General features: G+C 65.0%; 97 protein-coding genes, 4 pseudogenes and 1 riboswitch (2 of these 102 running past the window's edge). Of the genes and pseudogenes, 34 read left to right on the forward strand and 67 right to left on the reverse strand.

The genetic code is table 11. The annotated features are described in order from the left end of the window. The 7 genes and pseudogenes from ACOYJQ_RS14000 to ACOYJQ_RS14030 form a co-directional block, all read left to right on the forward strand. Positions 1-48, forward strand: partial view of an amino acid ABC transporter permease gene (locus tag ACOYJQ_RS14000; protein WP_433459218.1) — the end only. It extends 618 nt beyond the left edge of the window; only the last 48 of its 666 coding nucleotides appear in the window; its start codon lies beyond the left edge, outside the window; its stop codon occupies positions 46-48. A gap of 32 nt (positions 49-80) precedes the next feature. Next, on the forward strand, positions 81-962 hold the full coding sequence (locus ACOYJQ_RS14005) for a dihydrodipicolinate synthase family protein (RefSeq protein WP_433459219.1): 882 nt from the start codon (positions 81-83) through the stop codon (positions 960-962). Between the two features lie 56 nt (positions 963-1,018). Continuing rightward, on the forward strand, positions 1,019-2,254 hold the full coding sequence (locus ACOYJQ_RS14010) for an NAD(P)/FAD-dependent oxidoreductase (RefSeq protein ID WP_433459220.1): 1,236 nt from the start codon (positions 1,019-1,021) through the stop codon (positions 2,252-2,254). A 111-nt stretch (positions 2,255-2,365) separates the two neighbouring features. Continuing rightward, positions 2,366-3,838 carry an aldehyde dehydrogenase family protein gene (locus tag ACOYJQ_RS14015; protein ID WP_433459221.1) on the forward strand — a complete coding sequence of 491 codons (1,473 nt, stop codon included), beginning with the start codon at positions 2,366-2,368 and terminating at the stop codon, positions 3,836-3,838. Further along, positions 3,835-4,866: a proline racemase family protein gene (locus ACOYJQ_RS14020; protein ID WP_433459223.1), complete on the forward strand. Its 1,032-nt coding sequence runs from the start codon at positions 3,835-3,837 to the stop codon at positions 4,864-4,866. The genes ACOYJQ_RS14015 and ACOYJQ_RS14020 overlap by 4 nt, the downstream gene beginning before the upstream one ends. Beyond that, positions 4,863-4,979: pseudogene (locus ACOYJQ_RS14025) on the forward strand (SDR family NAD(P)-dependent oxidoreductase); the annotation flags it as partial. The gene ACOYJQ_RS14020 and the pseudogene ACOYJQ_RS14025, both read left to right, overlap by 4 nt. Then, positions 4,978-5,613, forward strand: coding sequence for an SDR family NAD(P)-dependent oxidoreductase (locus tag ACOYJQ_RS14030; RefSeq protein WP_433459224.1), 636 nt, complete (start codon positions 4,978-4,980; stop codon positions 5,611-5,613). The pseudogene ACOYJQ_RS14025 and the gene ACOYJQ_RS14030, both read left to right, overlap by 2 nt. 324 nt (positions 5,614-5,937) lie before the next feature. Here ACOYJQ_RS14030 and ACOYJQ_RS14035 read toward each other — a convergent pair whose 3' ends face one another. Next, the gene (locus ACOYJQ_RS14035) at positions 5,938-6,816 is read right to left on the reverse strand and encodes a LysR family transcriptional regulator (RefSeq protein WP_433459226.1); all 879 of its coding nucleotides are present in this window, start codon (positions 6,814-6,816) and stop codon (positions 5,938-5,940) included. Positions 6,817-6,923: 107 nt separating this feature from the next. Here ACOYJQ_RS14035 and ACOYJQ_RS14040 point away from each other — a divergent pair, with 107 nt between their 5' ends. Beyond that, positions 6,924-7,964 (forward strand): Atu2307/SP_0267 family LLM class monooxygenase, encoded by a 1,041-nt coding sequence (locus ACOYJQ_RS14040; protein WP_433459227.1) that lies wholly within the window; start codon positions 6,924-6,926, stop codon positions 7,962-7,964. A 203-nt stretch (positions 7,965-8,167) separates the two neighbouring features. Here ACOYJQ_RS14040 and ACOYJQ_RS14045 read toward each other — a convergent pair whose 3' ends face one another. The 21 genes from ACOYJQ_RS14045 to ACOYJQ_RS14145 all read right to left on the reverse strand — a co-directional run bounded on the left by ACOYJQ_RS14045 (position 8,168) and on the right by ACOYJQ_RS14145 (position 34,454). Next, positions 8,168-9,112: a pirin family protein gene (locus tag ACOYJQ_RS14045; RefSeq protein ID WP_433459229.1), complete on the reverse strand. Its 945-nt coding sequence runs from the start codon at positions 9,110-9,112 to the stop codon at positions 8,168-8,170. A 59-nt stretch (positions 9,113-9,171) separates the two neighbouring features. Beyond that, positions 9,172-9,480, reverse strand: a complete 309-nt coding sequence (locus tag ACOYJQ_RS14050; protein ID WP_433459230.1) for a GNAT family N-acetyltransferase — start codon at positions 9,478-9,480, stop codon at positions 9,172-9,174. Positions 9,481-9,705: 225 nt separating this feature from the next. Beyond that, positions 9,706-10,359 (reverse strand): hydrolase, encoded by a 654-nt coding sequence (locus ACOYJQ_RS14055; protein WP_433459232.1) that lies wholly within the window; start codon positions 10,357-10,359, stop codon positions 9,706-9,708. A 229-nt stretch (positions 10,360-10,588) separates the two neighbouring features. Continuing rightward, entirely contained in the window at positions 10,589-11,554 is a 966-nt protein-coding gene (locus ACOYJQ_RS14060; RefSeq protein WP_433459233.1) for a Bug family tripartite tricarboxylate transporter substrate binding protein, read from the reverse strand. Positions 11,555-11,624: 70 nt separating this feature from the next. Further along, positions 11,625-13,136: a tripartite tricarboxylate transporter permease gene (locus ACOYJQ_RS14065; protein ID WP_433459234.1), complete on the reverse strand. Its 1,512-nt coding sequence runs from the start codon at positions 13,134-13,136 to the stop codon at positions 11,625-11,627. Positions 13,137-13,153: 17 nt separating this feature from the next. Next, positions 13,154-13,615 (reverse strand): tripartite tricarboxylate transporter TctB family protein, encoded by a 462-nt coding sequence (locus tag ACOYJQ_RS14070; protein ID WP_433459374.1) that lies wholly within the window; start codon positions 13,613-13,615, stop codon positions 13,154-13,156. Positions 13,616-13,676: 61 nt separating this feature from the next. Further along, positions 13,677-14,651: a tripartite tricarboxylate transporter substrate-binding protein gene (locus ACOYJQ_RS14075; RefSeq protein WP_433459235.1), complete on the reverse strand. Its 975-nt coding sequence runs from the start codon at positions 14,649-14,651 to the stop codon at positions 13,677-13,679. A 208-nt stretch (positions 14,652-14,859) separates the two neighbouring features. Further along, positions 14,860-16,209 (reverse strand): sigma-54-dependent transcriptional regulator, encoded by a 1,350-nt coding sequence (locus ACOYJQ_RS14080; RefSeq protein WP_433459237.1) that lies wholly within the window; start codon positions 16,207-16,209, stop codon positions 14,860-14,862. Beyond that, the gene (locus ACOYJQ_RS14085) at positions 16,206-18,008 is read right to left on the reverse strand and encodes a sensor histidine kinase (protein ID WP_433459238.1); all 1,803 of its coding nucleotides are present in this window, start codon (positions 18,006-18,008) and stop codon (positions 16,206-16,208) included. Before ACOYJQ_RS14085 ends, ACOYJQ_RS14080 begins: the two co-directional genes overlap by 4 nt. 180 nt (positions 18,009-18,188) lie before the next feature. Beyond that, positions 18,189-19,991: an allophanate hydrolase gene (gene atzF, locus ACOYJQ_RS14090; protein ID WP_433459240.1), complete on the reverse strand. Its 1,803-nt coding sequence runs from the start codon at positions 19,989-19,991 to the stop codon at positions 18,189-18,191. Then, a complete protein-coding gene (gene uca, locus ACOYJQ_RS14095) occupies positions 19,991-23,527 on the reverse strand; it encodes an urea carboxylase (protein ID WP_433459242.1) in 3,537 nt (1,178 codons plus the stop codon). Before uca ends, atzF begins: the two co-directional genes overlap by 1 nt. A gap of 3 nt (positions 23,528-23,530) precedes the next feature. Continuing rightward, a complete protein-coding gene (locus tag ACOYJQ_RS14100; protein ID WP_433459244.1) occupies positions 23,531-24,166 on the reverse strand; it encodes an urea amidolyase associated protein UAAP2 in 636 nt (211 codons plus the stop codon). Positions 24,167-24,182: 16 nt separating this feature from the next. After that, the gene (locus ACOYJQ_RS14105; RefSeq protein ID WP_433459245.1) at positions 24,183-25,016 is read right to left on the reverse strand and encodes an urea amidolyase associated protein UAAP1; all 834 of its coding nucleotides are present in this window, start codon (positions 25,014-25,016) and stop codon (positions 24,183-24,185) included. Between the two features lie 107 nt (positions 25,017-25,123). Continuing rightward, entirely contained in the window at positions 25,124-25,870 is a 747-nt protein-coding gene (locus ACOYJQ_RS14110; RefSeq protein WP_433459247.1) for an ABC transporter ATP-binding protein, read from the reverse strand. Then, entirely contained in the window at positions 25,867-26,685 is an 819-nt protein-coding gene (locus ACOYJQ_RS14115; RefSeq protein ID WP_433459248.1) for an ABC transporter permease, read from the reverse strand. Before ACOYJQ_RS14115 ends, ACOYJQ_RS14110 begins: the two co-directional genes overlap by 4 nt. Before the next feature lie 115 nt (positions 26,686-26,800). Further along, positions 26,801-27,874: a putative urea ABC transporter substrate-binding protein gene (locus ACOYJQ_RS14120; protein ID WP_433459250.1), complete on the reverse strand. Its 1,074-nt coding sequence runs from the start codon at positions 27,872-27,874 to the stop codon at positions 26,801-26,803. Positions 27,875-27,947: 73 nt separating this feature from the next. After that, positions 27,948-28,060, reverse strand: a riboswitch (guanidine-I (ykkC/yxkD leader). 196 nt (positions 28,061-28,256) lie between these two features. Next, on the reverse strand, positions 28,257-29,534 hold the full coding sequence (locus ACOYJQ_RS14125) for a Zn-dependent hydrolase (RefSeq protein WP_433459251.1): 1,278 nt from the start codon (positions 29,532-29,534) through the stop codon (positions 28,257-28,259). Between the two features lie 26 nt (positions 29,535-29,560). After that, positions 29,561-31,060 carry an amino acid ABC transporter permease/ATP-binding protein gene (locus ACOYJQ_RS14130; RefSeq protein ID WP_433459252.1) on the reverse strand — a complete coding sequence of 500 codons (1,500 nt, stop codon included), beginning with the start codon at positions 31,058-31,060 and terminating at the stop codon, positions 29,561-29,563. 56 nt (positions 31,061-31,116) lie between these two features. Next, entirely contained in the window at positions 31,117-31,971 is an 855-nt protein-coding gene (locus ACOYJQ_RS14135; RefSeq protein ID WP_433459253.1) for an ABC transporter substrate-binding protein, read from the reverse strand. A gap of 64 nt (positions 31,972-32,035) precedes the next feature. After that, positions 32,036-33,211, reverse strand: coding sequence for a M24 family metallopeptidase (locus tag ACOYJQ_RS14140; protein ID WP_433459255.1), 1,176 nt, complete (start codon positions 33,209-33,211; stop codon positions 32,036-32,038). Positions 33,212-33,242: 31 nt separating this feature from the next. Further along, entirely contained in the window at positions 33,243-34,454 is a 1,212-nt protein-coding gene (locus ACOYJQ_RS14145; RefSeq protein WP_433459256.1) for a diaminopropionate ammonia-lyase, read from the reverse strand. A 121-nt stretch (positions 34,455-34,575) separates the two neighbouring features. On the opposite strand from ACOYJQ_RS14145, the gene ACOYJQ_RS14150 reads away from it, so the two are divergent. Then, a complete protein-coding gene (locus ACOYJQ_RS14150; protein ID WP_433459258.1) occupies positions 34,576-35,052 on the forward strand; it encodes an Lrp/AsnC family transcriptional regulator in 477 nt (158 codons plus the stop codon). A gap of 178 nt (positions 35,053-35,230) precedes the next feature. Here ACOYJQ_RS14150 and ACOYJQ_RS14155 read toward each other — a convergent pair whose 3' ends face one another. The 19 genes and pseudogenes from ACOYJQ_RS14155 to ACOYJQ_RS14245 all read right to left on the reverse strand — a co-directional run bounded on the left by ACOYJQ_RS14155 (position 35,231) and on the right by ACOYJQ_RS14245 (position 55,108). Beyond that, on the reverse strand, positions 35,231-36,067 hold the full coding sequence (locus ACOYJQ_RS14155; protein ID WP_433459259.1) for an IclR family transcriptional regulator: 837 nt from the start codon (positions 36,065-36,067) through the stop codon (positions 35,231-35,233). A gap of 2 nt (positions 36,068-36,069) precedes the next feature. Beyond that, the gene (locus ACOYJQ_RS14160; RefSeq protein ID WP_433459261.1) at positions 36,070-36,789 is read right to left on the reverse strand and encodes an ABC transporter ATP-binding protein; all 720 of its coding nucleotides are present in this window, start codon (positions 36,787-36,789) and stop codon (positions 36,070-36,072) included. 117 nt (positions 36,790-36,906) lie between these two features. Next, positions 36,907-37,833: an ABC transporter permease gene (locus ACOYJQ_RS14165; RefSeq protein ID WP_433459262.1), complete on the reverse strand. Its 927-nt coding sequence runs from the start codon at positions 37,831-37,833 to the stop codon at positions 36,907-36,909. Next, on the reverse strand, positions 37,833-38,948 hold the full coding sequence (locus ACOYJQ_RS14170; RefSeq protein ID WP_433459263.1) for an ABC transporter substrate-binding protein: 1,116 nt from the start codon (positions 38,946-38,948) through the stop codon (positions 37,833-37,835). The genes ACOYJQ_RS14165 and ACOYJQ_RS14170 overlap by 1 nt, the downstream gene beginning before the upstream one ends. A 23-nt stretch (positions 38,949-38,971) precedes the next feature. Next, positions 38,972-42,850 carry an ABC transporter ATP-binding protein gene (locus ACOYJQ_RS14175; protein ID WP_433459264.1) on the reverse strand — a complete coding sequence of 1,293 codons (3,879 nt, stop codon included), beginning with the start codon at positions 42,848-42,850 and terminating at the stop codon, positions 38,972-38,974. Positions 42,851-42,854: 4 nt separating this feature from the next. Next, entirely contained in the window at positions 42,855-43,766 is a 912-nt protein-coding gene (locus ACOYJQ_RS14180; protein WP_433459265.1) for an ABC transporter substrate-binding protein, read from the reverse strand. Positions 43,767-44,405: 639 nt separating this feature from the next. Beyond that, entirely contained in the window at positions 44,406-45,515 is a 1,110-nt protein-coding gene (locus tag ACOYJQ_RS14185) for an NADH:flavin oxidoreductase/NADH oxidase (protein ID WP_433459267.1), read from the reverse strand. Between the two features lie 70 nt (positions 45,516-45,585). Next, a pseudogene (locus tag ACOYJQ_RS14190) lies at positions 45,586-45,717 on the reverse strand (IS3 family transposase); the annotation flags it as partial. Positions 45,718-45,764: 47 nt separating this feature from the next. Further along, positions 45,765-46,388 carry a flavin reductase family protein gene (locus ACOYJQ_RS14195; RefSeq protein WP_433459268.1) on the reverse strand — a complete coding sequence of 208 codons (624 nt, stop codon included), beginning with the start codon at positions 46,386-46,388 and terminating at the stop codon, positions 45,765-45,767. Positions 46,389-46,419: 31 nt separating this feature from the next. Next, entirely contained in the window at positions 46,420-47,073 is a 654-nt protein-coding gene (locus ACOYJQ_RS14200) for a TetR/AcrR family transcriptional regulator (RefSeq protein WP_433459270.1), read from the reverse strand. Between the two features lie 90 nt (positions 47,074-47,163). After that, positions 47,164-47,793: an isochorismatase family protein gene (locus ACOYJQ_RS14205; protein ID WP_433459271.1), complete on the reverse strand. Its 630-nt coding sequence runs from the start codon at positions 47,791-47,793 to the stop codon at positions 47,164-47,166. Further along, on the reverse strand, positions 47,790-48,833 hold the full coding sequence (locus ACOYJQ_RS14210; protein ID WP_433459272.1) for a 2,5-dihydroxypyridine 5,6-dioxygenase: 1,044 nt from the start codon (positions 48,831-48,833) through the stop codon (positions 47,790-47,792). The genes ACOYJQ_RS14205 and ACOYJQ_RS14210 overlap by 4 nt, the downstream gene beginning before the upstream one ends. Before the next feature lie 44 nt (positions 48,834-48,877). Continuing rightward, positions 48,878-49,681, reverse strand: coding sequence for an alpha/beta fold hydrolase (locus tag ACOYJQ_RS14215; protein WP_433459273.1), 804 nt, complete (start codon positions 49,679-49,681; stop codon positions 48,878-48,880). A 12-nt stretch (positions 49,682-49,693) separates the two neighbouring features. Continuing rightward, positions 49,694-50,446, reverse strand: coding sequence for a maleate cis-trans isomerase family protein (locus ACOYJQ_RS14220; protein ID WP_433459274.1), 753 nt, complete (start codon positions 50,444-50,446; stop codon positions 49,694-49,696). Between the two features lie 16 nt (positions 50,447-50,462). Then, a complete protein-coding gene (locus ACOYJQ_RS14225; RefSeq protein WP_433459275.1) occupies positions 50,463-51,662 on the reverse strand; it encodes an FAD-dependent monooxygenase in 1,200 nt (399 codons plus the stop codon). Positions 51,663-51,738: 76 nt separating this feature from the next. Beyond that, a complete protein-coding gene (locus ACOYJQ_RS14230; protein WP_433459276.1) occupies positions 51,739-52,557 on the reverse strand; it encodes an ABC transporter permease in 819 nt (272 codons plus the stop codon). Between the two features lies 1 nt (position 52,558). After that, positions 52,559-53,374 (reverse strand): ABC transporter ATP-binding protein, encoded by an 816-nt coding sequence (locus ACOYJQ_RS14235; protein WP_433459278.1) that lies wholly within the window; start codon positions 53,372-53,374, stop codon positions 52,559-52,561. Between the two features lie 14 nt (positions 53,375-53,388). Further along, entirely contained in the window at positions 53,389-54,141 is a 753-nt protein-coding gene (locus tag ACOYJQ_RS14240; protein WP_433459279.1) for an ABC transporter permease, read from the reverse strand. A 91-nt stretch (positions 54,142-54,232) separates the two neighbouring features. Next, a complete protein-coding gene (locus ACOYJQ_RS14245) occupies positions 54,233-55,108 on the reverse strand; it encodes an ABC transporter substrate-binding protein (RefSeq protein WP_433459280.1) in 876 nt (291 codons plus the stop codon). A 58-nt stretch (positions 55,109-55,166) separates the two neighbouring features. On the opposite strand from ACOYJQ_RS14245, the gene ACOYJQ_RS14250 reads away from it, so the two are divergent. Next, positions 55,167-55,316, forward strand: a complete 150-nt coding sequence (locus ACOYJQ_RS14250) for a hypothetical protein (protein ID WP_433459281.1) — start codon at positions 55,167-55,169, stop codon at positions 55,314-55,316. 47 nt (positions 55,317-55,363) lie between these two features. On the opposite strand, the gene ACOYJQ_RS14255 is transcribed toward ACOYJQ_RS14250, so the two are convergent. After that, a complete protein-coding gene (locus tag ACOYJQ_RS14255; RefSeq protein WP_433459282.1) occupies positions 55,364-56,269 on the reverse strand; it encodes a LysR family transcriptional regulator in 906 nt (301 codons plus the stop codon). Positions 56,270-56,527: 258 nt separating this feature from the next. Here ACOYJQ_RS14255 and ACOYJQ_RS14260 point away from each other — a divergent pair, with 258 nt between their 5' ends. Beyond that, entirely contained in the window at positions 56,528-58,123 is a 1,596-nt protein-coding gene (locus tag ACOYJQ_RS14260) for a GMC family oxidoreductase (RefSeq protein ID WP_433459283.1), read from the forward strand. Positions 58,124-58,252: 129 nt separating this feature from the next. Here the strand turns inward: ACOYJQ_RS14260 and aldA are convergent, their stop codons facing one another. The 8 genes from aldA to ACOYJQ_RS14300 form a co-directional block, all read right to left on the reverse strand. Then, positions 58,253-59,737: an aldehyde dehydrogenase gene (gene aldA, locus ACOYJQ_RS14265; RefSeq protein WP_433459285.1), complete on the reverse strand. Its 1,485-nt coding sequence runs from the start codon at positions 59,735-59,737 to the stop codon at positions 58,253-58,255. Positions 59,738-59,846: 109 nt separating this feature from the next. Then, on the reverse strand, positions 59,847-60,275 hold the full coding sequence (locus ACOYJQ_RS14270; RefSeq protein WP_433459286.1) for a Rid family hydrolase: 429 nt from the start codon (positions 60,273-60,275) through the stop codon (positions 59,847-59,849). A gap of 80 nt (positions 60,276-60,355) precedes the next feature. Next, positions 60,356-61,060, reverse strand: a complete 705-nt coding sequence (locus tag ACOYJQ_RS14275; RefSeq protein ID WP_433459287.1) for an SDR family NAD(P)-dependent oxidoreductase — start codon at positions 61,058-61,060, stop codon at positions 60,356-60,358. 32 nt (positions 61,061-61,092) lie between these two features. Beyond that, positions 61,093-62,406, reverse strand: coding sequence for an NAD(P)/FAD-dependent oxidoreductase (locus ACOYJQ_RS14280; protein WP_433459288.1), 1,314 nt, complete (start codon positions 62,404-62,406; stop codon positions 61,093-61,095). A gap of 2 nt (positions 62,407-62,408) precedes the next feature. Beyond that, positions 62,409-64,292, reverse strand: a complete 1,884-nt coding sequence (locus ACOYJQ_RS14285) for an ABC transporter ATP-binding protein (protein ID WP_433459289.1) — start codon at positions 64,290-64,292, stop codon at positions 62,409-62,411. Positions 64,293-64,305: 13 nt separating this feature from the next. Further along, entirely contained in the window at positions 64,306-65,121 is an 816-nt protein-coding gene (locus ACOYJQ_RS14290) for an ABC transporter permease (RefSeq protein ID WP_433459290.1), read from the reverse strand. After that, positions 65,118-66,065, reverse strand: coding sequence for an ABC transporter permease (locus ACOYJQ_RS14295; protein WP_433459292.1), 948 nt, complete (start codon positions 66,063-66,065; stop codon positions 65,118-65,120). Before ACOYJQ_RS14295 ends, ACOYJQ_RS14290 begins: the two co-directional genes overlap by 4 nt. A gap of 311 nt (positions 66,066-66,376) precedes the next feature. Beyond that, complete coding sequence (locus ACOYJQ_RS14300) at positions 66,377-67,918, reverse strand: ABC transporter substrate-binding protein (RefSeq protein WP_433459293.1); 1,542 nt, start codon at positions 67,916-67,918, stop codon at positions 66,377-66,379. 410 nt (positions 67,919-68,328) lie between these two features. On the opposite strand from ACOYJQ_RS14300, the gene ACOYJQ_RS14305 reads away from it, so the two are divergent. The 3 genes from ACOYJQ_RS14305 to ACOYJQ_RS14315 all read left to right on the forward strand — a co-directional run bounded on the left by ACOYJQ_RS14305 (position 68,329) and on the right by ACOYJQ_RS14315 (position 73,008). After that, positions 68,329-70,380, forward strand: coding sequence for a hydantoinase/oxoprolinase family protein (locus ACOYJQ_RS14305; protein WP_433459295.1), 2,052 nt, complete (start codon positions 68,329-68,331; stop codon positions 70,378-70,380). Continuing rightward, on the forward strand, positions 70,380-72,008 hold the full coding sequence (locus ACOYJQ_RS14310) for a hydantoinase B/oxoprolinase family protein (RefSeq protein ID WP_433459296.1): 1,629 nt from the start codon (positions 70,380-70,382) through the stop codon (positions 72,006-72,008). Before ACOYJQ_RS14305 ends, ACOYJQ_RS14310 begins: the two co-directional genes overlap by 1 nt. Before the next feature lie 232 nt (positions 72,009-72,240). Then, entirely contained in the window at positions 72,241-73,008 is a 768-nt protein-coding gene (locus ACOYJQ_RS14315; protein ID WP_433459297.1) for an IclR family transcriptional regulator, read from the forward strand. Between the two features lie 340 nt (positions 73,009-73,348). On the opposite strand, the gene ACOYJQ_RS14320 is transcribed toward ACOYJQ_RS14315, so the two are convergent. The 3 genes from ACOYJQ_RS14320 to ACOYJQ_RS14330 form a co-directional block, all read right to left on the reverse strand. Continuing rightward, positions 73,349-75,643, reverse strand: coding sequence for an FAD-dependent oxidoreductase (locus tag ACOYJQ_RS14320; RefSeq protein WP_433459299.1), 2,295 nt, complete (start codon positions 75,641-75,643; stop codon positions 73,349-73,351). A gap of 327 nt (positions 75,644-75,970) precedes the next feature. Further along, positions 75,971-79,138 carry an efflux RND transporter permease subunit gene (locus ACOYJQ_RS14325; protein ID WP_433459300.1) on the reverse strand — a complete coding sequence of 1,056 codons (3,168 nt, stop codon included), beginning with the start codon at positions 79,136-79,138 and terminating at the stop codon, positions 75,971-75,973. A 5-nt stretch (positions 79,139-79,143) separates the two neighbouring features. Next, complete coding sequence (locus ACOYJQ_RS14330; protein ID WP_433459302.1) at positions 79,144-80,289, reverse strand: efflux RND transporter periplasmic adaptor subunit; 1,146 nt, start codon at positions 80,287-80,289, stop codon at positions 79,144-79,146. A 167-nt stretch (positions 80,290-80,456) separates the two neighbouring features. On the opposite strand from ACOYJQ_RS14330, the gene ACOYJQ_RS14335 reads away from it, so the two are divergent. The 4 genes from ACOYJQ_RS14335 to ACOYJQ_RS14350 all read left to right on the forward strand — a co-directional run bounded on the left by ACOYJQ_RS14335 (position 80,457) and on the right by ACOYJQ_RS14350 (position 84,979). Further along, on the forward strand, positions 80,457-81,200 hold the full coding sequence (locus ACOYJQ_RS14335) for an outer membrane protein (RefSeq protein WP_433459304.1): 744 nt from the start codon (positions 80,457-80,459) through the stop codon (positions 81,198-81,200). 437 nt (positions 81,201-81,637) lie between these two features. Continuing rightward, positions 81,638-82,246 carry a TetR/AcrR family transcriptional regulator gene (locus ACOYJQ_RS14340; protein WP_433459305.1) on the forward strand — a complete coding sequence of 203 codons (609 nt, stop codon included), beginning with the start codon at positions 81,638-81,640 and terminating at the stop codon, positions 82,244-82,246. Positions 82,247-82,586: 340 nt separating this feature from the next. Further along, positions 82,587-83,981 carry a TolC family outer membrane protein gene (locus ACOYJQ_RS14345; RefSeq protein ID WP_433459306.1) on the forward strand — a complete coding sequence of 465 codons (1,395 nt, stop codon included), beginning with the start codon at positions 82,587-82,589 and terminating at the stop codon, positions 83,979-83,981. A 206-nt stretch (positions 83,982-84,187) separates the two neighbouring features. Continuing rightward, positions 84,188-84,979 carry an SDR family NAD(P)-dependent oxidoreductase gene (locus tag ACOYJQ_RS14350; protein WP_433459308.1) on the forward strand — a complete coding sequence of 264 codons (792 nt, stop codon included), beginning with the start codon at positions 84,188-84,190 and terminating at the stop codon, positions 84,977-84,979. Between the two features lie 422 nt (positions 84,980-85,401). Here ACOYJQ_RS14350 and ACOYJQ_RS14355 read toward each other — a convergent pair whose 3' ends face one another. The 3 genes from ACOYJQ_RS14355 to ACOYJQ_RS14365 form a co-directional block, all read right to left on the reverse strand. Beyond that, positions 85,402-86,082: a redoxin domain-containing protein gene (locus tag ACOYJQ_RS14355; protein WP_433459309.1), complete on the reverse strand. Its 681-nt coding sequence runs from the start codon at positions 86,080-86,082 to the stop codon at positions 85,402-85,404. A 28-nt stretch (positions 86,083-86,110) separates the two neighbouring features. Next, the gene (locus ACOYJQ_RS14360; RefSeq protein WP_433459310.1) at positions 86,111-87,562 is read right to left on the reverse strand and encodes a thioredoxin family protein; all 1,452 of its coding nucleotides are present in this window, start codon (positions 87,560-87,562) and stop codon (positions 86,111-86,113) included. Positions 87,563-87,987: 425 nt separating this feature from the next. Then, positions 87,988-89,031, reverse strand: coding sequence for a formylglycine-generating enzyme family protein (locus tag ACOYJQ_RS14365; RefSeq protein ID WP_433459311.1), 1,044 nt, complete (start codon positions 89,029-89,031; stop codon positions 87,988-87,990). Positions 89,032-89,190: 159 nt separating this feature from the next. Between ACOYJQ_RS14365 and ACOYJQ_RS14370 the strand changes: the two genes are divergently transcribed. Next, positions 89,191-89,571, forward strand: a complete 381-nt coding sequence (locus tag ACOYJQ_RS14370; RefSeq protein WP_433459376.1) for a LysR family transcriptional regulator — start codon at positions 89,191-89,193, stop codon at positions 89,569-89,571. 234 nt (positions 89,572-89,805) lie between these two features. Beyond that, positions 89,806-90,627: an alpha/beta fold hydrolase gene (locus ACOYJQ_RS14375; RefSeq protein WP_433459312.1), complete on the forward strand. Its 822-nt coding sequence runs from the start codon at positions 89,806-89,808 to the stop codon at positions 90,625-90,627. Positions 90,628-90,739: 112 nt separating this feature from the next. Here the strand turns inward: ACOYJQ_RS14375 and ACOYJQ_RS14380 are convergent, their stop codons facing one another. Continuing rightward, positions 90,740-91,756: a zinc-binding alcohol dehydrogenase family protein gene (locus tag ACOYJQ_RS14380; RefSeq protein ID WP_433459313.1), complete on the reverse strand. Its 1,017-nt coding sequence runs from the start codon at positions 91,754-91,756 to the stop codon at positions 90,740-90,742. A gap of 112 nt (positions 91,757-91,868) precedes the next feature. On the opposite strand from ACOYJQ_RS14380, the gene ACOYJQ_RS14385 reads away from it, so the two are divergent. Further along, positions 91,869-92,324 carry a winged helix-turn-helix transcriptional regulator gene (locus ACOYJQ_RS14385; protein WP_433459314.1) on the forward strand — a complete coding sequence of 152 codons (456 nt, stop codon included), beginning with the start codon at positions 91,869-91,871 and terminating at the stop codon, positions 92,322-92,324. Here the strand turns inward: ACOYJQ_RS14385 and ACOYJQ_RS14390 are convergent. Next, positions 92,314-92,757 carry an SRPBCC family protein gene (locus ACOYJQ_RS14390; RefSeq protein WP_433459315.1) on the reverse strand — a complete coding sequence of 148 codons (444 nt, stop codon included), beginning with the start codon at positions 92,755-92,757 and terminating at the stop codon, positions 92,314-92,316. The two genes, ACOYJQ_RS14385 and ACOYJQ_RS14390, sit on opposite strands and share 11 nt — an antisense overlap. Positions 92,758-93,305: 548 nt before the next feature. Here ACOYJQ_RS14390 and kdpF point away from each other — a divergent pair. The 6 genes from kdpF to ACOYJQ_RS14420 all read left to right on the forward strand — a co-directional run bounded on the left by kdpF (position 93,306) and on the right by ACOYJQ_RS14420 (position 101,286). Beyond that, positions 93,306-93,395, forward strand: coding sequence for a K(+)-transporting ATPase subunit F (kdpF, locus tag ACOYJQ_RS14395; protein ID WP_433459316.1), 90 nt, complete (start codon positions 93,306-93,308; stop codon positions 93,393-93,395). Positions 93,396-93,424: 29 nt separating this feature from the next. Further along, on the forward strand, positions 93,425-95,122 hold the full coding sequence (gene kdpA / locus ACOYJQ_RS14400; RefSeq protein ID WP_433459317.1) for a potassium-transporting ATPase subunit KdpA: 1,698 nt from the start codon (positions 93,425-93,427) through the stop codon (positions 95,120-95,122). Positions 95,123-95,165: 43 nt separating this feature from the next. Next, the gene (gene kdpB / locus ACOYJQ_RS14405; RefSeq protein WP_433459318.1) at positions 95,166-97,238 is read left to right on the forward strand and encodes a potassium-transporting ATPase subunit KdpB; all 2,073 of its coding nucleotides are present in this window, start codon (positions 95,166-95,168) and stop codon (positions 97,236-97,238) included. A gap of 12 nt (positions 97,239-97,250) precedes the next feature. Next, entirely contained in the window at positions 97,251-97,829 is a 579-nt protein-coding gene (gene kdpC / locus ACOYJQ_RS14410; protein ID WP_433459319.1) for a potassium-transporting ATPase subunit KdpC, read from the forward strand. A 65-nt stretch (positions 97,830-97,894) separates the two neighbouring features. Further along, positions 97,895-100,591 carry a DUF4118 domain-containing protein gene (locus ACOYJQ_RS14415; RefSeq protein ID WP_433459320.1) on the forward strand — a complete coding sequence of 899 codons (2,697 nt, stop codon included), beginning with the start codon at positions 97,895-97,897 and terminating at the stop codon, positions 100,589-100,591. A 2-nt stretch (positions 100,592-100,593) separates the two neighbouring features. After that, positions 100,594-101,286 (forward strand): response regulator transcription factor, encoded by a 693-nt coding sequence (locus ACOYJQ_RS14420; RefSeq protein ID WP_433459321.1) that lies wholly within the window; start codon positions 100,594-100,596, stop codon positions 101,284-101,286. Between the two features lie 298 nt (positions 101,287-101,584). On the opposite strand, the gene ACOYJQ_RS14425 is transcribed toward ACOYJQ_RS14420, so the two are convergent. Further along, entirely contained in the window at positions 101,585-102,043 is a 459-nt protein-coding gene (locus tag ACOYJQ_RS14425; protein WP_433459322.1) for a MarR family winged helix-turn-helix transcriptional regulator, read from the reverse strand. A 123-nt stretch (positions 102,044-102,166) separates the two neighbouring features. Here ACOYJQ_RS14425 and ACOYJQ_RS14430 point away from each other — a divergent pair, with 123 nt between their 5' ends. Both ACOYJQ_RS14430 and ACOYJQ_RS14435 read left to right on the forward strand, forming a co-directional pair. Continuing rightward, positions 102,167-102,988 (forward strand): alpha/beta fold hydrolase, encoded by an 822-nt coding sequence (locus tag ACOYJQ_RS14430; protein ID WP_433459324.1) that lies wholly within the window; start codon positions 102,167-102,169, stop codon positions 102,986-102,988. Between the two features lie 52 nt (positions 102,989-103,040). Then, a complete protein-coding gene (locus ACOYJQ_RS14435) occupies positions 103,041-103,808 on the forward strand; it encodes an alpha/beta fold hydrolase (RefSeq protein ID WP_433459325.1) in 768 nt (255 codons plus the stop codon). A 54-nt stretch (positions 103,809-103,862) separates the two neighbouring features. On the opposite strand, the gene ampC is transcribed toward ACOYJQ_RS14435, so the two are convergent. The 3 genes from ampC to ACOYJQ_RS14450 all read right to left on the reverse strand — a co-directional run bounded on the left by ampC (position 103,863) and on the right by ACOYJQ_RS14450 (position 106,921). Next, complete coding sequence (gene ampC, locus ACOYJQ_RS14440) at positions 103,863-104,999, reverse strand: class C beta-lactamase (RefSeq protein WP_433459327.1); 1,137 nt, start codon at positions 104,997-104,999, stop codon at positions 103,863-103,865. A 295-nt stretch (positions 105,000-105,294) separates the two neighbouring features. After that, positions 105,295-106,293: a homoserine dehydrogenase gene (locus tag ACOYJQ_RS14445; RefSeq protein WP_433459329.1), complete on the reverse strand. Its 999-nt coding sequence runs from the start codon at positions 106,291-106,293 to the stop codon at positions 105,295-105,297. 19 nt (positions 106,294-106,312) lie between these two features. Beyond that, positions 106,313-106,921, reverse strand: a complete 609-nt coding sequence (locus ACOYJQ_RS14450; protein WP_433459331.1) for a TetR/AcrR family transcriptional regulator — start codon at positions 106,919-106,921, stop codon at positions 106,313-106,315. Positions 106,922-107,079: 158 nt separating this feature from the next. Between ACOYJQ_RS14450 and ACOYJQ_RS14455 the strand changes: the two genes are divergently transcribed. Continuing rightward, a complete protein-coding gene (locus ACOYJQ_RS14455) occupies positions 107,080-107,841 on the forward strand; it encodes an SDR family NAD(P)-dependent oxidoreductase (RefSeq protein WP_433459332.1) in 762 nt (253 codons plus the stop codon). A 163-nt stretch (positions 107,842-108,004) separates the two neighbouring features. Here ACOYJQ_RS14455 and ACOYJQ_RS14460 read toward each other — a convergent pair. Then, positions 108,005-108,526, reverse strand: a pseudogene (locus tag ACOYJQ_RS14460) (LysR substrate-binding domain-containing protein); the annotation flags it as partial. Between ACOYJQ_RS14460 and ACOYJQ_RS14465 the strand changes: the two are divergent. Next, positions 108,512-108,835: pseudogene (locus ACOYJQ_RS14465) on the forward strand (type 1 glutamine amidotransferase domain-containing protein); the annotation flags it as partial. The pseudogenes ACOYJQ_RS14460 and ACOYJQ_RS14465 overlap by 15 nt on opposite strands. Before the next feature lie 158 nt (positions 108,836-108,993). On the opposite strand, the gene ACOYJQ_RS14470 reads toward ACOYJQ_RS14465, so the two are convergent. The 4 genes from ACOYJQ_RS14470 to ACOYJQ_RS14485 all read right to left on the reverse strand — a co-directional run bounded on the left by ACOYJQ_RS14470 (position 108,994) and on the right by ACOYJQ_RS14485 (position 111,299). Next, positions 108,994-109,878, reverse strand: a complete 885-nt coding sequence (locus ACOYJQ_RS14470) for an alpha/beta fold hydrolase (RefSeq protein WP_433459334.1) — start codon at positions 109,876-109,878, stop codon at positions 108,994-108,996. 48 nt (positions 109,879-109,926) lie between these two features. Then, positions 109,927-110,325 (reverse strand): RidA family protein, encoded by a 399-nt coding sequence (locus ACOYJQ_RS14475; protein ID WP_433459335.1) that lies wholly within the window; start codon positions 110,323-110,325, stop codon positions 109,927-109,929. Positions 110,326-110,391: 66 nt separating this feature from the next. Beyond that, positions 110,392-110,793, reverse strand: coding sequence for a RidA family protein (locus ACOYJQ_RS14480; RefSeq protein WP_433459337.1), 402 nt, complete (start codon positions 110,791-110,793; stop codon positions 110,392-110,394). A gap of 23 nt (positions 110,794-110,816) precedes the next feature. Next, complete coding sequence (locus ACOYJQ_RS14485) at positions 110,817-111,299, reverse strand: hypothetical protein (protein WP_433459339.1); 483 nt, start codon at positions 111,297-111,299, stop codon at positions 110,817-110,819. A gap of 250 nt (positions 111,300-111,549) precedes the next feature. Here ACOYJQ_RS14485 and ACOYJQ_RS14490 point away from each other — a divergent pair, with 250 nt between their 5' ends. The 3 genes in view from ACOYJQ_RS14490 to ACOYJQ_RS14500 are tightly spaced (each overlapping or abutting the next) and all read left to right on the forward strand, a layout consistent with a single transcriptional unit that may run on beyond the window. Further along, positions 111,550-112,173, forward strand: a complete 624-nt coding sequence (locus ACOYJQ_RS14490; RefSeq protein ID WP_433459340.1) for a TetR/AcrR family transcriptional regulator — start codon at positions 111,550-111,552, stop codon at positions 112,171-112,173. Next, a complete protein-coding gene (locus ACOYJQ_RS14495) occupies positions 112,160-113,233 on the forward strand; it encodes an efflux RND transporter periplasmic adaptor subunit (RefSeq protein WP_433459342.1) in 1,074 nt (357 codons plus the stop codon). Before ACOYJQ_RS14490 ends, ACOYJQ_RS14495 begins: the two co-directional genes overlap by 14 nt. Then, on the forward strand, positions 113,233-113,985 hold the 5' end (the start) of the coding sequence (locus tag ACOYJQ_RS14500) for an efflux RND transporter permease subunit (protein WP_433459343.1). 2,349 nt of this gene lie beyond the right edge of the window; only the first 753 of its 3,102 coding nucleotides appear in the window; it begins with the start codon at positions 113,233-113,235; its stop codon lies beyond the right edge, outside the window. Before ACOYJQ_RS14495 ends, ACOYJQ_RS14500 begins: the two co-directional genes overlap by 1 nt.

Raw genomic sequence — 113,985 nt, forward strand, 5'->3', positions numbered from 1 at the left:
GCTGTCTCGCTCGTCGAGCGCCGCATCCTCGCGAAGCTTGCGATGTGATGGTTTCCAACATTTCTGCAAAGGAGAACTCCATGATACTCAAAGGCGTCCTTCCCGCTCTCGTCACCCCGTTCGATGAAAACGGCAGGATTGATTTCAGTGCCTTCGAGAAGCTGCTCACGAAGCTGCGCGACGACGGCGTCAAGGGCTGGGTGCCCAACGGCTCAACCGGCGAATACAACGCCCTGACGGCCGACGAACGGGCATCCGTGCTGAAATTCGTCGCCGAATTCGCCGGCGGGGACGAACTGCTCATCGCCGGCACCAATGCCGGCTCCACGTGGGAAGTGATCGAGCACACGAAGCGCGCCCGCGACCTCGGTTACGACACGGTGCTGCTGTCCGCGCCTTTTTATGCGACACCCGCGACGGACGAAATCATCGCGCATTACCAGTCCGTGCTTGATGCGGTCGATGTGAAGGTCGTGCTGTACAACTACCCGCCGAAGGTCGGCGTGGAGGTGGGCCTCGACGTGCTCGACGCCTTCGTCGACAACCCGCGCGTCATCGGCATCAAGGAATCGAGCGGCAGCCTGCTGCGCGCCATCGACATCCGCGTGCGATACGGCGATCGCTACCAGGTCACCAACGGTTCCGACGACCAGACGCTGGACTTCTACCTTTGGGGCGCGACGTCCTGGATCTGCGGGCCGGCGAACTTCATGGCGAAGGCCGCCGTCGATCTCGTCAACACCATCGAGGCCGGCGACTGGCTCGGCGCGCGCGGCAAGGCGCAGACCATCTACCGCGCCATGTCGAGCCTCGAAAGCGGCAAGTTCGTGCAGAAGGTCAAATACGGCTGCGAGCTTGCCGGCACCCCCGTCGGCGTGGGCCGCCAGCCGCTGCTGCCGCTTTCCGACGCCGAGAAGGCGGAATTCCGCGCGGCGGTGGAACCCGTTCTGAACTTGAAGTGAGAACGTCCGGCGGGCGGCTTGGCGCCGCCCGTTCGATACCGGCAGGAGGGGACAAGGTGACTGCAACTGTCATCATCGGCGCGGGTATCATCGGGACCGCGCTTGCCTACGATCTGCAACGCCGCGGCCGTCAGGTCGTCCTGGTCGATCGCGATGCGCCGGGGCGGGGCGCTTCCTATGGGAACATGGCGTCGATCGCAGTGACCGAGTTCATGCCGGCCTCGCGCCCGGCGGTCTGGAAACAGATTCCGGGCTGGATGCTCGACCCTGAAGGTCCTGTCCGGGTGCGCCCCGCCTATATGCCGAAGCTGGTTCCGTGGTTCCTGCGCTTCATCGCCGCCTCGCGCCCTTCGAAGCTGCGGACGCTGGAGGAGCAGGGGGCCGTCCTGTGCAAGCGCGTCCATGAGGATCTCGGAGCATTGCTGCGTGAAACGGGGCTGGAGGCGGAGCTGACACAGGAGGGGTGCCTGTCGCTCTATGCCGACGAGGCGGAGTTCCGGGCGGACCGCGATCACATCGAGATATTGGAGCGTTTCGGCTTCGAGCATCACGTCCTGACCGGCGCACAGGCGCGCGAACTTGAGCCGGAGCTGTCGAAGGACATCGGCATGGCGGTGCTCTTTCCCCGGAACCGCAGCCTTCGCGATCCCTACCGGCTGGTGCTGAGGCTTGCGGAGAAATTCGTGACGCTCGGCGGGCGCATCGAGAGGGGCGAGGTCGGCGGGTTCGACCGGTCCGGGCGGATTCGCGCGGTGATCCTGAAGGACGGCCGGCACCTTCCGGCCGATGAAATCGTGATCGCCGCCGGCGCTTTCTCTGGCCGCTTGTCCGGGATGCTCGACGAGCCGATGCCGCTCGAAACCGAACGCGGCTATCATACCCAGATCATGTCGCCGGGCATTGCGATGAAGCATTCGATCATCTGGCCCGCCCGCGCCTTCATGGTGACGCCGACGGCCGGCGGCATCCGCGTCGGCGGCACGGTCGAGATGGCGGGGCTCGACGCGGCGCCCGATTATCGCCGCTCGAAGATCACGGTGAAGCGCGCGCAGACGGCGCTTCCGAACCTGAAATGCGCGGACTTCACCGAATGGATGGGCCATCGTCCCGCCTTCCCGGACACGGTGCCCGTCATGTCGGCTTCGGCGAAGACACCGGGCGTTTTCTATGCCACCGGCCACGGCCACCTGGGCGTGACCTATGCCGCGACCACGGCGCGGCTGATGGGCGACCTGATCACCGGCGTAAAGCCGCCGCTAGACATGGCGCCGTATCGCATCGACCGTTTCTGAGAGGAAAGCCCGTTATGAGGACCGTTTTTTCGCCGACAGAGGCTTCGTGTTCCGTTACCGGCCGGGGCCTGCGGGTCGATGGCGGTCCGACACGCGCATTGTGAGGGAAACATGCAGACGAAACTTTACATCAATGGCGCATGGGTGTCTCCCGCCGAGGGCGGCACGCTGCCGGTGATCGATCCCGCCACCGAGGAAGTGTTTCATCACATTCCCGCCGCCACCGCGCCCGACGCCGATGCGGCCGTGCGCGCCGCACGGGCCGCCTTCGACGACGGGCCCTGGCCGCGCCTGAGCGGCGCCGAGCGCGCGACGTTCCTGCGCGCCATCGCCAGGGGAATCCGCGACCGGCTGCCGGAACTCGCGCGGATCGAAACGCGCGACAACGGCAAACCGTTGCCGGAAGCGACGTGGGACCTCGAAGACGCGGCAGGCTGCTTCGATTTCTATGCCGGGCTCGCCGAGGAACTTGACGGCGAAGCGGAGACGGTGAAGCTCGCGGACGCGCGCTTCGTTTCGAAAGCCGTTCGCGAGCCGATCGGCGTCGCCGTGGCCATCGTGCCGTGGAACTATCCGCTGCTGATGGCGGCATGGAAAGTCGCCCCCGCCCTGGCGGCGGGATGCACCATGATCCTGAAACCGGCCGAGACAACCTCGCTGACCGCGCTGGAACTGGGCGCGATCGCCGAGGCCGCCGGATTGCCTCCGGGTGTGCTCAACATCCTGTCGGGCAAGGGCTCGGTGGTGGGGCAGGCGCTGACCGAGCACGCGCAGGTCGACAAGCTGGCCTTCACCGGCTCCGGCCCGGTCGGTTCGCGCATCATGGCCGCCGCGGCGAAGGACATCAAGCGGGTGAGCCTCGAACTCGGCGGCAAGTCGCCCTTCGTGGTTTTCGCCGACAGCGACATCGAGAAGGCCGTCGAATGGATCATGTTCGGCATCTTCTGGAACCAGGGTCAGGTCTGCTCGGCCACCTCGCGGGTTCTGGTCGAGGCGCCGCTCTATCCGCGCCTGCTGGAGCGGCTGGTTGAAGAAGCGAAGAAGATCCGCATCGGCAACGGGCTCGACGAGGGCACGCTGCTCGGGCCGCTGGTCAACGAGGCGCAGTATGAGGACGTGCTGCGCCACATCGACAGGGCCGTCGCGCAGGGAGCGACGGTTGCGGCCGGCGGCCGGCGGCCCGAGGGCTTCGACAGGGGTTACTATCTGGAGCCGACGATCCTCACCGATGTGCCGCTCGACGCCGACGCCTGGGTCGAGGAAATCTTCGGACCCGTCGTCTGCATCCGCTCCTTCGACACCGAGGAAGAAGCCATCCGCCTTGCCAATGATTCCCGCTTCGGTCTTGCGGCGGCCGTGATGTCGGAAGACGAAGAGCGCGCGGAGCGAGTCGCCCGCGCCTTCCGCGCCGGCATCGTCTGGATCAATTGCTCGCAGCCGACCTTCACCGAGGCGCCGTGGGGCGGCTACAAGCAGTCCGGCATCGGGCGCGAACTCGGTCGCTGGGGGCTCGATAACTATCTGGAGACCAAGCAGATCACCCGCTTCGTCGGCAACGAACCGTGGGGCTGGTATCTGAAATGACCTTCGAGAACAGCCTTGAAATCCTGCTGGTGCATTGTCAGGGCGAGAGCGGCAATGTGCTGGTCGGCGGCGCGCCCGAATTGCCGGGCGCGACCATCCTTGAGAAGATGAATTTTCTCAATGACGTCGATAACAGCCTGCGCCTGTTCCTGACGCGCGAGCCGCGGGCGCAGGTGGTTCACACCACCAACCTGCTGCTGCCGCCCTGCCGGCCGGATGCGGACGCGGCGTTCATCGTGCTCCAGCCGGACACGGCGCACCCGATGTCCGGCTCGAACTGCATCTGCGTCGTCACGGCGCTGCTCGAGACGGGCCGCGTGAAGATGATCGAGCCGGAGACCGTGGTGCGTCTCGACACCGCCGCCGGCCTGATCGTCGCCCGCGCGCGCTGCGAGGGCGGCCGTTGCATATCGGTCAGCCTCGACAATGTTCCGGCCTTCGTCGTTGAACTCGATGCGGCGATCGAGACCCCGCAATGGGGCCTCATCCGCGGCGATATTGCTTTCGGCGGCGTCTTCTATGCGCAGGTCGACGCGGATCAGGTTGGCCTGCGCATCGTTCCCGAAGCCGCGCGCGGGCTGGCGGAGGCGGGGATGGCGATCAAGGCGCTCCTGAAAGACCAGATCCGTGTCGCGCACCCGGAGATCCCGAGCCTGAACGAGATCGCCTATGTCATGTTCCGCGAGCGCCACGACGATGGCTCGGTCACGACCTGCACCACGCTCAAACCCGGCCGCGTCGACCGCTCGCCCTGCGGCACGGGGAGTTCCGCCAATCTCGCGATCCTGCACGCGCGGGGCGAGCTGAAGACCGGCGACAGGCGGATTTCGCGCAGCATCATCGGCGGCACGTTCACCGCGGAAATGCTGGGTGAAACCACCGTGGGCGGCCGTCCCGCCGTTCTGCCGCGGATAACGGGGCAAGGTTACATCTTCGGACGGCAGGAATTGCGCCTCGATCCGAACGATCCTTTCAGCACGGGCTTCGCACTGTCGGACACCTGGGGTCCGCAGGTAGGTGAACTATGAGCCTCTCCGGCCAGACCATCCTCGTCACCGGCGCGGCCGGTGGCATTGGTGCGGCCATCTGTGCCCGCTTTGCCGCGGAGGGCGCGCTGGTCGTCGTCACCGACGTGAACGGTGAAGGCGCCGAGGCCACGGCGGCACGGATCGTCGCGGAAGGAGGCCGGGGCCGCGCTTTCGCCAGCGATCGCGACGGCGGAAGGCTGCCGGGCAATCGTCGACGACGTCATCGGAAGCGAGGGCCGCATCGACGTCCTGTGCAACAACGCGGGCATCAACCGGCGCGGCAACCTGTTGTCGCTGACGGCGGACGACTGGCGGCTGAGCTTCGCGATCAATGTCGACGCCATGTTTCATCTGTGTCAGGCGGCGCTGCCGCCGATGATCGCGGCCGGTGGCGGCGCCATCGTCAACACGGCCTCGCAATGGGGCCTTCACCCGGCGCCGAACCATATCGCCTACAACGTGACGAAGGCGGCGGTGGCGAGCTTCACGCAGAATCTCGCCCGCGACTACGCGTCTCACAAAGTCAGGGTGAATGCCGTTTGCCCCGGCGAAATCCATACGCCGATGCTGGAAGCGGGGGTGAAGCGGTCGGGCCGCACCATCGCCGATCTCGACAGGCTGGTGCCTTTCGGCCGCATCGGCAAGCCGGAGGAGGTCGCGGCCCTGGTCGCCTTCCTCGCTTCCGACGAAGCCGCCTTCATCTGCGGCTCTCTCGTCGAGATCACCGGCGCGCAGGCCGTGGCGTGAGGGCAGACGTTTCGACGGACTCGGATCGTGCGGGATCATCCGGGTGAATATGGCCCGGACCGGAAAGAAAACTTCCCGGTTCTCGCCGTCCGGAACGGTTTGCATCCAAGCCGGTCCATCGAATTGAACGCAAGTTGCGGTAAAACATGAAATCGAGAGCGGGATGGCGATTCAACCTGATCGCATTCCGCTCCATCCCCGCGAATTGTTCGACTATGCGGGCAAGGACCGGTTTCTGGCGACAAGCGGTCTGTCTTGACCTCGACGGAAGAATCCGACGTCCGGGCTGGCCCGGGCGTGCTCCCGCGCTCGCGCCCGATACTGTCAAGATCGCGAATCTTCTTTGAAACACCCGATCAGCATTTCGGTGAGAACCCGTACTTTCCGCGCGGTATGCTGGCCGGGCGGGCGGACGACATATACGCCTGCCGGCGGCGGCGGATGGCGCGTCATGACCGGAACGAGCGCCCCGGAGGCCACATGTATGTCGGTGATGCCATCGGGAAGCCACGCGATGCCGAGCCCTTCCAATGCGGCGGCGGCGAGGGCCGTGGCGTTGTCGGCCTTGAAGCGCCCCTGCGGATTAACCGTGATGATCTCGTCGCCATCCATGAATTGCCAGGATTCCGTTCCCTGCATGAGGGCTTGATGGGCGACGAGTTCCTCGGGTTTCTCGGGGGAACCATGTGCCTTCACATAGTCCGGGCTCGCGACCAGCTTTCCGTAGATCGGCCCGACACGTCTTGCGATCAGATTGGAGTCCTGTAGATAGCCAACCCGGATCGCACAATCAAAACCCTCCGCGATGAGATCGACGAAGCGGTCGCTGTAGGAGGCATGGATGTGGAGTTGCGGGTGGGCCCGCGCCATCTGCGCGAGCACGGGAGCGAAGTGATTGGGGCCGAACGAAAGCGACACGGCGACGCGCAGGCGGCCGCGCAGGTCGCCGGCGGGCAGGATCGTCTCCCTCGCCACCTCGATCTCGGCGCAGGCCCTGGCGGCATGGTCCCGAAACGTGCCACCGGCCTCCGTGAGAGCGGCGCCGCGCGTGGTTCGCGCGAGAAGCTGGACGCCAAGCTCCGCTTCAAGCCGGACGAGCCGCCGGCTGACGATTGACTTGGAGACGCCGAGCCGGCGCGCGGCCGGCGAAATTCCCCCGGCGTCGGCAACTTCCACGAAGGTGAGCAGGTCCTCGATGTCCAATTCGGCGTTCCCCGTCTCGCGACACAGCTATCCACAGAATAGTGCTATCGTATTGCAAACAGGAATGACACTGTGCGTTCCGACCAACGAACGCGCAAGGATCTCTCATGGAAATCGGTATCGACAGCTTTGCCGCCATCCTTCCCGATCCTGCCACGGGCAGGCTCCCTTCGGCGACCGATCGCATGGCCGAGCTTATCGAGGAGGTTGAAATCGCCGACCGGGTCGGGCTGGATGTATTCGGCATTGGCGAGCACCACCGCGCTGAATTTCTCGACTCCGCGCCCGCGATCATTCTGGCCGCGGCGGCGGCGCGCACAAGTCGGATCCGGTTGACGAGCGCGGTGACGGTCCTGAGCGCAGCCGACCCCGTTCGGGTCTTTCAGGAATTCGCGACCCTCGACCTGATCGCCAGGGGCCGCGCCGAAATCGTCGTCGGCCGGGGGTCGTTCGGCGAGGCGTTTCCGCTCTTCGGTCTGGACACGCGGGCCTATGACGATCTTTTCGCCGAGAAGCTCGACCTCCTCCTGAAGCTGGGCGAGACGACCAATCTCACGTGGGAAGGCCGCTTCCGTCCGCCGCTCGGCGGACAGGGCGTCTTTCCCCGTCCGCATCAGCCGCGGCTGCCGTTGTGGATCGGCGTCGGCGGCACGCCGCAATCCTTCGCTCGCGCCGGCGTGCTCGGCCTGCCGCTGATGGTCGCGATCATCGGCGGCGGTTTCGAGCGCTTCCGTCCGCTGGTCGATCTCTATCGCGAGGCCGGCAGGCGTGCCGGGCATGGTCCCGACAAGCTCGTGGTGGGCGTTCATGCGATGGGTTTCGTCGGCGAGACCAACGCGGCGGCAAAGGATGCCTTCTTTCCCGGTTGGGCGCATCTGACGGCGAAGGTCGGTCGTGAGCGCGGCTGGTCGCCGCCCTCGCGCCAGCAGTTCGAAGCCATGGCCGGCCCGGAGGGCGCGTTCCTGATCGGCGATCCGGCGACGGTCGCGGCCAAGATGCGGCACGCCGACGAGGCGCTCGGCGGCGTCTCGCGCATCACCTTCCAGATGAGCACGGCGTCACTCGAAACGGCGGCGATGAAGCGTTCCATCGAACTTCTGGGCGCTGAGGTTGCACCGATCATCCGGGCAGGGCAGGTCAAGCCGTAGCGACATCGGGCGGGTCCCGGCCGCCTGTCGGACGGAAGCCCGCGCCCGGTGATCGGGCGAACCGCGCAATGGACCGGGATCGACGCAACGGCCCGCGCGCTTCTGAAGCGGGAATTCGCGGGGAAGGCCGTCCTGACGGTCGATTGACGATCGAGCGCTTTTGCGCGCTCGCAGGCGGGGTCCGTATTCGTGCTGCGCGCCGGTTACTTCAACTGCTCGGGCAGCGGAATGAACTCGGCCTCGTCGCCGGGCGGCAGGTGGAAGCGGCCATGCTCCCAGTCGCCCTTGCGCCACGCCTCTTTCGCCGCGTCGATCCTCTCCTGTGAAGAGGCGACGAAGTTCCAGGAGATGTAGCGCGGTCCGTTCATCGTCTCGCCGCCCAGCACCATCAGCCGCGCGCCGGCCTCTCCCGCGGTCAGGCTGATGCGGTCGCCGGGGCGGAACACCATCATCCGTCCCGCGGCGAAGCTTGTTCCGGCCACAAGGATATCGCCCTCGACGACATAGACGCCCCGATCCTCGTGATTGTCGGGCAGCGGCAGCTTCGCGCCCCCAGCCAGAACGACATCGGCATAGAAGGTCTCGGTGAAGGTCTTCACCGGCGCGCGCTCGCCCCATGCGGAGCCGAGGATCAGGCGGACCTGCTTGCCCTCGCCCTCAAGGAATGGCAGGGCCTCGCGACCGTGATGCTCGAACGTCGCGGCAACGTCTTCCGCGTGCTCCGGCAGCGCGACCCATGTCTGGATTCCGAAAGCGGTGCCGGGCCGGCGGCGCATCTCCTCGCTGGTGCGTTCGGAATGGGTGACGCCATTGCCGGCGATCATCCAGTTCACCTCGCCGGGATAGACCATCTGGTCGGCGCCGGTGCTGTCGCGGTGATGAAACGCGCCCTCATAGAGATAGGTTACGGTCGCCAGTCCGATATGCGGATGCGGGCGCACGTCGATGCCGCCGCCGGTCAGGAATTCGGCGGGCCCGATCTGGTCGAAGAAGATGAAGGGGCCGACCATCTGGCGTTTCGGGGCGGGCAGGGCGCGGCGCACCTCGAACCCGCCCAGATCGCGGGTGCGTGGGACAATGAGGGTTTCGATGGCGTCGAGCCCGCCCGTTTCGGGGCAATCGGGGTTCTGCGTCGGGTTCCAGCTCATGTCGCTCTCCTTCGCTCAAACAGTTTCATGGCGGTTACGGCAGTCGGCGGTCGGCCGCCTTACTGCTGAATGACGTCGGACCACTCGGGATGCCGTCGCAGCGACTGCGCCCGCACGAAGGGGCAGAGCGGCACGATGCGATAAGCTTTGGCGCGGGCATCCGCGATCAGGGCTTCGACCAGCGCCGAAGCGGCGCCCGTGCCGCGCATGGTGTCGGGAACGAAGGTGTGATCGGCGATGACGAGCACCTCCGAGACTTTCGAGATGGTCAGTTCGCCTTCGCCCTCCGCCCCGTCGACGCGGGCGGCAAAGCGTCCCTTGTGGCCTTGATCCTCGTAGGAAATCCGAACGGCAGGTTTTTCGGTCATCTCAGTCTCCGTCAACATGAAAGGTTGGGGCGGCGGGCGAGGCCGCCGCGGGGCCGATGGTCTCGCCGTGAACCGCGCGCCCGGATGCGTTGCGAAGCACGGTCGGGCACGCGATGACGGAAGGTGCCGGGCAGACGGGCCTTCCGGTGAGATGGGGTGAGGATCCTCGACAAGCAATCGGCTTGTTCCGACGCGTCGGTCGGGATTCTCGTCATCCCGCCCGGATCAGCCTGCTTTGGCCGGCACCGGCGTGTTGAGCAACTGTTGCTCCCACAGGAACGCGATGCCGCTTCCGGCAGCGTGCTGAATGATCACGTCGTTCAGCGCGATGGCGGTTTCCGCCCGCGCCCAGTCGCGCTGCCACTCGGCTGCCAGCGCCAGCCATGTCATCATGTTAACGCCCGCCGCGATCATGCGCTGGATCGCGACCTCATGGGCCTCGACCGAAACCGCGCCCGACGCGTCGGTGATGACCGTCACATCCCAGCCTTCGCCGGCGGCCTGGATCGCCGGCATCGCGACGCAGATTTCGGTCCACAGACCGGCGATGATCAGTTGCTTCCGGCCCGTCGCCTTCACCGCGTCGACAACTTTCCGGTCTTCCCAGGTGTTGATGAACGTGCGGTCAATCACTTCCTGGCCGGGGAACACGTCGGTGATCTGCGGAAAGATGAGGCCGCCGCGATCGGCGATCACGCTCGTCAGGATCGTGGGGACGCCGAAGACCCTGGCGGCCTTTGCCAGCGCCGTCGAATTGTTGACCACGATATGAGGATCGTGGCTGTTCAGGTTCGCAAGCTGGTATGGCTGGTGGTCGATCAGAACGAGTACCGAGTCTTCGGGACGAAGAAGCGAAGCAAGGCCGTTACGAAAGGTCATGAATACATCCTCTGTAGCCGTCGTGAATGGGATTGGGTCGCTTGAAGGCCCGCATCGCTTTCGACGCCGCCTGGAGGGAACATTGTCATTTCCATTGATGGCGTGGTAGCGCCCCTTCGCGCCAAGCTGTGTCGCGCGAGGTGGAACGCTGAATGACCCATCGGGCAATTGCGGAGCTTGCCGAAGCGGCGCTCCGCAATGCATTTCCGCCCGATCCGGGGGCGCGGAATCAATCCAGCGTCACGTTCGCCCCTGCCACCACGGGTTCCCATTTGACCATTTCGGCTTTCACGTGCTCGCCGAGCGCCTCGGGCGTCGAGGCCACGATCTCGGCCGAGAAGTCGGCCATCCGCTTGACGACGGCGGGGTCTTTCATGGCCTCCCGCGCGGCTTCGTTCAGCTTCGCGACGACGTCGGGCGGAGTGCCCGCCGGGGCGAACAGCGCGTTCCAGGTATAGGTTTCGTATCCCGGCAGGGTCTCGGCGATGGCCGGGATGTCGGGGAAGGACGCGGCGCGTTTGGCCGTCGTCACGCCGAGGGCCCGCAGCTTGCCGCTGCTGATGTGGCCGGAGGCCGAGGGCAGGTTGTCGAAGATCACCGGAACCTGATTGCCCAGCACGTCGGTCAGCGCCGGACCCGAGCCCTTGTAGGGAATGTGGGTGAGATCGGTGCCCGCCATCGCGTTGAACAGCGCGCCCGAGAGGTGCAGCGGTGTGCCGTTGCCGGACGAGGCATAGGCCAGCGGTTGCGTCTTCGATAAATCGATCAGTTCCTGCACGGTGTCGACCGACAGTTCCGGGTTTACCGCCAGCACGTTCGGCACGAGCACCAGAAGCGAGACGGGGGCGAAGTCGTCGACGGGGTCATACGGCTTCTGCTTCAGGATGAGCGGGTTCAGCGCGTGGGTGGCGACCGTGCCCATCAGGATCGTGTAGCCGTCGGCATCGGCCTTGGCCACCTGCTGCGCGCCGAGGCTGCCGCCCGCGCCGCCGACGTTCTGCACGATGACCTGCCGGCCCAGCGCCGCGCTCATCTTGTCGGCGACGATCCGGCCCACGACGTCGGTGGAGCCGCCGGCCGCGAACGGGATCACCAGCGTGATCTGGCGTTCGGGGAATTCCGCCATTGCCGTCCCGGTCATGCCGAGCGCAAGCGCAAGGCCCATGGCGACACGGCGTGCGATCGAAAAACGCATTGTCTGTCCCTCCCTGTCTTTATTTGTGGATGACGGCGGCGCCTGCCGCCGCCCGGGTTCGGGGCCCTGCTCAGCCCTCGCTTTCGGCGAAGACCTCGTCGCGGTTCTTGCGGACCGAGGGCAGGAACACCAGCACCAGCACGGCAAACGCGATCACGAGCAAAGTGAGGCTGATCGGCCGCGTGATGAAAGTCATGGGATCGCCCCGCGACAGGATCATCGCGCGGCGCAGGTTCTCTTCCAGCAGCGGGCCGAGGACGAAACCCAGCAGCAACGGCGCGGGCTCGAACCGCAACTTGGACATGACGTAGCCGAGAAGGCCGAAGAAGGCGACGGCATAGAGATCGAACGTGTTCGACGACACCGAGTAAACGCCGATCGAGCACATCGCCATGATGATCGGAAACAGGATGTAATAAGGCACCGACAGCAGGCGCACCCACAATCCGATCATCGGCAGATTCAGGATGACCAGCATGAGGTTGCCGATCCACATCGAGGCGATGATGCCCCAGAAGAGCGCGGGCTGCTCGGAGACGACATTCGGACCGGGCACGATGCCCTGGATGATCATCGCGCCGATCATCAGCGCCATGACCGGATTGGCCGGGATGCCCAGCGTCAGCAGCGGGATGAAACTCGTCTGCGCGCCCGCATTGTTGGCGCTTTCCGGGCCCGCGACGCCGGCGATGGCCCCTTTGCCGAATTCCTGCGGGGTCTTCGAGATTTTCTTCTCGACGGTATAGGACGCGAAGGATGCGAGGATCGCGCCGCCGCCCGGCAGGATGCCGAGGACCGAGCCGAGACCCGTGCCGCGCAGGACAGGACCGGCCATGGCGCGGAAATCGTCCCGCGTCGGCCACAGGTTGCGGATGTTCGCCGTCATCACTTGACGCTCGCCGTGCTCGTCCTCGAGATTGCGCAGGATCTCGGCGATGCCGAAGACGCCGACGGCCAGCGCCACGAAGTTCAGGCCGTCCGCGTATTCGGTGATGCCGAGCGTGAAGCGCGGCGTGCCGGTATAGATGTCCGTGCCGACGATCCCCAGAAGCAGGCCCAGGATGACCATGGCGAGAGCCTTGAGGATCGATCCGTGGGCCAGCACCACGGACATGACGAGGCCCAGCACCATCAGGCTGAAATATTCGGCCGCGCCGAATTTCAGCGCTATCGTCGTCAGCGGCGGCGCGAAGAGCGCGACGAGGAAGGTCGAGACGGTGCCGGCGAAGAACGAGCCCAGAGCCGCGATCGCCAGCGCGGCGCCCGCGCGTCCCTTGCGCGCCATCTGGTAGCCGTCGATGGCCGTGACCGCCGATGAGCTCTCGCCCGGCATGTTGATCAGAATGGCCGTGGTGGAACCGCCATACTGCGCGCCGTAATAGATTCCCGCCAGCATGATCAGCGAAGAGACGGGCTCCAGCTGGAACGTGATCGGCAGCAGCATGGCGATGGTTGCGGTTGCGCCGATTCCCGGCAGCACGCCGATCAGCGTGCCCAGGATGACTCCGATCAGGCAGAAGAGAAGGTTCGACAACGACGAGGCGACCGAAAAGCCCATCGCGAGGTTGGAAAGCAGGTCCATTTATTCCTCCGGCTCGCTCAGAACGGCCACCAGGGTCCGAACCGGCGGAACGGCAGGCCAAGGGCGTAGCTGAAGATCAGCGTCGAGAAGATCGTGACCAGCCCGGCGAGGATCAGCGCGGGAAGCGGCTTCATGCGGACCGAGGCTTGCGAGGCGATCAGCGCCGTGAAGAACAGCGACGGCACGAAGCCGAGGCCGCGCACCGTCAGGCCGAAAAACACCGGTGCGGGCAGGATCAGCAGAATGCCGCGCCATGCGATCTTGCCGAACGGCTCGCCCTCCTTGCGGAACGCCCCGATCAGGATGATCACGCCGATGATGAACAGCAGCCCCGACAGGATCATGGGGAAGTAGCCCGGCCCCATACGAAGTGAGGTTCCGATCGCAAGACCGGTTGTTTGCCAGCCGAAAAACAATGCCGTCAGGATGAGCAGGATACCCGCGGCCAGGTTGGTATTGTCGGTTGCGCGCGTCGACATGAAGCCCCCGGACAAAGTTTGAAAGTGCCCGAGGCCCTCGGCGTCGGGCAAGGTTTCAACGTCAGTCGGCGTAGATGCCGGCGGCTTCTATCACGGGCTTCCAGCGCTCGATCTCGGATTGCAGCTTTGCCTGCAAGGCGGCCGGAGTCGCATCCCCGGCGGGGGAGGGCTCGGTGCCCAGATCGGCCATGGACTTGATCACGTCCTTGTCGGCGAGGGCGAATTTCAACGCCTGCGACAGACGCTCGTTGATTTCGGCCGGCGTGCCCTTGGGCGAATAGATGCCGTGCCAGATCGAGACTTCGAAGCCCGGCAGGCCCGCCTCGCCCGCCGTCGGCAGGTCCGGGAAGACATCCAGCCGTTCGGGCGTGGTCGTCACATAGGCCTTGATCGTGCCGCCCTTGATCTGCTGCGCGGTGTTGGTCGTCTGGTCGCACATGATATCGACCTGGCCGCCCAGAAGGTCGGTCATCGCGGGGCCCGTGCCCTTGTACGGGACCGTCACCAGCGGCGTTTCGATCGCCGACATGAACAGCATGCCGCATAGATGCGACGCGGCGCCGATACCGGCATTGGCCATGGTGATCCGATCGGCGTTCCCTTTGACATAGTTTATGAAGCCGGCGAAATCGGTCGGCTCGAAATCCTTGCGCGCCACCATGACCATCGGCACTTCCGTCACCAGCCCGACGTATTCGAAAGCGTTCAGCGTGTCATAGGCCAGATTGCGATACAGCGTCGCCGAAGTCGCCATGCCGATATGATGCAGCAGCACCGTATAGCCATCGGCCTCGGCCTTGGCGACGCGGGCGGCGCCCAGCGTGCCGCCGGCGCCGCCGATGTTCTCCACGATGATCTGCCGGCCCAGTTCCGTCGACATCTTGTCGGCCACCATGCGCGCCACGGTGTCGGTGGGGCCGCCGGCGGAGAACGGGACGACCATGGTGATCTGGCGTGCGGGATAATCCTGCGCGAAGGCAGGCGCGGAAAGAACGAGCGCGGCGAAAGCTGCGCCGATGCATTTCGACAAGGACATGTGCTCCTCCCAGACTATTTTTCCAGGCCATTTTGCCTGTGCCGCGTCATTCGTTCGCGCGGCCTGAGCCATCATTGTCTTCATCGCCCCGCCGGCAAATGGCCCTCGCCATGAAAATGCGCGGAATCGGACCGTTGTCGGCGCGGGATGGGGGGAAACCGAAACATATCTTCAAAGTGATGGGTGGACCTCCACCCATCAAGGCGTCTCACGCATCGATTTCGTCGGTGCGGTCCACGATCAGGCGACGGTCGATGCCGTGCTTCTGCATCTTTTCGTACAAAGTCTTGCGGGAAATACCCAGCATTTCATAGACGGGCTTCAGCCTTCCGCCATGTGCGGCGATCGCGCCGGAAATCAGGCTGCGCTCGAATTCCGCCACCCGGTCCGCCAGTCGCGTGCCGGCCGGATCGCCCAGGTCGGTTCCTTCGAGGCCCAGAACGAAGCGTTCCGACAGGTTCCGCAGTTCGCGCACGTTGCCCGGCCAGTCGCGCCCGGCCAGAGCGGTCAGATAGGCCGGCGGGACCTCCCGTTCCGGCAGCTTGTGACGCGTGGCGGATTCACGGACAAGATGCAGGAACAGCAACGGAATATCCTCGCGCCGGGCCGACAGCGGCGGCACCTGAAGCATGGCGACGTTCAGCCGCCAGTAGAGGTCCTCCCGGAAGGTGCCGTTTTCCACCGCGTCTTTCAGGTCGGTCTTGGACGTGGCGATGAAGCGCACGTCCAGCGGCACCGGATCGTTCGAGCCCAGGCGCGTGATGACCCGCTCGTGCAGGACGCGCAGCAATTTCGCCTGTAATTCCAGCGGCATGGAACCGATCTCGTCCAGCAGGACGGTGCCCCCGCGCGCATGTTCGAACTTGCCGTAGCGCGGCCGCAGCGCCGCGGGGAAAGCGCCGGCCTCGTGTCCGAACAGCTCGCTTTCGATCAGCGCCTCGGGCAGGGCGGCGCAGTTGATGGCGACGAACGGCTTGCCCGCGCGCGCCGACATGTCGTGCAGGGCGCGGGCCGCCACTTCCTTGCCGGCGCCGGTGGGGCCGACGATCAGCGTATCGGCGTCCGAAGCCCCGATCGCGCGAAGACGATAGCGCAGATCGACCATCACCAGCGTGCGCCCCGGCAGCCGCGCCTCCATGTCGTCGCGCTTGCCCGCGACGGCGCGCAGGCGGCGGTTCTCCAGCACCAGGCCGCGATGCTCGATCGCGCGGCGCAGCACCTTGGCCAGGTCGTGGACGACGAAAGGTTTTTCAATGAAATCGTAGGCGCCGCTGCGCATCGCCTGCACGGCCAACTGCACTTCCGCATGGCCTGTGACGAGGATCACCGGGATTTCCGCGTCGACCTCGTGCAGCCGGCCCAGCAGGGTCATTCCGTCCATGCCGGGCATGCGGATGTCGCTGAGCACGGCCCCGGCGAACGAGGGCGCCGCCAGCGCCAGCGCTTCCTCGCCCGCGGCCAGCGCCTCGACCTCGAACCCCGACAGTTCGAGTGCCTGCGCCGTCGATGAGCGCATCTGATCGTCGTCGTCGATCAGCAGAACCCGTGCCTTCGTCATGGCGAAGCCGGAACGGCGAGCGGCAGGCGGACGAGAAATTCCGCGCCGGGCGCCATGTTGCGGCACGAAATCTCACCCCGGAAATCGCGAATGATGTTCGAGGTGATCGAAAGCCCCAGACCCAGCCCGGCGCCCAGGCCCTTGGTGGTGAAGAAGGGATCGAAGATCCTGTCCGCGATTGCATCCGGCACGCCGGGGCCGCGGTCGCGCACCCGGATCGCCACGTCGCCGCCTTCGTTCTGCGCCGTCAGGGTGATGCGCCGGTCGCCCACACCCTCGACTGCGTCGGCCGCGTTCGAGATCAGATTGATCAGCACTTGCTGTAGCCGCGTCGGCTCTCCGCGCAGCGGCGGCAGGTCGGCGGGCACGTCCACTTCCAGCGTCGCGCCGCTGCGCATCAGGCGCGGGCCGACGATCATCGGCGTCTCGTGCAGAAGCGCATTCAGGTCGACCGCGCCCACCTGATCGCCGGGGTCCCGCGCGGCCTGCCGCAGATGCTTGCCGATCGCCGCCATGCGATCCACCAAGGTCAAAATCTGCGCGATGTTGCCGCGCGCACGCGCGTATTCGCCCCGTTCGATCAGGATCGCGGCGCTGTCGGCATAATTCCGCGCCGCCGCCAGCGGCTGGTTGATTTCATGGGAGAGGGCCGCGGACATCTGTCCGAGCGCGGCCAGCTTGCCGGCCTGCACAAGACTCGCCTGCGCGGCACGCAACTGCGCCTCGGTGATGCGACGTTCGACCACTTCCTCTTCCAGAAGCGCGTTCACGCGGGCCAGATCGACGGTGCGCTCGGCCACCCTGCGCTCGAGTTCGTCGGTGTGGAATTGCTGCATGGCAAGCCTTTCCGCTATCCGTGCGCGCCGTTGCAGCACGAAGAGCGCGCCGATCAGCGTCACGATCAACAGCAACATCACGCTGGCCACCGCCAACCGCGCCCCGGCTTTCAGACCCGCGCTGTCCAGCAGCACATGCACCGTCCATCCCGCATCGCCCATTTCATGCTCGGCGGCGATGTAATCGCGCATATCGTTTTCGCCCCCCGGCCCGGGCATGCGCAAGACGGATACGCCGTGCTGGTCGAGACGTCGGAGCTGCAATTCGTCCAACGACGTTCCGGCATAACGGCGCGATTCCGCGGTATGGCGCATCCGGTCGGGTGTGAGCGGGTTCAGACTGTGGTAAAGCCAGTCCCGCTCCGTCGACAGGAAGATGACGCCCTCCGAATCCGAGACCAGAACCTTGTGCTCATCGCCCTGCCAGGCGGCCTCGATCCGGTCCACGTCGGCCTTCACCGCCACGACGCCGCCGATCCGGCCCGCGCGGTCGCGCACCGGGGCCGAGAAGTAATAGCCCCTGACGCCCGAGGTTGTGCCCACACCGTAAAACCGCGCCGGAACGCCGTTCATCGCATCGATCCAGTACGGACGATAGCTGAAGTTCTCGCCGATGAAGCTCCGCTCCTTGCGATAATTCGAGGCCGCGATCGTCTCGCCGTCCGACAGGATCAGATAGATGTCCGACGATTGCACGACCTCGTTCTGCCGCTCCAGCCAGCGGTTGGTTTGGTCGCGCAGCGACATGTCGCCGGGATTTTCGATCAGTTGTCGGATCAGGTCCAGATCGGCGATCAGATCCGGCACGACCTCATAACGCGCCAGATCGGCATCCAGCGCGTTTACCGTCAGACGCAGCACCGTTTCCGCGTGCGTATAGCCGACGGACATATAGTGCCGAAACGCAAACCTGCCGCAGATCCAGACCGTCAGCGCAAGTGATGCCAGCACGAAAGCCGACATCAGCTTCCGGCCAAGTCGCCCGGAGTGTCGCGACGTGGCGAGTTCCATTTCTTCCCGCAGCGCTATCCGCTTCGCTTGAAAACGCTTTAACCCTCAAGTCGTGGACTATGGCAGCTTGCGCCGTATGGCGCAACGCCGACGCGCCGGTCCGGCCCGCGCAGGCCAACCCGCCCCGACAGCTCACGCCGAACTTGCCGCATAAGCCCGCCAGCCGCCGAGACCGGTGATCTCCCGCGCGCCCCGAAGCGCATAGGGCTCGCACAGGAAGCCCGAAACCTGGCTGCCGTCGTCCAGCGTCACCTTGCCGATGCCAAGCGGCGCGGGGATGTTCTGCACGAAACGCCCGAAGGCCGCCGGAGGCACCCTCCACACCTCGACCTCCAGTCCGCCGCCGGCGAATCCCGGTTCGCGTATCAGGCCCGGTTTCGGCGGCGCGGTGTCCGGCAGCACGAAGAGACGGTAATCCCCGGCCGTGCGGCAGCGCCTTGCCAGCCGGCCGCTGGCGCCGGTCAGTTCACGGTTGAGCGGCATGCCGGTGAGGTGCGCTCCCACCACGACGATCGGCACCAGTCCGTCATCGGCTTCGGCGACGTGTGAGGCCTCCGGCAGCGCCGCCGCGCGATCCCTGCCCATGCCCCCGCCGAGCGCCCGGTGCATGGCGTCGGCGAAAGGCGCCAGCGCGTCGTCCGAGAAGGGCGGGCCGAACAGCGTAACGCCCGAAGGCAGGTGCCCTCGCGGATCGAAACCCGCCGGAACGGCGATCGCCGCATAACCGAACAGATTGGCGAAATTGGTGTAGCGTCCGAGGCGGCTGTTCCTCGCAACGGGATCCGCGAGCATCTCCTCGACCGTGTAGATGGTCGGCGCGGTCGGCAGCATCAGGAGGTCGAGCTTTTCCCACTCGGTGAGCGTCCTCTGGCGAAGCGCCTCCAGTTCGTAGAGACCCTCGAAGGCGTCCACGGCGTCATAAGCACTTGCTCCCGCGATGATGGCGCGCACGGTCGGATCGACATCACCGGCGTTGGAGGCGAAGAAATCCTTCACGGCGGCCAGACGTTCCGCCACCCACGGCCCGTTGTAGAGCAGTCCGGCGGCCTCGCGGAACGGGGCGTAGTCGAAGGGCACGATCTCCGCCCCGAGCGATTTCGCCCGCTCGATAGCGGCGGCATAAAGCGCCTCGCAGGCGGCATCGCCATGAAATTCGCGTTCCGCGCCGTCGAGCACGCCGATCCTGAGCCCGGAGCCGGGCAGGGAAACGGGCTTTGCCTTTTTCGAGAACGGATCGGCGGCGTCGTATCCTTCCATCACCTTGCGGATCGCCACGCCGTCGCCGACCGTGCCGGCGAAGACCGTGACCACATCCACGGAGCGGCAGGCCGGCACGACGCCCGTGTTGGGCACCAGCCCCGGCGTCGGCTTGATGCCGACGAGGTTGTTGAAGGCGGCGGGCACGCGGCCCGATCCCGCCGTGTCGGTGCCGAGCGCGAAGCTCGCCAGCCCCGACGCCACCGCGACGGCCGAGCCCGAGGACGAGCCGCCCGAGATATAGGCCCTGTCGAACACGGAGCGCGGTGCGCCGTAGGGCGAGCGCGTGCCGTTGAGGCCGGTGGCGAACTGATCGAGGTTGGTCTTGCCGATGACGAGCGCGCCGGCGGCCTTCAGCCGTGCGACGACGGCCGCATCCCTTTCCGGGCGGTAGGCGAAGGCCGGGCAGGCGGCGGTGGTCGGCAGGCCGGCGACGTCGATGTTGTCCTTGACGGCGAAGGGAACGCCCCAGAGCGGCAGGCTGTCCGGTTGCGGGGCGCGGGCGAGAAGCGCGCGGGCGGCGGCGCGCAGATCGTCGGCCGGCGTCCTGGTGATGAAGACGGCCGGGTCGTCGCAGGCATCCATGCGGGCAAGAACCTCGTCAACGAGGTCGAGCGGCGTCATGCCGCCGGCATAGGCGGACTTCAGCGAGGCGAGATCGAGAAACGCGGGCAGCATTACAGATCCTCCAGAACGAACAGCACGTCGCCGGCCTTGACGTTGCGGCCCGGCCCGGCGCGCAGGTCGCGGACGCGGCCGGAGGCGTGGGCGGCGACGGTGATTTCCATCTTCATGGATTCGATGATGGCGAGCGCCGTGCCGGCTTCGACCTTCTGGCCTTCCTCGACCAGTATTTTCCAGACATTGCCGGGAACGGCGCTCTCGATGCCGAAGCAGCCCGCGGGAATGTCGCCGCCGAGACCGGGGCCGCCGTCCTCGTCGGTGACGAAGCTGTCGAGCCCCTGCTCCTTCCAGCGCCGGCGCTCGTCCTCGAAGGCCGCCTGCTGGCGGGCCTTGAACACGCCGATCGTTTCGGCATTGCGCGCCATCTCGGCCTCGTAGGCGGCGTAGGAGAACGCGCCTTCCTCGATCCGCAGCGGATAGGCCCCGTGCGGGAAAGCCGCGCGCGCCTCGGCCAGCTCCGCGTGCGAGACGGGGAAGAAGCGGACCTGATCGAAGAAATCGAGCAGCCACGGCTTGTTCGCACCGAAGACCGGCGTCCGCCGCCAGGTGTTCCACATCTGGATGGTGCGGCCGAAGAGCTGGTAGCCGCCCGGCCCCTCCATGCCGTAGATGCACATGTAGGCGCCGCCGATGCCGACCGCGTTTTCCGGCGTCCAGGTGCGCGCCGGATTGTACTTGGTGGTGACGAGCCGGTGACGCGGGTCGAGCGGCGTGGCGACGGGGGCGCCGAGATAGACGTCGCCGAGGCCCATGACGAGGTAGGACGCGTCGAAGATCGTGTCCTTGACCGCCTGTTCGTCGGCAAGGCCGTTGATGCGGCGGATGAACTCGATGTTGGAGGGGCACCAGGGCGCATTGGGGCGCACCAGTTCCTGATATTTCCGCATGGCGAGCGCGGCGTCCGGGTCGTTCCAGGACAGCGGCAGCCAGACGGTGCGGCTGGGCACCTTCACCGCCTGCACCGGGGGCAGGCCGTCCTCGATGTCCGAGAGCAGGCCGAGCAGGCGGCCGCGGGCGAGGCTCGATCCGTCGTAATGGATCTGAAGCGAGCGGATGCCGGGGGTGAGATCGATAAGGCCGGGGATTCCGGCCTGCCGCACCGCCTGCATCAGCAGGTGGATGCGCAGCCGCAGGCCGACGTCGAGCTGCATCGGGCCGTATTCGACGAGCAGGTTGTCGTCGCCCTGGCGGCGATACGCGACCTCGACCTCCTTGCCCTCGCGCCTTGCGAGGATCGGCGAGCCGGCATCCGCGCCGGCGCGCCCCACCGCCGGGCCGGCCACGGGATCCTGCGCGCGGGCCACCGCGTGGAAGCGGATCCTGTCTCCGGGCTTGAACTGGCCCATCTTCCATTGTTCCGCCGCCGCGATGACCGCCGGGCAGACGAAGCCGCCGAGCGAGGGGCCGTCCGGGCCGAGGATGATCGGCATGTCGCCGGTGAAATCGATCGCGCCGACGGCATAGGCGTTGTCGTGGAGGTTGGAGGGATGAAGCCCCGCCTCGCCGCCGTCCTGCCGCGCCCATGTCGGCGCGGGGCCGATGAGGCGCACACCCGTGCGGGCCGAGTTGAAATGCACCTCGTAGTCGGTGGCGAACAGCGTCTCGATATCGTCCTCCAGGAAGAAATCCGGCGCTCCGTGCGGACCGTAGACCACGCCGACCGACCATGCGCGGGTCAACGCGGCCGGCTCGCTCGCGGGCTTCACGTCGTGCTGCGCGGCGCGGGCCAGCCGCAAGACGTGGCCGGCGCGCAAGGCGCCGGTGGCGTTGCCGCCGAATTGGCCGAGCCCGAAGGTGGCGCGCGAGCCGAGCACGACCGGCGCGTCGAAACCGCCGGCAACCGCCAGATAGGCGCGCTGGCCGGGGCCTTCGATCGGGCCGATGGAGAGCGTCTGCCCCGCCTTCACCGCAATCGCCGCATCGTGCCGAACGGCTTCCCCGTCGAGCGTCATCGGCATTTCGGCACCGGCGAGCGCCACGGTGGCGTCCGAGAAGAATTTCAGCACCGGGCCGGAAACGGTGAGTTCCAGCGCCGCCGTATGGTCATGGTTGCCGACGAGGCGGTTGGCGTGACGGAAGGAGCGCTCGTCCATCGGCCCGCTCGGCGGCACGCCGACATGCCACAGGCCGAGCCGGCCCGGCAGCTCCTGAAGGCTCGACTGCGCGCCGGGGGCGATCACCTCGATCACATCCGGCACGAAGGCAAAATCCTTCAGCGCCGTCGTGGCGACATCGCCGCGCCTGAACAGGTCCGAGGCGGCGATGGCCTTGAGGTATTCGAGATTGGTTTCGATGCCCGCAATCGACGTATCCGCGAGCGCGTTTTCCAGCGCGGCGATGGCGGCCGCGCGGCTCTCGCCGCCGACGATCACCTTGGCGAGCATCGGGTCGTAATAGGGCGTCACTTCGGTCCCGGTCTCTATCCAGCCGTCGACGCGGGCGGCCTGCGGGAAGACGACCTCGGTGAGCAGGCCGGCGCTGGGGCGGAAATCCGCATGCGGCATTTCCGCATAGACGCGCGCCTCGATGGCGGCGCCCCTCGGCCGCAGGTTCTCCTTGCCGGTGAGCACATCCTCGCCGGCGGCCTGGCGGATCATCCATTCCACGAGGTCGATGCCGAACACGGCTTCCGTCACCGGATGCTCGACCTGAAGGCGGGTGTTGACCTCGAGGAAGTAGAATTCCTCGCGCGCCGGATCGTAGATGAACTCGACGGTGCCGGCGGATTCGTAGCTCACCCGTTCGCCCAGCGCGACCGCCGCCGCGTGCAGGCGCCCGCGCACGGTATCCGGCAGGCCGGGGGCAGGGGTTTCCTCGATCACCTTCTGGTTGCGGCGCTGGAGCGAGCAGTCGCGTTCGCCGAGCGCGACGACGCGGCCCTTGCCGTCGCCGAATATCTGTACCTCGACGTGGCGGGCTTTGGCCACGAAGCGTTCGAGATAGACGCGGGCGTCGCCGAAGCTCGCCTTCGCGGTGCGCTGCACGCTCTCGAACGCAGCCTTGAGCGCGGCGGGGTCGGTGCAGAGCTGCATGCCGATGCCGCCGCCGCCGGCCGTGGATTTCAGCATCACGGGATAACCGACCGTCTCGCCGGCGGCGAGCGCCTCGTCCGCCGTCGCCAGAAGGCCGGAGCCCGGAAGCAGCGGCACGCCGCTCGTCCTCGCCAGTTCCCGGGCGGTGTGCTTCAGGCCGAAGGCGGCGATATTTTCCGGTGTCGGACCGATGAAGGCGATGCCTTCGGCCTTCAGCCTTTCGGCGAAGCCGATGTTTTCCGACAGGAAGCCGTAGCCGGGATGCACGGCCTGCGCGCCCGTCGCCTTGCAGGCGGCGACCACGGCCGCGATGTTCAGGTAACTTTCGGCCGCCGGGGCCGGGCCGAGCCGCACGGCCTCGTCGGCCATAAGCGTCGCCCTGGCGAAGCGGTCGGCGTCGGAATGGACGGCGATTGAGGCGATGCCCATCCTGCGAAGCGTGTTGATGACGCGGACGGCGATTTCGCCGCGATTGGCGATGAGAACCTTGCTGAACATCGCTCAATCTTCCTCGTTCCACACCAGCACGCGGATCGGCGTCGGGTCGAAGCCGTTGCAGGGGTTGTTGATCTGCGGGCAGTTGGAGATGACGAGCAGCACGTCCATCCCGGCCTTCAGTTCCACGTAGTCGCCGGGCGCGGAAATGCCGTCGACGATGGTCATCCCGCCGTTGGGCGAGATCGGCACGTTCATGAAGAAATTGATGTTCGGAACGATATCGCGCTTGCCCATGCCGTATTTCGACACTTCCGCAACGAAATTGTCGCGGCAGGCATGCAGGTATTTCGTTCCGTGACCGAAGCGCACCGTGTTGCTCTCGCAGGAGCATGCGCCGGCGGAAGTGTCGTGGCGGCCGCACGAATCCGCCGTCACCGTGAGCATGACGCGGCCCTCGCTCGACATGATCCGCGAGCCGGTGGAGATATAGGCGCCGTTCTGCGCGCGCATCGTCTCCTGGTTGGAATAGCGCTCGGCATGGTCGTCGGCGTTGTAGAACAGCGTGTCGACCGCCTGCTGGCCGTATGTATCCTCGATGCGCACCGTCTGCCCCTTGCGGACGACGGCGGAGAAAGGCTTTTCGGCCGGGACGTAATGATCCGCCGCCGCATTTTCGAATGTGCGAGTGAAGTCGGTCACTTTCGTCTCTCCCGGCTCAGAGGTTTGCGAGGGTGTTGTTCTCGAAGCCGCGAACGGCTTCGGCGGTCGCGGTGCGGCACAGGTCGTCCGCGGCGGCGGGATGCGCGGCGAGGCGCGTCACCGTGACCGGGTTCGGCGCGTAGACGGGGTTCGGGTCGAGCGGATGCGGGCAGTTGGAGAAGCCGACGATCATGTCCATCTCGGCACGCAGCGCAACGTAGTCCGCACCGTTGAGAAGCGCCGCGTTCCAGAAGAAGCGGCCGTCCGCGTCGACACGCACCGGCGCGAACAGCGTGAGCAGGGCCGGAATGTCGCGGCGGTCGAGGCCGGCCTTCATGGCGAGCTTGACGAGATTGTCGCGGGTATCGCGCAGCCGCACGCCCTCGTAGCGCGCGTTCGTCGCTTCCGTCGAGCCGCCGAGCAGGCAATCGTGCGCGCCCGACGAATCCTCCGTGATCGCGAACATCACGCGGCCCATGTCGGAGAAGATGACGCGGCCCCTGGAGAGAGCGGTCGTCCATTGCATCTTCACCGTGTCCGGCAGGTTCATGCGCTCGGATGTGTCGGCGGCGTTCCAGGCGACGAGCGCGACGGAGGAGAAACCGTGGGTGAGGCTGATGCGCAGGGTTTCGCCGCTGCGGACCTTCGTCGACCAGTACCAGCCGCCGGGAATGATCTCCCGGTGCAGAACCGGCGCCCCGTCGGGGGCGGGCTCGGGCAAGGGGCTGAAACCGGACAAGGACTTCGGGGCGAATTCCAGCCCCTTTCTCTGATGGTCCTCGTAACGCGCGCGATTGGCGGCGATCTCTTCGGGTGAACGTCTCTGGTGCAGGGAACGTGTCTGATGCATTGAGCGCTCCATGGCGATCGGGGCCGGGTCGTCCCGGAAATGTCGGCCCTCTGCCGGGTCGTCCCGGCGGGCGGGGATGCTCCCCTCGCGGAGGGAAGCGGGAGCCGTCAGGCCGTGGCGAGGCCGGGCCGGCGCGGCGGCCAGATCGGAATGTCGCGGGTGATCGTCGCGCCGTAGCGCAGCTTTTCCTCGGGCCGGTCGCGCGGGCGCTCGAAGGCGATGACGCGGGTGGCGAGGGTGAACGCCTCGCGCATGTCGTGCGTGACCATCACGACGGTCATCGGCGTCTCGTTCCACAGCCGTATCATCAACTGGTGGATTTCCCGGCGGATGCCGGGATCGAGCGCGCCGAACGGCTCGTCGAGCAACAGCACCTTCGGCCGCAGGATGAGCGCCTGCGCCAGCGCCAGACGCTGCTGCATGCCGCCGGAGAGCTGGGCCGGATACTTGTCTTCCGAGCCGGACAGCCCGACTTCGGCGATCATGGCGCGGGCTTCGGCGACGGCTGCCCCGCGCGGGGCGCCGAAGAGCCTGCCAGTGACCGGCGACGCCTGAAGTTCCTTGCCGAGCAGCACGTTGCCGAGCACGGTCAGATGCGGGAACACCGAATATTTCTGGAACACGACGCCGCGATCGGGGCCGGGTTCCGCCGGCAGCGGCCGGCCGTCGAGCAGGATGGCGCCGCGCGTGGGCCGCTCCTGTCCCAGAAGCATGCGCAGGAACGTGGTCTTGCCGCAGCCGGAGGGACCGACGAGAGCGACGAAGGCGCGCTCCTCGATGTCCAGGGACACGTTCTCCAGCACGATCTGGTCGCCGTATTCCTTCCAGACATTGTTGATCTTGAGCACGCTCATGCCTGCCTCTCCGACGCGGACCAGGGGAAGGCGGAAAGACGGAGCTTTTCGAGCAGCCAGTCGGTCAGGACGGCGATGAGCGTGATCCAGACGACATAAGGGAAGATCACATCCATCGCCAGATAGCGGCGCACGAGGAAAATGCGGTAGCCGAGGCCGGAATCCGACGAAATGGCTTCCGCCGCGATGAGAAACAGCCAGGCCGGCCCCAGTTGCAGCCGCAGACAGGTGAGAAGGCGCGGCAGAACCTGCGGCAGCACCACGCGCAGACCGATCTGCCACGACGAGGCCCCGAGCGTCTCCGCCTTGATGATCTGCTCCCTCGGCAGGCCGACGGCAATGAGCGACAGATCGCGGATCATGACGGGCGCGACGCCGATGACGATGAGCGCTATCTTGGAGACCTCCCCGAGCCCGAGCACGATGAACAGGATGGGCAGCAGGGCCAGCGGCGGGACCATCGAAATCGCGGCGACGAACGGCGACAGAAGCGCGCGCGCATAAGGCAGCATGCCGACCAGCATGCCGATGGCGAGCGCGACGACCGCCGCGATACCCAGTCCCGAGAACAGGCGGACAAGACTTGCCAGCGTGTCCGACCAGAGAATGATGTCGCCGGTACGGACATCCGCGACGAAGGCGAGACGGCGGACCGCATCGGCGATGCTCGCGAAGCCTGGCAGAAGCTTGTCATTGGCGTTCTCGGCAAGCCGCGCGGCCGAGCCAATCGCGTAGGCGATCAGCACGACCGCAAACGGCAGGGCCGCGAGAACGAGGCGAGTGCCGTTGGACGGTCGCGTGTTGATCCAGCGCATGGGATGGCTCCAGGATGACGGTGGGCGGGGCGCCGGGTTTCTCCGCCCGGCGGCGGTATCATCGGGAAGGCGGCGGCGCGCATGCGCTGCTGCGGGAGGCTCGGAACGCGCCCCGTCAGAGCGCGCCTTTCGCGGCGGCGTCCATGTACTCGGTGGTGAAGCGGAACTTCACGTTGCCCTTGTCGCCATGGATCGTGCCGTCCGGGAACGCGATCCCGACGGCATCGGCCGAGGGCGCGCCGCTGCCGAGAAGGCCCTTCTCGAACAGGAAGTTGCGGACGAGATCCATGGTCTTTTGCAGGTTCGGCGACGCGGTGAAGGCGACGGCGTCCGCCGGCTTGTCGAAAAGCCTGGTGGCGGCGAGCTGGGCGTCGTAACCCGCGAGATCGGTGCCGGAGGCCGCGCCCATGGCCTCGCGCGCGGCCTTGCCCTCCGCCGTGTCGGCGGCGACGAGCGCTACGGTCTCGTACCAGATGCCGGCGAGCGCCTTGCCGAAATCCGGGTTGTCCTTCAGCACGTCGGTGTTGGCGACCAGCAGGTCGATGATCTCGCCGGGAATGTCGGCGCTGTCGAAAACCCTTGTCGCCGCCGGCGTCCGGAGAATGGTGGAAACCAGCGGGTTCCAGGTTACGACGGCGGTGACGTCCGGCGTCTGGTAGGCGGCGACGATATCGGCGTCCGAGGTGTTGACGACCCTCACCTCGCGTTCCGTGGAGCCGATGCTTTCCAGCGCGCGGGCGAGCAGGTAGTGGGAGACGGAGAACTCGACGAGATTGACGTTCCCGCCCTTGATGTCCTCGATTGTAGTCTTGCCCTTGAGAATGACGGCGTCGTTGCCGTTGGAAAAATCGCCGACGATGACGGCGGTCGTATCGACGCCGCCTGCGGCGGGAATGGACAGGCCGTCCATGTTGGTCAGCGTCACCGCGTCATAAGCGCCTGCCGTGTACTGGTTCATGGACTCGACATAGTCGTTGAACCGGGTGACCTCGATGTTGATGCCGTATTTGTCGGCCCATTTCCTGACGATGCCGTGGTCGTTCGCGTAGCCCCACGGCATCCAGCCGACATAGATCGACCAGGCGACCTTGAAATCCCTCTTCGGCGCGGCTGCGGCATCGAACGCGGTCGACAGGGCCAGCGAGGCGGTGAGGGCGGTGACGGAGAGGATCTTCTTGACAATCCGCATTGGCATTCCCTTTTTGCTTCTCTTCAAAAAGGGATCGGCACAGACCAACGCCGCCAATCCCTTGGCTAACGAGGTCTCCCGGGCTTTTGTCCCGCCGTGCATCCGAACGGAATTTCTCCCCGTCCGGTGGCTGCTCTCGGACCAGACATACGCGCCTTGCGTACCGGAACCCTAGCGGCCAACTCTGCACCTGCTAATGCAAGCGACGTGCCAGGTTGAAATCGACGGTTTCCATTGCCCGGCACGCTCTGACGTGAAAACGGAATGTTCAAGAGCTGCTCAAAAAACATGAACGATGATCAAAACATCGGCAGTCTCGAATATTCGCAGTCTCGCCGATCGATCCGATCGCCTTCCGTGCGACGGATCGCGGTGCGCTCTTTCATGGTAACGATGGCGGCTTCTCTGGACCGGACGTTTGCACGCCATTTTGAAGGAGCCGTTCCGCTGTCCTGAGCAGCACGTTGGCGCCCGACACCAGATCCTGCTCGCGCGTGTCCTCGCGCGGGTTGTGGCTGATGCCGCCGATACTCGGGACGAAGATCATCACCGAGGGCGCTATCGCGGACAGCATCTGCGCATCGTGCCCCGCGCCGGAGGTCATCCGCCGCGACGACAGGCCGAGATCCCGCGCGGATTCCTCGACGATCTTCGCGAGCCGCGCGTCGAAACGCACCGGCTCGGTTCGCGCGAGCCGGGTCGTCGATATCGCGAACCGGCCCGCTTCCGCCAGATCGCCGAGAAAGGTCGCCAGAGCCGCCTCGCCCTCGCCAAGCCGGCGGGCGTCCGGGCTTCGCATGTCCACCGTCAAAGTCGCCTTTCCCGGCACCACATTGATCGCGCCGGGAGAAAGGCCGAGACAGCCGACGGTGGCCACCAGCGGCGGCGACGCCGCGCGGGCCAGATCATGCAGGAAGCCGATGACGCGGGCCGCCGCATGGCCGGCGTCGCGGCGCATCGACATCGGGGTCGTGCCGGCATGGTTGGCCTCTCCCGTGATCACGATGCGCTGCCAGGAAATCCCTTGCAGGTCCTCGACCACGCCGATCTCCGCGGCCTCGCGCTCAAGCACCGGCCCCTGCTCGATGTGAAGCTCCAGATAGGCTTCCGGCCGGAAGAAGCCCGGTGTCTCCGTGCCTGCATAGCCGATGCGCGCCAGTTCCTCTCCGAGCACGGCGCCGTCGGTTCCGGTCGCGGCGAGGGCCTCCCCGGCCGATAGCGCGCCGGCGAAGACCGCCGACCCCATCATGTCGGGCGCGAAGCGGACGCCTTCCTCGTTGGTGAAGGCGGCGACGATGACGGGGCGCGCCGGTTCCGCGATCCTTTCCCTGAGCGTGCGGATCACCTCCAGCCCGGCCAGCACGCCGTAGCAGCCGTCGAGCACGCCCGCGTCGATCACCGTATCGATATGGGAGCCGATCAGCAGCGGGTTCCGGTCGAGCCCGTTCCGGCCGGCCCAGATCGCGAAGATGTTGCCGACGCTGTCGATCCGCACGTCGAGGCCGGCGGCGCGGGACCATTGTACGAACGTGTCGCGGCCGCGCCTGTCGGCGTCCGTTGCCGCCAGGCGCGTCAGCCGTCCGCCCTCGTCGCGGCCGATGGCGCCGAGCGTGCGGATGTCGGTGAGGAGACGATCCGGGTTTATCGAAATAACCTGCATCTGGATACCTGCCTGCTTCATATGCATCAGAGGCGGACGAACTCGGCGAGGCGATCGCCTTGCAGCAGGCGTTCGCGCATCGCCTGCGGCGTGTCGTCGAACTGGACACGCCCTTTTTCCATGAAGATCACCCGATCGGAGACATCGAGGGCGAACTTCATCTCATGCGTGACGATGATCATGGTGCGGCCCGACCGGGCGAGATCGGCGATGATGCGCAGCACCTCTCCCACCGTTTCCGGATCGAGGGCCGACGTCGGCTCGTCGAAAAGAAGAATGGACGGCTCCATCGCCAGCGCGCGTGCTATCGCCACGCGCTGCTGCTGCCCGCCGGAGAGTTGATGCGGATATTTGTGCTCGTGCACGAGCATGCCCACCTGCGCGAGGATCACCCGCGCCCGGTCCCGGATCTCCTCGCGCGAGCCGCGCCGATGATAGAGCGGGCCGAGCATGACGTTTTCCAGAACCGTCCTGTGAGGAAACAGATTGAAGTTCTGGAACACCATGCCGATGTCGAGAAGCGCGTCCCGCTCGTTGCGCCTCGGCGCGTCCCGCACCTGCTCCCTTCCGGCCAGCACCGGCTTGCCGTTGATGTGGACGATGCCCTTGTCGAGCGGTTCGAGGCCGTTCAGGCACCGGATCAGGGTGGTCTTGCCCGAGCCCGAAGGGCCGATGATCGACACGACCTCGCCGGGCCGCACCGCGAGATTCAGATCGCTGAACACTTCCATCGCGCCGAAATGTTTGCCGCCCTTCTCCAGCCTTATCGCGGGGGCCGCGCCCGTCGCGCCGGGCCGCGGTTCCTCGCGGCGGGTGACGGCGGGTATGCCGGTGTCGGACAGGGCGGTTTGCTTCGTCGCGTAGTCGAGGCGCTTCTCGATACTCTTCAGCAGCGCATCGAAGACCGTGACGACGAACACGTAGTAGAAGGCGACGGCCAGCATCGTCTCCATCACCTTGAAGTTCTGCGTGTAGTAACGCTGGCCGACGAGCAGGATCTCGGCAAGGGAAATGACCGAGACCAGAGAGGTGAGCTTGACGATGGAGATGTATTCGTTGCCGAGCGCCGGCAGCGCGACGCGCAGGGCCTGCGGAATCACGATCTGGCGCTGAAGCGCGACCTTCGACAGGCCGAGCACATGGCCGGCCTCGTACTGCCCCTTGTTGATCGCCAGCAGCGCTCCGCGATGAATCTCGGCGATATAGGCGGTTTCGCTCAGCACGAGCGCGATGAGACCCGCGATGAAGGGCTGGGAAAGCAGCATGCCCGAGGCGGGAAAGGCCTGCGGCAGATTATAGACGAAGATCAGCAGAACCAGCAGGGGAAGGCTGCGGAAAAACCAGATATAGGCCGCGGCGACGCGGCTCGCGACAACATTGCGGGACTGGCGCGCCAGGGCCACGAAGAAACCGAGCACCACGCTGAGCACCCAGCTCAGGATGCTCAACTCGACCACCGTCAGCGTCGCCCACCAGAAATCGCCGCTCCAGAGAAGGCTCAATGTATAATGCCAGTCAAAGTCCAAGGTCGTGCCCTCCTTTCCGGGAAAAACGGCAGCCGGCGCTTGACCGGCCGTCGCACTCAGTTGGATTCGGAGAGAGCCGCCTTGAACTCGTCGGCGGTCGGCATGTCGAGGTTGTATTTCTTCAGCAACTCGCCGTATTCGCCAGACTTGACGAGCGCGTCGAGCTGTTCGCCGATGGCGCTCAGAAGCGCGGCGTTGCCTTTCTTCACGGCGATGCCGATCACGACCGGAAACAGGATTTCCTCGGAAGTGATCTTCAGGCGGTTGCCGGACGCGGCGACGGCCGCCTGCGACACGCCCGCGTCGTCGAAGACCACGTCGACGCCGCGTGACAGCAGCGCCTGCGCCGCTTCCGCGGAGGTGGCGAACTCACGGATGTTGATCGGGCCGGATGCGCAACCGGCATCGGAGGTCTTCTGCAACGCCGGCACCCACGCCGCGCCCTTGAGGTTGCCGACACGCTTGCCGCAAAGATCTTCCGGCTTTTTCGGCGCGAAATCGTCCCCGCTGCGCACGATCAGCGAGCCGCCGGTCTTGGCGTAGGGAACGTAGTCGACCACCCTGGCGCGGGCGGGGGTGACATAAAGCGCGGAGGCGATGAGGTCGTAGCGGTTGGCCTGAAGGCCGGCGATGAGATTGGCGAAGCGCGTGTCGATGAAGCGCACCTTCACGCCGAGCTTCGGCGCGATGAGGGCCATGACGTCGGCGTCGAGACCTTTCGTCACGCCGTCTTCTACATAGTCGTAGGGCGGATAGACCTGATCCGAGCCGATGAGCAGCGTTCCCTTCTCGATCGTCTTGAGTTCGCTTGCGCCGGCCGGCACCGCGACGCCGAGCGGGAGGAGCGCCAAAAGCGCAGACAGGGCGAGACGCCTGACGGCGCTCACGGAATACCGGAATGATGCATTCATTGTAGTTCCCCTTGGTATTGGCGAGGCCCGGGAGAGCCGGACCTCGCGGCAGAAATCCTCGATGTCAGCGGATGACGGGCATTTCCCGGGGAGCGCGCGTCGTGAGCAGGCGCGGGCCGTCGGCGGTGACGACGATATTCTCCTCGTGGACGATCATCTTGCCCGGCGCGTATTCCATGCCCGGCTCGATTGTCAGCACCATGTTTTCCGCAATAACCGTGCCGTCACCGGGCCGGTGCGACGGCGGCTCGGTCAGTTGCAGGCCCAGACCGTGGCCGAGGCGTCCGACGTTGTTGCCGATCGCTCCCGCGTTTTCGATGATCCCGTTCATCGCCCGCCATATGTCGTCCGTGGTCGCGCCCGGCACGGCGGCCGCGATACCCGCCTCGGTCGCCAGCCACAACGCCTCGTGGACACGCGCCGCCTCGTCGCCAATGCGGCCGATGGCGTAGTTGCGGTCGAAGTCGCAGAAATAGCCGTCATAGGTGGAGCCCGTGTCGATGAACAGGATATCGCCTTCCTCCAGCGTCCGGTCATGCGGGCCGCACACGATCTGCGGCACGCCGCCCGGCCCGGAGATGCCCGGCATGAAGGGAGTGGCGTCCGCGCCGCGGCGGGCGATGTCGATGCGCAGCTTGCGCACCGCCTCGCGCTCGTTCTCTCCGATGGAAAGCTGGCCGGTCAGGGCTTCGTAGGCATCGCTGGCGATGCCGCAAATATAGGCGATGTGGGCGATTTCGGCATCGGTCTTGATGAGGCGCATCTCCCAGATCGCGGGAGAGCCGTCGACGATCTCGCTGCCCAGTCCGTCGCGCAGGGCGAGGAAGTCGATGACCGGCATGCGCAGCGTCATCTCCCGGCCGAGTTCCGCGCCGACCCTGCCGAACCGCGCGGGCAGGGATTGGAGCGCGGAACGCAGGAGCGACAGGCCGTCGTCGGCAGGCACCGGCGCGGGCCAGGTCCGTATATCCGCGACCCACGTCCGCGCCATCTCCGGCGCGCCGATTTCGGGGATGACGGCGATGGGGCGCCCCTCCAGCGGGACGACGACGAACCATGGACGGGTGGGGCTCTCCCAGAACTGGGAGTCGAAACCCGTGAAGTAGCGCACGTTCGGCGGCGTGGTGACGAAAACCGCGTCCAGCCGGTGCCGATGCATGATCTGCTGCGCCCGCGCGACGCGCTGCTCGAACTCGGCCGGGCTGAAGCCTCTCTTCGGGGGGATCGTTGCTGTAGTCACTCTCCGGATCTCCTTGTTCTGAATTTGTCTGTCACGCATGCGCCGCATGCCCGCCGGCCGCCACCGCCTCCGGCGCACGCCCGACGATGCGGGTATAGGAAAACGGGTCCGTCGCGGCCTCCGTGTTGATCACCAGCACCCGGCTGTCGGGACCGAGTTGCAGGGCCGCGCGCAGGGGCTCGTCGGCGGCGGCGGCCAGAAGCCCGGCGAGCCCCGCCGCGCCGCTCTCGCCGGCAACGATCGGCGCTACGGGGCGGCTCGCCAGGCGCCGCATCGCATCCTCGGCATCTTCCTCCTCGACCGTGATGAAGGCGTCTGCCACCTTCTCCAGTATCCGCCACGCCGTGAGCGAGGGAGTGTAGCATTCCAGCATGGCCATGAGCGTGGGCTCGGCAGGCGTGACGCTGACGAGCTTGCCGGCTCTGGTGCTCTCGTAAATGCAGGCCGCCCGCGACGGCTCGACGATGACGATGCGCGGCTTGTCCGCGCCGGCGCGGTCGGTGAGATAGGCGGCGATGCTGGCGGCGAAGCCGCCGACGCCGGCTTGCAGGAAGACATGGGTCGGGGCGCCGTGCCCCTGCGCGGCGGCCTGATCCAGCGCCTCATGGGCGAGGATCGTGTAGCCCTGCGCCACGAGGCCGGGGATTTCCTCGTATCCGGGCCATGACGTGTCGGCTACCAGCAGCCAGCCTCGCTCCGCCGCCACCCGCCTGGCCTCATCCACCGATGCATCGTAGGAACCGTCGATGCGGATGATTTCATCCGCGCCGATGGCCTCGGCGCGCGACGGCGTCACGCCGGCATGAATGAAGATCACCGACCGGCAATTGAGAAGGCGCGCGCCGGCCGCCACGGACTTGCCGTGGTTGCCGTCCGTCGCGCAGCATACCGTCACCGTGCGGGCGAATTCCCGTGCGACGGGCGACACGAGTTGAGCCACGCGCACCTCCTGGCCGAGATGCTTCTCGAGCAGGCGCCTGAACAGCACCATGACCGCGTAGGCGCCGCCCAGAGACTTGAAGCTTCCCTGCCCGAGCCGATGCCCCTCGTCCTTTATCGTCAAGCTGCGGATGCCGATGGCGTCGGCGATTTCCGGCAGTGCCACGAGAGGCGTTTCCGGGGCGCCGCCCCATAAAACCAGAAATGGACGCACCTTCTCCGGCGCCGCCTTTCCGACGGTCGCCCTTTCGTGTTCCGATAAAGGCCGCCCGAAGCCGGGCAGGGGGTTCAGGATGAATTGCATGGCGTTCCTCTCTCCATATTATGAAAGAATATCACGCTGTGACTGTTATTATGGCGCTCATTTCGGTATTCTATTGCAAGAAAATTGCATCATCGGGCCTGAATCAGAGGAGCCGTCTCATATGCCCCCATCCGACCGGCCGACTGTCGACGAGTTCGATCTGAAGATTCTGAACCTCGTCCAGAACGACAATCAGACCCCGCAGCGCGAAATTTCGGAGAGTGTCGGCCTTTCCGCGCCGGCCGTGGCGCGCCGGTTGCAGCGGTTGCGCGCCACCGGCATCATCCGCAAGGACATGGCCGTCGTGGACGAGCGCGCATTGGGGCGGCCGCTGACCATCGTGGTGGAGGTGACGAGCGAAAACGAGCGGCTCGACCTGATCGATGAAATGAAGCGACGGTTCATCGCCTGTCCGCAGGTGCTGCAATGCTATTATGTGACGGGCGAGACGGATTTCATCCTCATCATGAACGCGAAGGACATGGATGAGTACACGGCGCTCACCCGGCTGCTGTTCTTCGAGGGCGGCAACGTGAAGAGCTTCAGGACCTGCGTCGCCATGGAGACGGTCAAGGCGAACGGGGCGGTGCCGCTATGAACGTCGAAGGGCGTCAAGCGCTCCGATCATCCGCTGCGGGCGGCGCGAAAGCCGTCCGCGCTTTCCCTCATCGGGCCGGGCAGGGGCGCGAGGATCTGCAACTCACGGCGAATCCCCGCGCGGCGCCCCGCGAAGCCCGCAACAGGTTTCAGCCGCAAGAGATTCAGCCGCAAGAGATTCAGCCGGAAGTTCCGAGCCTTTCCATGATCGGCAGTTTGGCCACGAGATTGGTCGCGTTGCGCAGGAGTTCGAGCAGGAACTCCATGCGTTCCGCCGACATTCGCGAGACCGGTCCCTGGACGCCGACGGCGATCCGCGCGGTGTCCCCGCCCGCGGCTATCATTGCGAGGGAGCGCACGCCGAGGTGGCTCTCCTCTTCCTCGACGGCGTGGCCCGTCTGGCGAATGCGTTCGAGTTCCGCCAGCAGGACATCCGTGCGGCAGATGGAGTGAGGCGTCATCGGATGCAGCCGCCCGAGCCCGGCGACCGCCTGAGCCAGGTTGATGCCGCGCGACGCCAGCAACGCCTTGCCCATGGCCGAGCAATGGATCGGTATGCGCTCACCCGCGCGATGCATGAAGCGCAGTTGCTGCGAGGAGCCCGAGGACAGTAGGACGACGACGCAGTCGCCGTCGCGGATGCCGAGGCTGGCCGATTCACCGGTTTCTTCAGAGAGCGCCCGCAGCACGTCGAGCGCGATGCCGTAGCCGTTGCTGGAAAAGGTTGAGCCGGCGAGCGCCAGCAGCATCGGTCCGACGAAATAGCGCTCCTCGCCGTCGTTGCGCCGCAGCACGCCGGTGAGCGTCAGCGTTTGCAGCATGCGGTAGGCCGTGCTGACGTTCATGCCGGTATGGCGGGCAAGCTCCGTCAGGGTCTTGCCCTCGGCGCTGTCGACGAAACAGCCGATGAGCGCCACCGCTTTCAGGACCGACTGATTATGGACGACGCCGGGCGCCGCCGCACCGTTCGACGGGGCGCTCTCATCCCTGTTCGTGCCGCCTGCGAGTACCGTCATGCCTATCCCGCCCGTTCTTCCACGCCGAGTTCGGCAAGCAGCCGCGCGCGCAGATCGACGACCGCCCGGTCCGAGCGCAGGCGCGGGGACGGGATGTCGACCGGCACGTCCAGGGAGATCATCCCGTCCGTGAGCACCAGGATACGATCGGCGAGAAGGATCGCCTCGTCGACATCGTGAGTCACCAGCAGCACCGCGGGCCGATACTTGGCGCACAGATTGCGCAGCAATGTATGCATCTTGACGCGGGTGAGGGCGTCGAGCGCGCCGAAAGGCTCGTCGAGCAGCAGGAGGTCGGGGCGGCGCGCGAGAGCGCGCGCCAGCGCCACCCTTTGGGCCTCGCCGCCGGACAGTGTCGCCGGCCAGGCGTCGGCGTGGTCCGCGAGGCCCACTTCCGCCAGCACCTGCCGCGCGCGGTCGCCGGCGCCCGCGCCCTCAAGCCCCAGCACGATGTTCGCCAGCACCCGCTTCCATGGAATGAGGCGCGCGTCCTGAAACACGACGGCGCGCTCCGCCGCCACGCGCACGGTGCCCTCGATATCGGCGTCGAGCCCGGCCAATACGCGCAGGAAGGTGCTTTTGCCCGAGCCGCTGCGCCCGAGCAGGGCGACGAATTCGCCGGGCGCGATATCGATGCCGACGCCGTTGAGCACCGGCCTGTCGTCGAAGACGCGGCGCAGGCCGGCAGCATGGACTGCGAGGTTTCCGTGGTGGACCGTCATGTCAGTTCCCGTTTGGCGCGGCGATGCGGTGTCGGCCGCGCGCGATAATTATAATGCGCGACAAGGATCCGCCGCATCGCCCGTCGGCCTCATTCCCCAAAATATCATCCGCCGACGTCATTCGCCGAGATAGCCGCGCCGCCATGAGAGCAGGGTTCGCTCCAGATAGCGCACGAATGCGTAACCCAGAAGCCCGAGCACGGCATAGATGGTGATGACGAGCACCATGATGTCGAGCTGCCACCAGCTCCGCGCCTCGCTCATGAGCGTCCCGAGCCCGTATCTCGCATTGATCGTTTCGGCGAACACGAGCGCAAGCCAGGCATTGGTGAGGCTCATGCGCAGGCCGACGAGAAAGCCCGGCAGGGAACCCGGCAGCACGATGTGCCGCACCCGTTGCCAGTGACCGAGGCCGAGCGTGCGCGCGGACTCGATCAGCCGGGAATCGACGTTTCTGATTGCTCCATACGTATTGATGTAGATCGGCATGCAGACGCTCAGCGTGATCAGCAGCAGTTTGGGCGTCTCCTGGATGCCGAACCAGATGATGAACAGCGGCACCAGCGTGAAATTCGGGATGGCCTTGAGGATCTGCATGACGGAATCGATCGTGTCCTCGAACCGGGTCGCCGTGCCCGCCACCACCGCGAGGGCGAGCCCGACGGCAAGGCCGCAGGCAAGGCCGACGAGGGCGCGTTGCAACGATGCCCCGAGGTGTTCCTGCAACACGCCGTCCCGGGTGAGTTCGATGCCCGCCCGCACCACTTCCCATGGGGCGGGGAAGACACGCGGCCCGAGGACCTGCGTGGCGCTGAGCAGCGCCCAGATCGCCAGCAGTCCGAGCGGGCCGTAGAGACGGCGCACCTCCTGCGGCACCCGCGGCTGCCTGCGCCGGGCCGAGAGCGCACCGATATCGACCACTGCGCCCCGGAGCACCCGCCCGTCCGTTCCGTTTCCTGCCGAAGCGATCGCGGAAGCGGCCTGCGGAACCTCGTGCGGGCCGGTCTGACCGCTCGTCCGGGAGGTGACGGCCTGTATCGACATCAGTTCGCACTCCCCCGGCTGCGCGCCTCAGCCGCGCCGGGACCGGGATTTGCGGCGATGACGGCGTTGAAGCGATCGTCGAAGCCGATGGCGGCGTCGATGCCGGTCGTCGTGACGCCCGCCTTGCGGAACACTTCCGCCTGGCTCCGGTTGGCCGCGATCACGCCGGCGTCGATCGGCACATAGGCGGAGATGCTCTCGGCTGCATTGAGCGCCGCATCCTGCGGCTTCTGGCGGCCGGTTTTCGCAAAGATCTCCGTTACCCGGTCGAGGTTCCGCGACTGCCAGACGGCGGCCTTCTGCAAGCGCACGAGGATATCGGCGACGGCGGCCTCACGGGCGGGATCCCGGAGCACCTCGGGACGTGCGACGAACCACGAGTAATTGTCGTAGAGTCCTTCTGAAGTCGCCAGCACGATGCCGTCGCCGCTCGTGATCAGCGGGCGGGCGTTGCTGACCGCCGTCACCAGGGCGTCGACCGAGCCGCCGACGAAGGCGGCGCGCGCTTCTGACAAGGGCATCAACGCCAGATTGACGTCGGCGAGGTCCAGTCCCGCGTTCTCGGCCGCGATGGCGAAAAAGTAATGATTGGCGGTGCCTTTCGCGAAGCTCACCGTCTTGCCCGCCAGATCCTTGATCGAGCCGATGCCGGCATTGGGCCGAACGACGATCGCCGTCCCGGCCCGGTTGAGCTGGAGGTTGGCGCCGACGATGACGTAGGGCCGATCCTCGGCCGTCCACGGGCGGGAGGCATTGGCCTGATTGAGCACCGGCGTCGAGAAGTTGAGGCCGACGTCGAGGTCGATCGCTCCCGCGTGCAGCGCTTCGACAGCGGCGTTGGCGCCGTCGAAGTTGGCCCAGGTGAGCTTGTAGGGGGTGTCTTCGAACACGCCCGAGGCTTCCAGCAAGGCGGTGGCGATGCTGTTGCCGCTGCTCTGGATGCCGATGGTCAGCGAAACGCCGGAGAGATCGGGCTCCGCCGCGCGGGTGGCGGGCGCGAGGGAGAGGGCGAAGGCCAGGGCCGCGGCACCGAGGACTCTGGCTCCAAGCCACGGCGGCAGGACGTTGCGGGAGGAGCGGGGGCGGGGAAGCGATGTCCGGGGAAGCGATGTCATGTCATTCCTTTCGGGGGCCGGGATCAGGCGGGAGAGGCGGGGAGGCTTTGCGCAACGGTGAGAGCCGGTTGGCCGCCGGCAGGGGCTTCGGCATTCTTTCGGGCCGGAAGGCCGCTGGATTCGAGCAGCGAGCGGAAAAGGCCGTTAAGGCGGGCAAGCTCCTGCGGCGGGCCGTCCTCGACGAGACGGCCGTGGTCGAGGACGAGCACGCGATCGCTGCGCAGGGCGGTTTGCAGACGGTGCGCGATGACGATCGTTGTCCGGCCTGCCGTGCGATCCTCCAGCACGTGCTGAATGGCCGTCTCGGCTTCCCGATCGACCTGCGCGGTCGCTTCGTCGAGCACAATCAGTTTCGGATCGGTGAGCAGCACGCGCGCCAGGCACAGGAGCTGCCGCTGGCCGGCCGAGAGCGAGTGGCCCTTTTCGGCCACCACCGTGCGGTAGCCGTGGGGAAGCCTGCGGATGAAGCCGTGCGCGCCGCACCGGCGGGCCACCGCTTCGATTTCCGCGGGCGATGCGTCCGGGCGGCCGTAGGCGATGTTTTCCGCGATGGTGCGGGCGAACAGCAGCGGCTCCTGCGGCACGTAGCCGATATGGCGGCGCATCGCGGCAGGGGCGATGCGCGTCAGCGGCACGCCGTCGAGCAGCACCCGCCCTTGCGTCGGATCCGAGAAGCGGGCGGCGAGCCGGGCGATGGTCGACTTGCCTGCTCCGGTTTTGCCGACGAGGGCGACGAGTTGACCGGGCGGCACCAGGAACGACACGTCGTCGAGGGCGGGCGTGCTGCGCGAGGGATAGCCGAACGTCACGTTATCGAACCGCAACTCGCCCGCCACGTCCATGGTTGCGACCGGATCGGCGGGCGCGTCGACGGTTATCGGTTCCGCGAGAAGCCCGGTGATGCGGCGCAGCGATACGGTAGCCTGCAACCATTGGTCGAACACCTGCGACAATTGCTGGATCGGGGCGAAGAACTGATCGAGATAGAGCAGGAAGGTGACGACGACGCCGACTCCCACCTGTCCGCGCGCGACGAGGCCGGCCCCGACGGCCAGCACCAGCACCTTGCCGAACACCTGAAGAAATTGCAGGAACGGGAAATAGAACGAGGCGATGCGGGAGGCCGCCATGCGCGAAGCGCGGTAGCGATCGGAGCGGATGCTGAATGCCTCCGCCATGCGGTTCTCGTTCGCCAGCGCCCGCGTCACCCGCGCGCCGGCGACACCCTCCTGGATGCCGGCATAGACGGAGGCGATGCGCTGGCGTGATTGCTCGTAGGCGCGGGTCGAACTGCGGCGGAACCATTCGGTGCTGACGACGAGCAGCGGCAGGATGCCGGCGGCGGCGAGCGCCAGATGCGGCTCGACGACGAAGAGCGTGACGAAGATGCCGCAGCAGGTGGCGAGGCTGACGACGGCGGTGAGCAGCCCCTGCTGTAGCAGGGTGGCGAGAGCGTCAACGTCGCTCGTGGCCCGCGCCATGATGCGGCCGGATTCCTCGCGCTCGTAGCGGTCAAGCGGCAGCCGCTGCAACTGGGCGAAGATACGGACGCGCAGGGCGAACAGCATGCGCTCGGCGGTGCGCGAGGTCTGGTTGATCAACGTTTGCCCGATAAGCCGCGAGACGACGAGCAACAACGCGAATGCCGGGACAAGATACCACAGCGCGCCGAAGGAGCCCGCCGCGACGTTGTCCACGCCGGCGCCGATCAGCAGCGGACCGCCGAGGCTGACGAGCATGTCGCCGACGACCAGCGCGAGCCCCGCCCACAGCCCGCGGCCGTAGGGCTTGAGGAAACGGCCGAGGCTGAACGGGCGTCTGTCGCCGATCTCGTAGGCGACATCGACCTCGGGCCTGTCGTCGGCGGGCGGCAGCGCAGCGATCCGGGCACGGATTTCCTCCGGGGAGGAGGCGCTGAGAGCCGAAGCCGAGGGCATCGACCGGCGAAACGTGCCGGCGCCATGGAAACTCTCTCCGCCGGTGAACCGCAGTTTCCCGGGCTCCCGGCTTTCCCCGGCTTGCGGCCAGGCGAGGGGATCGATGCCGGATCCGGCATTCGCACCTGCGCCTTCGCCTGCCGCGTCGTGACCGGCATCGGATGCGCCGGAAAGCCCGGCGGCGACGGTTCGCCGGTAGGCATCCGACGTGCGGAGCAGTTCCTCGTGCGTGCCCAGTGCCGCGATGCCGCCGTTCTCCAGCAGCAATACGCGGTCCGCGAGCGCGATGGTCGATTGGCGGCGGGCGACGATGAAGGTTGTGCGCCCGCGCACCGCCTGACGCAGCGAGGACAGGACGCCGGCCTCCGTCTTCGCATCGACGGCCGAGGTCACGTCGTCGAGGACGAGGATGCGGGCGTTGGTGAGCACGGCGCGGGCGATCGTGAGACGCTGGCGCTGCCCGCCCGAAAGGGTCATGCCGAGTTCGGCGACGGGCGTATCGTAGCCTCCGGGGAGGGCGGCGATGAATTCATGGGCGCCGGCGATACGCGCCGCTGCCTCGATTTCCTGCGCGGTGGCGTCCGGCCGCCCTTTGGCGATGTTTTCCGCGACGGTGCCCGCGAACAGGAAGACGTCCTCGAAGACGGTGACGATCGCCCGGCGCAAGGACTGCAAGGAAACTTTCGAGATGTCCTGTCCGTCGACCAGCACCCGGCCTTCCGTGGGGTCGTGGAACCGCGCCAGCAGCAGGGCGAGCGTCGACTTGCCCGAACCCGACGCACCCACGACCGCGAGCGTTTCTCCCGGCCGGATCGCGAGATCGATGTCGCGCAACAGCGGACGACCGGGCGCATACCCGAAGCTGACATGGCTCAACACGATGCCGCCACGAGTCACGGCGAGCGGGGGCGCGCCCGGCGGATCGGTTATGGCGGGCTTCGTGTCGAGGATTTCGAAGATGCGACAGGTGCCGGCCCGCGCCTGCTCGACAACGGCGAGCGCGCCCGAAAGCGTGCGCACCGGCGAGACGATCTGCGCCAGATAGCTGAAGAAGGCGACGAAGGTGCCGATGCTGATGGCGTCATGCCACGCGAGCCAGCCGCCGATCGCGAGCACGCCCATCTGGCTGATGCCGGGCACCGCTTGCAGCAGCGGCGTGTAGCGGGCGTTGATGCGGGCGGTGCGCAGCCGCGAGCCGTAGAGGGTCCGCGCCGCGCCGACATACCGGTCGAGTTCGCGCTTTTCCTGTCCGAGGGCGCGCACGACGCGCACCCCCGTGGTGTTTTCCTCGATGATTTCGGCAAGCTCCGCCTGAACGCGCTGGTCGTTCCAGACGGCGGGAAATATCTCCCGCCCCAGCCTGCGCGCCGTAAACCAGAGCAGGGGCAGGGACATCGCGACGACCAGGCCGAGCAACGGCGACAGGAAGGCCATCATCACCAGGGAAGCGGCGACAAAGATCAGGCTGCCCAGCAGCACGTGAAGCTGGCTGAGGAGCGTCTGGAGCAGCGTGATATCCGCCGTGGACCGCGAAATGATCTCGCCGCTCGTGAGCGGCCGCCTTCGGCCGTCTCCCTGATCCTGCCGCCCGCCGTCTTCCCGGCTGCCGCCGACATGGCCGATGTCGAGCGCCTGCACGTGGCGGAAAACCGCGTTGCGCAGATCGTGCTGAACCGAGAAGCCGAAACCGTTGCCGTTCCGGCGGCGGATGACCGTGCTTGCCGCCGAGATCAGCGCCGCGCACAGCAGCAGACCGATCCATGGCGCCGGATCCCGCGAGCCGGCGATCATCACGTCATCGACGATCACCTTTTGCAGCAGCGGGACGGTGGCGCTGGCGAACTGGCCGAAAATCGTCATGCCGATTGCGATCAGCGCCATGCGCCGGTGCGGCCGCAGGAACGGCATCAGCCGATGCAGCCAGCCCGCGCCGGCGTCTCGCCTCGATCCCGGGATCGGTTCCACGGCGTTATGCCACCGAGAGGATGCGGTTGTCGACGAGGTGGACGTAAGTGTCGTCCGGCTGGATCAGGCCCCATGACAGCATCCAGTTATAGGTGCGGTCGAAGTCCTTCTGGGAATAGGGCGCGGGATCCGCGTAGCGCAGGCGGCTGCGCGAGAAGTCGCGCGGCTCCAGTCCGACGATCGCTGGATCGACGTCGTTGATGAGGTATTTGACGTAAGGATAGGGATCCTGTTGCAGCACTGCCACGGCGCGGCGGACGGCGCGGTTGATCGCCTCGAAAGTCTCGGCGTCGAGTTCCGGGCTGCCGATTTCGAGGCCGACATAGTGGGCTTCCGCGATCGTCTTGTAGCCGAGCTTCTCCGCGACCGTGATCCAGGGTTCCATCACCGCCACCGCATCGACGTGGCCATCGCGCAGGGCGAGGAAGCGGTTGGCGCTCTCGATATGAACGACCTTGATTTCCTCGCGCGGCAGGAAGCCCTCGAGCAGTTGCAGCGCGACGTAATGGGAACCGTGGTGGAAATTCACGCCGATCGGAATGTCCGCGAGATCCTGAGGGATGAGCACCGGCGAATCCGGGCGCACTATGATCGCCTGGCTTGCACGCGCCGCGCGCTTGGCGACGATCTGGCCGCCGACGCCGCTGTCCTGCGTGCGGCGCACCTGGCCCCATTCGCAGGCCCGGTAAAGCACGGTTTCGCCGGCCTCGAACGGGGAGGGGCCGCCGAAGGAGGAGACGTTGCGATGATCTTCAATGAGCTGGATCGCTTCCAGATCGGTCGCATGCCCCTTGCCGCGCCTGATGAATTCAAGCTCAAGACCCTCGTCGGCGAAGAAGCCGAGTTCGCGGGCAACGTAGTAGGGCAGCGAGAAGACGGTGCCGCTGACCTCATTCCGTATTTTTCTCAAAGCCATTGATTTCAATCCTCTTGGCCACAGTTATGTCGATATAATCTATCGTAACAGTAGGAAATTATGTTCGCCGCAAAATTTTGTAAAGTGGGTATTTTCACTAATCGATATCAATTTTCAAAATGAGGTCGATGGGTGTGGCGGGGAGTGTGGTCGGCGCTTCCCGGCCAAGGAATCTGCCGATCAAGAAATCTCCCGACCACACGGGACGGCCAGTGGGGAGAGGAAGCGATAACAGCCTTTTCCCCGATCCGGGGCATTGCGGCGGCGGGTCGGGGCGGATGGTTCACACGGCGTCAGGAGGTTTGAATAATAAAATTGATTTTCATTTCATGATATGCGCCACACCGTGCCATGCGCTTCGACGCATCCGTCTGCGGGCATGCCCGTGCCCGTTGCTCGTGCCCGTTGCCGGTGTGCGCTTCCAGCGGCGAGAGCATCCATGTTCGGGCATTATCGGATGGGTTGCATCGGCGCCGGCTTTCGCCTCTGGCGGTCATCGATCGGCCGATGAGATGCCGCCTGTCCCGCAACGGCCCCTGCATGACGATGCGGGCCTATGAGAGTGCGGTCGATATCGACGGGCGAGGCGCTTGACTCATCGCCCATCGATCGGGTTCGCGCGGCGTTCGGGCGCGGGTATCAACCGGCCGGATCGAACAACTGACTGAATCGCCGGGGCTGGGAGCGCAGATACTGGTTCGGTGCGCGCACGCGCGCGCCGAAATGGGCGGCGGCATGCCAGGGCCAGTGCGGATCGTAGAGGATGGTGCGCGCGAGGGCGATGAGATCCGCATCGCCGGTGCTGACGATCGCCTCGGCCTGCTCGAATTCCGTAATCAGGCCGACCGCGACGACCGGTATTTCGACGGCTGCCTTCACCGCCCGCGCGAACGGCACCTGATAGCCGGGGCCGATGGCGATCCGCTGATTTTCGGCGAGCCCGCCGCTCGAAACGTGGATGGCGTCGCAACCGCGCGCTTCCAGTGCCTGTGCGAAGACGACCGTCTGCTCCACGTCCCAGCCGCCTTCCACCCAATCGGTCGCGGATACGCGAACCGAGACCGGGCGGCCCGCGGGAAATGCGCTTCGCACCGCGTCGAACACCTCCAGCGGGAATCTCAGGCGGTTTTCCAGCGATCCGCCGTATTCATCGTCGCGCCGATTTGAAAGCGGCGACAGGAATTGATGCAGCAGATAGCCGTGCGCGGCGTGGATCTGAACGGCGTCGAGCCCGAGCCGGCCGGCGCGTTCCGCCGCCTGCGCGAAAGCCAGGCGGATGCGTTCGAGCCCCGCCTTGTCGAGCGCCGCCGGCGCGGCATCGCCGGTATTGAAGGGCACGGCGGAAGGGGCGACGGTCTGCCAGCCGTTCGGATCGTTCGGAGGAATCTGCCCGCCGCCTTTCCATGGCGCGTCCGTGGAAGCCTTGCGGCCGGCGTGGGCGAGCTGGATCGCAATCGGCACGTCGGACCAACGCCGGATGCCGCTCAGCGTCCGGTGCAGTGCGGCCTCGGTTTCATCCGAATACAGGCCGACGTCCTTATAGGTGATGCGCCCCTCGGGCGCGACCGCGGTCGCCTCGATCGTCAGCAAGCCGGCGCCGGAATTGGCCAGGCTGCCGAGGTGGATCAGATGCCAGTCGGTCGTTCTGCCGTCCTCCGCCGAATATTGACACATCGGGGCGATGACAATTCTGTTTCGCAGCGTCAGGCTGCCGATATCGATCGGCGAGAAGAGCTTCGTATGACTCACAATTTCTTTCCTTCAGATCGAGCTGTCCGGCACCGGGGAGCGGCCGGTAGCGCCCGCCCCGCGCCGGCGGATAGCATGCCACAAGATGAGCGTCTGCTCGCCGCTTTCCGGCGGGCGTCGCTTTTTCGAGAGGGTCTCTCAACGCCGCATTGTCGGGCATGGCATCCGCCGGGCGTTTCCTGAGCCGGGCGTTCTCGTCTTCCGGGCCGGCCCTTTCAGTCGGGCCGGAATCTGCATCAAACCGGATGGTTACTTCGGTCGGTATAGCTTGAAACGCCCTTCCGGGAGGATTTCAAAATATTCGGCCGGCCCGCCGCCTCGCAGGATCGGCCGTCCGGCGGCGGTATCGTAAACGCCCTCATGTAAAAGCGTTTTACTGATATGGACTGCCACAACCTCGCCGATGACCAGCCATGTATCCAGCATGTCTTCTTTCAAACTACGGAGCTGCTGAAGCTGTGTGACGCGGCATTCCAGCGAGACGGGGCTTTCCATGACCCGCGGCGGCGCTACGGCCACGGAAGGCGCCGGCGTGAGCCCCGCAAGGGCAAACTCGTCAATCTCCGGCGGCACCTCGATGCTGGTGTGGTTGACCTGCTCCGCAAGCGGTTTTGTTGCCAGATTATAGACGAATTCTCCCGTCGCTTCGATATTGCGTACGGTATCCTTCTTGCCGACACTGGAAAAAATGACCTGCGGCGGTTTATAATTGACGATATTGAAAAAGCTGTAGGGCGCCAGGTTCGGATGGCCGCGCCCGTCCTGTGTCGAGATCCATCCTATGAGACGTGGCGCTATGATTGACGATATGGGATCGTGCCGAAGGCCATGTCCATCGGATACGAGATAACTGTGAAATTCGGTTTCATCCATCGCAGTTTTCTCTTCTCTGACGATCGCATGATCATAAAAAATACTTGTATGCGTTGTGCTTCAGTTCTGTAAGAATATGCAACGTTCCTTCTTTCTGGCTTACCCCCGGCAGCAGGATGTCGAGCCGGTGGCGGGAGGAAATGGCGTAATTCGTCGCGCCGACGATGCAGGCGATGCGTGCGAAACAAGTCTCTTCGGATAATTCGGGTCTTATCGCCGTAATCGCCTTTACATAGGCGCGGGTCGATTCATCATAAGCCTTGTGCCGCAGCCGGAAGGACAGCTCCGGCGGTTCGCTTTCGACGCGCCACTGAAACCGGAGAAATGCAGCGCCGTCTTCGGTCGCAACCAGCTCCAGCAGCGGTGCGATGAAGCTTGCGAGCAACTCCGGCAGACCGCCGCCGGAGTCGGTCACTTCCGCAAGCCGTTGGAGCCGCATCGACCCGATCTTGCCTGCGGTCTGGAGATAGATTTCCTCGTGGAGCTTCTCCTTGCTGCCGAAATAATAGGTAAGGAGCGCGTTCGTAACCCCGACCTTTTCGCTGATCATCTTGAAGGTGGTGCCGGCATATCCTTTATCCGCGAAAAGATCGCGGGCGACCTTCAAAATCGTTTCCCGCGCATGGCTGCCGCCCTCGGGGCGACCGGGTGCTTTCGGCGCTTTTTGTCGGGCTGATACGCTCATTACACTTTGCTCATGTCTGGCTCATGTCCGGTCCTGGCGGAGATCGGGGCGACACGGGGATTCCGGTCATCTCATCAGGGAAAGCCCCTATCAAATAATGCCTATCTGGTCCAACAATCGTTCGATCTCTGTGCTCATGATTATATTTCCGTATTTCTGCGCGATGTCGAACAGATTGGCCTCATGCGGCCCCATCGCCCTGTCGCCGACGCAATCGCGCGGCACGATCGGAAGTATGCCGCCCTGCATCGCGTCGACCACGGTGGCGCGAATGCAACCGGAGGTGACGCAGCCGCAGATGACAAGGCTGCGGACGCCGCGCATCGCAAGCCAGCCTGTCAACGCAGTCGATGCGAAGCCGGAGGGCTGCGTCTTGCGCACGACAAGCTCGCCCGCAAGGGGCGCGAGTTCGGGCACGATGGCGCTGGCCGGGTTCGTTTCGGTCAGCTTCAGAAGGCTCGGGACCTTCCGGGAAAACAGCGTCGCGTCCGAACCGTCGTCGGCGAAGACGATGCGGGTATGCGCGACGGGCAACTTCCTGCGGCGGAACAGGTCCAGCACCGGAACCGTGGCCCGGATGGCCTCCGGGATGTTGCCGCCCCCGAATTGCGCCGGATCGGCGAAGCCGTTGACGAAATCGACGATCAGAAGGGCCACGGGGCCCTTCATCTCGACGGTTTGTCCGAAGCCCTGCTTGCGATAGATGTCGCTTTCGCTCATGGCAGCTTGTGCAAGATGACCTTGCCCTCTTCGACCACGGTAAGATCGCCGATCCTGACCGTGCAGTTGCGCATCGGTATATCGATATGGCAGGCGGTCGTGCGCGAGCCGCCCGCTTCATTGTTCGGGCCGGTCGAGAACAGGAAGTTGCCCGAGAAGGCGCGCGCATCCATGCCGATGGTGGCCTCGCGGTCATAAAGCCCGAGCGTGGACCAATGCGCCTTGGTCTGGGTGCCCCAGCCGATATGCGAAATGGCGTAAACTTCGGGATCCTCGAAGCTGTCCATGTACTCGCGCAGCATCGCCGCGTCGATGCCGCCGGCGATTTCGATGATGAAGCCGTCCTTCACGGTCAGGTGAATCGGGCTGTTCACATAGCATTTTTGCGGCAGCAGGATGTCGCCGGCATCGATGACGATGGTGCCGTTGCTGGAGCCTTCATTGGCGAAGGTGGCGCAGAAACCCGAGGGCCAGTGGTCCCAGCGACCCGGCTCGTCGACGAAGCCCCATTCCTTCGTCACCGGAAATTCGCCGATGCCGAAGGTGACATCCGTTCCGGCCTTCGACGTCACACGCATGATGTCGGCGGAGGTCAGGATGGCGCTGGCGTTCTCCACCAGATCGCGATCCGAAGGCTGGGGCAGCATCCTGAGCAGGATTTCCGGCGGCTCCACGGCAAGCAGGATCTTCGTGCCGCTTTCGAGGATCTCCACCTGCTCGTTCGAGAAAAGCAGGGTCATCAGATCGAGAACCAGATCCGATTCCTTGAGCATCGCCAGCGCGGGCATGTTGCCGGTCAGCGGCGTGTCGCCGAGATAGGCGAGCAGATCGCGGCTCAGCGCCTTTTCGCCGTTGCGCGGCAGCATGTCCAGGCGGTTCACCACCGCCCCCATGCCGGCAGCGGCGATCAGCGCCGTGCGCAGCGTCTGTTCATTCGTCGTGGGGCCGGTGAGGATGGTCACGCTCTGACCGGCCTCCAGCCTGGAAAGACCAAGGACATGGGTCCAGGCGGACACCATCTGTGCGTCACTGACGGGCATTTTCGTTTCTCCTGCTGGTTATTCGGTTCTTCGATCGTCAGGTCTCAACCGCGGGAAAAGAATTCGCGGCAAAGCTGCTGGAACCTTTCGGGCGTATCCCAGGGGATCATGTGGCCGGCATCCGCGATGCGGCTGCGCTCAAGCGCGGGGAGGAGCGCCGCGATCTCCGCTTCTTCTTCTTCTGTGATCAGCGGGCTCTGTCCGCCGATCATCAGATGAGTCGGAATCGTCAACTTCGGCAGTTCGTTGTGAAAATCGTCCTTCAGGACATCGATGCGAAAATCGACGATGGCGCGCGGGTCGCACGTGTGGACCCACTCCACGCGCAGCGCGAGCTGCGCGTCGCTCCAGCGCGGGAAATAGGCGCGCATGTCGTCGACCGTCATGTCGCCCCTCGCGCCCGCCGCAATCTGATCCGTAAACCATTCGTGGGTTGCGCCATGGCCGCGCTGGCCCGGCCCGGTGATGGGCGGGTCGACGATCATCAGCTTGTCGGGCGTCGCGCCGAAACGGGTCACGGCAACCGGCGCGACGCGGCCGCCCATCGAATGACCCAGAAGAAGATAGTTGCGAAGCTGTGCCGCTTCGGCGAATGCCGCGACATCCGCGGCCATCGCACCGATGGAGTAGTCGAGCCCCGGTCCCGACTCCGAAAGCCCTCTTCCGCGCATGTCGAGCACGTAAACATCGTAGTCCCTGCCGAATTCCTCGGCGAACTCCGCCCAGGTGATCGCCGGACTGGTGATGCCGGGGACGATCAAAAGCTGCCGCCCCTTGCCGCCGAAACGCAGATAATGTTGGCGGATGTCGTTCGCGCGGACGAGACCGCCGGATATGAAGGTTGTCATCGTGGAACTTCCTTAATATTGGCCGTTCAGGAGCGTGCCGGCGCCGGGCGCCTCCGCGGGCAGCCCGAGCGACTTGAGCATGGCGAAAGTGGTTGCGATGGCTGCCGTGAGCACGGGCTTGCCCGTCAGGCGCTCCACCTCCGGCACGGCGGCGAGCGAGGGCATCTGAACGCAGGCCGACAGCACGATGGCATCGGCATCCGCGTAGTCCATGTCCGCGACGATGCCCGGCAGGTTCGTCGGATCGAGACGGCCGACCGCGAGGTTGTCGGCCACTTCAAGGGCGCGGTAGTCGATGACCCTGACGCCTTCGTTCTCGATGTAGTCGATCACCATCCGGGTGAGCGGCTTCATGTACGGCGCGACGATGGCGATCTTCTTCGCTCCGAGAGCGGTAAGTCCGTCCACCAGCGCGCCGGCGCTCGTCACGACCGGCGCGGCGGCTCCGTTTGCGACAGTCGCGCCGTGAAGCCGCTCCTGGGAGATGCGATGATAGCCGTTGCCCATGCTCATGATGGCAACGAGGCAGGCATAACCCAGCACGTCGACCCGGGCGTCGGACAGCTCCAGCGCGCAGCGGTCGCTGTCGCCGTCCATTTTCCTGAGCTCATCCTTGTTGACATGCTTCATGCGCATGCGGGCGGAATGGAAGCTGAATTTTTCTCCCGTGACGGATGCCCGCGCGTTGAGCATCGCCGGAATTTCCGTCTCCATCGTGGTATTGGACGAGGGCACGATCTGCCCGATGCGATAGGTTCTGCTCATCTGAAACACATCCCTCTCAGTTTGCGGGGATCGCCCGGGTGCCGTCGTATTCGTAGACCCAGTCCGCATGCATGCCGGTCGTCCGGGGAGCGACGAGGGATCGGATCTTGTATCCCAGATCGCGCTTGAGCTGATCGAAAGCCGACGGCAGGTGATAGGTCTCGCCGCGCTTGCGGGATTCGATCTGCACGCGGCTCGTGCGCGGCCGGCGGGCGCCGTCGTAGGCGGCCAGGGCGGCGCCCACGTCGCCGTTATTCGTCTTGAGGGCCGCGGCGAGGACATAGCCGTCCTCGATAGCCATGGCCGCGCCCTGCGACAGAAACGGCAGCATGGGATGCGCGGCGTCGCCCAGCACGGTCACATGGCCCTTGTGCCAAACGGGCATCGGATCCCTGTCGAACAACCCCCAGCGGTAAACGTCCGAGACCTGGGAAAAGAGCATCCGCAGGTCGGCGTGCCAATTGTCGAATGCCGAGAGCAATTCGCTGGTTGAGGCCTTTACGTTCCAGCCTTCCTCCACCCATTCGGGCGCGTCCAGCACGGCGACGATGTTCACCATTCTGCCGCTGCGGACGTAATAGGTGACGACATGCCCCTTCGGCCCCATCCAGAGCGAGTTGTACGGCTCGACGTGCGGTACGGGGCCGGCGACGGGGACGAGCGCGCGATAGCACATATGGCCCGTCCAGCGCGGCGTCCGGGCGCCAAAGACCTTCTCGCACACGGTCGAGCGCACGCCGTCTGCGCCGATGACGAGATCCGCCCTATGCGTGCCGCCGTCGGCGAAGCGCAGCAGCGCTCCATCTTTTTCTTCCGTGCAGTCGACGACTTCCTTGCCGAAGGTCACGGAAGTCGCGGGCAGTTCGCGGACAAACAGATCCAGAAGATCGGCGCGGTGGATTTGCAGGTAAGGGGCGCCGTAGAGATCGAGGAAGGCGTCGTCGAAGGAAATCAGGAAGTTTTCGCGGCCCGATTTCCAGTGCCTCCCGCGCGATCCCTTCGGCGCGAACGAGACTTCCCGCATCCTGTCGTAAAGGCCGAGCGCGCGGATGATCTTGACGGCGTTCGGGGTCATCTGCACGCCGGCTCCGATTTCACCGAACCCCGGCGCGCGTTCGAATATATGCGGGTTGAAACCGCGCTGCCGCAAACTCACGGCGAGCGCCGCTCCGCCTATTCCGCCACCGACGATGGCGATGTTCAATTTCCCGGGCATCTGTTTTCCTTGCGAATTCTTGTCACGACCCATTCTCGGAAAGCGGGCCGAGGAGCTTGCTTGCGTGTGGGGCGGCTCAGGATTTCCATCGCATCAGGCGCTTTTCTGCGGGCAGGAAAATCACCTTTTCGGCGAGCTGCATGAGTACGCAGAAGAGGATGGCGCAGGCGATGGCGTCACGCATTCTGAGCATATGAAAGTAATTATAGATGCGAGCGCCAATCCCCTCGGGCTGTGTCAATGCCTCGACAAGTATTACGATCTTCCACGACAGGGCGAACGAAAACCGGGCGGCGGTCAGAAGCGACGGGACGAGTTGCGGAACGATGACATGCTGAAAATGTCGTCCGGCTGGAATATGGTAGATCTTGCTCATTTCATCGAGCTGCACATCGCGCGCCTGCACCGATGTCCGCACCACGTTGATCACGAAGGGAACGATGGCCAGCACCAGCGCGATGTAGCCGGCAAGTTCTCCCGTTCCGATGGCGAGATTGGCGAAGATGATATAGACCGGGTCGGGAACGGCCAGAGCCAGCGCGATCAGCGGCGCACAGAAGGCTTCGGCCTTTTTGTTGAAGCCGACGACGACGCCGATGCTCACGCCGACGAGAGTTGCCGTCAGGAATGCCAGCAGCAACCGTCGCCACGTAATCAGCATGTCGGAGTAGAACTGCGCTCCCGAAAGCGCCGCCTGCATGGAACGGAGAGTATCCGCGATCGACGGCACCCACGGGCGGTTGTAAAGCGCCAGGAAATGCCAGAGCACCAGAATGCTGATGACGGCGAGCGCGGTGCCGAGACGTTTCGTCCGCCGCACGGCATCGTCATAATCGCGTCGTTTCTCGGCTCTGAACGTGGAGGAGTCCACCGTGGAGGAGATCATCGCGGCCATGTCAGTGCAATGCCTCCATACCCGAAAGGCCCCAGGGAACGAGAACTTTCTGTACGATGTCGGCTTCGATCCGGCCGATCATCGGGTCTTCATAGTTTCGCGGGCGGGCCAGAGGCACTTTGTAATCCATGAAAACCGACGAAGGCCCGCGAGAGAGAATGATGATGCGATCGGCCAGAAAGACGGCCTCGCGCAGCGAATGGGTAACGAAAATGATTGTCTGGCCCGTCTGCTCCCAGATCCAGGAGAGTTCCTGACGCAAAGTGCGGGCGGTAACCTCGTCGAGCGTGGCGAGAGGTTCGTCCATCAGAACATAGGCCGGGCGGATCAGGAGCGCGCGGGCGATGGATACGCGCTGGCGCTGGCCGCCTGAAAGGCGCATGGGCCATGAGTCCTTGAACTGCCTGATCTGAAGGATGTCCAGAAGCCGATCGATATCGGCATCCCAGCGATCGCGCGGCACGGTCGAGGATGCCAGCACCAGTTCGAGGTTCTGTTTCACCGTGCGCCACGGCAGCAGCCGGTGGGCCTGAAATACGTAGCCGAGATGCGGGTCTTCATGCTCGGGGCCGTAGAGGCGCTTTCCCTGTACCGATATCGTGCCATGCGTGGGAGGCAGCAGCCCGGAAATCGCGTTGAGCATGGTCGACTTGCCGCATCCCGACGGGCCGACGATGGCGACGAACTCGCCGCGACGTATCTCGAACGTATGATTCCGTATTGCTTCGGTTTCGCCGTAGGTGATACCGACCTTCTGGACCGAAAGTACAATATCGTTGTTGGCGGTCGCTACGGCGTCACTGGACGTCGGAGTCATGATGGGAGTTCCTGTCAGTTGTCGCCACGCCACCGGAACGTGTATCGTTCGGCAGGACGGAGGACGCAGTATTCTACGATGATGACCACAGCCATGAAGATCAGCAGCCACAGATGTATTTGCGTAATGAGAAAGTAATTCCAGGCATTCGAGAACTGCGCGCCGAAGCCGAGTTTCGCCGCGCCGAAAATTTCAACGGCGACGATGACCTTCCAGGCCAGGGCGTGAATGTTGCGGATTGCCGAGAACATGTAGGGCGTGATGAACGGCAGCAGCACATGCCGGGCGTGTTTGTAGGCGCCGAGCCTGTAGATGCGCGCCATGCCGTCGAGTTCCCGATCCGCGCTCTTGAGGCCGGTGAGCAGGCCGACCGTCAGATATGGAAACGTGACGAAGGCGACGACGATGATGTTGCCGTATTCAGCCCCTTTGAAGAGGGAGAGCGCGACGATGGCGGCGATGGCGGAGGGCGTGCGAAGAGCGATGGTGACGTAGGTGTTCAGGATCTGGTTCCAGAGCAGGCTCCTGTTCATCGCAAAGGCGGCGAGCGTCCCGATGGCCAGCCCGACCAGAAGGCCGGAATAGACGCGGAAAACCGTGATCCCCACGTGTACCCATGTGGCGCGGTCGGCGAGGAAGGCGGGCAGCGCCGAAAGCACCACGAGGGGATCGCCGATGAAGTCGGTGTATCGCGCGGCAAGGAACCAGGCAGGCCAAAGCAATCCCACGGCGGCCAGCGACCACCAGATATGGCTATTCTTGGACATGGTGTCTCCGGGCAGGCAAGAGCACTTCCTGCGGCAACGGAAGGAAATACGCCGGAAAGGGCGGAGCCGTGCGATGCCCCGCCGGGCATTGTTACGGCTTTTTCGGGCCGACCAGGTCTTCGAGTATAATGAGCGTGTCGTCGGGAACTTCTTTCAGCAGAACGCCTTCAGCGGCAACGCTTTTGAGGTAGATATTCGCCTTCTCAAGCAGTTCCGGTGTCCACTCCGTCGTGAAGTAATCGTATCTGGCCGCGTTCTCAATGAGCTGGTCCAGCGCTTTCGGGGAGCTTACGCCGAGGCGGCCCGCGATATACGGCTCCTTGAGAACCTCATATTTCGACTCGCGGATCGTACTCACGGCTTCTTCGAGCGCCGATCTGAAGCCATAGGCAAGTTCGGGATTTTTCGTCAACCAGGCGTTCGAGGCGACGAAAATGCCGATCCAGGGCGAGAATCCGTCGTTGGCGGCCCGGTATCCTTCAGCGCCTTGAAGCAGATATCGCCCGCCCGTCTCCACCATGCCCGCGGAAATGTGCGGTTCGAAATTGAGCATCGCCTCGATGCTTCCGGCCTTGAGCATCGGGACAAGTGCCGCGGGGCCTGCCTGCTGAAGATTGAAAGCCTTGGTCAGGTCGAAACCGTCCGTCTGCGAGACCAGTTGGCGCAGGTAGGTGGTGGTGCCGGATTCCAGGCCGAAATGACCCACGCGCTTGCCCTTGAGATCGGCAACGCTCTTCGCGTCGCTCGTGCCGGGCACCACGATGCCGAGATACAGGTTTCCGTAGGGCATGAAGCCGTGAATGTCGAAGCCCTCGGCGCGCGCAGTGGCCGCACCGACCGCATCCTCATCATTCGAGATATCGTACTTGCCCATCAGGAACGCCTGGAAGCCGCCGCCCATCGCGAGGAAATCGACTTCGGCCTTGAACCCGTGTTTTTCGTCCAGCTTGTCTTCCAGCATGACCATCAGCGGCACGCCGCCGACGGAACCCTCGACAGCATGGATCTTGATCGTGGGAAGGTCCTTGGCGAAAGCACCGATGGAGCAGGCAAGCAGTGCCGTAAGCGCTGCGGTCGGCAGCGCGAGAGCTTTATTCATGATGTTCCCTTCTGGTTATATTCGTGAAGCGTTTCTGGCGAAGCTTTCACTTTATAACCATACAATTAATTTTTGACGGATGTCAACGCCGATGACCGTGATCGATAGGGGCCGCGACGGTCGTCAACTGCGGAGGACGAAATGCTCCCCGTGCGCCCGCGCCGTCGTCAGGATGAAGTCGGCGACCGAGCGGATGCGCGGCGCTTCGGCAAGATCCTGATGGCAGGTCAGCCAATAGCTGCGACGCAGTTCGACTTCCCGCGGCAGCACCATGACGAGATCGGGAAAGCGCGCTGCGATGAACCGGGGCAGGATGCAGAGGCCGCGCCCGCTCAATGTCGCGGTCAACTGCGCGTACAGGCTGGACGACTGAAAGCCGGCCCGCAGGCCGGGAAGAACGTCGCGAAGATAGTCGAGGCCGGGTGAAAAGATCAGATCCTGCACATAGCCGATAAAAAAATGATTCAACAGGTCTTCGCGGCGGGTGATGGCCGGGTGCTGCGCGAGGTAGGAGCGCACCGCGTGGATGTGCAGGGTGTAGTCGACGATTTTTTCGCTGACATAGGGTCCGGCCTTCGGCGGATCCAGCGTTATCGCCACATCCGCTTCCTTGCGGGACAGGGCGATGATTTGCTGGATCGTGATAAGCTCCAGTGCGATGTTCGGGTGGGATGCGGCGAAATCGTTCAGCTTCTCCACCAGGAAGAAATTGGAAAAGCCCTCCAGTGCGCTGATGCGCACGACGCCGCGCAACAGGCTGCTTCCCGAAGAAATATCCGCCTGCAACCGCTCCGCCTCCGCTTCCATGCGTTCCGCCGTTTCGATCAGGCGGCGTCCGACGCTTGTCAGCTCATACCCGCGCGGATTGCGCTCGAACAACTTGATCTTGAGCGTGAATTCCAGCCGGTCGATATGGCGGGCGACGGTGGCGTGGCTGGTGCGCAGGCTGCGCGCCGCGCCGGAAAGCTGGCCGGTGCGTGCGACTGCCAGAAAATATTGTAGATCGTCCCAGGTGAAGGGGGTTGCCATATCTGCTTCTGTTCAAAAACGAACGGATCCTGTTCGCACTTTGATAAGCCGCTATTCTTGTGTCAACGCACGAATTTGACAAAGCTGCGAAGCGGATCCGCCGGGACGGGCATTGTCTCGCAGGGCGCATTCGGCATCGGACGAGGACAGGGACGGAGGTCCGGGGCCCTGGAGATCGGTGCGGCTGAACGGCCATCGGCCACAGAACTGAAGAAACCGGAAAAGAACGGCCGGAAAAGAACAGCTTTGGAGAATGGGATGGAAGAATACGATTACATCGTCGTCGGTGCGGGCAGCGCCGGATGCGTCCTGGCGAACCGGCTGTCGGCGGACCCGCGAAACCGCGTTTTGCTGCTGGAGGCGGGCGGCAAGGACAACTACCACTGGATTCACATTCCCGTCGGCTATCTCTACTGCATCAACAACCCGCGCACCGATTGGTGCTTCCGCACGGAAGCGGAGGAGGGGCTGAACGGGCGCTCTCTTTACTATCCGCGGGGCAGGGTGCTGGGCGGCTGTTCCTCCATCAACGGCATGATCTACATGCGCGGCCAGGCGCGCGACTACGACACATGGCGGCAGATGGGGTGCGAAGGCTGGGGGTGGAACGACGTTCTGCCATACTTCCGCAAATCCGAAGACCACTATCGCGGCGAGAGCCCGCTGCACGGCGCGGGCGGCGAGTGGCGGGTGGAAAAGGCGCGCGTGCGCTGGGCTGTGCTCGACGCCTTCCAGCAGGCGGCGGGGGAACTCGGCATTCCGGCGATCGACGATTTCAACACCGGCGACAACGAGGGATCCGGCTACTTCGACGTCAACCAGCGCTCGGGCTGGCGGTGGAACACCGCCAAGGCGTTTTTGCGGCCGGCGCGCGGCCGGGCGAACCTTGCCGTTCTCACCAAGGCCCATGTGCAGCGGCTGATCATCGAGGACGGCGCGGTCACGGGCGTCGCCTTCCGGCATGGCGGCGCGGAGAAGACGGCGCGCGCCCGGCGCGAAACCGTGCTGTCGGCAGGCGCCATCGGTTCACCGCATCTGCTCGAGCTTTCCGGCGTCGGGCGCGGCGACGTGCTGAAGAATGCCGGCATCGATGTGCGGCTGGAGGTGCCGGGTGTCGGCGAGAACCTTCAGGACCATCTGCAACTGCGCCTTGTCTACAAGGTTTCCGGCGTGCCGACCCTCAATGAGCAGTCGTCGAGTTTCATCGGCAAGATGCGCATCGGCCTGCAATATGCGCTGCATCGTTCCGGGCCGATGTCGATGGCGCCGAGCCAGCTCGGCGTCTTCACCCGTTCGTCTCGGGAAAAGGAGACCGCCGATCTCGAATATCACGTGCAGCCGGTCTCGCTCGACAAGTTCGGCGATCCGGTCCACCCGTTTCCGGCAATCACAGCGAGCGTGTGCAATCTTCGGCCGGAAAGCCGCGGGTCGGTCCATGCGAGAGGCCCGGATTCCGGCGTGCAGCCTTCGATCCGGCCCAACTACCTCGCCACCGAAGCCGACCGGCAGGTGGCGGTGAATGCGATCCGCCTGACGCGCCGGATCGTCGCGCAGCCCGCCTTCGCGCGTTTCTCGCCGCAGGAGCACAAGCCGGGGCCGGGTTATGAGAACGACAGCGATCTCATGCGCGCGGCCGGCGATATCGGCACGACGATCTTCCACCCGGTCGGCACGCTGCGCATGGGCGCGGATTCGGAAAGCGTCGTCGATACGCGCCTCCGATTTCGTCGACTGGATCGTCTGCGGGTCGCTGACGCCTCGGTCATGCCGACGATCACATCGGGCAACACCAACTCGCCCACGATCATGATCGCGGAGAAGGCCGCCGACATGATCCTGGCCGATAATGGCTGAGGGGCCGCCGGTCGATGGTCGAACGGCGTCGACACGACGACGGGCGGGCTGGCGCGGCCGGAAACCCGACCGCCGTTTGCCGCCGGGACCCGTTTTCAGGCGAGTTCCAGAGCAACCCGTCATGGCGAACTATCGCCCCTGAATATAGACCACGTGCGTCTCGGTGAATTCGTAAAGGCCGTGCTTGCCGTCGGCGCCACCGATGCCGGACTTGCGGCGTCCCGCGTGGAAGCCTTGCATGGCCTCGAAATTCTCCCTGTTGATGTAGGTCTCGCCGAACTTCAGCTCCCGGCTTGCCCGAAGCGCGGCGTTGATGTTGCTCGTGTAGATGGACGAGGTGAGGCCGTATTCGGAATCGTTCGCCAGGGCGATGGCCTCGTCGAGGCTGTCGACGGCCTGAACGGGCAGCACGGGGCCGAAGGTCTCGCGCCGCATGATATCCATGTCGGCGCGGGCGCCGGTGATGAGCGTCGGCTCGTAATGGAAGCCGGCGGGCCTGTCGGCGATCCTGCCGCCGGTGACGATCGTCACGCCGTCGCCGCGCGCCTGCTCCACCGCCCGGCTGACCTTCTCAAGACCGGCCCGGTTGATCAGCGGCCCCATGTGAAGGTCTTCTTCCGCGGAAGGATCGCCGTAACGGGTCGCCTCGAACAGCGCCTTGAGCTTCTCCACCAGCGCGTCATGGACCTGACGTTCGACGTAGACGCGCTCGGCGCAGTTGCAGACCTGTCCCGTGTTGATGACGCGCGAATCGTAGATGGCCTTTGCCGCGAGATCGAGGTCGGCATCGGCGAGCACGATGGCCGGGGCCTTGCCGCCCAGCTCCAGATTGACGCGGGTCAGGTTTCTGCCCGCGGCCTGCATGATGTGCGAGCCGGTCCCCACGCTGCCGGTGAAGGTGACGAGATCGATGCCCGGATGCGTGACCAGCGCCTCGCCCGATGTCGCTCCCCGCCCGCCGACGAGGTTGAAGACGCCGCGCGGCAGATCGGTTTCCGCCACGAGTTCCGCGAACACGAAGGCGTTGATGGGCGTTTCCTCGCTCGGCTTGATGACGATGGTATTGCCCGTCACGAGGGCCGGCGCGAGCTTGCGGGCGATGAGAAAGAACGGAAAGTTCCACGGCAGGATGCCGGCCACCGTGCCGATGGGCTTGCGCAGCAGGAAGATGGTCTCGTCGGCCCTGTCGCTCGTCAGCACCTCTCCTTCGAGGCGCCGCGCCCATTCGGCCATGTAGTCGATATAGTCGGCGGTGAAATCGACCTCGACCTGCGCGAGCGCGCGTATCTTGCCCTGTTCCTTCACGATGATATCCGCGAGTTCCAGCCGGTGTTCGCGTACTTTTGCGGATATCTGCCGCAGATGGCCGGCGCGCTGGATCGCGGGCAGCTTCTCCCACGCGGGCTGGGCCTTGCGGGCGGCGGTCACGGCGGCGTCCACGACATCCGGGCCGCTCTCGGGGATGCGGCCGAGCAGGGCGCCGTCGGCCGGGTTGGTGACGTCGATAAGGCCCGCAGCGCCGTCGACGAACGCGCCGTCGACGAAGTTGCGATAGTCCGTTTGCGCGCTGGCGAAACGCTCGGCGCGGGGGCGTGGAAAACGGTTTGACGGCATGCTGGTTTCCTCCGTTGAACGGGACCGGTTTCGGGCATGCGCCCCTGCCGGTCCGCGGCTTGCTTAATGTTGTTTCCGGCGCGCGAAAGCCCGTGCGCCGTTCCTGCCGTCAGAGCGTGACCTTGAGACGCTGCTGGGGAGCGGCTCCCGCGCCGCGATAGGCGGTGATGTCGATTTCCACCTTGAAATCCGCCAACGACAGGGGCGCGCAGGTCAGCACGTTGGCCGGATCGATGCCCCGGAACGCTTCCGCCACCACGGGCAGCACGACGGGAATGTCCTCACGCGAGGGGATGACGATATTGGCGCGCACCACGTCCGCGAGGCCGGAGCCGACGGCTTCGAGCGCGCCCTTGATGTTGGCGATGCACTGCCGCGCCTGTTCGGCCGGGTCCGGCGACAGCTCGCGCGTCTGGTAGTTGCGGCCCGCGGTCAGGGAGCCGAATATCCAGTTGTCTACCACCACGAGGCGGGAATAGCTGTCGCGGGTCTCCATCGGGCTGCCGGAATTAAGCTTGGTGATCTGCGGGGTCGTCATGAAAACATCCTCTCGGTTTCAGGTCATGCTTTGGGGACGGACAGTTCCGGGAAAATTCCCTGAAGAACTTCCCGGGTAGTTCAGAAGCATTCCTCCACCGTCCAGTGGACGGGTATTTCGGCGATGCTTGCTGTTGGCGGCAATTCCAGCACGGTGTGCACGATCCGGGCGATGTCCTCCGTCCGGGTGAGGGCGCTTGCGTCCTCCCGTGTCAGCGTGCGGCTCATGTCGGTGGCGACGAAGCTCGGGCAGATGGCGGTGGTGCGCACGCGATTGTCGCGCCCGCTCTGGCGCAAGGCGTGCGCGAGCCCCATCAGCGCGAATTTCGACATGCCGTAGAGGCCGGATTTTTCGGATTTGATGCGCTTGCCGGACAGCGAGGCCATGAGCACGATCCGTCCGGGCTCGTCCCGCGCCAGATGCGGCCAGGCGAGCGCGGTCAGGCGCATGGGCGAGCGGACGTTGACGGCGAAGATGCGGTCGAACTCCGCATCCGTCGCTTCCAGCACCGGCGTCGGCAGCATGATGCCGGCGTTGTGCACCAGACCGTCAAGACGGCCGAAACGCGCCAGCGTTTGCGCGACCCAGGCCGCCTCCGTGGCGGGTTCCTCGGCGTCGAAACGGCTGGCAAGGACGGCTTCGCCGGTGACGGGGCAGTTGCCCGGATTGCGCAATCCGAGGCTCACCGCCCAGCCGGCGTCGGCCAGGCGCTGCGCGATGGCCGCGCCGATGCCGCGCGACGCGCCGCTGATCATCGCCACCCGTCGCGTGATGTTCTCCGTCATCGTCCGTCTCCCGGATCACTTGAGCTTGCGGATCACTTGAGTCCGGGGCGCATCCGCGCGATGCCGAACGGCCTGGGGTCGACGATGGGCGTCGTTCCCATCACGAGGTCGGCCGCGAGTTGGCCGGCCGCCGGGGCGATGCCGAAGCCGTGCCCCGAGAAGCCCGAGGCGATGTAGAAGCCGGGCAGGGTGCCGATGGCGCTGATGACCGGCACGGCGTCCGGCGTCACGTCGATCACGCCGGCCCACTCCTGCACCACGCGCGCGCGGGCGAAGGCCGGAAAGGCGCGCGAGAGGTTGGCGAGCGCCTTGCGGGTGAAGGCGTGGTTGGGCGCAGGATCGAGGGTGCGCACCTCCTCGAAGATGGTGCGCGCGTCGTTGGACCAGTGGCGCTTGACGGCCAGCTCCTTGAAGAAGCTTGGCCCGAAGCGCAGCTTCAGCTCGCGCCAGGTCTCCAGAAGCGAGGGCAGGTATTCGAAGGCGAGCCGGAAATTGTCCGGCAGGATCGGGGCGATGTTGGCGTTGCGCAGCGCCACCGTGTAATCGCCGTCGAGCCGCTTCCGGTGGGCGAAGTTGCCGGCGCCGACCGGCATCTCGGAAATGCCCTCCACCCCTGTCACGCGCGCGACGGTGCCGATGACCTTGAGCTGCGGGAAGTCGATGCCGAGGTTGCCGGCGAACAGGCGCGACCAGGCCCCGCCCGCCAGCACGGCGGCGTCGCAGCGCACCGTGCCGCGCTCGGTGACGACGGCGGAGAGCCGTCCCGCGGTAGTCTCGATGCCGCGTACCGCGCAATCGGTAAGGATAGCCGCGCCCTTGCGCCGCGCCGCCTCGGCGATGGCGGGGGCGGCGATCCACGGTTCCGCCCTGCCGTCGGTGGGCGTATGCAGGCCGGCGAGCAGGCCCCCGGCGGAGCCGGGCAGCAGCTCCGTTACCTCGCGGGCGGACAGCATGCGCGAGTCCATGCCGTATTGCTTGCCCTTCTCGTGCCATCCGCCCCAATTGGCGAGGTCGGCCTTGTTGTAGCAAAGGTAGGTGATGCCGGTGCGGCGGAAGCCGGTTTCCGCGCCGATGCGTTCGTTGAGTTCGCCCCAGAGCCGCAGGCTCGTCATCGTCAGCGGCAGCTCGGCCACGTCGCGGCCCATCTGCCGTACCCAGCCCCAGTTGCGGCCCGACTGCTCGCCGGCGATCCGCCCTTTCTCGAACACGGCTGCGGATACGCCGCGCTCCGCCAGGGTGAGCGCGGTCACGACGCCGATGATGCCGCCGCCGATAATCGCGACATCGACCTTTTCAGGCAAGGAGGGATCGCCCTCGAACGGGGCGACGGGAATGGACAGCGCCATGATCAACCTCTGGACTCATCGGCCCATTCCGGGCCGGGAACCTGGACGAAATGCCCAGGATTGATTTCCTTGTATTCGCGCGTCGGCGGCACGTAGTCGTGCGGCCGGATGGGGCTCGCCAGCTCCCGCGCGGCCGCGGTGCGCCGACTGTGGCGTCGCGCCGGGTCGGGAATGGGCACGGCATCGAGCAGACGGCGCGTGTAGGGATGGCCCGGATTGCCGAATACGTCGGCGCGGGAACCGATCTCCACCACCTCCCCGAGATACATGACGGCGACGCGGTGGCTGATGCGCTCCACCACCGCCATGTCGTGCGAGATGAACACGAGGCCGAGCCTGAGTTCCTCCTGTAGCTCCAGCAGCAGGTTCACCACCTGCGCCTTCACCGACACATCGAGCGCGGATACCGCCTCGTCGGCCACGATCATGCCGGGCTTGAGAGCGAGGGCGCGCGCGATGCAGATGCGCTGGCGCTGGCCGCCCGAGAACTCGTGCGGATACCGCCGGGCGACGTCGGGCGACAGGCCCACGCGCCGCAGCAGGTCGGCCACGATCTCCTGCCGTTCGCGCCCGCCCGCAAGCCCGTGCACCTTGACGGGTTCGGCCACCGCCTTGCCCACGGTGAGGCGCGGATTGAGGCTGGCGAACGGATCCTGGAACACCATCTGGACGTGACGGCTGATATGGCGCTGGGAGCGGCCGGCGATGTTCTCGCCGTTCAGCACGATCCGGCCGGAAACAGGCTTTTGCAGGCCCGCGATCAGGCGTCCGGTCGTCGACTTGCCGCATCCCGATTCCCCCACGATCGCGAGGGTTTCCCCGCGCGCGACCTGAAGGGAGACATTCTCCACCGCGTGCACCCGCGCCGCCGCGCGGCGCAACAGGGACTTGCCGACATTGAAGCGCGCGACGAGGTTTTGCGCATCGAGCAGGAGCGGGGCGTCGGGCTGGCGGGTGTCGGGAGCAGTTCGCGCCGTCGCGCCCGCCTCGCCGGTGGCGCTGTCGTAGATCGCGAAGGGCTGCGGCAGCGGCGACCCCTGCATGGAACCGAGCGCGGGCACCGCCGACAGCAGCGCTCGCGTATAGGGCCGGGCCGGGCGCGCGAAGATGTCTCCCGTCGCGCCGGTCTCGATCTGGTCGCCGCGATACATCACGAGGGTGCGGTCCGCGATCTCCGCGACGACGCCCATGTCGTGGGTGACGAACAGCACGCCCATGCCGGATTCGTCCTGCAACTCCTTGATCAGCGCCAGCACCTGGGCCTGGATCGTGACGTCGAGCGCCGTCGTGGGCTCGTCCGCGATCAGGAGCCGGGGCTTGCAGGCGAGGGCGATGGCGATCATCACGCGCTGGCGCATGCCGCCGGAAAACTGGTAGGGATAGTCGTCGTAGCGGCGTCGGGCATCGGGAATGCGCACCCGGTCCATCAGCTTCAGCGCCTCCGCCTTCGCGGCCGCGCGGTTGAGCCCGCGGTGGAACCGGATCGACTCGGCGATCTGCTCGCCGATGGAGAGCACCGGGTTGAGCGAGGTCATCGGCTCCTGGAAGATCATGGCCATCTCGCTGCCGCGGATGCGCACCATGTCGGCGGCCGAAAGCCCCAGCAGCTCGCGGCCGGACAGCCTGACGGAACCGTCCACGCGGCTGATGCCCCGCGGCAGCAGTTGCATGATCGACAGCGAGGTCACGCTCTTGCCGGAGCCGGATTCTCCGACGATGGCCAGCGTTTCGCCGGCGTCGATGCGGAAATTCATGTCCCTTACGACGGCGTTCCATGTCTCGCCGCGGCGGAGCGCCACATTCAGCCCTTCGACCGTCAGCACCGGGGATTGCGGAGAGCCGGAAGCGGACGGGGAGTTCGGCGTCGGGGTGGAAGTGTGTGTCATTGATACCCCCGGTTCAGTTGCCGCCGCTGACGCTGCGCGGGTCGAAATGATCGCGCAGCCTGTCGCAGAAGGCGTTGAGCACGAGAATGAGCAGCGTCAGCACCACGCAGGGCCACACCAGAAGCATGGGCGCCTGCGCGAGCGTGGCGCGTCCCGCGCCGATCATCAGGCCGAGCGAGGGGGCGGGCGGCAGCACGCCGAGCCCCAGGAACGACAGGCCGGATTCCAGCACCACGGTCATCGCCATCACGAAGCTGAACTGGACGATCAGCGGCCCCACGATGTTGGGCAGGATGGTGTGCAGCATGATCCGCCCCGCGCCCATGCCCATGCCGCGCGCCGCCTCCACATATTCCTGCGAGCGCACCGTCAGCACGCTGGCGTGGGCGACGCGGGTGAAGGAAGGCACGAAGACGAGCCCCAGCACGGGGATGAGGGTGAGGGGGCCGGGGCCGTAGAGCGTGACGGCCAGCATCGCCAGCAGGAGCGGCGGAAAACACAGGATGACGTCCATGCCCCGCATGGTGAAGATTTCCGTCAGGCCGCGCACATAGCCGCCGATCACCCCCAGGGCGGTGCCGACGACGCTGGCCAGAAAGGCGGAGCTGAAGGCGATGAACATGGCGCTGCGCAAGGCCCAGACGAGGCGCGACAGCAGATCCCGGCCATATTCGTCCTGTCCGAGCGGATGGGCGAACGACGGGCCTGCGAAACGCTCGGCGACGCTGACCGCGACGGGATTGGGCAGCGGCAACACGGGCGCCAGCAGGCAGAGCAGAACGAAAAGGGCGAGCAGCACCGCCGGCGTGTTGCGAAAGGCTGAAATCATTTGCGCACCCTCGGGTCCACGATGCCGTAGAGGACGTCCACGATCAGGTTGAGGAGGATGAACAACGCCGAGACCACGAGGATGACGCCCGTCACCATCGGATAATCGCGCGCGTTCACCGCCCCGACCAGCATTCCCGAGAGGCCGGGCCAGTTGAAGACGTATTCCACGAGGACCGTCCCGCCCAGCAGGCCGCCGAGCTGTAGCGCGAAGATCGTGATCACCGGCATCAGCGCGTTGCGCAGCACGTGGCGGCGCACGACATTCCCTTCCGGCAGGCCCTTGGCGCGGGCGGTGCGCACGAAATCGAGCGGCAACACGTCCTTCATCGAGGCGCGGGTGATGCGGAACACCACCGCGGAAAGCCCGATGGCGATGGCGGACGCCGGCATCACCAGGAACCGCAAGTGACCGACCGGATCGCGCTCGAAGGCGACGTAGCCGCCCGCCGGCATCCATCCCAGCAACTGCGAGAATACGAGGATCATCAGCGTGCCCACGACGAATACCGGCACGCCCTGCGCGAAGCCGCTGGCGTAGGAGGCGGCGCGGTCGAACAGCCGGCCGGGATGCAGCGCCGCATAGACGCCGGAGGGAATGCCGATCAGCAGGCTGAGTACGGCCGCGGCCGCGATCAGCTCCAGCGTGCGCGGCAGGCGCCGGCCGATGCCCTGGGCGATCGAGCTGTCGTCCACGATCGAGCGCCCGAGGTCGAAGCGCGCGATGCCGGCGATCTTGTCGGCGTATTGAACGTATACCGGTCGATCCAGCCCCAGATCCTTGCGGATCATCTCGACAGTGGCCCTGTCGGGCGTGCCGCCGTCCTGCGAGAGCAACAGCTCCACCGGATCACCTGGCACCATGTGGATCGACAGGAAAACCAGCGTCGTCACGACCCAGAGCAGCACGAGGCTGAGCAGGAAACGGTGCAGGAACCATGCCATCGATTTTGAACCTCGCCAGAGCGTGCCGTCATTTCATCGAAACGATGACATTCTCTCATTCTTCGATTTCGAGCGAATTCTTGTCGATCGAACGATCCCGTCCGATCGGAATGCGCTCCGGAGCACCCTCGCCGTCGCGTGAAAGCGCTTGGACGGCTCCATGTACTGTCTTGCCGCGTATTGTCCCGCCACGGCCTCGGGAGAGGCAGGCGGCATCCGCTTCGGGAGGTACGCGAGCGATGCCTCCCGCGCGGCGGCTTTTTACGGGAAGGGCGGACGGCGGCGCATCCTGCCGGATACACCGCCGGGGATCAGGACAGCGTCAGCCTGTCGAACAGGTTGGCGGAGAACACCGAGAGCTGGTCGGGCAGCAGTTCGAGACCGCCGACCTTGTTGCTGCGCGCGAAGCCGGTGGCGCGGTAGGAGACGCCGCAGAAGCTGGCGTACTCGCAGGCGAGCCTGTCCGCCTCCGCGTAGATGGCGACGCGCTTCGCCTCGTCGAGTTCCGAGCGTCCGCGCGCCAGCAGGGCCGACAGGCCGGGCACCTCGAAGCCGCGGCTGTAATTGTAATGGGCCGCGCGCGTGGGGTCCACGAGCGAACTCGTCGCGTCGGGATCGAGGCTGTCCATGCCGATGCCCTGAACCGCGAAGTCGCCTTGCCCGCGCATGCCCATCGTCACGCGCGTCGCCCAGTCGGGCAGGATGAGGTCGACGGCGATGCCGATCTCCGAAAGCTGGCTCTGCACGAGGACCGCGATATCGCGATGCATGGTATACTGCGATGTCGAGAGAAGCGAGACCTTCAGGCCGTTCTCGTGGCCCGCCTCCTTCAGCAGCGCTTTCGCCTTGTTCGGATCATAGGTCCAGAAGTTCGCCAGTTCCTTGTCGAAGAAGGGTGAGACCGACGGTCTCGGCACGCCCGCGAGCGGCGCGCCGTGGCCAAAGAACACCGCCTGCACGAATTCCTCGCGCCGCAGCGCGAAGGATACCGCCTGCCGCAGCCTGGGATCGGCGAAGGCGCCCGAGCCGTTGAAGCTCAGGTACATGAATGCGCCGGCGGCCTGCGTGTCCAGCTTGAGACCGGGCGTGGCCGCGATGTCGTTCATCGCGTTCCAGGGCACGTAGTCGATGAGGTCCACATCGCCCGCCCGCAGGGCGGTCACGCGCAGATTCTCGTCGGCATAGGGCGTGATGTGGATCTCCGACAACGTCGGCAGCCCTTCCCTGAAATAGTGCTCGGACGCGGTGAGCAGAATCTCGACCCCTTTCTCCGCCGCCGTGAGCACATAGGGCCCCGCGCCGATGCCCTGGTCCTGCTCGTCGGTGGAGCCCGCGGCGAGGATGCCGAGGAACGGATAGGCCATGAGGGCGGGAATCGTCGCCGAGGGCTCCCTGGTCGCCACCTTGAAAACGCGGTCGTCGACGATCTCGATCCTGTCGATCTGCAATGCCTGCTCACGCATGTGCGCGCCGGAGCCCTCCGCGAGGATCTTCTCCAGCGTCCACTTCACATCCGCGGAGGTCACGGGCTGGCCGTTGTTGAACTTCGCGTCATCGAGCGTGAAGCGCCAGACCAGGTCGCTCTCCCGCTCCCAGCTCCTGGCGAGTTCGCCGACCAGCGCGCCGTCGGTGTCATAGGCCAGCAGGCTGCGGTTCAGCAGGGCCGACACGAGATGTCCGGCATAGCCGACATTGACCCACGCGCGGAAATGCGCGGGATAGGTCGACAGACCGATACGCAATCTCTTGCCGGATCCCTTGCCTGCGCCCTGGGCGAGCAGCCGGCCGGACGGCATGGGCGCTACCATGGCGGCGGCCATGAGCGATTGCAGAAGTATGCGGCGATTCAGCATTATCGGATTCCCCTGTGGTGTTGTGTTTTACCTTGTCTTCCTGCACGCGTTTTGCGCCGCGCTGACGGCGCGGAAATCCCGTGCGGGGCCACAGCCCGTCCCTCAGGACCCGGGTCCCGCGCATCACGCCGAAAAGAGTAAGTACGATTTCGCGAAGCGTCAAATCAATTCTGATTATCTGTTTTCATTTTTGAATATATTCCAAATATAGGAATAAAGGGCATTTTCCGATGCCTCCGAAAGCGGCAGAAGGAAACTTTTTCATCTCATAAATTCCGATAAATGGAATATAATAATAATTTTAATATGATTATCGGAACTCAATTGACAGTTCCCACCTCTTCGACTTAGCTGATGACCAGTTCGGGAAGGGGCCCGGCAAGGGTCCCGATCAGTGAAGGAGCTGTTTCATGGCATGGCGCATCGGTGTTGATTCCGGGGGAACGTTCACCGACGTCTGCGTATTCGACGACGCGACGGGCGAGGTGGTGATCTGGAAAGTGTCCTCGACACCTGATGATCCGTCGCGCGGAATCACGCAGGGCGTCGAGGAAGGGTTGCAGCGCGTCGAAGGCGCGGCCGCCGATGTTTCGTTCCTCGGCCATGGCACGACCGTCGCCACCAATGCGCTCATTCAGGGCAGGGGCGTGCGAACCGGCCTGATCACGACGGAAGGTTTCCGCGACCTGCTCGAGATCGGCCGGCAGAAGCGGCCGGACCTCTACGACTTGCAGGCCGACAAGCCCGAAACGCTCGTGACGCGCGACCTGCGCATCGGCGTGTCCGAGCGCCTCCTCGCCGACGGACAGGTGGAGACCGCGCTGGACGAGGAAGCCTTCCGCGCCGCCGTCGCCCGCCTCAAGCAAGAGGGCGTGCGCTCGGTCGCCGTCTGTTTCCTTTATTCCTTCCTCAACGCGGCTCACGAGGAAGCGGCGGCGCGTATCCTGGCAGCGGAATTCCCGGAGGCCTTCGCGGCGGTCTCGCACCGCATCGCGCCCGAGTTCCGCGAGTTCGAACGGCTTTCGACCACGGTCGTGAACGCCTATCTCGGCCCGGTGATGCAGGTTTACGTGCAGGCGCTCAAGCGCAAGATCGCGGGCCTCGGCATCACCGTCGCGCCGCAGTTGACGCAGTCGAACGGCGGCGTGATCGGTTTCGACACGGCGGCGGAGCTGCCCGTGCGCACGGTGCTCTCAGGCCCGTCCACCGGCGTCGTGGCGGCCCAGGCGCTCGGGCGCATGACCGGCATCAACGACCTGATCACCTTCGACATGGGCGGCACCTCCTCCGACGTGGCGCTGCTCACCGGCGGCCGCTGCCGCGTGGTGAACGAGGCCGTGGTGCACGGCTACCCCCTGAAGACGCCCATGCTGGACATCCACACCGTGGGTGCGGGGGGCGGCTCCATCGCTTATGTCGACAGCGGCGGCCATCTGAAGGTCGGTCCGCGCAGCGCCGGCGCCAATCCGGGGCCGGCCTGCTACGGCCTCGGCAACGACGAGCCGACCGTGACGGACGCCAACGTGCTGTTGCAGACGCAGAACCCCGAATATCTGCTCAACGGCCGCATGAAGATCGACCGGTCGCTGTCGCGCGCCGCCGTCGCGCGGCTTGCGGACAAGCTCGGCATGGGCGTGCTGGAGACCGCGAGCGGCATTCTCGACATCGTGACCGCCAACATGGCCAAGGCCATCCGCGTCATCTCGGTGCAGCGCGGCTACGACCCGCGCGATTACGCCCTCGTCGCCTTCGGCGGCGCAGGTCCGGTGCACGCCGCGCGCCTGGCGCGCGAACTGGGCATGAAGCGCATCCTCGTTCCCCGCACGCCGGGCGTGCTGTGCGCGCTCGGCCTGCTGATGACGGATCTGCGCACAGATTTCTCGGCCACGCAGATGATCCGCTACGGCGACGCCACCCCCGAATCGGTGGCGGAGACGTATGCGGCCCTGACCGCGCAGGCCGATGCCTGGTTCGGTCAGGAAGGCATCGCGACCGAAGCGCGGCGCATCGAGCGCAGCGTGGACGTGCGCTATGTCGGCCAGAATTACGAGATTCCGGTCGCACTCCCCGAGGGGCCGGTGACGCAGGCCAGTCTCGATGCCCTGCGGCAGGGTTTTCTCGACGCCCACCGCCAGCTCTACGGGTTCGTCGCGGAGAACGAGCCGATCCAGTTCGTCACCTTCCGTCTGTCGGCGATCGGGCTCGTCGACAAGGCCGCGTTCCCGCCGCAGGAGGATGCCGGCCCGGATGCCGGCGCCGCCGTCACGGGCAAGCGGGATGTCTGGATGGTGGAGGCCGGCGGCTTCATCCCGGCCACGCTCTACAACCGCGACCTGCTGCGCCCCGGCAACCGGATCGAAGGCCCGGCCATCATCGACCAGATGGACACCACGACCGTTCTGCCTCCGGGGCTCGTCGCCATCGTCGATCCTTATCTGAACCTCATTCTGGAGTCCCGGTAATGCAACAGTCCTCGCCGAAAGCCGAGGTCGCCCCGGCAAGCCGCCTCAATCCGATCACCATCGAGGTGATCGGTTCGGCCTTCGCCTCGATCGTGGAAGAGATGGGCGAGGCGCTGGTGCGCGCCAGCTACTCCACCAACATCAAGGAACGGCGCGATTGTTCGACCGCGCTGTTCGACGCGCAGGGGCTGATGCTGTGCCAGGCCGAGCACATTCCCATGCACCTCGGCAGCTTCATCGATTTCATCCCCCACCTGCTGAAGCATTACGGGCCGGAGAACATCGCTCCGGGCGATATCTTCATGGGCAACGACGCCTATGAGGGCGGCGGCACGCACCTGCCGGACATCGTGGTGGCGGAACCGATCTTCGCGGACGGCGAACTGGTCGCCTGGGCCATCAACACCGCGCACCATTCGGACTTCGCCGATCGCGGACACGCGCACATCTATCAGGAAGGCCTGCGCATCCCGCCCGTCCGCCTCTACGACAAGGGCGTGTTGCAGGAGGACGTGCAGCGCCTGTTCCTGCTGAACTGCCAGGTGCCGGCGGAGCGCATCTCGGACCTGCGGGCGCAGACGGCGGCCAATCGCCTCGGCGTGACCCGCATGGCGGAACTGTGCGCGAAATACGGCACCGGCACCGTGCTGGCGGCCGGCTCCGAGCTCATGGACTACGCCGAACGCAAGATGCGCGCCGGCATCAGCGCGATTCCCGATGGCGTCTATCGCTTCAGCGATACATTCGACAGCGAATCTCTGGCCGTGCCGCTGGCGTTTTCCGTGACGATCGAGGTGAAGGGCGACGAGGTTCATCTCGACTTCGTGAGTCCTCCGCAGGTGCGCGCCGGCCTCAACGTCGTGTACACCGCGTTGCTCGCCACCGTGTATTATGCGGTCAAGACGGTCGTCGATCCCACCATCCTGCCGAATGCCGGGCTGGCGCGGCCCATCCACGTCACGGCTGAGGAAGGCACGATCCTGTGTTGTGCGCATCCGGCGGCGGTCGATGGCCGCATCACCGCCTGCCAGCGCGTCGTCGACCTGATCCATGGCGCGTTCGCGCAGGTCGTCCCTCACCGGGTGACGGCCGCGGCCAACGGCTCTGTCGCGGTCGCGAGCTTCGACGGCCGCCGCGAGGACAAGTCGCTCTGGGTCTACCTGGAGACGATCGGCGGCGGCAACGGCGCGCGTTTCAACAAGGATGGCCTCGACGGCGTTCATGTCCACATGACCAACACCTCGAACCTGCCCGTCGAGGCCATGGAGACCGAATACCCGATCACGCTCATGCGCTACGAGCTTGTGGACGGCTCCGGCGGCGAGGGCGCCTTCGTCGGCGGCCTCGGCCTGCGGCGCGTCTACAGGGCCGAGGCGGAATGCCGCGTTCAGGTAATGGGCTCGCGCCTCGTCTCGCGCCCGTGGGGGCTGGACGGCGGCGGCGGCGGCGCCTCCGGTTACTTCACGCTCAACGGCGACCGCGGGGCCTTCGAGAACGGTTCCGCCGACCTGAAGCCCGGCGATCTGCTCGAGATCGTCACGCCGGGGGCGGGCGGATACGGCCCGGCCGGCCGGCGGGATCCTGAGACGCGCAAGCGCGATATCCGCGAGGGCCGCTTCGCCGCCTGAAGCGTTTTCACGCAAAGCGGATGCCGCTTTGCGTGAAGAAAACGCGTAAAATCAAAATCCTGAAGCATTTCGACGTTTCAATGAATGTCGAAATGCTTTGGCGTCGGCGTCTTCTCCCCTGCCGCGATTGACACACGCCGCCGAACGCGTCACATGAGAAAAAAAAGGGCGGTCTTCCGCCCTTTTTTTCAAAGACTTGTCCGTAGCGACTGTATCGCGGGTCCGTGCTGTCATGAACAAGAAGGCGTCATCCAATGTTCAGCGCGCCGCTGAGATCCTGATTACCCTCGGCGGTGCGGGCACGGCGGGCATGAGCCTCGCCAGTCTCGCGGAAGCGACGGGAGACGCCAAGTCCGCCGTGCATCGCGCGCTCGTCTCCCTGGCGGAATACGGCCTCGTGGACCAGACCGGCAGACGCGGCAACTACCGGCTCGGCCCGGCCATCTATGCGCTTGCCCATCGCACGCCGTCCATCAACGATCTGGTGACGGTCTTCCGGCCCGCGCTGATGTCGATCACCGCCGAAACGGGGCTCTCCAGCTTTCTGATGGTGCGGGCGGGGCTCGATACCGTCTGCCTCGATTTCCAGACGGGTGTGATCACGGCGCAATCCCTCATCCAGGGCGTCGGCGGGCGCCTGCCGCTCGGCGTCGGCCTTGCCGGCGTGGTGTTGCTGGCCATGATGCCGCCGGAAGCCTGCGAACGCGCCCTGAAGCTCAACGAGCCGCGCTATGGCGTCTGGAGCGTGGACCCCGCCGTGATCCGCGCGGAGATAGCGCAGTTCCATCGGGACGGCTTCGTCTACGGCCGGCGCGACGCCATGGACATCGCCAACCTGACGCTCTCCGTGCCGGCGCATTCCGAATTGCTGTTCAACTGCGAGGCGGCCGTATCCGTGCTGGCTCCCATCGGCGGCCTCAAGGACGACGCCGTGAGCGACATCGCCCGCATCATGCGCCAGCACCTCGACCGGCCCGTCGCTCAGCTCAACGCGCTTTAGAGCATTTCGGCGTTTCGTTGAAACGCAGAAATGCTCTATCTTATTGACTTGACGCGTTTTCTTTACGCAAAGCGGTATCCGCTTTGCGTGAAAACGCTTTAGATTTTTTCGTTCTGATTGAATCGAAAAGCTGAATAACTCCGGGGTGCTGCGGCATGTCCGGCACCTGCGGTCGCGAAGCGCGCAACGCCGCCACCTTCGCGCAGTCATGAAGCCCGGGCCCGGCGGCTGCGCCATCCGGTCGAGGCGCTGCCGGACGATGTTCGAATGCATTCACGCGCGGCACGATGACCCGTCATGAGGATTATCGCGATAATCGTAAGCGAGGAAGATCGTCTCATCATGCGGGTGAGCGAGGTTCCTTGCCGCCGGCCGCTTCAAGCGTTGCCATGGCGAGCGCGTAACCCTGTTCCTGATTGGCGCGTATGGCGATATCCGAGAAGTCGTAGTCGCGCGATGACGGCTCACCCGGTTGCCCCTGGCGGATGAAGCGGGTGATGTTGGTGCCGGCGCCGTCGCCCATCAACTGGATGTAGAGGGGCCGCTGGCGGATTCTGGCCTGAATCTCGGGATCGATCAGATCGAAAATGCCGCCGATCAATCTCCGGTAGGCCCCGGTCAGTTCGCGAACCCTGAGGTCGCTGCGGACGCGCTCCGAATAGACGATCTCGTCGCGCCGGGCCATGACGTCCATGAGATTGTTCGGGCGCTGACGCCGGTTGGCGAAGAGATCGACGATGAAGACCCGCTTGCCGTCCGGGCCGCAGCGTTCGATGACGATGTCGAGCGGCGAATTGCTGACGATGCCCCCGTCCCAGTAGGCCTCGTCGCCGATTTCCGTCCATGAGAAGCCGGGCGGAAGGCTGCCGCTGGCCAGCACGTGATCGGGCGTCAGATCGTCGACGTAGCTGTCGAATATCTCCAGTTCGCCGGATTCCACATTGACCGCGCCCACCAGCAGCCGCACCGGGCTCGTCTTCAGCTTGCCGAAGTCGACATAGCGGGCAAGCAGCGCCTTCATCGGGGCGACGTCGTAGAAACTCGTCCAGTTTGTCGGCTGCATGGGCGAGGTCAGCGCCTGCAACCATCGCGGCGTGAAGAAATTGGGCACGCCGAACGTGAGGATCTGCATGGCCGCAATCGCGCGGGCCAGATCATCCCCGAGCATCGGCAGGGTCGGTATCGCAAGCTCCGACCAGAACGATTGCAGCGCCTCCGTCGCGCACCGGGGATTTCCGGCGATGACGGCGCCGTTGAATGCGCCGATCGAAATGCCGGCGACGATATCGGGGTAGAGGCGCTTTTCCTCAAGCGCCTTGACCACGCCGCATTCGAACGCGCCCATCGCGCCGCCTCCCTGAAGGACGAGCACCGTCTGGGCCGGAATGTCGTGAAGCGAGAAGCGCGCATCCGGCAGCCGATGCTTCACGTCGCGCAGGTTGACGCGGTAGCGGATCAGTCCCTCCGCGCCGCGGGTTTCCTCCGCCGGCCGCCCGGCCGAGAACAGGGCGCGGCTCACATCGTCCTTGAGATAGAACAGGGCAAGCCCTCCATCCGCCAGGGAGCCGCGCGCTATCCGCTCGTCGGCCTCTTCGGGCGCGCCGAGAACATTGAAGCTGATATCGCCGATGTCGCAGAAGAAATAGGACACCTCGTCGTAGCGCCGGCGCTGGCCGAGCATGTTGCGGGCGGCGAGCCTGCCCTGTTTCACGGCATTGTCCCAATGCTCGATATGCCGTCTGCGGGCGAAGACGGGATCGTGGAAACGGGTGATGTCGCCCGCCGCGAAGACGCCGGGAACGCTGGTTCTCAACTGGTCGTCGACAAGCACGAGGCCATCGTCGTCAAGCGCGATGCCGCTGCCGGAAAGAAACTCCGATGCGGGCTCGACACCGATGCCGACGAAAAGAAGATCGCAGGGGAGGTGACGCCCGGAAGCCGTTTCAATGCCGCTGAGCCTGTGGGATCCGTGGATCGCGGCGAGGACGTCCGACAGTATGACGGTGGCGCCGTGTTCTTCGGCATGGCGTCGGAAATAGTCCGATATCTCCGGCGCATGGACATAGGGCAGGACATGATCTTCCCGTTCGACAAGGGTGACGTCGAGCCCGAGAGCGATCAGCGCGGTGGCGATCTCCATGCCGAGGAAGCTTGCGCCGAGCACCACGGCCCGCCGTGCTCCGGCCTCGACCTCACGGCGGAGCAGCTTGCAGTCGTCGATGCTCCGCAGGTAGTGAACGCCCGGCAGGTCGGCGCCCGGCAGGTCGGCACCCGGCAAGGCGAGGCGTTTCGGCCTGACGCCGGTCGCGATCAGCAACTGTCCGTAGCGGTAGCGCTCGCCCTTCGTCGTCGTCACCAGCCGCGCCGCCGGATCGACGGAGGATACCGGCGATTGCAGTGCCAGCCCGATATCCTGCTCCTGATAGAAGCTTTCCGGGTGCAGCAGGATCTGCTCTTCCGACGATATGCCCAGCAGCAACTGCTTCGACAGCGCCGGCCGAAGATAAGGCGGATGATTGTCGGCTGAAAGAATGAGAATCGACCCCGCGGCATGTTCCAGCCGCAACGTCGTGGCGGCTATCGCCGAGGCCGCGCCTCCACCCAGCAGCAGGTAATCGATCTCTTGCGTCGTCATGGCGATTTCGTCCTTTTTCCGTCCCGTAACGGCCTTCGGCTTTCTCCGTCATGCGCCGGATGGACACGCCGCACCGTCCTGCCGCTTTGTTCGACGATGTGAGCACGAACGCCTCTCCATGACCATGATCAATGACCATGATCAATCTCCACCGATCGACGGTCGGCGTCTGTCCAGGATGATGTCTCTTGTGCAAGAGGGCCGCCGCCATGACTCAATCGCCGTGCGCAGGCGCCGGAAAGGAGGTCCGGGACGCGCAGGGTCCTGGATGCGCGTCCCGGCGATGTCCGGCGACCGGGGGGATGCGGCCGGACATCGTTCTTTCCCTCACCCGCGATGCGCCGGTGAGGAAGTGGCATGCCCGCTTTTTCCTGATGCGCCCTTGCCGAACAGGCCCTTGATCTTCTCGCGGACCGTCTGGAAGGTGACGTAAAGCATGGGGATCAGGATGATGCCGAGGCTGCTCGCCGCGATCATGCCCATGAAGACCGGCGAACTGACGTTCTGGCGCGCCATCATGGAGGCACCGTTCGCCCACACGAGCGGCACGAGGCCGAGGATGAAGGCGAAGGAGGTCATCATCACCGCGCGAAAGCGCAGCTTCGCCCCGATTTCGGCAGCCTCGCGAATGCCGAGCCCGTTCTCCCGCTGCTCCTTGGCGAACTCGACGATCAGGATGCCGTTCTTCGCCGCGAGCGCGATCAGGACCACGAGGCCGATCTGGCCGTAAAGGTCGAGCGTCAGGCCCCAGGCGACGACGGCCCCGAAGGCGCCGAGCACGGCGACCACGACCGAGAGCAGGACCGGAACGGGAATGGTCCAGCTCTCGTAGAGGGCGACGAGGAAGAGATAGGCGAACAGCAGCGCCAATCCGAGGATGATGCCCGTCTGTCCGCCTGCCTGCCGCTCCTGATAGGACGTGCCCGTCCATTCGAGCGCGTAGCCCGCCGGCAGCACGCCGTTGACGACCGTCTCGAAAGCATCCATGGCGTCGCCGGACGACACGCCCGGCGCGGGCGAGCCGTTGATGGTCACGGCGCGATAGTTGTTGTAGCGCGTGATGACGGACGGGCCGACGACGGTCTTGAGTTCGGCGATGGCCTGCAACGGAACCATCTCGTTGCCGGCGCTGCGAACGTAGATGTCCCACAGGGCGGGGATGTCGCGGCGGTTGTCGACCTCGCCCTGCACGTTGACCTGCCAGGTGCGCCCGAACAGGTTGAAGTTGTTGACGTAGGACCCGCCGAGCGTCGTTTGCAGCGCGGAGAAGATGTCGCTGATGCCGACGCCCAGCGCCTGCGCCTTCTCACGGTCTATGTCGAGATAGAGCGACGGCGCGTTCGCGGCATAGGTCGTGAAGACGCGGCTCAGCGACGGATGCTGGTTGGCCGCGCCGACGACTGCGTTGACAACGCCGCCCATCGTCGCGGGATCGGCGCCCTCGAGGGATTCCACCATGACCTCGAAGCCGCCGCTCGTGGACAGACCGATGACCGGCGGCAGGTTGAACGGCAGGATCATGGCCGAGCGGATCTGCTGCACGCCGCCGAACACCTGACCGATGATGACCTGCACCTTGTCGGCAGCCGCCTCGCGGTCCTCGAAGGGCTTCAACTGCACGATCATGAAGGCGTTGTTGCTGGCCGAGTAGCTGTCGAGCAACGAGAAGCCGATCACCGAAGTGACGTTCTCGACCTGCGGCAGGCCCTTCAGCAGTTCCTCCACCTGCCGCACCGTCTCGCTGGTCCGGGCGACCGACGCCCCGTCGGGCAACTGCACGTTGACGAAGAACGCTCCCTGATCCTCCTCCGGCAAAAAGCCCGAAGGCGTGAGCTTCGACAGGCTGAAGATGCCGAAGGCGCAGATGCCCACGATGACGAGCGACAGCACCGAAAGCCGCAGGGTCTTGCGCACGATCCAGGCGTAGCCGTCGCGCACGCCGTCGATGCGCCGGCTGATCCAGCCCATGATGCCGCGCTTCTCGCCGGTGTGGCGCAGGAAAACGGCGCACAGGGCCGGCGACAGCGTGAGCGCGTTGAGCGCGGAGATCAGCATGGCGACGCTGATCGTCACGGCAAACTGCCGGAAGAGCTCGCCCGAGATGCCGGGGATGAAGCCGATCGGCACGAAGACCGACAGCAGGACGAGCGTGATGGCAATGATCGGGGCCGTCACCTGCGCCATCGCCTTCTTGGTGGCGTCGGCGGGCGACAGATCCGGCTCTTCCTCCATCACGCGCTCGACGTTTTCCACCACGACGATGGCGTCGTCGACCACGATGCCGATGGCGAGCACCAGGGCCAGCAGCGAGACGGTGTTGGCGGAATAACCCAGCACCAGCAGCGCCGCAAAGGTGCCGATGATCGAAACCGGAACGGCGATGATCGGGATGAGCGTGGCGCGCAGGTTGCCGAGAAAGACGAAGACGACGATGGCGACGAGAACGAAGGCTTCGATCAGCGTATGGATGACCGCCTCGATCGTGTCGTACACGAAGTCGGTCGAGTCATACATGATCTGCGCCTTCAGCCCCTCCGGCATGCGGGCCTGAAGCTGCTCGATCTTCGCCGTCACGGCGCTGGAGACGTTCAGCGCATTGGCGCCCGGCGACAGGTACATGCCGATGGCGACGGACGGATTGCCGTTGAGCCGGTTCAGTGAATCGTCGTTCTGGGCGCCCAGCTCGACGCGGGCGACATCCCTGACCTTGAGCACGGAGCCGTCCGGGTTGGCGCGCAACACGACGTTGCCGAACTCCTCGGGCGTGGTCAGGCGTCCCTGCGTCTGCACGTTGAACTGGAACTGCTGGTCGTCGGGAACGGGACGCGCGCCGATGCGGCCCACGGGCGCCTGGACGTTCTGGGCGGAGATGGCCCTGATCACGTCCGAAGGCACCATGCCCAGGCTCGACAGGCGCTCGATATCGAACCAGACGCGCATCGAGTAGTTCATGCGGCCGAACAGCGACGCCGAGCCCACGCCCGGCGTGCGCGCCAGCTCGTCAAGCACGTTGATCGTCGCATAGTTCGTCATGAACAGCGGATCGTATCGCTCGTCCGGGCTGCTCAGCGTGATGAACTGCAAAATGGAGGACGATTTCTTCTGCACCGTGACGCCGAGCGCCTGGACCTCGGCCGGCAATTGGGACAGGGCCGTCTGCACGCGGTTGTTGACGTTGACGGTGTTTATGTCGGCATCCGAACCGAGCGCGAAGCTGACGGTGAGCGTATAGGTGCCGTCGTTGCCGCTGGTGCTCTTCATGTAGAGCGCCTTGTCGACGCCGATGACCTTCGACTCGATCGGTTGCGCGACGGTGGCTTCCAGCACTTCCGCCGAGGCGCCGGGATAGTTCGCGGTCACGGAAACTTGCGGCGGCACGATATCGGGCAACTGCGACACCGGCAGGCTGGTGAGGGCCAGCGCGCCGGCGATGGTGATGACGATGGCGATGACGATGGCCAGCCGCGGCCGGTCGATGAAGACGTTTGAGATCATGGTCGTCAGCCTCGCGCCGCCTGCCGGGCGGGAAGCGGCTGCGGTGTGACCGGCGCCTGCGGCCGCACGCGCTGGACACCCTCGACGATGATCGTGTCACCGGCGGCGAGCCCCTCCACGACGGTTGCCGTGCCGGCGCTCGACTGGCCGAGCCTGATCCGCCGCACCCCGGCGACATTCTCCTTGTTGACGACGTAGACATAATCGCCCTGCTGGTCGATCAGCACCGCGGCGCGCGGGATCGCCAGCACCTTCTGCGGAGTGACGGCTTCGAGAATGACGCGCACGAACTCGTCGTTGAACAGCTCGCGCCGGCCGTTCTCGCGGGCGGGGTTCGGGATCGACCCGCGCAATGTGATCGAGTCGGTCGCGGAGGCAACGCTCACGTCCACGAAACCGAGCGTGCCGACCTGATCGTAGACGCGTCCGTCCGGGAGGCGCAGCCGTATCCGCAGCGCCTTGCCGGTGCCGCCTTCGGCGGCGTATTTCTGCTGTAGTTCGATCAGCCGGCGTGTGGGCACCGGGAAGGTGACATGCATCGGGTCCTGGCTGACCACCGTCGCCAGCGGTCCCGACGTTGCCGAGACCACGTTGCCGACGGTCACGGAGGCGCGGCCGATGCGGCCGTCGATCGGCGAGCGGATCTCGGTGTAGTCGAGGTTGATCTGCGATACGTGCAGCGCCGCCTCGGCGGAACGAACCTGCGCGGCGGCGGTTCTCCGCGCCGCGAGCGCATTGTCCAGCGCGCTTTGCGATCCCGAGCCCGATCTGCGCAACTGCTCGGCGCGATCGAAGGCGGTATTGGCATTCTCGTGTTGCGCCTGCGCCTGAGCCACCGCTGCTTCCTTCGCCTCCACATCCGCCTCATAGGGCGGACGCTCCAGCCGGAAGAGAAGATCGCCCTTCTTCACATCGGCGCCCTCGACGAACAGTTGCTCCTCAAGAAAAGCGGATACGCGGGCGACGATGTTGACCCGGTCGATAGCCTCGACGCGGCCGTTGAACTCCGTCGTCTCGGTCATGTCGGTTTCCCGGACCGTGACGACGCCGACAGCCGGTGGACCTCCCCCGCCGGGCATCTGGGCCAGGGCGGGGGCGGAGAGCGCGATCAGACAGCAGGAGGCCACGAGTCCGTGGAAGGATTTGGGCATGGAGGTTCCTCGATTGACATTTCGCGATCTTTATATATACAATCACAACGTTTGTAAATCGGCATTCACGAGACCCCTCGCGCCTCGCTCGGCGCGTGGCAATGCAGGGGCAATCTCGAACGGATCTTGCAGCCGCCGGACCGATTTCACCGGCTCAGGAGAAAGTCATGAAGCGGATTATTGATATAAGAAAAGTTCTTCTCGCAGGCGCCACCGTTGTCGGCATTGCCGCGTCGGGCGCCGCCTCCGCCGCCGATCTGCCCGCCCGACAGGTCGCGCCGGTCGCTCCGGTCGCGTATGCGCCGGCGTTCACCTGGACCGGCTTTTATGTCGGCGTCAACGCGGGTTACGCGTGGAACACGAATGAAGACAACGACGTCTATGTCAACGGCGGCTACTACAAGTCGGGCAACGACGACGGCGGCTTCACCGGCGGCGGCCAGGTCGGTTACAATTACCAGATCAACCGGTTCGTCGTCGGTCTCGAGGCGGATATCAACTACGCCGATCTGAAGGGCGATAACAACGCCTGGAGCTATTCCGGTTCTGGTTCTTCCTCGCACGGCATCGAGTGGTTCGGCACCGTTCGCGCCCGCCTCGGCGTGGCTTTCGACCGCGTACTCGTCTACGGCACGGGCGGCTTCGCCTATGGCGGCGGCGGCGACAGCAACGGCTTCGTCTACAATGGCGCCTATTACTCCCAGGACGACGATACCCGCACCGGCTGGACGCTCGGCGCCGGCGTCGAATATGCCTTCACCAACAACATCACGGCGCGCGTCGAGGGTCTTTATGTCAATCTCGGCAAGGAAGATCGGAAATTCTATGCGCCGACGGTCTACAACAAGCGCGAGGATACCGAGTTCGCGGTTATCCGCGCTGGTCTCAACTATAAGTTCGACACCTTCTGATCCCGCTGAAGCTTGGAGCGTTTTCACGCAAAGAGGATACCGCTTTGCGTGAAGAAAGCGCGTCAAGTCAATAATATAGAGCATTTCGGCGTTTTGTTGAAACACCGGAATGCTCTAGAGTGGCGTGCATTCAAGCGGAATCGTCACGCCGCTCCAGATTTTATATTTTACCGCAACTTGCGTTCAAATCGATCAATCGACTTGAACGCAAACTGGTCTAGATCCGACAAGGAAACGCCCCGGAAGGCGACATCCCCGGCACGCCGAGGGGCGATCGCGACATGTCAAAATCCCGAAATTACGGTTGCGCCGAAGATTCGCGACAATATGCAGGGCCGTTTCCGACGATTGTCCGGAGAGGGTTGTTTGCCAAGTTGCCATTGCGATGATAGAAACATACCGTATGTTTGATCGAGTGGATGGCATAAGGCAGGGCAATGAGGCGAACCAAGGAACAAGCGGCCGAAACGGGACGTCAGATCCTGGAGGCAGCGGAGAGTTTATTTCTCGACAAGGGATTCGACAAGGTCAGCCTCGAAGAAATCGCCGCTGCGGCGGGCGTGACGCGTGGCGCGGTTCACTGGCACTTCAAGAACAAGCAGGGGCTGCTCTTCGCCCTTCGGGACAATGCCCAGGAGCCGTTCCGAAAACTCGCGCGGGAACTCTCGGAACATCCTGATTCCGCCTCGCTTGAAAAACTTGGCGATCTCATTGCGAAAATGTTCGAGCAGTTGCAGACCGACCCTCGCCGACAGGGGCTGCTGCGCGGCATGATGCGGCTCGATATCACCTTGGCCGACAACGCCGAGGAGGGCGGCAGCACCTTCCGCGAGGAGATGTACAAGCTCCTCGTCCAGATCTTCCAGGCCGCCGAGCACGATACCGGCCTGCCGCCGCCGTGGACGCCCCGGACTGCCGCCGTGGCGCTGAACGCCACCCTTTCCGGTCTCGTGGGGGAGTGGGCGCTGGGCAAGGGGCGCGGCCAGTTGGTGCCGGAAGGGCAGGCATTCATCAAGATGATCCTGTCCTTCTGGGCGCAAAAGTAGCGCATCTCTCTGATATCGAAGCGCCGTAGCAGCCGAGGCGCATCCGCAACCGGCCGCAGCTCGATGCCCGTGTCGACGCCATGCATGGCGTGCAGTCGGGGGCTTGCGCGAAATTCATTTACAAACGTGTCGTGTGTATATTAAAAAACAGGAACCTTGATTGAGGATTCCTCATGTCCCGATTCTCCCACGGACTTTCGGCTGCGTGGTGTGCGTTTCCGCCCGGCCTGCCTCGCAGACGGCACCTGACGCCCTCGGGCAGGTGCCATGACGGCCCGGAATGCGCGGATGGCCGGAATGACGGAGTTCGGGAGTTTCAACCATCGGGCAGGTCGGGAAGATGAACGTGCAACGAAAAATCAGAGCATCCCGCGCCGCGATGTTCGGCAGCTTCTTCCTGATGGCGACAACCCTGTCGGCGCCCGCGCACGCGGAAACGATGCTCGGCGCGCTGGCGAAGGCCTACGCGGCCAATCCGACTCTCAACGCGCAACGCGCGACCCTGCGCGTCACCGATGAGAACCTGCCGCAGGCGCTTGCAGGTTATCGGCCGACCGTCAACGCTTCCGGTACTGCGTCGGTGGCGCGTACGGACACCAGATATCCCGGTTCTCGTTCGACGGAAACCCTCTATCCAAGTTCGTTCGGCATCCAGATCGACCAGAACATCTTCGACGGCAACAGGACCCGCAATTCGGTGCGAGCGGCCGAATCCCAGGTGCTCGGGGGACGCGAGCAACTGCGCAATACGGAGCAGAGCGTCCTCCTGAACGGCGTCGCCGCTTACATGAATGTCTTGCGCGACACCGCGGTTCTCAACCTCCAGCGCAACAACGTCGAGGTGCTCGAGGAGCAACTCCGGCAGACGGAGGATCGCTTCGGCGTCGGCGAAGTGACGCGCACCGACGTAGCCCAGGCGGAAGCACAGCTCGCCAGCAGCCGCGCGGATCAGACTGTCGCCGAGGCAAACCTGCGCACAAGCATCGCCATCTATCGGCAATATATCGGCGAGACGCCGCGCAAACTGGGACCGGGCACTTCTGCGGAGCGTCATCTGCCGAAATCTCTCGAACAGGCGATCCGCATCGGCCTTGCCGAGCATCCGGCCATCATCGCCGCTTTGCACGGTGTGGATGTGGCCGAGTTCCAGGTCAAGGTCGTCGAGAGTGCGCTCTATCCGCAACTCGGCGTCAGCGCCGGCCTGACGCGCAGTTTCGACTCTTCCAGCACGCGCGACAGTGTGGTGACATCCGGCACCATCGTAGCCCAGTTGCGCGTTCCGATCTACGAAGGCGGCCTCGTCTATTCCCAGACGCGGCAGGCTAAACAGCAGGCCGGGCAGCAGCGGCTACAGGTGGATATCACGCGCGATCAGGTGCAACAGGCCGTTGTGTCCGCCTGGGCGAACCTGGAGGCGGCAAAGCAACGTATCGCGGCGGCGCAGGCCGCGGTCGCGGCCAACGAAATCGCCCTCTCCGGCACGCGCGAGGAAGCCAAGGTCGGCCAGCGCACCACGCTCGACGTGCTGAATGCGCAGCAGACGCTGCTGAGCTCGCGCGTGTCGCTGGTGACGGCGCAGCGCGACCGCATCGTCGCTTCCTACGAGGTGCTGAACGCCATCGGCCGGTTGTCGGCGGAGGGGCTCGCTCTCAAGGTCGCACGGTATGACGCCCGGCGCCATTTCGAGCAGGTCAAGGGCAAGTGGATCGGTACGACAACGCCTGACGGGCGCTGACAGCCTCTGCGGCGAAAGCTGGCTTATGCAGATCGATGCTTATCCGAACGGGCTGTAACGGTTAAATAAGGGTGGTAAAAGCGCGGAGATATGGAACAACGGCATGAGAGCGCCTGTTTGCCTTGACGGGAGCGGCTTCGTTTCCGGGGACGGCTCGCGATTTCGATGGCGGCGGCCGCGTCGTGTGGCCGGCAAGGAGAAAAGACATGAAGATCGATCTTTCCGATAAAGTGGCCATCGTCACGGGCTCCACGGCGGGCATCGGCCTCGCCATCGCCCGCGGGCTGGCGATGAGCGGCGCACGGGTGGTCGTCAACGGGCGCGGCCAGGCGGCTGTCGACCGGGCGGTTGCGGCTATCGCGACCGAGACGCCCGATGCGACGGTCGTCGGATTTGCGGCGGATCTCGGTACGGCCGAGGGCTGTGCTGCTCTGGCCGCGGCGCATCCGGCGTGCGACATTCTCGTGAACAATCTCGGCATCTACGGGCCGCAGGACTTCTTCGAAACCCCTGACGTCGAATGGACGCGCTTCTTCGAGGTGAACGTCCTGTCGGGCGTGCGTCTGTCGCGCGCCTGGCTGCCGGGCATGGCGCGCAACGGCTGGGGCCGTGTCGTGTTCATTTCCTCGGAATCGGCCCTGAATATCCCGGCGGACATGATCCACTACGGCTTCAGCAAGACGGCCTTGCTGTCGATCGCGCGCGGGCTGGCCAAGCGCATGGCGGGCACCGGCGTGACCGTCAATTCCGTCCTGCCGGGGCCGACTCTTTCGGACGGGCTGGCCGACATGCTGAAGGACGAGGCTGAAAAGACCGGCAAGCCGCTCGAGACCCTTGCCGCCGAATTCGTGCTCGCCAACCGGCCTTCCTCGATCATCCGCCGCGCGGCGACCGTCGAGGAGGTCGCCAATATGGTCGTCTATGTCTGCTCGCCGCAGGCTTCCGCCACCACCGGCGCTGCGCTGCGCGTCGATGGCGGCGTGGTCGACAGTCTGTGAGGGAAGGGACGACGACCGATACGCGCAAACACGCTTTCGTCGGTCGCCGGGATGTCTTTGTCTTGCGGCTTCAGGCGTTCTCCGGCGGTAAACGGGCATGGCCGGGCGTGCGCAGCGCTTGCCGGCCGAATATTCGATCTCAATGGTCGGGCCGATCAGAGGGTAATGATGAAGATCCGAGGGCGAAAATCCGCCGGCCCGTCGGAAATGCAGCGCGCCGCGGGCGTCTCCCTCAAGTCGCGTCAGTTCCGAGCGCCGGAGCCGGTTGGCGGGCTTTCCGATTAAATGAAATCATGTAATCGGCAAGAAACCGCTCAAAAGCGGGCATCCAGGATATGTCCTGTTTCAATCTGAACAGGACATGTTCCAGAGCACCGCATCAGGCGGGACGACGCCCGGCGTCGGCCTGCCTGTCCGGTCGTTCACGCGCCCGAGTATTTCACGGTGCATCCATAGGGCCGCGTGACGGCCTGCGGAACCGGCTTGCCCTCGCTGACCGCGAGAAAGGCGTTGCGGAAATAGGGCTGCGCCTTCTCGATGTCCTCGATCCGGGTGGAGGCGATGCTGTCGATGCCGCCCTGGTAGCGCAGGACGCCTTCCGCATCGATGACATACATGTGCGGCGTCGTCTGCGCGGTGTAGGCGCGCCCGATGGTTCCTTCCGGGTCGAGGATGATGCCGGTCGGCGCGGCGTTGCGGCTGGTGGTCAGTTCGTTGGCCTGGGCGGCGTCGACATGTCCCTGCTCGCCTGGCGCGGAGGAAATGACGGACAGCCAGATGGCGCCGGCGGCCGTCACTTCCTTCTGCAAATTCGGGATACTGGCGGAATTGTAGTGCTTGCGCACGAAGGGGCAGTCGTGGTTCGTCCACTCCAGCACGACGATCTTGCCTTTCAGGCTCTCCAGATCGCGCGTGACGCCGGTGGTGTCGGTCGCGCTGAAGGCGGGCGCCGGCTGGCCGACCTGCGGGGCGGCGAGCGCCGGCCCGCTGCGCAGCAGCGCGGCGCCGCCGGCGGCAAGCGCGCCGAAACCGGCCGCGGCGCCGACCAGCATGCTGCGGCGGTCGATCGTCATCGGGGGGAGAAGGGAAGGCTTGTTGTTCATGAAGCAAGTCTCCGTTTGGGGGTGAGGGTCAGTTCATGACCGTTCGCCGGATTTCTTCCACGACGGTCGCTTCCGTCAGCACCGGGGGCAATACGACAGGCTCCCCGCCGCTTCCGGGATAAAAGGCGTAGAAGGGCAGGCCGTCGCGGTTGAAGCTGCGCAGGAAGGCCGTGATCTCGGGGTCGTGATTGGTCCAGTCGCCCTTGAGATAAGCGATGTCGTGCCTGTCGAACGCCTCCCTGACGGTGGCGGTCGACAGCGTGGTGCGTTCGTTGACGAGGCAGGTGATGCACCACGCCGCCGTCATGTTTACGAATACCGGTTTTCCCTCCTCGCGCAGGGCGGCGAGCTTTGCGCTGCTGAAGGGCTCCGCGCCCCCGGCCGTCGTCGCATTGCGCAACGCACCGCCCGAAAGCCTGGCGACCGAAGTGGCCTTGATGGCGAGCACCGGAAACACGCAGGGCATGAGATTGAGGATCAACCCGCCGACAAAGGCGAAGACCGCCGCTTGCCACAGCGGCAGGTTCTCCATGCCGCCGGCGACAGCGCCGATGCCGGAGACGCCGGGGCCCGACGCACCGGCCGCGCTTCCCACAGCGGGCGTCACCTCGAACCAGCGCGTCTGTCCGCCGCCGTCCGTGACGGCGAGGAGGCCGGCCACGTTGATCTGCGGGCTGAATGTCATGCCCCTTTCCATGGCGAGGCTCAGCCTGCCGTCTTCCACATCGAGCCGCTGTTCGGCGGCATGCGTGATCACGCCCCATTCTTCGGGATAGAAAAACGCCGATTGCACCGATGCCCGCGACAACCCTTCGCCTTCGACGGTCAATGCAAGCGCCGGCCCTTCTTCCGTCAGGCCGGCCGTCCACCGGCTCGCCACCGGCAGGCGCTCGTCGGTCGCCGCGAAAGCCGCCGCGACATCTCTTCCCGCCGCAACCGGCGTGGCCGCGATGGGCAGGTCGAGGCTGAAGCTGCCGGACTCTGGAATGCATTCCTTTTCGCACACGAGCCAGTCGGCCTTCGCGGCGACGGCGAAGATCCCGCCGGGGGCGGCCGACTGCGGCACCGTTATCGTAACGGGAAGAACGATCTCGTTCTCATAGCCGAAATTGCGCACCGGGCCGACCGGGATGCCGTCGGGGCCGGGCCAGGCGATCTCGCTTGCGCTGGCGCCTTCCGGCAGGTCGAAGGCGATTTCCGGCGGTGCGCCGGCGTCGCCGGGGTTCTTCCAGTAGGTATGCCAGTGCGGCGCGAGCTTCTGCCGCAGCCCGATGCGGAAGCTCTGGCCCGGCGACACGCCGTCGTGGTCGCTGATGAGCGTGACGGTGGCGCGTGGACTGGTCTGCGCCGCGCTTTCGGCTGCCTTGCCGACGGACGGCAAGACAGCAAGGACGATGGCCGCCGCCAGGGTGGCGATCCGCAGCCGCAGGCGCGGCTTCCGTCCCGCTGGCGTGTGAGGTGACACATCGTGGCAGTGCATTGCCCAACCTCTCGCAATAGCCGATCCGAAACCTGTCAGGATGTTGTGCAACGCACAATAGCACGAGAATGCGCCGTTTCTTAATAATATTGCCATTCCGGCATTCAAAAATTCGTAATTGAACATTAAATGGATTTCATGTTTGCTCTAAATTTAAGCAAAATTCATCCAGACAGAAAAAATTTACATGTAAATTATGTATTTATTGACAAAAATTATATAATAATTCAATGAGAATGATCGTCAGTTGCATCGTTTTCAGGTTTTATTACTTCATCAAACGAAATATTCCCCGGGGCGCTTTCCGTGCAAACGGAATCGTTTGAACGATCGGAATTCGCTCGGGAGATGGAATCCGGAATATGGTTCGTGTTCGGGTCTCTTCGATATCCGGTTCTCCAGCTGGATTGAAATGGTCTTTCGACTCATGCATCGGCGGCGCATCGGATGCCGATCTGGCGATGGCCCTGCGACGGCTCGTTGGAGAACCCGTTGCGGTGGGAGGCCGAGAGTTTTTCCGCGTCGTTGTCGTATTGGTAGTCGCCGCCGCGCGTCACCCGCTCGCCGGGTGTGCCGGGCGCTTCACGTCCGTCTGCGACGTCGTAGGGGTAGGGACGCTTGAGCGTGGACGTCCACTCCGCCACTGATCCTGCCATGTCCAGCACGCCGAAGGGTGAGGCGCCCGCCGGCAGCGAACCCGCCGGCGCGGTGGCGTCGGGGTTTCGGTTGACATGGGCGCAGGTGGCGTCCGGCAGTTCCTCGCCCCACGGATAGCGCCGGCCGTCGGAACCGCGCGCGGCCGCCTCCCATTCCGCCTCGGTCGGCAACCGGCCGCCACGCCAGGCGCAATAGGCGCGGGCGCCGGCCCAGGTCGTCTCGGCGACCGGGTGGTCTTCGAACCCTCGGGCCGGCACGAAGCGCGTCCCGTCATGGCCGATGCGCGCGTTTTCGTCGTTCAGCGCGATGATGGGATATTGATTGTGAAAGCCCCACCGCTGCTCGCGCAGCAGGCCCGCATCCTCTCCCATGCCATCGGTGAGTTCGCCGCCCGCGAACGGTCCCTTTACCCGTATGCCGAGAAGGTTGAGATATTCCACGAATGCGGCGTTCGTGACCTCGGTGCGGTCGATGCGGAAGGCATCCAGTCTGACGGAATGAGCCGGCCTCTGATCCGCCGCGGCATCGTTGCGGCCGATCGTGTAGGCGCCGGCGGGAATTGTGATCATCTCCGCCCGGGCCTTCAGCGACAGCGGCGCATTCGCGGCTGTCGGCGCCGTCGCCGGCCGAAGGGCGGAGAAGTCCGGCGGCGCGAGCTGCGCCGCGGCGTCGGACAGCGCCGCGAGCGAAAACGAAATGACGAGGGCGACCCAGCCCGGCAGCCGCGCGTCTTGCCGGGACACCCGGATGCGAAGCGGAAAGCGTTCAGGAATTGCGGAGCGCGCGGTGAGGCGCGCGGGATGGGTGATCATCGTCGTGTCCTCCGAATCTGATGGTACAGGCTCGACCTTGCGCCCGCGCGCTGTCGTGCGCAGCCATATTGAAACTTTACCATTGCGTTTGGGATGGATAATTATCAATCGACATAACCCACCTTTCGGAATTGTCGAAAACTGGACCAGTTCGACCTGCTGCGCCTCTATGTGGCCATCGCCGATCAGGGCAGCCTGTCGGCCGTGGCGCGCGTGCAGGCTCTCTCTCCCTCGACGATAACGCTTGGTCTTCAAGGGCTTGAGGAGCGGGTGGGCGTGCGTCTCGTCACGCGCACGACCCGGCGTCTGTCGTTTGCGCCGGAAGGGGAGCGTTTCCTCGCCGATTGCAGGCGCATCCTGGCCGATCTCGATGATGTGATGGACGGCTTGGCCGACAGGGGGCCGATACAGGGCGAAATCCGCGTGACCGCAACCAACGATTTCGGCCACGCAAGGAATTTCCCCCTCGGTTTCCCGCCGCCGGCGGCGGCCCCGAACCGGAAACCGCTCCACCGTTCCTCCATCGGATCGAGGCGGTGAGCTGTCCCGCGGATCGGCCCGTCATCTTCATAGGCACGGTGTGCTTCGGTCAATCCGTTTTTAGCTGGATGAGGAAAGTGATCCCGAAGCGTCAGCGTTGCAAGATCGAGGCTAAACTTGATCCGGCAAGATAAAAGGCAGTTCAGGGCAGATGTCCCGCAGCGGGAACCGTTCGCCGGCGGGAGCGTTACCTATCTATAGCCATACGCGCAACCGACCCGAACAGGAGGCACCATGACCGATGTGAACACCGATCCTGTCCATCTGCATGTTGAGGACACGGAGGGCGCGGGCCGTCCGGTCGTCCTGATCCACGGATGGCCGCTTTCCGGGGCAGCGTGGGAATATCAGGTCCCGGCGCTCACCGAGGCGGGATATCGTGTCGTCACTTACGACCGACGCGGTTTCGGCCGGTCCGACAAGACCGGCAGGCAATACGACTACAATACCTTGGCCACCGATTTGGCCCGGATTCTGGATGAGCGTGATCTCAACGACGTCACGCTGGTCGGTTTCTCGATGGGCGGCGGCGAAGTGGCGCGCTTCATTGCACTTCATGGGGAAGAACGGCTGCGCAGCATCGTGTTCGCCGCCGCCGTTCCGCCCTATCTGCTGAAAACCGCCAACAACCCGGAGGGCCCGCTCTCGAACGACGAGGCGGAAAAGAAGAAGAAGGCTCTGCTGGCCGACCGCGACGCCTTCTTCGAGGAATTCACCACGAATTTCTTCAGCACGACTGAAGGGATCAAGGTATCCGATGAAGAGCGCGGAAAAGCGGTGCGCCAGTGCCGCGAATCCGGCGAGGCGGCCGCGCTCGGCTGCATGGATGCCTTCAGCACCACCGATTTCCGCGACGATCTGAAAAAGATCACGGTCCCGACGCTTGTCCTTCACGGCGACGCGGATCTCATCGTCCCGCTGGAAGGTTCGGGATTGCGGACGCACAAGGCGGTGTCGGGCAGCCGACTGGCGGTCATTCCGGGTGCGCCGCACGGCCTCAACGTGAGCCACGCCGACGACTTCAACAACGCATTGGCGGGGTTCTTGTCGAAATAGAATTGGCCGGGGCGCGGCGCTGTGTGACCTCGCATAGGGGTCCACAGCCTCCGGCTCGATAGCGCGGGATCAGCTTTGCTCCGTCGCGACCGACGACGCCTTTCCGTCGGGCTTAAAATCCCTCGAGCACGATCTTGCCCCTTGCCCCGCCGCTTTCGATCAGGGCGTGAGCGCGCCGCAGATTTGCCGCGTTGATGGCGCCGAAATTCTCCGCCAGCGTGGTACGGAGCGTGCCCTCGTCCACGAGGCGGGAAACCTCGTTCAGCAGGTGGCCTTGCTGCGCGATGTCGGCCGTGCCGAACATCGACCGCGTGAACATGAACTCCCAGTGCACCGACACGCTCTTGCGCTTGAAGGGATTGATGTCGAGCGTGGCGGGATCGTCGATCAGCGCGAAACGGCCTTGCGGGGCGATCAGCGCGGCGATCTCGGCAAGATGCCGGTCGGTATTGGTGGTCGAGAAGACGAAAGCCGGCGCGCCGATGCCGAGGGCAGCGACTTCCAGGGCCAGCGGTTTCGAATGATCCACGACATGATGGGCGCCGAGAGCGGTCGTCCAGGCTTTTGTCTCCGGCCGCGAGGCGGTGGCGATCACCGTCAGGCCGGTCAGTCGGCGGGCGAGCTGTATCGCGATGGAACCCACGCCGCCCGCCCCGCCGACGATGAGGACGGACTGAGCCGCGCCGGCGACGGCACGGCCTTTCACATCCAGCCGATCGAACAGCGCTTCCCAGGCCGTGATGGATGTAAGCGGCAAGGCGGCTGCTTCAGCCCATCCGAGTGTCTTCGGCTTGCGGCCCGCGATACGCTCGTCCACCAGATGGAATTCCGCATTGGTGCCGGGCCGCGTGATCGCGCCCGCGTAGAACACTTCATCGCCGGCCTTGAACAGGCTTGCCTGCGGCCCGGCTTCAGCGACGATCCCGGCGGCGTCCCATCCCAACACCTTCCAATCGCCTTCCTCCGGCAGGGCCGCGGCGCGCACCTTGGTATCGACGGGGTTGACCGAGATCGCCTTCACCTCGACCAGCAGATCGCGGCCCGACGCCACGGGACGCGGCAGATCGATATCGACCAGTGCGGCATCGTCCTGAATAGGGCGGGGGAGTTTGTAGCCAACGGCACGCATCGATGTCTCCAGTTCTGCGAAGAGCTTCTGATCTGGCAACAGGTGACACGACGGCATATTCTTCGCAAGAATGCACATAAATTGTACATAGTATCGAAAAGGATACCGTCGAATGCCGCGCCCGCGCCACGAACGTTTCGATTGCAGTCCCGGCTGTCCGGTGGAGGCCACGCTCGCCCTCATCGGCGGCAAGTGGAAGGGGCTGGTGCTCTGGCACCTGCTTCAGGACACGTTGCGGTTCAATGAAATCCGCCGCCGCCTGCCGAACGTCACGCAGCGGATGCTGACCAACCAACTCCGCGAACTGGAGAGCGACGGCTTCGTCATCCGCACCGTCTACACGCAGGTGCCGCCCAAGGTGGAATACAGCCTCTCGACACGCGGACGCAGCCTCGAACCGGTCATTCTCGCCCTCAAGGAATGGGGTGAGGCGCATGTCGTTCAGGCGGCGGCAGGGGAGCGGCAATCGCGGGAAACGCCCTCGCTTTCCGGCGCAACCGCCGCTGCCGGCAACGAGCGTCCGCCGGGCAGCGTTCCAAAAGCCGCCGGACATGCGCCTACCGGTTAATCTCGGGTTCGACGAGCCTTGTGAGCTTGTACAGGGATTCCTGCCAGCCGAGATAACAGGCCTCGCAAGGGATCACGTCCGGCACGCCCTGCTGCTCGATCTCGATTTCCGTGCCGACCGACACGGCCTTCAGATTCACGGTGACCTTTATCTCGCCCGGCAGGTTGGAGTCGTTGAATTTGTCAGTGTAGACGAGGCGTTCGCCCGGAACGAGTTCCAGATAGTTGCCGCCGAAGGAGTGGCTGTTGCCGGTGGTGAAGTTCCGAAACGACATTCGGTGACGGCCTCCGGCCTTCGCGTCCAGCTCATGGACGGTACAGGTATACCCGAACGGCGGAAGCCATTGCGCGATCGCATCCGCTTCGACGAAAGCGCGATAGAGTTTTTCGGGACTGGCGGCAATGACGCGGTGCAGGCGGATCGTATGGGGCATGGCTTTCTCCCTGTGGTTCGACTTTGTTCTGATTGGTCGACTATCTTTGGACATATCAGTATAAAATATAAATTTTCATCTGCAATCATTCAATCATAATAAAAAATCAAGTATCATGTCATTGTTTCAATGAAACAGATGCCATGATCCGACAGTATTCAGATATGGGCAAATCTATTCGGCAAGGTTCTTCGAAAAATCTGCCGGCGGTGTCGGCCGCCGGACGTGTTGTCCGGTAAGGCGTGCGTCGCAACAGCCGGCGTATATATAAGATTCTTATATCTTTTCTCCCTTTCCCCTCTCGAACCCCTATGCGGTTAGGCGCCATATTCTTACCGGAGTTCGTTTCCAGACCGCCTCGCTCTGCGTTTCGGAAAAGCGTTCGTCATCGCTTTTCAGGAGAGATTTCCAGATGTTCAGGCGATATTGGAGCAAAGATACGGGAGATACGAATAATGGACGTTATCGTTCTGGCGATAGGGTTTTCCTTCTTCACATTGATGTTCAGCTACATCAGGATATGCGAGAAACTTTGACCTGGGGTTGAAATGATCGCCGAATACATTCTTGGCGCGGCGGTGGCGGTGTTCATCGCCGGCTACCTGACCTATGCGCTCGTCCGTCCCGAGCGGTTCTGATCCGAGATCCGAAGCCGGAAAGGAAAATCATGACCATTAACGGATGGATACAGATCCTGATCTTCTTCGGGATCGTCCTTTTGCCGGTGAAGCCGTTGGGCAGCTATATCAACCGCGTCATGAACGGCGAGCGCACTTTGTTGTCGATCGTCTTCGGCCCGGTCGAGCGGGGGCTCTACCGCCTTGCCGGCACGAACGAGAAGGAGGAGCAGCACTGGACGACCTACATGGCCGCCATGCTGTTCTTCAATCTGGCCGGTTTCCTGCTGCTTTACGGTTTGCAGCGCATGCAAGGCATCCTGCCGTTCAACCCGGCAGGCTTTGGCGCGGTCAGCGCGGATTCGTCGTTCAACACGGCCGTCAGCTTCATGACCAACACCAACTGGCAGGGATATGCCGGTGAGAGCACGATGAGCTATCTGACCCAGATGGCTGGCATTACCGTGCAGAGCTTCGTTTCGGCCGCGGTTGGGCTTGCCGGCGCCATGGCGATCATCCGCGGCTTCGCGCGGGCATCCGTCAAGACGGTCGGAAATTTCTGGGTCGATCTGACGCGTTCCACGCTCCATATCCTGCTGCCCATCTGCGTCGTCGGCAGTCTCGTGCTCGTGTGGCAGGGCGTGCCGCAGAACCTCGATCCCTATACCGTCGCGACGACGCTCGAAGGCGGCCGGCAGACGATCGCGCAGGGGCCGGTCGCCTCGCAAATGATCATCAAGCATCTCGGCACCAACGGCGGCGGATTCTTCAATGCCAACTCGGCGCATCCGTTCGAGAACCCGACGGCGCTGACCAACCTCATCCATATCCTGTCGATCTATGCGATTTCCTTCGCGATGCTGAACGTGTTCGGCCGGCAGGTCGGCAACCAGAAACAGGGCTGGGCGTTGCTCGGTGTCATCGGCACGATCGTCGTGGCGGGCGTCGCGGTCGTTTACTGGGCTGAATCGGCAGGCAACCCGCTGGTGCATGCGCTCGGTGTCGAGGGCGGTAATCTGGAGGGCAAGGAAACGCGGTTCGGCCTCGCGCTGTCCTCGCTGTTCGCGGTCGTGACGACCTCGGCCTCCACCGGCGCCGTCAACACGATGCATGACAGCCTCATGCCGCTTGGCGGTCTCGTCCCCCTGTTCAACATGCAGATCCCGCCGCTCGGCGGCATCGGCGCGGGCGTTTACGGCGTGCTGGTCTTCGCCATTCTCGCGGTCTTCATCGCCGGCCTGATGGTGGGACGCACGCCTGAATACCTTGGCAAGAAGATCGAGGCCAAGGAAGTGAAGATGAGCATTCTGGCGATGCTCGGCCCGTCGCTCGCCATTCTCGCGCTCACCGCGGTCGCGGTCGTCGTCCCGGCCGGGCTCTCTGGCATTCAGGATGCCGGCCCGCACGGGTTCAGCGAGGTGCTCTACGCCTATACCTCGGGCGCGAACAACAATGGCAGCGCCTTCGCGGGCCTCTCCGCGAACACGCCCTTCTACAACATCACCATCGGCCTTGCGATGCTGATGGGCCGGTTCTTGTTGATCGTGCCCGTGCTCGCCATAGCAGGCTCGCTTGCCGCCAAGAAGACCGTTCCCGCCTCCGCCGGCACGCTGCCGACGACCGGGCCGCTGTTCATCGGCCTCGTGATCGGCGTCACGCTGATCGTCGGCGGGCTCACCTTCTTCCCAGTGCTGGCGCTCGGGCCGATCGTCGAGCATTTCGCGCTGATGGCCGGCCAGACCTTCTGATCATAACGATGCGTCAACAGGAAAAGATACTCTGGAGTCTTCCATGAGCCAGTCAAAATCCGCGAGCATTCTCAATGCCCGCATCCTCGTGCCGGCTGTCAGTGACGCCTTCCGGAAACTCGATCCGCGCAGCCTCGCCCGCAATCCGGTGATGTTCGTCGTCGCCGTCGTCTCGGCGCTCACCACCGTGCTGCTCGTCAAGGATCTGCTGACGGGCGGGGCCGATACCGCCTTCTCGCTCCAGATCGTGCTGTGGCTCTGGTTCACGGTGCTGTTTGCGAATTTCGCCGAGGCCGTGGCCGAGGGCCGCGGCAAGGCGCAGGCGGAAGCGCTGCGCCGCACGCGCGCCGAGACGCAGGCCAGGCTGCTCGCGAGCGCGTCCGGCGACGACTACAAGCTCGTGCCCGGCAACAGCCTCAAGGTGGGCGACATCGTTCTCGTCGAGGCGGGCGATATCATCCCGTCCGACGGCGAGGTCATCGAAGGCGTGGCCTCCGTCAACGAAGCCGCGATCACCGGCGAGTCCGCGCCCGTGATCCGCGAGTCGGGCGGCGACCGCTCCGCCGTGACCGGCGGCACGCAGGTGCTGTCGGACCGGATCAGGGTGCGCATCACGGCGGCGGCCGGCTCCACCTTCATCGACAGGATGATCGGCCTCGTCGAGGGCGCCGAGCGGCAGAAGACGCCGAACGAGATCGCGCTCAACATCCTGCTCGCCGGCCTGACGCTGATCTTCGTGCTGGCGACGGTGACGATCCCGAGCTTCGCCACCTATGCGGGCGGCACCATCCCGGTGATCGTGCTGGTGGCGCTCTTCGTCACCCTCATCCCGACCACGATCGGCGCGCTGCTGTCTGCCATCGGCATCGCCGGCATGGACAGGCTGGTGCGCTTCAACGTGCTCGCCATGTCCGGGCGCGCGGTGGAGGCGGCGGGCGACGTCGACACGCTGCTGCTCGACAAGACTGGCACCATCACGCTCGGCAATCGCCAGGCGGCGGATTTCCGCCCTCTCAGCGGCGTGACCGATCGGGAACTGGCGGATGCCGCCCAGCTCGCCTCGCTTGCCGACGAGACGCCGGAAGGCCGCTCCATCGTCGTGCTCGCCAAGGAAAAATACGACATCCGCGCCCGCGACATGACAAGCTTGCATGCCGCCTTCGTGCCCTTCACCGCCCAGAGCCGCATGAGCGGCGTCGATCTCGACGGTTCCGGCATCCGCAAGGGCGCGGTGGAGGCGGTGCTGAAGCATGTGGAACAAGCCACTGTCGCGGCCGGAAGTTCCCGCAGCGGCAGCGAGGCGATCCGTGAAATCGGGGCCATCGCCGACGACATCGCGAAGGCGGGCGGCACCCCTCTTGCCGTGGTGAAGGACGGCCGATTGCTCGGCGTCGTGTACCTCAAGGATATCGTCAAGGGCGGCATCCGCGAGCGCTTCGCCGAACTGCGCCGTATGGGCATCCGCACGGTGATGATCACCGGCGACAACCCGATGACCGCGGCGGCCATCGCGGCGGAGGCGGGCGTCGATGATTTTCTTGCCGAGGCGACGCCCGAGAACAAGCTCGATCTCATCCGCGAGGAGCAGGCGAAGGGCAAGCTCGTCGCCATGTGCGGCGACGGCACCAATGACGCACCGGCACTGGCGCAGGCGGACGTCGGCGTCGCGATGAACACCGGCACGGTGGCGGCGCGCGAGGCGGGCAACATGGTCGATCTCGACAGCGATCCGACCAAGCTCATCGAAATCGTGGAGATCGGCAAGCAATTGCTGATGACGCGCGGCGCGTTGACGACCTTCTCCATCGCCAACGACATCGCCAAGTATTTCGCCATCATTCCGGCGATGTTCCTGGCTTACTATCCGCAGCTTCAGGCGCTCAACGTCATGGGGCTCGCGACGTCGCAAAGCGCGATTCTCTCGGCGATCATCTTCAACGCGCTCATCATCGTCGCCCTCATCCCGCTGTCGCTGAAAGGCGTGCGCTACAGGGCGGTCGGCGCCGGGGCGCTGCTGTCGCGCAATCTGCTGGTCTACGGCCTCGGCGGCATCGTCGCGCCGTTCGCCGGCATCAAGGCCATCGACATGGCGATCACCGCCATCGGCCTCGCGTAAGGACTTTTCTCCATGCTGAAACAAATTCGTCCCGCGGTCTTCATGATCGTCGCCTTCACCGTCATCACGGGTCTTGCCTATCCGCTCGCCGTCACCGGCGTCGCGCAAGCCGTTTTCCCCGTTCAGGCCGATGGCAGCCTCGTCACGAGGGAGGACGGGACGGTCATCGGCTCCCGGCTGATCGGCCAGACCTTTACAGATGACAAATATTTCCATGGCCGCCCGTCGGCAGCCGGCGGCGGCTATGACGCGGCGAGTTCCGGCGGCTCGAACATGGGGCCGACCAGCTCGAAGCTGATCGAACGGGTTCGCACGGACGCCGGCGCGTTGAAAGCCGCGAACGCGAGCACGCCGATGGCGGTGCCGATCGATCTCGTCACCGCCTCCGGCAGCGGCCTCGATCCGCATATCTCGCCGGAAGCCGCCTATTTCCAGATGCCGCGCGTTGCAGGCGCGCGGGGTTTGAGCGTGGCGCAGCTGCGTGCGATTGTGGATGCGCACGTCGAGGACCGGTTGCTCGGCGTGTTGGGGGAGCCGGTTGTCAACGTGCTGGCCGTCAACCTCGCGCTCGATAACGCGGCCACGCGCTGAAGCACGGTCGCGGGGCGCCGGGCGGGGAAGCTCCGGCGACTTGCCGGCACCAGGAAGGTCCATGGATGACGGACGCTATTCAGAGAACGGACAACAGGCCGTCACCCGATGCGTTGCTCGAAGCGGCCGGGCGGGAAGGGCGGGGGCGTCTGAAGATCTTTCTCGGGGCCGCTCCCGGTGTGGGCAAAACCTACGAGATGCTGCTGTCCGGCCGCGCCGCTGTCGCCGACGGTGTGGATACCGTCATCGGCGTCGTCGAAACGCACGGGCGCAAGGAAACCGAGGCGCTCGTCGCGGGCCTCGAAATCGTTCCGCGGGTGAAGGTCGACTATCGCGGCCGCACGCTCGCGGAAATGGACATCGACGCCGTTCTGGAACGCCATCCTCAACTTGTCCTGGTGGATGAGCTGGCCCACACCAATGTCCCGGGCAGCCGCCATCCGAAGCGCTATCTCGATGTGCTGGATATCCTCTCGAAGGGCATCGACGTCTACACCACGCTGAACATCCAGCATGTCGAGAGCCTCAACGATGTGGTCGCGCAGATCACGCGCATCCGCGTGCGCGAGACGGTGCCGGATTCCATCGTGGACCGGGCCGACGACATCGAGATCATCGACATCACGCCGGATGATCTGATCAAGCGGCTGCATGAGGGCAAGGTTTATCTGCCCAAGACGGCGCGGCGCGCGACCAGAAACTATTTTTCGCCGGGCAACCTGACGGCGCTGCGCGAACTGGCGCTGCGGCGCACGGCACAGCGCGTCGATGACCAGTTGCTCAGTCACATGCAGGCTCACGCCATCCGCGGTCCGTGGGCGGCCGGAGAGCGGGTGCTCGCGTGTATCGACGAGCACCCGCGCAGCGCGGCGCTGGTGCGTTACGCGCGCCGGCAGGCAGACAGGCTGCGGGGGACCTGGGCGGCGCTTTACGTCGAGGATGCGGGCGCCGCCACTCTCGGGGAAGCGGAGAAGGACCGCATCGCCGCGGCCCTGCGGCTCGCCGAACGTCTCGGCGGCGAGGCCGTCACCCTCTCCGGCCAGAATGTCGTGCACGAGATCCTGCGCTACGCGGCGGCCAACAACTACAATCACATCGTCGTCGGCAAGCCGGACAAGCCGCGCTGGCGGGAGATGCTGGAGGGGTCGATCTCGCATGACCTGATCCGCGTCGCCGGCGACATCGGCGTCCATGTCATTTCGGGGGACGGGAAGGAGCCGGCTCCGCCGCGCGGCGTCGCGCTCGCGCGGTCGCGGCGCCCGGAGTTCGGGCCGTATCTCCGGAGCACGGCCTATGTCGGCGTGGCCGTCGGCGTCGGCACGCTGTTGTACCGGTTCCTCGATGTACGCAACATCGCGCTCGTCTTCCTGATGGCGGTTCTGGGGTCGGCGGCGACCTGGGGCCTGTGGCCGGCGCTGTTCAGTTCGGTCGTATCGGCCTTCGCCTTCAACTTCTTCTTCCTGCATCCTCTCTACACGCTCGATATCGGCGACCCGGAAAGCGTCATAGCCTTCGGCTTCTTTCTGGGCGTCGCGGTGATCGCGAGCAACCTGGCCGGCCGCGTCCAGCGGCAGGTCGCCCTGGCCAGGCGGCGCGCACTCACCACCGAGGGGTTGTACCAGTTTTCGAAGAAGCTTACCCGCGCGGGAGCGCTGGAGGACGTGCTCTGGGCATCGGTCTACCAGATCGCCTCCATGCTCAAGGTCCGCGTGGTGATCCTGCTCCCCGACGACGGCAAGATCACCGTGCGCGCCGGCTATCCGCCGGACGATACGCTTGTCGACGCCGACATCGCCGCGGCGCAATGGGCCTGGGAGCACGACCGGCCCGCCGGCCGGGGAGCCGATACGCTGCCCGGCGCGAAGCGTCTCTACATGCCCCTGAAGACGGGGCGCACGCGGGTCGGCGTCGTCGGCCTCGACAACGACAGGCAGGGGCCGGTGCTGACGCCCGAGGAGCAGCGCCTGTTCGATGCGCTCACCGATCAGACGGCCCTCGCCATCGAGCGCATCGAACTCGTCGCCGATGTCGACAGGGCGAGGCTCGCGGCGGAGGCGGACCGGCTGCGCTCGGCGCTGCTGACGTCGATCTCACACGATCTGAAAACGCCGCTCGCCGGCATCATGGGCGCTGCGGGTGCGCTGCGGGACTATTCGACCTCGCTTCCCGAGGCGGCGCGGGGCGAACTGCTGTCGACGGTCGTCGACGAGTCCGAGCGCCTCAACCGCTTCATCGCCAATCTGCTCGACATGACGCGGCTCGAATCCGGCGCCACCGAACCGAACGCCTCCCTGAACTTCGCCGGCGACATCATCGGCACGGCCCTGCGCCGCGCGGGCAAGATTCTGGCCGGTCGGCCGGTCGAGGTTGCCGTGCCCGCCGATCTGCCCATGCTGAGGGTCGATCCGGTCCTGCTGGAGCAGGTTCTGTTCAACCTGCTCGACAACGCGGCCAAATACGCGCCGCCCGCCGCCACGATCCGCATTCGGGGATGGCGGGACGGCGACGAGGTGGTGATGCAGGTCATCGACGAGGGACCCGGTATTCCGCGAGCCGATCTGGAACGCGTGTTCGACACGTTCTATCGGGTGCGCAAGCAGGATCAGGTTCAGGCGGGAACAGGGCTCGGCCTCTCCATCTGCCGCGGCTTCATCGAGGCCATGGGGGGAACGATCAGGGCGGGCAACCGGACGGACCGCACGGGCGCGATCTTCACCATCCGGTTGCCCGTGCCGGGCGAGGCCGATAATCTGGAAGGCTGAAGATGACGGCATCCGCAGTCAAGATATTGATCATCGACGATGAGCCGCCGATCCGCAAGCTTCTGCGCGTGGGATTGATGACGGAGGGTTACACCGTTCTCGAAGCGGCCGATGCCCGTCAGGCGATCGGGAAGCTCGAGGACGACCGGCCGGATCTCGTCGTGCTCGATCTCGGCCTGCCGGACATGCCGGGGCACGACCTGCTCGAGAAGTGGCGCAACGAGAAGCGCAATCTGCCGATCCTCATCCTCTCCAGCCGCACCGACGAAGCCGGCATCGTCAAGGCCCTCGAACTCGGCGCGGACGACTACGTGACGAAGCCCTTCGGGATGCGCGAACTTGCGGCGCGCATCCGCGTCGCCCTGCGCCACAAGCTTCAGCAGCAGGGCGAGCGGCCGGTTTTCCAGGCCGGAGAACTCACCGTCGATCTCGTCAAGCGAATCGTGAAGGTGGCGGAAAGGGAAGTGAAGCTTTCCCCCAAGGAATACGACATCCTGCGCATTCTGGTGCAGCATGCCGGCAAGGTGCTGACGCATCAGCATCTTCTGAAAGAGGTCTGGGGCGGCTCGACGGACGTGCAGTATCTGCGCGTCTATGTGCGCCAGCTCCGCCAGAAGATCGAACGCAGCCCCGATCAGCCGGAATACATCCTCACCGAAACGGGGGTGGGATACAGGCTGCGGCAAGCCGACTAGGGTGTTTTCAAGCAAAGCGAATACCGCTTTGCGTGAAGAAAACGCGTCAAATCAATAAGCTAGAGCATTTCGGCGTTTCAACGAAACGCCGAAATGCTCTAGCTCCGACGCCACCATACCGTTTCCACGCTTCGTTGAAACGCGGAAATGGCATAACCCGCTGATTTTGATATAATCATTGTCGATCAGACCATTCCGGCGGCCCCTGACATGCGTTTCGCGGATGAACGGATCGCAGATCCTGAAGGGGGGCATTCCTTCACCGGGCGCGCGGTGGCCGGAAGCGCAGCCTGCCGGCTCAGGGGCGGCGTCGAAGGCGATCGCGTATGTCCTCGATCGCGGTTCGAATGGCGTTGATCTTTTCCGTGTCGAGCCCGACGGCATCCTGAATGCACTGCATGATCGCCGCCGCATGGCCTTTCAAGGCGCGTCCTTCCTCCGTCAGATGCAGCAGCACCTCGCGTTCGTCTTTCGGATTGCGTGATCTTGTGACGAGACCTGCCGTCTCCAGCCGTTTGAGGAGGGGAGTGAGCGTGCTGGAGTCGAGGAAAAGGACCTTGCCCAGTTCCTTCACGGTCCGGCCGTCCCGGCCCCAGAGCGTCACCATCACGAGATACTGGGGATACGTGAGCTTGAGCTTGTCCAGCAGTGGACGGTACAACTGCGTGAAGGCGTGTTCGGCGGAATAGACGGAAAAGCAAAGCATTTCCGAAACATCGGGTATGGAATCATCCCGGCTGGCGGGCTTCGGGGTCATAGCGGTCTCCTTTCCCTTCAAATAATTTGTACGCGATGGGTTTGCAAGCGCTTGACATCATCCATGGAGTCCCCTAGATAAATCTCACACAAATTAATCGCACACAAATAGATGGAGAAACCAATGACCTACTTCACCACCACCGACGGCACCCGGCTCTTTTACAAGGATTGGGGAGCGGGCCAGCCTATCCTTTTCGCTCACGGCTGGCCGCTGTCGTCCGACGCCTGGGATCAGCAGATGCTGTATTTCGGGCAGAACGGCTTCCGGGTCATCGCTCATGACCGGCGCAGCCACGGTCGTTCCGACCAGACCTGGGACGGCAACAACATGGACCGGTATGCCGATGACCTGGCGGAACTGATCGAGGCGCTGGACCTGCGCGATCTGATCCTCGTCGGCCATTCGACGGGCGGCGGCGAAGTCTCGCATTACATCGGCCGTCACGGCACGGCGCGCGTCGCCAAGGTGGTTCTTGTCGGCGCCGTTCCTCCGCTGATGCTGAAGACGGATGCCAATTCCGACGGCACGCCGCGCTCGGTGTTCGACGGCATCCGCAAGAGCACGGCCAAAAACCGCTCGCAATTCTTCTTCGACCTGACCGTCCCGTTCTATGGCTTCAATCGCGATGGCGTCGAGAGCAACGAGGGCCTGCGCGAAAACTTCCGCCGCATCGGCTTGCAGGGCGGCATCAAGGGGCAGTACGATTGCATCCGCGAGTTCTCGGAGGTCGATTACACCGAAGACCTGCGGCGGATCGATCGTCCGACCCTGATCATTCACGGCGACGACGACCAGATCGTCCCGATCAAGGCCTCCGCTCACCTGGCTGCCGAAATCGTCCCGGATGCGATTCTGAAGGTCTATGCCGGCGGATCGCACGGGCTGGCGGAAACCGAGGCCGACCGTTTCAACGCCGATGTCCTGAACTTCATCCGCACCTGAGCGCTTCCTTATTCCTGAAACGTATCGCACCAAGCGAGAGAAGGAGATCATCATGTCGAGGTTTGCTGCTGCGGTTGCCGTCGCGACCGCCCTTCTGTCCGGCGCCGCTGTCGCGCAACCGGCCAAGCCCACCATCGTGTTCGTCCATGGCGCGTTTGCAGACTCTTCGAGCTGGAACGGCGTCATCGCCGATCTTCAGCGGGAGGGTTACAAGACCTTCGCCGTCGCCAACCCGCTGCGCAGCGTGACGAACGACGCCCGCACGGTTTCCGATGTCGTCGGAAGCATCGAAGGCCCGGTGGTGCTCGTCGGCCATTCCTATGGCGGTCAGGTCATCTCGAACGCGGCGAAGGGGCACGCCAACGTCAAGTCGCTGGTCTATGTGGCCGCCTTCGCGCCGGACGCCGGCGAGGCTGCGGCCGAACTCGCCGGCAAGTTCCCCGGCGGAACGCTGGGTGACGCGCTTGCTCCGCCGGTCAAGCTCACGGACGGCGGCGTCGATCTGTACATCGATCAGGCGAAGTTCCGTGACCAGTTCGCCCATGACGTTCCGGCCGGGCAAACCGCCTTGATGGCGGCGGGCCAGCGGCCCATCACGGAGGCGGCGCTGACGGAAAAGTCCGGCGAACCGGCCTGGAAGTCGCTGCCCTCGTACTTCGTCTATGGCGATGGCGACAAGAACATCCCGGCCGAGGCGCTCGGGTTCATGGCCGAGCGCGCCGGTTCCCGGCGCACGATCGTGGTCGAAGGCGCGTCGCATGTCGTCATGGTCTCGCAGCCGCAGGTCGTTGCGGACCTGATCGAGGAAGCGGCGCAGTAAGTTGCAAAGGTGATGAAATCGGGCCACGGCGTTGTCGCGCCGTGGCCTGTGCGTCTACTCGGCGACGAAGCCCGGATCGATCCGGCTAAGGATCGCGTGTGCCGCCTCGATGCGCGCCGGGTTCGACCAGAAGCGGTTGGCGAGGATCACGATGGCCGTGCCGCGCGCGGGCTGGAACAGGGCGTAAGCCCCGAAGCCTCCCGTGGAGCCGGTCTTCGAGACGGTGCCGACCGCCGCGCCCGTGACCGGCGCGCCCGGCCGCTCCACCGCATTCGATTTCAGGACGAATGCCGGATCGGCGCCCTGAAGGAGATCTCCGCGCCGCGCCGGCGCGCCGTAGAGTTCCCAGCCCAGCCCCTGATGCATGCGGTCGACCCGGTAGATCCCGGTGCGCGCCGCGACGAGGGCCGCCTTGAGGTCTTCCGTCAGCCCTTCCGGATTCTCCGACGCCTCGACGAAACGAAGCAGATCGCTTGCCGTGGTCTTCACGCCGTAGGCTTCCTGATCGAAGAGACCCGGATTGACGCGCACGGGCGCGTCGTCGCGCGTGTACCCCTGCGCGTAGTCGGCCATGCGGTCTTCGGGAACCTTGAGAAACGTGTCCGCGAGCTTGAGGGGCGCGAAGACCTTGTCGGCCAGAAGCGTGGCGAAGGGCTGTCCTGCGCTCGCCGCGGCGAGATAGCCGGACAGCCCGATCGAGGGGTTCGAATAGAGGCGAGCCGCACCGATTTCGCCGGTCGGCTCGAAGCGCCGATAGAATTCGGCGAAGTTCGTCTTGTCCACGCCATCCGGGAACTGGAGCGGCAGCCCGCCGGCGACATAGGTGTGAAGCTGGAGAAGGCTCGCGCCGCCGATCGGGCTCCCGGCGAGTTCAGGCAGCAGGGACTGCGCGGAAGCCGAAAGATCGACCGCCCCTTCCGCTTCGAGGCGCGCCAGAAGCGTCCCGGTGAAGGGCTTGGACAGGGACCCGATCTCGAACAAGGTCTCATCGTCCACCGGCGCACCGGTCTTTCGGGATGCGACGCCGTAGTGGAAGACATGGCGCTCGCCGCCGTGAAGGATCGCGACCGACACGCCGGGCAGGCCGTGCCCGGCCATCAGCGGTTTCACCACCGCGTCCACGGTCGAGCGCACCGTGTCGGCAGAGCGCGCCGGCAAGGCAGCCAGGGTCATCGCGGCCGTCAAGGTCATGGTTCTCAGGAAAGATTGCATGTGGGTCCCATTTGATAAACGCGTTTATTAAATCACTCTTTCGGCCTGAACGTGACCGATTTGCGGCTGTGGACGCAGGAATCCGGCCGTCCCGATGTCGAGGCCGATTTTCGGAACCTTTTGTCCTACTCGCCGCTGCGCAACATCCGGCCCGGAACGACCTATCCGGGCACGGCTCGGGCAAGCCGACCGACAAGGCCATCGCGGAGATCGCGGACATGTGGGCCTTCGCCGCGCATTGGACGGGGCTGAAAGTCGGTAACGTCGAATGACGTCAGCCTCGGCGGGCTGCCAGAATATGTTCGAGGTCTTTCAGTGCGGCGGCCGCGGTCGCGAGCGGCTCGGCGCCGGCTGCGATCGCGACCGTCTCGCCCATCGCATCGGTGGTGATGCGGATCGCCTTGTTCTTTCCTCGCACATGCGCGAACGGGTCGGCGAGCGGATAGGTCCTGATGCCGACGCTTGCATGGAAGCCGCCGTCCGTGCGGGTGAGACTGCCGACCAGCCTGGCGACGACGCCTTCCGCCCGCCACGCCTCGATACGCTTCTCCGTGACCGACCGGATACCCTCGACGGCGACGTCATCCATCGTGAGATCGGCGCCGAGGCCGAAATCGGCGAGGATCAGAAGCTTGCAGGCGGTATCCCAGCCTTCCGTGTCGTTGCGCGGGTCGGCTTCGGCGAACCCGCCCGCCTGCGCCTCCCGCAGCGCTTCCTCGAACCCGATCCCGCGCACCGTCATGGCGTCGAGCAGGTAGTTGGTGGTGGCGTTGAGGATGCCTTCCAGCTTGAGTACGGTGCAGCCGAGCAGGCTGTGATCGAGAAGGTCGATCGTCGGCAGGGCCGCCGCGGCCGCGCCGCTGATCTTCAAAAACGCGTCGGCGTTTTCCGCAAGGGCGCGCAACTCGCGTCCGCTGTGGACCAGCGCGCCCTTCGAGATCACGATCGCGTCGCGCCCGCTGGACAGGGCCGAGCGGATATAGGCGAGGCCGGGAGCGCCCGTGCGAAAGTCGCTGGGGCCTGCCTCGATCAGAATGTCGGCGCCGCTCGCGTTTATGAAATCCGCTCCCGACAGGCCGGCTTCCAGCAGGTCCAGTCGGTCGGCCTCGAGGCCCTCGGCATCGAACAGGCCGGCGCTGGAGCCGCAGACTGCGACCAGGCGAACATCCGTCCCATGGAGGCGGCGATAGCGCTCACGCCGCGACAAGAGCAGGCTTGCCGTGGCGCGTCCCACGCCTCCGAAGCCCGCGATGGCAACCCTGAGAACCCGCATGGGCGCGATCCTTTCGCTCCTATTCGGCGAGCGGCGCGGTGGAACGGCCCGTCGGCCACGTGGAGAGCGCCTGTTCGGCGATGGCCTCCAGCGTGTCGCGGCCAAAACCGGCTTTGGCCCGCACCGCCATGCCGTGAACGACGGCCATCAGGAATGCCGCAAGGACATCGGGCCGGGCCGTCTCCGGCAAGTCGCCCTCGGCCCTGGCCCGCTCGAAGCGTTCCCGAAGCTGCGCCTCGCCGGCCGCGCGAGCGTCGATCAGGGCCCGTCGCACAGGCTCCGCTTCGTCCGATCCCGCCAGAGCCCCGTGGATGCCGAGACACCCGGTATGGTCGGGATAGCGCGTGCCGAGGTCGGCCGCACCGTACAGGAAGCCCGCGGCAACCTCCCGCGCCGTCGGGCGCCGAAGCGCTTCCGGGATGTAGTCCAGATACCGCTCGCCGTAGCGGGCCAGAGCGCGGCGGAAGAGCGCTTCCTTGTTGCCGAATGCGGAATAGAGGGCGGGCCTCTCGACACCGGTGGCCTCGGTCAGGTCGGTGTAGGAGGCGCCCTCGTAGCCCTTGCGCCAGAAGACGCATAGCGCCGCGTCGAGCGCTTTTTCCACATCGAATTCGCGATGGCGTCCCATCAGGTCAACCCGGTCTTTTTCATAATGTCCGTTAATAAACCACTTGACAGCCCATGTCCACTTTTCATACCAATCGTTACGTAATGACCGTTATGAAATGGAGCGCAGGCGCTCGCCATGATCGGGCCGTGCCCTGATCGCGCAATGAAAGGGTTCTCATGTCGAACGTATTCAAGGGCAAGGTCGCACTCGTCACCGGCGGCTCGCGCGGCCTTGGCGCCGCTATCGCGGAGGCGTTTGCCGATCGCGGAGCGGATATTGCGATCAGCTACGCAGCCTCGGCCGAAAAGGCGGAGGCTGTCGTGGAGAAGCTCGGGAGCAGGGGCGTCCGCGCGATCGCCATCAAAAGCGATCAGGCCGACCTTGCTTCCGCCGGGCCTCTCATCGACTCGGTAATCGCCGAATTCGGCAAGCTCGACATCCTCGTGAACAATGCCGGCATCGCCATCCAGGGGCATCTTGTAGACGATCCGAACCTTGACGAGGCGAAGTACAATCGCCAGTGGCAAGTCAATGTACTGGGCACGATCGCCAATACGCGCGCGGCGGCGCGCAGGCTGACGGACGGTGGCCGGATCATCTTCATCGGCTCTCGCCTGGGCACCAACGTGCCTTTTCAGGGGGTCGCCGACTATGCCGGCACGAAGACGGCGCTCGTCGGATACGCGAAGGGCATTGCTCGCGATCTCGGCCCCCGCAACATCACGGTGAATGTCGTGCAGCCGGGCATCATGCCGACCGACATGGCGGCGGAGGTTGCCGGCGAACTTCCGGATCGTGACGCCATTCTGGATCTGCATCCGATCCGCCGCATCGCGACGCTGGAAGAAGTGGCGGAAACCGTCTGCTTCCTTGCCGGCCCGTCTGCGGGCTACATCACCGGCGAGGCCCTGAGCGTTGCCGGCGGTGTGGCGATTTGAGCAAGGAAGATCAAGCTCCCGTCGATGCCGTTGCGTAATCTGCATCGGCCTGTCCGAACGCAACCGGATCATTCTCGCAGTCGAGGCGACCGGCCATCGGGAGCGCCTTGAAGGCCCGGATGGCCGTTCGGCTCGTCGTCGGGCCGACGACGGGAATGCCGCCTCAGATTAGTTCCGAGGTCATTTCCCGCGCCAGTTCGCCGATCGTCGAACGCAGCCATCTGTGAGCCGGGTCGTGGCGATAGCGAACGTGCCACGCCATCTGCACCGGAAACCTGCCGAGGTCGACGGGCGCAGGCAGCACCTTCAGGCGCGGATCGTGTTCGAGTATCCGGCAGACGAGGCGCGGCAGCGTCGCGCAGTAATCCGTGACGGCAAGCATCTCCGGCACGGCGAGGAAGTGCGTGACGGAAACGGCGACCTCCCGCTTGAGATTTTGCCGCTCCAGCGCCTGGAAGACGCCCGCGCGCAGCCGGCCCGGCGGGAGCACGTTCACATGCTTGAGCCCCTCGTATTGCTCTCGGGAAATACCGTCTCGAATGTCGGGATGGCCGCTCCGCACCACGCAGGCGAGTCCGTCGTCCAGAAGATGCTGGACGACCAGGCTGTCAGGCGGATCGATGATGCGGCCAAACACCATGGCGGTGGTGCCGGAAATGACGCCGGTCTCGGCAAGTCGATCGCCCTTGTTTGCCATGCACCGGGCGTCCTGCATCGCGTGACCAATCCCGACGGCACCCCGTTCGTCAAAGGCCGCTACGTCACCGGCTTCACCAACAGCGAGGAAGCGGCCGTCGGTCTCGCGGATGTCGTGCCCTTCCTGCTGGAGGACGAGTTCATCAGCCTCGGCGCGGTCTTCTCCAAGGTCAAGGATTGGGGTGTGCACGTCGTCGTTGACGGCGGGCTCATCACCGGCCAGAACCCGGCGTCGTCGGGCGAGGCGGCGGAGGCGCTTGTCGCTGCTCTGACGCAGACGAAGATCAGGGGCGCCTGAGCGATTGAAACATTACGATCCGCCGGCGGCTTGCGCCGGCGGATCGTGGACAGACGGGCACCCTGAAGCTTCTTCGTTGAAATGCCAAAACGCTATAAGATTTTGCTTTCAAGCGTTTTATTCAAGCTAAGGGGGCATCCGCCCTGCTTGAAAGCGCTTCAGGTGCGGCCGGGCAGCGCGCGGCCGAGGAAGTTTCGGATCAAGGCCGCGATCTCGCCGGCGTGGGTCTCCAGGGCGAAATGCCCGGTGTCGAGCAGATGGATTTCGGCGTCGGGAAGGTCGCGCTTGTAAGCTTCCGCGCCCGGCGGAATGAACGCGGGATCGTGGCGTCCCCAGGCGGCCAGGAACGGCGGGCGATGGTTGCGGAAGTACGACTGGAAGTCCGGGTAGAGCGCCACGTTGTTGCGGTAGTCGCGGATCAGGTCGAGCTGGATCTCCTCCGCGCCGGGCCGCGCCATGTAGGCGATGTCGAGTTCGTATCCATCCGGCGAGAGAAGTTCCGGCTCGGCCCCGGTGCCGTACTGCCAGTTCCTGATGGTGTCGGATGACAGCGACGGACGGCAGGCCTCCCGGTTCGCCTCGCTCGGCTCGCGCCAGTAGGCTTCCCACGCTCCCCATTCGTCGCTGAAGCCCTCGACATAGGCGTTGCCGTTCTGGCTGATGATCGCCGAGACCCGTTCGGGATGACGCATCGCCAGACGCAGACCGACCGGCGCGCCATAGTCGAAGATGTAAAGCGCGTAGCGATCGAGCGACAGGGCTTCGGTGAAACCTTCGATGACATCGGCAAGGCGGTCGAAACTGTAGTCGAACGTCCCGCGCGGCGGCGCCCTGGTCTGACCGAAACCGGGCAGATCGGGCGCGATCACCCGGTAACGATCCGCGAGAAGCGGGATCAGGTCGCGAAACATGTGGCTGGCGGTGGGAAAGCCGTGCAGCAGCAGGATGACCGGCGCGTCGGCCGGCCCCGCCTCGCGGTAGAAAACGTCCACTTCACCGACTTGCCGGAATTTATACCGTGTTGGCTTGATGTTGGATTGCATTTCGGGTGTTCCTCCGAAGATGTGGCAAGGATCGTGCTCCGGTGGCCGCTAGACGTGGCCGGGAATGCGCGCGATCACCTTGATCTCGAAATCGAAGCCCGAGAGCCAGGTGACGCCCACGGCCGTCCAGTTGGGATAGGGAGCTTCGGGGAAGACTTCGCTCTTCACCCGCATGACGGTCTCCAATTGTTTTTCCGGGTCCGTGTGGAAGCTCGTCACGTCCACGATATCGTCGACGGTGCAACCGCCGGCGGCGAGGACTGCCTTCAGATTGGCGAACGCCAACCGGATCTGGGCTTCGAGATCCGGCTCGGCGGAACCGTCGGGACGGCTGCCGACCTGGCCTGAAACAAACAGCAGATCGCCGGAGCGGATGGCCGCCGAATAGCCGTTGATCTCGTAAAGCGCCTGCCGATCGGCGGGAAAGACGGGAGTGCGTTGCGTCATGGTCGGGTCCTCTCGGAATTTGTGCTCGTCAATGAAAGTGTTGATCGCGGCAGCGAAGTTACACGATCAATGAATGATCGCGGTGACGCGGATCTCGAAACGCATCGTCGGCAGGCCCAAAGCCTCGACCCCTACCTGCGTCCAGATCGGCGCGTGGTTCGGCATGTATTGGCGGTACAGCCTGACGATCGTCTCGTTGACGATCGGCGGGAAGCCGCCGACATGATACGTGTTCACGTGCACGACATGGTCCCACGTTGCGCCAGCTGCCGCCAGAATCAATCCGATATTGCGGAAAGCGGCGGCAATCTCTTCATCGATGGCCTCGGGGATTTCCAGATCATCGTTCCAGCCGCCCTGACCGGACGTCTCGACCCGGTTCCCGATCTTGACGGCGTTCGAGAAGTGCAGGCTTTCGCGAAATTTTTCGCCGAAGCCGGGCGTGACGATGAATTCGGGCTTTTCCATTGTGTGTCTCCCCATGTCGGAGTTCAGCGTCCGGTCATCACGAACGGAAGCACGAGCGAAGCCGCTGCCAGTGTCGTGCCGGCGACCAGCGAGATTGTCGCGTAGGCGCTGAAGTTACCGCTCGGCATCGTGTCCGCGATGTGAAGCTGCACCGTCGCCACGAGATTATCGAGAACGATGTCTTCGTTTCTGGCGTCGAACAGTTCCTCCAGTTCCCTTCTGGCTGTCGGAAACGGATCCCGGAGAAGATCGGTCGCGACTTTCGCCGCGAGAGAAAGAGCCTTCGCGGCCCATAGCGCCGATGCCAGAAGAAGGCCCAGACCGGATAACGCAAGCCCGGCGGGGACGGGCTGCATCCATCCGGCCGCTTGCGGACTGCCGCGGAGCATCGCCGCGAAGACCGTGACGAAACCGGCCATGGCGGCGATCGATAGCGTCAGCATCACCCTTGTATGAGACACGACGAGCGCGCGCGAGCCATTGGATTGTTCGAGATAGATCTTCACCAGCGTTTCGAGCGCGAATCTCCTCGCTTCGAACCCCAGGCGGCGATCTTCCTCCTGCATCGCGGGTGCAGGCGTATCGGATACGGGTCCCATTCTCCAAGCGTGCCCTCTCCAAGCGTGCCCTCTTCAAGCGTGCCCTCTTCAAGCGGGTTTGCATCGCGAGCGTCGAAAACTGGCTTGCGCAATTACGTAAACACGTTTAATAAACAGTGTCAAATAAACACGAGGCCGATGAACGCGAGGATGGACGATGCCGCGACCAGCCATGACGCCCGAGCAGACCGAGGAGGTGCGCCGCCGCATTCTTCACGAGGCGGCCTTGATCGTTGCCGAGGAGGGGATCGGCGCGTTGTCCATGCGATACCTGGCGTCGAAGGTGGGCATGACGGGCGGCGCGCTTTACCGGTATTTCCCGAGCCGGCAGGATCTGATCCTCGCGCATTTCAGCATCGGCATGAACGATCTCTATGAGCAGTTGATGGCGGGCTGCGTGTCTACCGACCCGCTGACGGCATTGCGGGATTACGCGCTCTCCTACGCGGATTTCGCGCTGTCCGATCCCATCCGGTTCCGGCTGATGTTTCTGGAGGACAACAAGGCGACCGAGAATGCCGGCGTGAAGGTCGAGACGGTTGCCGCCGTCTATGCGGAGTTCGTCCGGCGCATGACGGCCGCCATGGAGGCGCGGGCGCTCGCCGCCGGCGAGCCGAAGCCCACGACCGATGTTCTGTGGGCGGGCCTGCATGGTGCGGTCACGCTTGCCATCGTTTCACCGGAAATGGATCTCGGCGAGCCGAGAGCGTTCATCGAGCGAACGGTCGATACCATTCTGAGAGGGCTTTCACGCGAGGAGCGACACCATGGATATCCTTAAACTCGGTGCGGTCGCGCTCGCGGCCGCGCTTGTCGTCGGCTGTTCCCCGGAGGAGGAGGCGGAGCCCAAAGCTCTCCGCGTCGTCCAGGTCGTCGAGGCGCGCGCGGAAACCGTCGAGCAGTCGTTCAGCCAGGTCGGCGAGATCCGGCCCTACCACGACACGGCGCTGAGCTTCCGTCTGAACGGGATGCTCGCGACGAGGCTTCGCCTCGGGGAAACCGTGCGCGAGGGAGACGTGCTGGCGGTTCTGGACAAGCGGCCGGCGGAAAACGACCTGCGCGCCGCGCGGGCGGAACTGGCGGCGGCGAATGCGGCCCTGTCCCTTGCGGCGCTCTCGTCCGAACGCCAGCGCGTTCTGTTCGAGCGCAATGCGGCCGCGCGCGCCGTCGTGGAGGATGCGGACGCCAATCTGGCATCGACGCACGCGCGCGTCGATGTCGCGACCGTCGCGGTCGAGCGGGCGGAGGACGCGCTGTCCTACACGGAGCTTCGCGCCCCCCACGAGGGAACGATCTCGGCCGTCGAGGCCAATCGGGGCGAAGTCGTCGCGGCGGGGCAGGTCGTTCTTCGTCTGGTGACGGAGAATCGGCGGCATGCGGTGTTCGACGTGCCCGAGGTCCTCTACAGGACGACGCCCGAAGACGCGACGATCACACTGCGACTCGTCACGGATCCCGGCGTCGTCGCCACGGGAAGGATCGATGAAGTCGCGCCTCAGGCGGACCGGTCGACCCGCAGTTATCGCGTCAAGGTCACGGTGGACGGGAATGGAGCGCCGATGCCGTTCGGGGCGCCTGTCATCGGCACTCTCGTGTTGGGCAGGGACGCGCTCTTCAAGCTGCCCGCCCCGGCCCTGACGACTTCCGAAAGCGGGTCGGCGGTTTTCGTCGTCGACGGTCAAACCGGCACGTTGCATCGCCGCCCCGTTCAGGTGTCGCGCTTCGACGAGCGCTTTCTGTATGTGTCGGCCGGGCTGGAGGCGGGAGAGCGCGTCGCCGTGACGGGTGTCGCGAAATTGCGTGACGGCGAGCAGGTTCGCATTCGTGAAGGGGCGCGCTGATGTCCGGCGACACGCAGACCACCCGCCGTCGTTTCAACCTCTCCGCGTGGACCTTGCGCCACCGGTCCTTCGTCGTCTTCCTGATGCTGGCGACCCTGCTTGCCGGCGCGTTGAGCTACATGCGGCTGTCCCGCAACGAGGACCCGCCCTTCACGATCAAGACCATGGTGGTCGCGGCCAACTGGCCGGGGGCGACCACGGCCGACACGGTGCTTCTCCTGACCGAGCCGCTGGAGAAGAAGCTGGCCGAGACGGCCTATCTCGACTACACGCAGAGCTATACCCGTCCCGGAAAATCCGTGATCTTCGTCAATCTCAAGGACGATGCCCCGCCGGGCGAGATCGCTGAGGTCTGGTATCAGGTTCGCAAGAAGGTCGGCGATCTTTCGCCGGTGCTGCCGCAGGGCATACAAGGCCCTTGGCTGGACGACGAGTTCGGCGACACGTTCGGCAGCATTTTCGCTTTCACCGCCGACGGTTTCACGCATCGCGACCTGCGAGACCGCGTCGACGACATCCGCAACCAGCTTCTCTCCGTGCCCGACATCGGCAAGGTCAATCTCCTCGGCGTGCAGGAGGAGGAAATCGTCATCGCGTTCTCGGCCGCGCGGCTTGCGGCCTTCGGCCTCGACGAGGCGGCGGTGATCGCGGCCATCAGGGCCCAGAACGCCGTCGCACCGGCCGGTGAACTCAAGACGGACGAGGACAGGATCATTTTCCAGGTCAGCGGCGCGCTGGCGTCGGAAGAGAGC

The organism is Pseudochelatococcus sp., from assembly GCF_050946405.1.
Classification (GTDB): domain Bacteria; phylum Pseudomonadota; class Alphaproteobacteria; order Rhizobiales; family Beijerinckiaceae; genus Pseudochelatococcus.

What these genes read in the sequence shown, in the direction of transcription:
- ACOYJQ_RS14005 (WP_433459219.1), top strand. Translation starts at nt 81, where the DNA reads ATGATACTCAAAGGCGTCCTTCCCGCTCTCGTCACCCCGTTCGATGAA.
- ACOYJQ_RS14015 (WP_433459221.1), top strand. Translation starts at nt 2,366, where the DNA reads ATGCAGACGAAACTTTACATCAATGGCGCATGGGTGTCTCCCGCCGAG.
- ACOYJQ_RS14020 (WP_433459223.1), top strand. Translation starts at nt 3,835, where the DNA reads ATGACCTTCGAGAACAGCCTTGAAATCCTGCTGGTGCATTGTCAGGGC.
- ACOYJQ_RS14040 (WP_433459227.1), top strand. Translation starts at nt 6,924, where the DNA reads ATGGAAATCGGTATCGACAGCTTTGCCGCCATCCTTCCCGATCCTGCC.
- ACOYJQ_RS14045 (WP_433459229.1), bottom strand. Translation starts at nt 9,112, where the DNA reads ATGAGCTGGAACCCGACGCAGAACCCCGATTGCCCCGAAACGGGCGGG.
- ACOYJQ_RS14050 (WP_433459230.1), bottom strand. Translation starts at nt 9,480, where the DNA reads ATGACCGAAAAACCTGCCGTTCGGATTTCCTACGAGGATCAAGGCCAC.
- ACOYJQ_RS14055 (WP_433459232.1), bottom strand. Translation starts at nt 10,359, where the DNA reads ATGACCTTTCGTAACGGCCTTGCTTCGCTTCTTCGTCCCGAAGACTCG.
- ACOYJQ_RS14060 (WP_433459233.1), bottom strand. Translation starts at nt 11,554, where the DNA reads ATGCGTTTTTCGATCGCACGCCGTGTCGCCATGGGCCTTGCGCTTGCG.
- ACOYJQ_RS14065 (WP_433459234.1), bottom strand. Translation starts at nt 13,136, where the DNA reads ATGGACCTGCTTTCCAACCTCGCGATGGGCTTTTCGGTCGCCTCGTCG.
- ACOYJQ_RS14070 (WP_433459374.1), bottom strand. Translation starts at nt 13,615, where the DNA reads ATGTCGACGCGCGCAACCGACAATACCAACCTGGCCGCGGGTATCCTG.
- ACOYJQ_RS14075 (WP_433459235.1), bottom strand. Translation starts at nt 14,651, where the DNA reads ATGTCCTTGTCGAAATGCATCGGCGCAGCTTTCGCCGCGCTCGTTCTT.
- ACOYJQ_RS14080 (WP_433459237.1), bottom strand. Translation starts at nt 16,209, where the DNA reads ATGACGAAGGCACGGGTTCTGCTGATCGACGACGACGATCAGATGCGC.
- ACOYJQ_RS14085 (WP_433459238.1), bottom strand. Translation starts at nt 18,008, where the DNA reads ATGTCGGCTTTCGTGCTGGCATCACTTGCGCTGACGGTCTGGATCTGC.
- atzF (WP_433459240.1), bottom strand. Translation starts at nt 19,991, where the DNA reads ATGCTGCCCGCGTTTCTCGATCTCGCCTCGCTGAAGTCCGCCTATGCC.
- uca (WP_433459242.1), bottom strand. Translation starts at nt 23,527, where the DNA reads ATGTTCAGCAAGGTTCTCATCGCCAATCGCGGCGAAATCGCCGTCCGC.
- ACOYJQ_RS14105 (WP_433459245.1), bottom strand. Translation starts at nt 25,016, where the DNA reads ATGCATCAGACACGTTCCCTGCACCAGAGACGTTCACCCGAAGAGATC.
- ACOYJQ_RS14110 (WP_433459247.1), bottom strand. Translation starts at nt 25,870, where the DNA reads ATGAGCGTGCTCAAGATCAACAATGTCTGGAAGGAATACGGCGACCAG.
- ACOYJQ_RS14115 (WP_433459248.1), bottom strand. Translation starts at nt 26,685, where the DNA reads ATGCGCTGGATCAACACGCGACCGTCCAACGGCACTCGCCTCGTTCTC.
- ACOYJQ_RS14120 (WP_433459250.1), bottom strand. Translation starts at nt 27,874, where the DNA reads ATGCGGATTGTCAAGAAGATCCTCTCCGTCACCGCCCTCACCGCCTCG.
- ACOYJQ_RS14125 (WP_433459251.1), bottom strand. Translation starts at nt 29,534, where the DNA reads ATGCAGGTTATTTCGATAAACCCGGATCGTCTCCTCACCGACATCCGC.
- ACOYJQ_RS14135 (WP_433459253.1), bottom strand. Translation starts at nt 31,971, where the DNA reads ATGAATGCATCATTCCGGTATTCCGTGAGCGCCGTCAGGCGTCTCGCC.
- ACOYJQ_RS14145 (WP_433459256.1), bottom strand. Translation starts at nt 34,454, where the DNA reads ATGCAATTCATCCTGAACCCCCTGCCCGGCTTCGGGCGGCCTTTATCG.
- ACOYJQ_RS14150 (WP_433459258.1), top strand. Translation starts at nt 34,576, where the DNA reads ATGCCCCCATCCGACCGGCCGACTGTCGACGAGTTCGATCTGAAGATT.
- ACOYJQ_RS14155 (WP_433459259.1), bottom strand. Translation starts at nt 36,067, where the DNA reads ATGACGGTACTCGCAGGCGGCACGAACAGGGATGAGAGCGCCCCGTCG.
- ACOYJQ_RS14160 (WP_433459261.1), bottom strand. Translation starts at nt 36,789, where the DNA reads ATGACGGTCCACCACGGAAACCTCGCAGTCCATGCTGCCGGCCTGCGC.
- ACOYJQ_RS14165 (WP_433459262.1), bottom strand. Translation starts at nt 37,833, where the DNA reads ATGTCGATACAGGCCGTCACCTCCCGGACGAGCGGTCAGACCGGCCCG.
- ACOYJQ_RS14170 (WP_433459263.1), bottom strand. Translation starts at nt 38,948, where the DNA reads ATGACATCGCTTCCCCGGACATCGCTTCCCCGCCCCCGCTCCTCCCGC.
- ACOYJQ_RS14180 (WP_433459265.1), bottom strand. Translation starts at nt 43,766, where the DNA reads ATGGCTTTGAGAAAAATACGGAATGAGGTCAGCGGCACCGTCTTCTCG.
- ACOYJQ_RS14195 (WP_433459268.1), bottom strand. Translation starts at nt 46,388, where the DNA reads ATGGATGAAACCGAATTTCACAGTTATCTCGTATCCGATGGACATGGC.
- ACOYJQ_RS14200 (WP_433459270.1), bottom strand. Translation starts at nt 47,073, where the DNA reads ATGAGCGTATCAGCCCGACAAAAAGCGCCGAAAGCACCCGGTCGCCCC.
- ACOYJQ_RS14205 (WP_433459271.1), bottom strand. Translation starts at nt 47,793, where the DNA reads ATGAGCGAAAGCGACATCTATCGCAAGCAGGGCTTCGGACAAACCGTC.
- ACOYJQ_RS14210 (WP_433459272.1), bottom strand. Translation starts at nt 48,833, where the DNA reads ATGCCCGTCAGTGACGCACAGATGGTGTCCGCCTGGACCCATGTCCTT.
- ACOYJQ_RS14215 (WP_433459273.1), bottom strand. Translation starts at nt 49,681, where the DNA reads ATGACAACCTTCATATCCGGCGGTCTCGTCCGCGCGAACGACATCCGC.
- ACOYJQ_RS14220 (WP_433459274.1), bottom strand. Translation starts at nt 50,446, where the DNA reads ATGAGCAGAACCTATCGCATCGGGCAGATCGTGCCCTCGTCCAATACC.
- ACOYJQ_RS14225 (WP_433459275.1), bottom strand. Translation starts at nt 51,662, where the DNA reads ATGCCCGGGAAATTGAACATCGCCATCGTCGGTGGCGGAATAGGCGGA.
- ACOYJQ_RS14230 (WP_433459276.1), bottom strand. Translation starts at nt 52,557, where the DNA reads ATGGCCGCGATGATCTCCTCCACGGTGGACTCCTCCACGTTCAGAGCC.
- ACOYJQ_RS14235 (WP_433459278.1), bottom strand. Translation starts at nt 53,374, where the DNA reads ATGACTCCGACGTCCAGTGACGCCGTAGCGACCGCCAACAACGATATT.
- ACOYJQ_RS14240 (WP_433459279.1), bottom strand. Translation starts at nt 54,141, where the DNA reads ATGTCCAAGAATAGCCATATCTGGTGGTCGCTGGCCGCCGTGGGATTG.
- ACOYJQ_RS14245 (WP_433459280.1), bottom strand. Translation starts at nt 55,108, where the DNA reads ATGGTCATGCTGGAAGACAAGCTGGACGAAAAACACGGGTTCAAGGCC.
- ACOYJQ_RS14255 (WP_433459282.1), bottom strand. Translation starts at nt 56,269, where the DNA reads ATGGCAACCCCCTTCACCTGGGACGATCTACAATATTTTCTGGCAGTC.
- ACOYJQ_RS14260 (WP_433459283.1), top strand. Translation starts at nt 56,528, where the DNA reads ATGGAAGAATACGATTACATCGTCGTCGGTGCGGGCAGCGCCGGATGC.
- aldA (WP_433459285.1), bottom strand. Translation starts at nt 59,737, where the DNA reads ATGCCGTCAAACCGTTTTCCACGCCCCCGCGCCGAGCGTTTCGCCAGC.
- ACOYJQ_RS14270 (WP_433459286.1), bottom strand. Translation starts at nt 60,275, where the DNA reads ATGACGACCCCGCAGATCACCAAGCTTAATTCCGGCAGCCCGATGGAG.
- ACOYJQ_RS14275 (WP_433459287.1), bottom strand. Translation starts at nt 61,060, where the DNA reads ATGACGGAGAACATCACGCGACGGGTGGCGATGATCAGCGGCGCGTCG.
- ACOYJQ_RS14280 (WP_433459288.1), bottom strand. Translation starts at nt 62,406, where the DNA reads ATGGCGCTGTCCATTCCCGTCGCCCCGTTCGAGGGCGATCCCTCCTTG.
- ACOYJQ_RS14285 (WP_433459289.1), bottom strand. Translation starts at nt 64,292, where the DNA reads ATGACACACACTTCCACCCCGACGCCGAACTCCCCGTCCGCTTCCGGC.
- ACOYJQ_RS14290 (WP_433459290.1), bottom strand. Translation starts at nt 65,121, where the DNA reads ATGATTTCAGCCTTTCGCAACACGCCGGCGGTGCTGCTCGCCCTTTTC.
- ACOYJQ_RS14295 (WP_433459292.1), bottom strand. Translation starts at nt 66,065, where the DNA reads ATGGCATGGTTCCTGCACCGTTTCCTGCTCAGCCTCGTGCTGCTCTGG.
- ACOYJQ_RS14300 (WP_433459293.1), bottom strand. Translation starts at nt 67,918, where the DNA reads ATGCTGAATCGCCGCATACTTCTGCAATCGCTCATGGCCGCCGCCATG.
- ACOYJQ_RS14305 (WP_433459295.1), top strand. Translation starts at nt 68,329, where the DNA reads ATGGCATGGCGCATCGGTGTTGATTCCGGGGGAACGTTCACCGACGTC.
- ACOYJQ_RS14310 (WP_433459296.1), top strand. Translation starts at nt 70,380, where the DNA reads ATGCAACAGTCCTCGCCGAAAGCCGAGGTCGCCCCGGCAAGCCGCCTC.
- ACOYJQ_RS14315 (WP_433459297.1), top strand. Translation starts at nt 72,241, where the DNA reads ATGAACAAGAAGGCGTCATCCAATGTTCAGCGCGCCGCTGAGATCCTG.
- ACOYJQ_RS14320 (WP_433459299.1), bottom strand. Translation starts at nt 75,643, where the DNA reads ATGACGACGCAAGAGATCGATTACCTGCTGCTGGGTGGAGGCGCGGCC.
- ACOYJQ_RS14325 (WP_433459300.1), bottom strand. Translation starts at nt 79,138, where the DNA reads ATGATCTCAAACGTCTTCATCGACCGGCCGCGGCTGGCCATCGTCATC.
- ACOYJQ_RS14330 (WP_433459302.1), bottom strand. Translation starts at nt 80,289, where the DNA reads ATGCCCAAATCCTTCCACGGACTCGTGGCCTCCTGCTGTCTGATCGCG.
- ACOYJQ_RS14335 (WP_433459304.1), top strand. Translation starts at nt 80,457, where the DNA reads ATGAAGCGGATTATTGATATAAGAAAAGTTCTTCTCGCAGGCGCCACC.
- ACOYJQ_RS14340 (WP_433459305.1), top strand. Translation starts at nt 81,638, where the DNA reads ATGAGGCGAACCAAGGAACAAGCGGCCGAAACGGGACGTCAGATCCTG.
- ACOYJQ_RS14345 (WP_433459306.1), top strand. Translation starts at nt 82,587, where the DNA reads ATGAACGTGCAACGAAAAATCAGAGCATCCCGCGCCGCGATGTTCGGC.
- ACOYJQ_RS14350 (WP_433459308.1), top strand. Translation starts at nt 84,188, where the DNA reads ATGAAGATCGATCTTTCCGATAAAGTGGCCATCGTCACGGGCTCCACG.
- ACOYJQ_RS14355 (WP_433459309.1), bottom strand. Translation starts at nt 86,082, where the DNA reads ATGAACAACAAGCCTTCCCTTCTCCCCCCGATGACGATCGACCGCCGC.
- ACOYJQ_RS14360 (WP_433459310.1), bottom strand. Translation starts at nt 87,562, where the DNA reads ATGCACTGCCACGATGTGTCACCTCACACGCCAGCGGGACGGAAGCCG.
- ACOYJQ_RS14365 (WP_433459311.1), bottom strand. Translation starts at nt 89,031, where the DNA reads ATGATCACCCATCCCGCGCGCCTCACCGCGCGCTCCGCAATTCCTGAA.
- ACOYJQ_RS14375 (WP_433459312.1), top strand. Translation starts at nt 89,806, where the DNA reads ATGACCGATGTGAACACCGATCCTGTCCATCTGCATGTTGAGGACACG.
- ACOYJQ_RS14380 (WP_433459313.1), bottom strand. Translation starts at nt 91,756, where the DNA reads ATGCGTGCCGTTGGCTACAAACTCCCCCGCCCTATTCAGGACGATGCC.
- ACOYJQ_RS14385 (WP_433459314.1), top strand. Translation starts at nt 91,869, where the DNA reads ATGCCGCGCCCGCGCCACGAACGTTTCGATTGCAGTCCCGGCTGTCCG.
- ACOYJQ_RS14390 (WP_433459315.1), bottom strand. Translation starts at nt 92,757, where the DNA reads ATGCCCCATACGATCCGCCTGCACCGCGTCATTGCCGCCAGTCCCGAA.
- kdpF (WP_433459316.1), top strand. Translation starts at nt 93,306, where the DNA reads ATGATCGCCGAATACATTCTTGGCGCGGCGGTGGCGGTGTTCATCGCC.
- kdpA (WP_433459317.1), top strand. Translation starts at nt 93,425, where the DNA reads ATGACCATTAACGGATGGATACAGATCCTGATCTTCTTCGGGATCGTC.
- kdpB (WP_433459318.1), top strand. Translation starts at nt 95,166, where the DNA reads ATGAGCCAGTCAAAATCCGCGAGCATTCTCAATGCCCGCATCCTCGTG.
- kdpC (WP_433459319.1), top strand. Translation starts at nt 97,251, where the DNA reads ATGCTGAAACAAATTCGTCCCGCGGTCTTCATGATCGTCGCCTTCACC.
- ACOYJQ_RS14415 (WP_433459320.1), top strand. Translation starts at nt 97,895, where the DNA reads ATGACGGACGCTATTCAGAGAACGGACAACAGGCCGTCACCCGATGCG.
- ACOYJQ_RS14420 (WP_433459321.1), top strand. Translation starts at nt 100,594, where the DNA reads ATGACGGCATCCGCAGTCAAGATATTGATCATCGACGATGAGCCGCCG.
- ACOYJQ_RS14425 (WP_433459322.1), bottom strand. Translation starts at nt 102,043, where the DNA reads ATGACCCCGAAGCCCGCCAGCCGGGATGATTCCATACCCGATGTTTCG.
- ACOYJQ_RS14430 (WP_433459324.1), top strand. Translation starts at nt 102,167, where the DNA reads ATGACCTACTTCACCACCACCGACGGCACCCGGCTCTTTTACAAGGAT.
- ACOYJQ_RS14435 (WP_433459325.1), top strand. Translation starts at nt 103,041, where the DNA reads ATGTCGAGGTTTGCTGCTGCGGTTGCCGTCGCGACCGCCCTTCTGTCC.
- ampC (WP_433459327.1), bottom strand. Translation starts at nt 104,999, where the DNA reads ATGACCTTGACGGCCGCGATGACCCTGGCTGCCTTGCCGGCGCGCTCT.
- ACOYJQ_RS14445 (WP_433459329.1), bottom strand. Translation starts at nt 106,293, where the DNA reads ATGCGGGTTCTCAGGGTTGCCATCGCGGGCTTCGGAGGCGTGGGACGC.
- ACOYJQ_RS14450 (WP_433459331.1), bottom strand. Translation starts at nt 106,921, where the DNA reads ATGGGACGCCATCGCGAATTCGATGTGGAAAAAGCGCTCGACGCGGCG.
- ACOYJQ_RS14455 (WP_433459332.1), top strand. Translation starts at nt 107,080, where the DNA reads ATGTCGAACGTATTCAAGGGCAAGGTCGCACTCGTCACCGGCGGCTCG.
- ACOYJQ_RS14470 (WP_433459334.1), bottom strand. Translation starts at nt 109,878, where the DNA reads ATGCAATCCAACATCAAGCCAACACGGTATAAATTCCGGCAAGTCGGT.
- ACOYJQ_RS14475 (WP_433459335.1), bottom strand. Translation starts at nt 110,325, where the DNA reads ATGACGCAACGCACTCCCGTCTTTCCCGCCGATCGGCAGGCGCTTTAC.
- ACOYJQ_RS14480 (WP_433459337.1), bottom strand. Translation starts at nt 110,793, where the DNA reads ATGGAAAAGCCCGAATTCATCGTCACGCCCGGCTTCGGCGAAAAATTT.
- ACOYJQ_RS14490 (WP_433459340.1), top strand. Translation starts at nt 111,550, where the DNA reads ATGCCGCGACCAGCCATGACGCCCGAGCAGACCGAGGAGGTGCGCCGC.
- ACOYJQ_RS14495 (WP_433459342.1), top strand. Translation starts at nt 112,160, where the DNA reads ATGGATATCCTTAAACTCGGTGCGGTCGCGCTCGCGGCCGCGCTTGTC.